Here is a 115,343-nt window from a genome sequence, read left to right on the forward strand (position 1 = left end):
CAGGGCCAGTCCTTCAGCAATAGCCGTTTTACCAACGCCTGGTTCACCAATCAGAATCGGGTTATTTTTCTTACGACGGCTCAGAATCTGAGCAACGCGCTCGATTTCTTTTTCACGACCAACAATTGGGTCAAGTTTGCCGACTTCAGCGAGTTTGGTCAGGTCACGGCCAAAGTTGTCAAGCACCGGCGTCCGCGATTTTTCGGAGCCTTTGTCTTTACCCTGGCCAGTACCGCTGCCACCACCGCCGAACATCCCCCGATCATTGTCATCATCATCGGTTTCGGGGCCCATCACCGGACGGCTTCCCGAAGATTGATATTCCAGCATCTCCTTAATGACTTCGTAATTGACATTAAACTTATTGAGAATCTGCGTAGCGACGTTATCCTCGTCGCGCAGAATCGACAGCAGCAGGTGCTCGGTACCGATGAGTGGGCTCTTGAAGATTTTGGCTTCCAGATACGTGATTTTCAGCGTCTTCTCCGACTGACGGGTCAGCGGAATGTTAGCCAGATTTTTCACATTGTTGGTAGCCGTTCCCTTGGTTGCCTGCTCAATAGTAACCCGGAGTTCATCGAGTGATACGCCGAATTTCTTCAGCAACCCGATCGCCACACCTTCACCTTCACGAATCATACCCAGCAACAGATGCTCCGTGCCGATGTAGTCGTGGCCTAGGCGCAAGGCTTCTTCTCGGCTCAGCGAGATAACTTCCTTGACGCGGTTTGAGAATTTTGCTTCCATTCGATTTAGGGGGTCTCCTTAGGTAAGCGTAATATAGGCTTAACGAAGAGTTTTAAGGATTTGTTCGCCTGCCAACGGTAAAGAGCGGATCGAGTCAGGGTAAGAAAATCAGCGTGGAGAACGACAGAATAAACGACTGTCTATGGTTTCGTTCTTTACCGGTTCAAGTACTCGCTCGCAGCTGGTCCCTGGCAAAACAACAGGTCTATTATGCTAAGGTTTGGTACAAATTCAACGCCAAAATTCTGTATGTAGGGTGCTGGCGAGTAAAATACATACGATTCAGCTCCCCCACGCGGATTTACCCTGGACCGGGCGTCAATTAGGCCGGATTCGGGTATTTGTTCGTAACAATCTGTCAGGCTTATGACGGGCTTAGCCCCCAGTAGTTTCAGACAAATTGTCAGCAACTCAACGTTCAGGTCAAAGAGGAAGGTCCAGTTTCTTTGGTATACCGACACCAGTTCAGGCCAATAGTACTCAAAAAATGGGGCCTTCCCATAAGCAGCCTGCAGGCATCGTTGATGATGAATTGACCAGGCCTGATCAGTATCGATCCGCAGCTCCCGGATCGGCTGGTGACGGGTCCCCTGTCGAACCGGTACCGTCAGCACATCAACCTTATTCGCCGTCAGGACGTAGCAACGATTTCTGTAACTTTGCTTCTGGTAATGCTCATGAGCCTCTAAACGCACCCGACCAACCTGCAGCAAACCCGTCATATAATCCAGACAGGGCAAATAGTGCAACTCAATGAGCAATTCGTCGGTAAGCGGCTTAGACTGGTACTTTTCCAATAGTATCAACTGTAACTGTTCACAAGTAAAGCAAAAAATCAATATCACCTATTGGTTTTAGCATTTTTTAATTTTTCGGATAAAACGCCGGTTCCGCCCGCTGTTTGTCACTCCTTTGCCAAATGTTTTTTTTTCGTTTGCTGTCGCGTTTGCCCCTTCGGTTGCTGTATGGTCTGGCTACTATATTGTATTTTTTATTGCTGCACGTAATACGGTACCGGCGTCGGGTAGTGATCGAAAACCTGCGTCTTTCTTTCCCCGAAAAGTCACCGCAGGCGATTCGGCTCATTGCCAGAGGCTTCTACCGTAATTTAACGGACCTCATCGTGGAGACCATTAAGATGCCCGACCTGACGGCCGACGAGCTGCGTCGGCGCGTTCGGTTCACCAATCCCGAGTTAGTTCGGGATCGGCTCAAGGCCGGGCAAACGGTTATCGGCATGGCTTCACACCAGAGCAACTGGGAGTGGATACCGTCGGCCTCTGTGCTGAATGACATGCCGGTCGATAGTGTCTACAAACCCCTTACCAACCCGTTTTTTGAAGAGCTGATGCGCGAAGTCCGGTCCAGCTTCGGGGCCGTACCCACGCCAATGAACCTGCTGCCCCGCCAGATGGTGGCTCGCAAAAACATACCCCGGATCATTGCGCTGGTAGCCGATCAGGTTCCGGATGTCCCGGAGCAGGCCTACTGGACCAACTTTCTACATCGAGATACCCCCTTTTATCCGGGCACCGAACGACTGGCCCGCAGCCGCAACCTGCCGGTTTTCTACACGGAACTGGTACGAGTGGGGCGCGGTCGGTATGAGGTAACGTTTACGCTGATTGGCGACCCTCCCTACACAGATCTGCCGGCGGGCGCCATTCTGGAACGCTACCGCGATCAGCTCGAAGATACGATTCGCCGGCATCCGGCCGATTGGCTCTGGTCGCACAAACGCTGGAAGCACTGGCGTGGGAAATACGCCAAAGTAGGTGCAAAACTGGAATGAACACATTCCCTCTCTTACCTTTACCCGTATGATTACCTTTTATCCCGGTCCATCTAAAGTTTATCCGCAGGTAGCCGACTATGCAGCCGAAGCGATTCGGACGGGTCTGACAAGCCTGAATCACCGTAGCCCGGGGTTTATGGAGATTGTACGCGAGACGATACACCTCCTCCACCAGAAACTGGATATCCCTGCCGATTACCATATTGCATTCGTGTCATCGGCTACGGAGTGCTGGGAAATTGTCGCCCAGTCGCTGACAGCCGTCGGCAGTACCCATCCATATACCGGTGCGTTCGGCAAAAAATGGATGGAGTACGCCCACCGGATCACCCCCTCCACATCAGCCCCGGCCGATACCCTTTGCCTGGTGCAGAACGAAACATCGACCGGTGCGCAGATTCCGATGGAGGCCCTGGCAGACTACCGGTCAACGTTCGAAGGATTGATAGCAGTCGACGCGGTGTCGTCAATGGCCGGCATTCGGCTCGACTGGCAACGGGCCGATGTCTGGTTTGCCTCCGTTCAGAAATGTTTTGGCCTGCCGGCGGGACTGGCGGTGCTGGTTTATTCGCCCGCTGCCCTGAATCGGGCCCAGGCCATCGGAGAACGCAACCATTATAACAGTCTGCTGTTCATTCATGAGAATTTCTCGGCTTACCAGACGCCCTATACGCCCAACGGACTAGGTATCTATTGCCTGATGCGGGTTCTGCAGCAGGTTGCTCCTATTGCCGAAATCGATACAATGACCAAACGCCGGGCCGTGGACTGGTACAATTTTTTCGACCAGGGTTTACCGGGTGCGCTGGGCGCGTTCCGACCCCTGATCAACGATACCGCCAAACGGTCCGACACGGTGATTGCCATTGAGGGTTCGGAGACGGACATCAAAGCGCTGAAGCTGGCGGCTCAACAGGCTGGCATCACCCTCGGCAATGGCTACGGAAACTGGAAAAACACCACCTTCCGCATCGCCAACTTCCCCGCCATTACCGACGATGAGGTTGATCAGCTCAGGCGGTTTTTACACACCTATCGGACCGGTCAGTAGGTTGTCCCCCTATCATTCATTATGTTTAACATCAAGGAAATTATTTCGGTAACGCTCATCTTGTTCTCGGTCATCGACGTGATTGGCTCGTTGCCGGTCTTGATCGATCTGCGTAAAAAAGTCGGCAAGATCGAGTCCGAACAGGCTACGGTCATTTCGGGCATACTGATGGTGTCGTTTCTGTTCGTCGGCGAGCGGATTCTGAACCTGTTCGGGGTCGACGTTGCTTCGTTCGCAATTGCGGGCGCGCTGATTATTTTCCTGATTGGTCTGGAGATGATACTGGGCCGGACTATTTTCAAGTCTGAAGTCAGTTCCGGCGGGGCGACGCACATTGTACCGATTGCCTTTCCGCTCATTGCCGGGGCTGGTACCCTGACGACGATAATCTCCCTGCGGGCCGAATACCAGACGGTTAATATTATTGTCGGCATCGTTATCAACCTGATTCTGATCTACGCCGTCCTGAAGTCGTCAGAATGGCTCGAAACCCGGCTGGGACCAGGCGGACTTGATGTACTGCGAAAGATCTTCGGCATTATTCTGCTGGCCATCTCGATCAAGCTATTTAAGACCAATCTGATTGCCGGTTTTTAGTTCGTCTCATGCACCTTTTCTATCAGCCCGAACCAATCGCCCAACTCACCGAAGACGACTCCCGCCATGCGGTTAAAACGTTGCGGCTGAGCGCTGGCGACAGCATAGCCGTTACCGACGGACACGGAAACCGTCATCTGGCCGTTATTACCTCGGCCGATGCGCGCCGGTGTGCCTTTCGGGTAACGGATACGCAAATCACACCCCCACGCCCGTTTTCAATCCGTATTTGCGTAGCACCTACCAAAAATCTGGATCGGATCGAATGGTTTGTCGAGAAAGCAGTCGAAATTGGGATCGAACGCATCAGCTTCTTTATCGGCCAGCATTCAGAACGGCGCGTGCTGAAACTGGAACGTATCGAGAAAATTGGCATAGCCGCCATGAAGCAGTCGTTGCAGTCGTACCTACCCCGGTTCGATGAAGCAGTTTCGTTTACCGATTTGCTGAAAACCGTAACCGAAGAACAGCGGTTTATTGCCCACCTGCCGGCCAACGCGTCGCCTGTTAATCTGGCCAGTGCCGTTGGTCCGGGCGGGCAGTATGCGGTACTGATTGGTCCGGAGGGCGACTTTTCTGCTACCGAGATCAGTCAGGCACAGGCGGCCGGGTGGACGCTGGCAACCCTCGGACCTAACCGGCTGCGAACCGAAACCGCAGCCCTGACGGCCTGTCAGTTACTTAATTTCGTTAACTATTAACAGCCGGGGTAACCCCAGATCGACGTCTAAACTGCGATGAAAAAAATCTTGTTCACCGGCCTGCTGCTGGTTGCCTGTTGTCAACTGGCATCGGCGCAGTATGCCTACAAAATCGCCAAGCTGAAATACAACGGCGGAGGAGACTGGTACGCCAACAAGACAGCGTTGCCCAACCTGATCAAATTTGCGAACGCCAACCTGCGCATGAATATCTTCCCCGAAGAAGATATTGTGGAACCAGGCAGCCCCGATATCTTCAGCTATCCCTTCGTTCACATGACCGGGCATGGCAATGTAACCTTCAGCTCGACCGACGTTCAGAACCTGCGCCGGTACCTCATGTCGGGTGGGTTTCTGCACGTTGACGATAACTATGGCATGGATAAATTTATCCGGCGGGAAATGAAGAAAGTCTTTCCTGAACTCAATTTTATTGAGCTACCCTTCAACCACCCTATTTACCAGCAGCGGTTCAAATTTGCGGGGGGCCTGCCCAAAGTACACGAACACGACGGCAAAGCTCCGCAGGGCTTCGGCCTGATCTACCAGGGGCGGCTGGTCTGCTTTTACAGCTACGAATGTGACCTGGGTAACGGCTGGGAAGATCAGAGCATCTATAATGATCCGGAACCGGTCAGGCAGCAGGCCTTACGCATGGGCGCCAATTTGTTGCAGTATGCGACGACTACAAATTAATTCCGGTATTATTTAGGGAACGCAAGCCAAACCGGCTTGTTTTTCGTTAGTTTTGTAGAAGTATTTATAGTTCTGCTCAAGTTGTTCACCCTTTAATCACTCCCTATTGTGATTGTACTGGCCGCATTCATCGGACACTGGTATCTGTCCCTGTTCTGCCAAACTTTTTTCCTGCACCGTTATTCGGCCCACAAAATGTTCTCGATGAGCAAATTCTGGGAGCGGTTCTTTTACGCCCTGACCTACATCTCGCAGGGATCGTCATACCTGAGTCCACGGGCTTATGCCGTGCTGCACCGGATGCACCACGCCTTCAGCGACACCCCCCGCGATCCGCACTCGCCCCACCATACGCAGAACATCTTTACAATGATGTGGCAGACCAAAAATATTTACAATGCCGTTCTGCACCGGACACAGCCCATCGAACGTCAGTTCGACAGAAACTACCCCGAGTGGAGCTTCATTGAGAAAGTTGGCGACTCCTGGTTCTCACGTGCTGGTTGGGGAGTTCTTTACAGCCTGTTCTATATCTTCGCGTTCCTCTATCTGGATATGCACTGGGCGTTTTTCTTTCTGCTGCCCGTCCATTTTGTAATGGGGCCCGTTCACGGCGCCATTATCAACTGGAGCGGTCACAAATACGGATACGCCAACTTTGACAATCAGGATAAGTCGAAAAACTCATTGATTCTGGATGTCGTCATGATGGGTGAGCTGTTTCAGAACAACCACCACAAGCGGCCAAATGCGGCTAACTTCGGTGCCAAGTGGTTCGAATTTGATCCTACCTTCCCGATCATCGGTGTGCTGCACAAGCTCCACATTGTCCGGTTAAGACCGGCCGCCGAAGCGAAGAAAGCCCAACAGGAAGTTGGCCACGATCGTTTGGTTGAGCGGGAGCGTGAAGTAGAAGCCTAGAAGCCATTCCAATAAAAAAAGTCCTGACTTAACGGTCGGGACTTTTTTGTTGAACTTAATACCGGCTCAAAGAAGCAGGTCAGCTATTTCCTGCCAGGACTTCATCCGCCGAAACTGGGTGTCCTCGCGGTTGTGAAGTGCATCGAACAGCAGGCCTTCGCCCTGGAACGTGCGCAGATTGCGGGGCAGATCATCGATCAGGTAGTCGGTATTGAGTACGCTCTTGTCGCCCATGAAGATGTAGTTGCGCCAGGAGATGGCCGGGAAGTGGGTTTGCAGCCAGTCCCATTTTTCGCGAAGCGAGTTAGGGAACTCCTGCGCAGCCGAGGCTATGAACACATCGTACTTCGTCATCAGATCAGCAATGACGTCCTGCGCACCTTCCATGACTGGAATATCGCTGAAGAAGCCCGGCTCGTAGACCCGCTGCGACAGGGCGCGGTATTCATCTTCGTCGAACAGTTCATGAAACGACTTTTCTTTCAACTCTTCAAGCGTATAGCGGGGCATCTCCCCGGCCAGATAAAGCTGAATAAACTTACTATGGGTATCGGCCATGACATCGTCCATGTCGATGGCTATTCGTTGTTTCATATCGATCGGTTTACATCAAACTGTTCCAGATAATCGGCCACGCGCCGGACAAACTGCCCGCCCAGCGACCCGTCTACAACGCGGTGGTCGTAGGAGTGCGAGAGGAACATGAGTTGCCGGATGCCGATAAAGTCGCCCTGGGGTGTTTCGACCACGGCGGGTTTCTTCACAATAGCCCCGAAGGCCATGATGGCCACCTGCGGCTGGAGAATAATCGGGGTTCCCATCAGGTTGCCGAACGTACCGATGTTTGAGATGGTATAGGTTCCACCGGCCAGATCGTCGGCAGTCAGTTTGTTCTCGCGGGCGCGTTTGGTCAGGTCATTGACCCGTTTGGTAAGCCCGACCAGGTTATACTGATCGGCATCGTGAATGACGGGCACAATCAGATTTCCGGAAGGCAACGCCACCGCCATACCGACGTTGATCGATTTCTTGACCAGAATCGAATCGCCATCGACCGACACGTTGATCATCGGAAAATCCTTGATGGCTTTTACAATCGCTTCGACCAGGATGGGCGTATAGGTCAGGTTTTCGCCGGTCTGCTGCTTAAACTGGTCCTTGATACGGGTACGCCAGGCCACCACGTCGGTCAGGTCGGCTTCAACAAACGAGCTAACGTGTGGCGAAATCTGCTTCGACTCCACCATGCGTTGCGCGATCATTTTTCGCATCCGATCCATCTGAACGATGTCGGCCTGCCCATTGATCGAAGCACTAGCTTTCCCGTTGACGGCGGGGACGGCAGACGGGGCGCTGGCAGGCGTGGCCGGAACAGACGCAGCAGCCGGAGCCGGTTTCGACGGCGCTATCTGGCGCTCGGCCCGATCGATCACGTAAGCCAGGATGTCTTTCTTCGTAACCCGATTGTCGGCGCCAGAACCCGGAATCCGGTCCAGTTCATCGCGGCTGATATTTTCCTCTTTGGCAATGTTCAGCACCAGGGGCGAGTAGAAGCGATCGGCAAACACGGTATCGTAGGCGGGCGCTGCCGGCATATCGGCCAGACTTGTAGCCGATGTAGCTACGGCCTTTGCGGGTGCCGGTCGACTGCTCATCGCCAGAATGCTGGTTTCCAATTCGCGGGCAGATTCGGTAACCTCTTCTGGCTGGGCCGCATCGGTCGCTTCAGGCTGGGCCAATCCAGGCTGGGCCAATCCAGGCTGGGCCACATCGCCAATACCAACGGGCAGATTGTCCGGTTCGGCGGCTTCGGCGCTTTTAGGAGACCCTGGCGAGGGCGTGGCGCTACCGCCAACCGCTTCGTCGACTTCCAGACGGGCAATGGGGGCTCCTACTGCCACCACATCGCCATCCTTGACGAGGATCTCTTTCAGAATACCGTTTTGCGGAGCGGGCACTTCGGTATCCACCTTATCGGTGGCTACTTCCAGTACCGATTCGTCTGCTTCTACCCGATCGCCGGGCTGTTTGAGCCAGCCGATGACCGTGCATTCCATTATACTTTCGCCCATTTTGGGCATGACCATGTCGATGAGTGCCATACAAATAATGATAAACCATGAATAAGGAGCGCCGGTAGCTACTCATCATTCACTACTGGTTAAGTAATTCTTCCCGCAGCAAATTTAGCAGATAGGTTGTGGTTAGTTGAATATTCTGATCGCGGTATTGCCCCAGTTTGAGCAGGCGGGTCGTGGTGCGCTTACCGGTAGCGACCGCAATCCAGACCGTACCGACGGGTTTGTCGGGGGTACCTCCGTCGGGGCCGGCAATACCACTGGTGGCTATGCCTACGTCTGCCTGTAGCGCGTGACGAACGCCCTCCGCCATTTGCCGGATAGTTTCTTCACTGACCGCACCGAACTGTTGCAGGGTTTCAGGCTTTACGCCCAGCTGGTTTATTTTCACGTCATTACTGTAGCTTACGATACTGCCCAGAAAATAGGCTGAAGACCCTGGCACACTGGTAATTCGCGAGGCTACGTAACCACCGGTACAGCTCTCGGCCGTGGCCAGCGTGAGCTGCCTCTCGGTCAGTGTTCGGCCAACTACGCTTTCGAGGGTTTCGTCGTCATAGCCGTACACGTGCTGTTGTATCTGGGGCAGCACCAGGGCTACCTGTTCGTCGAGCTCCTGGCCCAGCGTCTCGTTGTCGACGCCGGTTGCCGTCAGCCGGAGCCGGACCCCGCCAAAGCTCGGCAGATAGGCCAGTCGGATATGCGGGGGCAGTGCATCTTCCCAACTGGCAATTCGCTCGGCCAGGAACGACTCACCGATACCGGCCGTCAGAATCATCTTGTGCCTGATTACGGGGGTCTGAAAGTGGCTGAGCAGCCGAGGCAACACCCGGTTCGTCATCAGGTGCTTCATCTCGAACGGAACGCCCGGCAGGGAGACGTACACCCGGCCTTCATGCTCGAACCACATGCCCGGGGCAGTACCCCAGTCGTTCTGCAGATACACCGCATTGGCGGGCAGATCGGCCTGCCCCCGGTTGAGATCGGTCATTTCGCGGCCCCGCTTCTCGAAAAAGCCCGTGACCAGCGCCAGGGCCTCAGGGTTCCGGACCAGGCTTACGCCAAAATAATCGCAGAGGGTTTTCTTGGTAATATCGTCTTTGGTGGGTCCCAGACCGCCGGTAATCAGAATAACATCGGCGCGCTGGTGGGCTTCGTGCAGCACCTCGAGAATGGCTTTGGCCTGATCACCGACCGACGACTTCCGTACGATCCGGATGCCGATGTTTGTCAGCTCGGTGCCTATCCACTGAGTATTGGTATCGGTGATTTGTCCGAACAGAATTTCGTCGCCGATCGTAACCACTTCGGCACGGATGGTGTTGGTCATAGAGTAATGAATAAATACGTAATGAATAATGGGGTTCGTGATGCCTGGTCAGGACGCTGAAGCCGCCAGCCTGAAAAATTTCATCACCGTCCACTTTACATTATTCATTCTTACTGGTCAAAAGTACATAAAAACGATCCATTGCATGAACAAGATGATCTGGCTGGGGGTTTGCCTGGCCCCCTTATTTATCCAGCCTGCGTCGGCCCAGGATACAACTGGTCAGCAGTCGCAGCCACAGAAGCCCCGCAAAACTATATTTGGACAGGTACTTGATCAGGTACTGACGCCCGGCACATCGGGGGGGAGCCTGACCAACAGCGATATTGCCACGGGTCTGCGCGAAGCCCTGCGGGTCGGCATCAGCAAAGGTGCCGATCAGGCCTCGGCCACCGACGGCTATTTCAAGAACCCCCTCCTCCGGATCGCGTTCCCACCCGAAGCCCAAAAAGTGGCAGCCCGGCTGCGGCAGCTGGGTTTCAACAAGCAGGTCGACCAGTTTGAGCTGTCACTCAACCGAGCGGCAGAAGACGGAGCCAAAGTAGCCAAACCCATTTTCCTAAAGGCCATCACTTCCATGAGCATCGGCGATGCCGTTACCATTCTGCGCGGCCAGAACGATGCCGCTACCCAGTATCTGCGCCGAACATCGGGCCAGCAGCTGGTGACCGAGTTTACCCCTATCATCGACAGCACGCTGAAGAAGAATCAGGCAACACGTTATTATAGCGATCTGGTAACGACTTACAACAAGCTTCCGTTTGTGCAGAAAGTAAACCCGAACCTGACCCAGTATGCCACGAATAAAGCCGTTGACGGACTGTTTATCCTGGTAGCCCAGGAAGAGAAGCGAATTCGCGAAAATCCGGCTGCCCGGGTGTCGGAGATTTTAAAACGAGTGTTTGGGAGTCGGTAGGGCTAGTTAATACCAGCTACGCTATTTCGTTTGCAGTTCGAGGATTTTTATATAATTTAATAAATATTGCTCACGTTCAATACTTCTTGCCCGCTCTTGCTCAAATTCGACAATTTTTTGGTCTCTTTCAAGCAACTGCTGTCGTTGCAATCGTATTGTTTCTTCTAAATCCGTAGAAAATGTTTCTTTTCTTTCAGAGAAGAGTGTACTTATGGGTACACGTAGTACATGAGCAATTTGTTGAAGTCTGACGGTCGATAACTTTATTTTTCCATTCTCGATTTTTGAATACGTTGCCGGACTTACACCAATTTGTTCTGCAATGTATTCTTGTTTTAAATGTTTAGATTCCCGTAACACACGTAAATTAATTGCAAGTGATTTTATATCCATAGATTAAAAAGTAAATAGAAACCATCAGCAAGTAGCATTCGAGACGGTAAAGTAGAATGAAAGTGACTTTCATTCTACTTTACCGTCTCGAATGCTACTTGCTATTTTGGAAACACAGAATCAGGCTAATAAAGCGCATATTTGTAAAGCTAAAGCGAAGCAACCCGCTGGTGTGGTTGTGGAAAGCCAAAGCCTAAAACCCAATGAATCGTTTATCCCTGGCCGATTTGAAGGCAAAAGTCAATGTAGTAGCGAATGTTGAAGCCATTAAGGGCGGGACTGCAGAGGCTTGTCATTTAGGATCTTGCGGAGATACGACTATGCCAGCAGATGGCACCCGTGTCGCAAAACCAGGAAAAAGTATTTAATTTATGGAGCCCTGATTTGATCATATTAGGTCAGGGCTCTTACTTTCTTGTTGATTTTAATTATGAGAGGATATTCTGTTTCAACAATCCTAATATTACTATCATTTGCAGCATGCTCCCAACCCATACAAAATACAACTACTCAAACATTGTTTATTAATCCATCTGTTATTAATCAAGATGACTCGGAAGTAAAAGAAGTCATATCGGTTTGGAGGAAGTACTTATTGACTAAAGACTCATTATATCAAACTAATCCTTATTGGTCTAATCTGGAATACAAGAAAAGAAACATACCAGATTATTTTCTTAAACGGATTAATCACTCTGGAATTTTTAATCAAAAAAATCTATATAAACCCACTGTATTATCTGTTGTAAGAGACGATAGTTCTTATATCATTAAAACCTTGTTTGCAACCGCAGAAAAAGACAACGGATTTTCTCGCGTTTCTGGAATAATTAATGTTGAAGCAATAAAAGAAAATGGAAATTGGAAGCTAAAATCTATGTTAGATCAAAACCTAAAAAAGTATCAACAATATCAGGCTGGTAAAATTCTATATTATTTTTCTAAAAATAGAAAATTAGACACATTACTTTGTAACAAATTTAACGAAATAAACACAGACATAGCTAGAAAATTTGACGTTTCTCCTATGGATATTATTTATTATTTATGCACAGATAATAATGAACTGCAACGTTTAATTGGATTTGACTATGAGATTTCAATGGCTTATCCTAACCAGGTAAGTGGCCTTGCCGACATTTTCAATAATACTATTTATGCGGGTAATAATAGTGAATGGTACCCGCACGAGTTAGTACACCTTTATGTAAAGGATAAGTTTGGATTTGCAGTAAATTATTGTTTTAATGAGGGCATAGCAACATATCTCGGTGGTAGTGTTGGGAATTCTCTACAATATCATTTGCATAAGATAGCGGTATATGTTAGAAATCACTCTGTAGATTTTACTAAATTATCATCCTTAGAACGTATTGATGACGAGACGAATTTTCAGTACAGTATTGGTGGCTTAATTTGTAAGATAGCTGATGAACGCTTGGGATTTGAAGGTATTAACAAACTTCTTCAAACTGGAGACTCAGATGAAGAAATGTTTCAGGCCATCGAAAATACATTGGGTGTAAAACGAGGAAATTTTAATGAGTTTATTCACACTGAATTAAAAAAATATGTCAATTAAGTTATTTAGTTTAGAGGTTGACGATTTCTTGGTTCAATCTAATCAGATCGAGTTATCAGACACTGTTCGTTTGCTTTTATATCAGCAGTATCCTAGCTGGTTTGAATACTTAGCGTACGACAATGATGCCATATTTCTTGAGCCTACTCTCTTCTATTCTTTTTCTGACAAATCCTTATGCGAATTACCTATAGAACAAATATTATTTGGCTATCTACCTGAAGATAAGCGCCCTGGTCAATTTAAAGCTCTTATTGACCCATATGGCTTAATTAGTTTGCCCAGCTATGGATATATCCATACTAGTTATTCAAAAGAAATCATAGAGATTAACAAGTCAGATATTAATAACTTTAGCAATAAACACACTTTATTAGAAGAGTCTATTCAGCTTAACCAACACGTTCCTTTTATATTTTATACAGATAAAGTTATGAAATTAAAAGTTAATGAACCAATATCAAAAACCATATCTACACATAAGTTACATTTACTAAAAGCATTTGAATTTTTGCAAAAATATTCACGTAAATTTTGGGAGATTATAAAATTAGTAACACGAGAAATTACTTTATTCAATAGCCCGAATCAGCGTTCTATGGCGGCAATTTCCTATCATGGAACAGCATTTATTAATACAGAAGGGCAGGCACATGACGAGGTTTTCTTTATAGAAGATTTAGCACATCAATGTGGTCATATAATTTTTTATGCTTTAACGTTGAAGGCGAACGACTTTCTCAAAATTCGGAAAGAAACGCCAGTATGTGATATAACCGGTGTTCAACATGACAGCCGAACAGTCTATGGTGTGTTTCATGGTCTTTTTACTTACACTACTATCCTTTATTGCTTAACCGAATGTTTAAAATCAGGCGTTTTTAGCTATTCGCAACAGTTAGAGTCAATAGCTCGTATTGGCTTTTTTATGCAAAAATTTCAGGTGGATTTAATTTATATGAACCATCCTGAAATTTTCACTCCGAAAGGCTGGCTAATATACTCAAGTGCTAAAGATAGCTTTGAACAGATTCAGCAGATGTTTAAAGCTGACTATGCGCTTTATCGCTATGATAATCAACCTTACATTTTTAACTATGAATTATTTAGAGAAGCCAATGGTATTCTTACGTAAATTTAGTCTGTTATTTTTGTTTGTAAGTACGCCAATCTGGCTGCTGGCTCAAATAAGTCGGCAGCCAGATTATAGTAATGCCCTAAAAGCTAAGGCGATTCTTGATCAGGCTATTGATTATAGCGGACTAGGATCGGATAGCCTGAATATGGTTATTTCTGCTAAGGGCGTAATGCATGAGTCCGGGCATTTTTCGGCCCCCGAAGAGCGGATCGACGTACCCGAGACCTATACGCTAAGTATCTTCAGTAGCATAGAGAATTATTATATTGATGGCCAGATAAATTTTCGGGGTCGGAATCTTACCCGGCAGGTATATGTGAAACAGGATAGTATCTTTTATAGGGACCATTTTGGCAGGGGCGTTAGCCGGGAGGCCCTGATCCGATCTATCCCTGTCTATAATGAAATTCTGGCATTGCATCCGGCTTTGATTTTGAACGAGGCTCGTCGGTCTTTGCTTTCATTGCGGTACCTAGGAAAAGTGGGAGCTGTCGCCTTGCTCTCATTCTCTACCAACCAAACTTCCTTTACGCTTCATATTTTGCCGAATGGACAAGTTAAACAAGTTTCGTATTTGGCAAGTCACAATTATTATGGCGATAATGTTCACAGATATGATTACCTGGACTATAAGCCTATAGCAGGCTACAATCTGCCAACTCGCTTTAACGAATATGAGTTTGGTGGCTTACGGAAGGACCTGACGTTTACTTACGACTTTGCACCTACCTTAACCTTGCCTGTCAATCAGGTTTGTCCAGGATGCTCTCTTGTGCCGAAGAGAAAAAATGCCAATATAACCGTGAAAAATTTGGGTGGTGATTTGTATAGCGTTGATTTAAATGCTTACAACAATCGCTCGTTGTTTCTGGTCGCAAAAAATGGAGTTACGGTCTTCGAGGCTCCTGTAAGTTATAAGGCGGGTCGGGATGTTATTGAAGCCGTAAACCAAACAACAGGAGGTAAACCTATTACTCAACTGATGGTAACGCACCACCACCCCGACCATGCAGGTGGCCTGCGCGCCTTTGCCGAACAAGGGGCTACGATTATCACGACAAAAGGAAATGTCAAATTTTTCAGCCAACTGGTCAATTATCCACACCAATTAGAAGGTCGAACCTCGGATAAACAGTTAAAACCGTCGTTCATTACAGTCGATTCGGCACAAACCTTTACGACAAATACTGAGGAACCTTTTACGTTGTACTTTATTGGTGATACACAGCATACAAATGAGTATCTAGTGGCCTATTTCCCAAAACAAAAAATCCTGTTTCAGGGCGATTTATGCTTTTTTCAGTTGAATGGTGAATCGGCGGCATCGGCTCGTGAGCAAGCCATAGGGCGGCTAATCGAGCGTAAAAAGCTGGCAGTCGAAAGAATTTATAGCTCTTGGCCCTTAAGAGGGTTCAAAGAATTTGGAACCGCCGAAGATTTGAAGCGCAAACTGGAACTAGCCACAAAATAATATTCATTAGTGTGATCTTATGCCCCTCAAGTTTCCTTTCTACAAACAGTTAGACCAACGTGATTGTGGGCCTACCTGTTTACGAATGGTAGCCCAGCATCATGGACGTATGCTCTCACAGGAGTATTTGCGTGAAAAATCATCGTTGAATCAGGAGGGTGTATCACTTGGTGGATTAGCCGAAGCAGCCGAAGCGATCGGTCTGCAATCACTGGCTGTTAGTGTACCGCTCGAAACACTACAACAAGACGTTCCTTTACCTTGTATTGCCTATTGGCGGCAACGGCACTTTGTTGTTGTGTATGCCGTTAAACAAGGACGCATTTATGTCGCCGATCCAGGCTATGGCTTACTCGATTACTCGCCTGGAGAGTTTTGTAAGGGCTGGCTCAACAGTAAACATCCACAACCTGGCGATGAGGGCATTGTGCTGGTGCTGGAACCATCGCCGGCGTTTTATGAAGAGGGAGATAGCGGCAGCGAAGCCAAACAAATCAATCTCTCGTTCTGGTTCCGGTATTTTCGACCATACCGGGCTTTATTGATACAACTAATGCTCGGCCTTGGTCTGGGAAGTCTTTTGCAGGTCGTCTTTCCGTTTCTGACACAAGCGCTCATTGATTACGGCATTAATTTCAATAATCGCAGCTTCATTTATATTATTCTGCTGGCCCAGTTAGTCTTGTTTGCTGCCCAGACGCTGGTGCAAATTTTTCGGGACTGGCTGCTGATTCACATGACCAGTCGGATTAATATTCGGATGCAGGCCGATTATTTGATTAAATTGATGCGGCTGTCAGTAGGATTTTTTGACTCTAAAAATATTGGAGATTTACTCCAACGCATTCAGCGTGACCATGCCCGTATTCAAAATTTTATGTCGGCGGTCACGCTTCGGGCCCTATTTTCGATACTCGAAATTCTAGTCTTCGGCACCATCCTTGCACTTTATAATCTGACTGTATTTGGGATATTCCTGACGGGTGCAGTTTTATATATTGGCTGGACTTTTTTGTTCCTGAAACGTCGTAGACTTATCGATTACCGATATTTTGATGAGGGCTCTGGGCAGCAGAGCAGTTTAGTGCAACTCATTAATGGGATGCAGGAAATTAAACTAAATGGCTCTGTACGACGCCGACGGTGGGAGTGGGAAGCTATTCAGATTCGTTTGTTTCGTATTAATCTAAAAGCACTGGCCCTGAACCAAAGCCAAACGTTGGGTGGGTCTGTTCTAAATCAGTTAACGAATATACTGGTAACATTCATTGCTGCTAAATCAGTTCTTGACGGACAAATAACGTTGGGCATGATGTTGTCGATTCAGTTTATGCTGGGTCAGTTGAATGTTCCGCTCAACGATCTTATTTCATTTATTCAGAACGGTCAGGATGCACTATTAAGTCTTGAGCGTATTTCGGAAGTGTATAACAAGCCTGATGAAGATAGCCCTGAGCAATTGAGAGAACTGCCCAGCGATAAATCGATTCGGATCGATGGAGTATCGTTTCGCTATGGTAGCGGCACATCTCCGCTTGTGCTGGATAACGTTTCGGTAGCCATTCCAGCCGGGAAAGTTACGGCTATTGTAGGAAGTAGTGGTAGTGGCAAAACAACTCTCTTAAAGCTTTTACTGAAGTTTTATGAACCTACAACGGGAACTGTTCAGATTGGGAATCGAAATCTGAAAGATATAAATAGTGCCTATTGGCGGTCCTGTTGTGGTTGCGTTATGCAGGATGGTTATTTATTTGCCGATAGCATTGCCCGTAATGTAACGGAATCAGCCACTGATGGATTGATTGATAAAGGTAAGTTACTGGATGCTGTTAGTTTAGCTAAACTGGACACATTTGTCGATGAATTGCCGACAGGATTTAATACACGGGTAGGTAGCAGCGGCATGAGAGTAAGTGGTGGGCAAAAGCAACGGTTGTTGATTGCCAGAGCTATTTATAAAGACCCTGACTATCTATTTTTTGACGAAGCAACCAGTGCCCTTGATGCAAACAACGAGCGAGCTATCCAGGAAAACCTGAATCGGTTTTTTAAGGGGCGTACAGTGCTTATTGTTGCTCACCGGCTGAGTACAGTGCGATATGCTGATAATATTATTGTGCTGGAAAAAGGATGTGTAGTTGAACAGGGGACCCACGAGGAGCTTGTACGCAGGCAGGGCGCGTATTTTACGCTGGTAAAAAATCAGTTAGAATTGAGCGAATAATGGCATTGCAGGAACGGGCTGAGGAATTGACCGACTACAGCGAGCAGGTACGGGAAGTACTGACCAGACCACCTTCAGGCTTAATCAGGTGGGGTATTGGTATAGTGGTTCTGGGTGTTGGTTTATTGGGCGGGATAGCTTCATCGATTCGTTATCCGGATACGCTTACCGGGCCAGTAGTGCTCACTACCGAACCTCAACCTTTACCAGTGGTTACCAGAGTCAATGGTAGGCTAGGGCGTCTCTTAGTAAGAAATGGTCAATTTGTTCAGAAAGGTCAGCCTTTAATTGAAATTGAGAATACCACTCGTTTAGTAAACATACCACGGCTTCATCGGTTGACGATGGATGTACGTCAATTTCTTAAGAATCCGGCAACTCCACTGGTATTGCCCGAAGAAATTACGTTTGGCGATATTCAGGGAGAAGTAAATACACTTTATACAGCCTGTAAGAGTTACCATCGGTTGCAATCTGATGGGTATCTGGCAACCCAATTAAGTTTGTTGAGTCGAGAGATTAAACAGTATCGTCAGTTAGTAATTGTTAACGAACTACAATCGGCTATCAATACCAGTGAAGTGAACAATGCCGAGAAAAAATATCGAATCGATAAACGGTTGTTTTTGGAGAAAGTGTATTCACAGGCCGAGTTTTTGGCCCTAGAAAATGAATACCTGCGTCGAAAACGAGAAAAGGAAGAGTATCAGAAAACAGTACTACAAAATAACCTTCTCTTAGTCAGTAAGGAAAAAGAGAGACTCAATTTACAGCAACAACAGACACAACAGATAAGGACAACCTCAGATAATATTCAACAGGCACTAAACAATATTGAAAATCTGTTGCAAGTTTGGCAGCAAAATTACTTACTTACTTCCCCTCTTTCAGGACGGCTATATTTTTTGGAAACACTGGCAGAATTGCAATCGCTTCGATCTGGAGATAGCTTATTTGCAATTGTTCCGCTAAATACGCCTTTGATCGGATTAGCAAGTTTATCCGCCCAAAAACGTGGAAAGCTACGTATTGGACAGTCTGTTATTATTCGCCTGGCTGATTATCCGTTCGAGGAGTATGGTGTTATACGTGGCAAGGTAAAGGCGATTTTTCAATCATCGGACAATGCGCGTGGCCGGGTTAGTATTGTATTGCCCGATCAACTTACCACATCTTATCAACGAAAGTTAGTTTATAGGTATGAAATGCCCGGCACTGTTGAGGTTATAACGGACGATCTTTCGCTTCTACAACGTGCTTTATTTGGATTGAGAAAACTACTGATACAAAGGCAATGACCTCTAGTTCTATATTTGGTAGTGGCTTAACAGCGTTGATGAATAAAGAAATAGTGGTTAATAAACAAACCAATTAACGTATCATGAATGACGACCGATTTGGAAAAACATATCGTGCGACGAGTGAGCTGTTTCAAGCGGGTGCGTAGGGTCAAGTGCTTGCGCTCCAAACTTTGTAACAAGGCTTTAGACTCTACTCGCCGTGCTTGGTCCAGACAATCGAAATAGGCCCGCGACGGCGGCCCGGCACCAGGCATCGGTGATCCAGCCGCTGACCTGAATCTGGGCCGCTTGCAACAAAGCTAACAGCCGGCTGAAAGTAGCATGTGTCCGGCGACCAAAGACAAAGGCCACCACTTCACCAGTGCTCGCATCTTCCACCCACCACAGCCAACGAGGCCGCTGTTTGCTGCCCAAGAACGACCACATCTCATCCACTTTTAATATGATTCCTTATAAGCATAGTTAGGATTGACCTGGATGATCTGACCGTTTTTTTTAAGCTGGCTACTGACTGTGTTTCGGCTGATCTTGAGCACACGAGCCGTGTCGCGTACCCCCGCTCCGTTGATGGCCATTTGAGTGAGCTGAACTTGGACGGCCGGATCACAGGCTTTGTGGGTGTAAAAGGCCACAAACGTGCGATTGCAATCCCCACAGCGATAGCGCTGTGTACCGCTACGGGTTTTTCCGAACCGCTGCACTTGTTGAGTCAGCCCACAATGTTTGCAAACAACCGCTTCTAAAACCATCCACAAAGATACCTAATTCAACATCATTGGGCCACTACCGGGAGTCTTTTTCATTATCCTAAACAGCCTCTTAGTATAATAACCTATTCTAAAATAAGCAAGGGTAGTTTTTTGTCGGCTTCTTTATGAATCGGGCATGATTTTATCAACAATTTTTCATTGTCAGGTAACAGCTAAGAAGTGTCGGTTGGCTTTCTACATTCGATAGCCTCACTCCTCATAATCAACAGGTCAACAAGTTTTCCAGCTATCCGTATCATTCATCGTGTTTGGGTCAATCCCCAGTTTTCTGGTCCTAAAACTGGGTAGTCAACACTGCGCTCAGCCACCACCCATTTTATCAACGGTGTTATCGTTTGTAATAAGGTATTTTGCCTGATTTGAACTACGCTTTGTTGATAGGCAGAGCATGGCTTTCCAGCCGGGCTGCGTAACTTTGCGCCCATGAAAAAGTCTGATATTCATTTCTCAGTTGAGTTAGATGGGCAGAACGTTCCCGAAAAGATTTTCTGGGACGCTACCGACAACCCAAATGAAGGCCTGAGCGACACCCGGGCCATTGCCATTGCGCTTTGGGATCATTACCATAACAGCACCCTCAAAATCGACCTCTGGACCAAGGACATGGAGGTAGTCGACATGAAGCGGTTCCTGATCGAAATCATGAGCGGTATTGCCGACACAGCCATAAGTGCCACGGGCGACAAGAAAATGGCCACCGACATAGAGAATACCTGCCGGGTTCTGAGCAAACGGCTCGAAGAAGAAATCAAAGAGCAACAGAAGCAACAGTAGAAGGTACCGATCCAGATAATCTGGTCGTTAATTTGCTAGAGACTGTCTGTAACAGACGTGATTTCATTCTTCATGAAAAAGATTTTAGTCGTTCTTCTGGCGGCTCAGGCCCTGCTGGTTTCTGTCGCTACGGCTCAAAAGGCAGGAATTCAGTTCCGAACTTCGCCGATTGCCGCTGTCTTTCAGGAAGCCCGTCGTACGGGAAAGCCGGTGTTCGTCGAGATTTTTTCGCCGACCTGCCATGTCTGCGAAAGTTTCATACCCACGCTGGCCGACGCCCGGGTAGGTAAGTTCTACAACGGCAAGTTTATCAGTACCAAGCTGGACATCGGTTTGCCCTCAACGCGGGCCTTCCTGGATAGCCGCCGACTCTTTGTACCGTCGCTGCCGTTGTTCCTGTATTTCGATCCGCAGCAGAACCTGATGCATTTCGCGCTCAGCAATAACTCGACCGACGAGGTAATCCGTCATGGTACCAACGCACTGAATCCGCAGGTACGCAGCCAGACCATGAAGTCGAGGTATCAGCAGGGCGAGCAATCGCCCAATTTCCTGATCGACTACGCCATGCTTAGCCGGATAACCAAAGATACGGTGGCCAACATGGCTGCTATGAACGACTACGCCCGCCAGCAATCGCCGTCCACCTTTGCGAACCAGACGAACTGGCTGGCGCTACAGAAGCTGGTTCTCGACTATGAGAATCCTATGTTTCAGTATATGCTGAGTCACCTCGACCAGTATCGGAAGGCTTACGGCGCTGAGCCAACCCGACAGGTAGCCGAAAATATTCTGATGTCGTCGCTTTACAGCGGACGCGGAACCCAGTTCTCAATTGCTAAAATTCTGGATGTTCGCCAGGGGCTGGTTAAGATAGGCATCGACCCGAAGGTAGCCGCTAACCGTACTTTGCTGCCGGAAGTTAACGCCTATTTCCGGGCTAAGCAGACCGCAAAAGCCGTAGATCGCATGGACGACCAGGTAAACGCCAACCAGTTGTCGGTACCCGAGTATCTGTACATCTCGCGTCTTTTCAACCGGTCGAGCCCCGACGCAGCCGATGCGCCAACGGTTGTTAAGTGGATCAACAAAGCGCTGGCGCTGAAGCCCAGCGCCAAAGAGCAGGCCGATCTGTATACCGAACTGGCCACTGCTTACCGCCGAAGCGGCAAAACCGACGACGCCCAGAAAGCGGCCCAGAAAGCCAAAGGACTCGGCGTATCCCGCTAAGTAGACAGTCTGACATAATAAGGCCCAACGCCCAACGCCACCCGATCGTGTGGGGCGTTGGGCTTTATTATGCTTTCCTGAAACCGGTTGGCCCTCCATATTGGCAACAAAGGCAAAAGAAGTGACCGGCCTGGGTATATATGATTTATGGGCTACTTATAATAAGGCATCTCGCAATAGCCGCAGTACGAAACGTTATCATTTGAGAGGCAAGGTATGACTAGTAAGCCTGCAGGCTGGTTCTTACGGGTGTTGGGGGTATGGCCTGGCACAAAAGAACCTATTTATGCAGAATAATTTTAAATCAGGCGTCGATTACAGGAGCGGCATCTCCTATTCCGCAGACGGAGCGGGATGTAAATCCCGCGCTGGATCAGAATCCGGGTTATTGATTAATCAGTATAGATTCGTTCGTATGACTACCCTAAACACCTTTTTCACTGCCTTTCTCGGGCTGGTTTTACTAACCAGCAACACCTCGCCTGCCCATCGGCCAAACGCCGTCCGGCGCGCTGACGTTATTATTTATGGCGGTACGTCGGCAGCGGTTATAGCCGCCGTACAGGTCAAAAAAATGGGAAAATCCGTTCTGGTCGTTTCACCCGATAAACACCTGGGCGGGCTTTCGTCGGGCGGGCTTGGCTTTACCGATACCGGCGATAAGTCAGTCATTGGTGGTCTGGCCCGCAACTTCTACCAGCGGCTGTATGACCACTACCAGGACGACAAATCCTGGAACTGGCAGAAGCGGAGCGAATACGGCAACAAAGGACAGGGAACACCCGCTATCGATGGAGCCGCCCGAACGATGTGGATTTTTGAACCGCACGCAGCCGAACAGGTCTTCGAGGATTATGTCCGCGAAAATAAACTCACCATCTACCGCAACGAATGGCTTGACCGCACGGCCAGCGGCATCCAGAAAAAAGGCAGCTCCATTCAGTCGTTCAGAACGCTGAGCGGTACGATTTACGAAGGCAGGATGTTTATCGACGCCACCTACGAAGGCGATCTGATGGCGCTGGCCGGGGTCAAATACCATGTAGGACGTGAGGCCAACAGCGTTTATGGCGAAACCTGGAATGGCGTACAGCCTGAAGTTTTCCAGCATGGCCATCACTTCAAAACCAACGTAAGCCCCTACGTGGTACCCGGCGATCCTAAAAGCGGCCTCCTGCCCGAAGTCTCGGCAGAACCCATAGCGGCCAAAGGCTCGGGCGATACCAAGATTCAGGCCTACTGCTTCCGGATGTGTCTGAGTAACCATCCCGACAACCGGGTGCCTTTTCCCAAACCCGCTGGCTACGATCCCAAACGCTACGAACTGCTGGCGCGGGTGTACGCGAACGGCTGGACAGAAACCTTTAATAAATACGACCCCATTCCCAACCGGAAAACCGACACCAACAACCACGGTCCGTTCAGCACCGATTATATTGGCAAAAACTACGATTACCCGGAAGCCAGCTACGAACGCAGGCAGGCCATTATCAAGGATCACGAACTGTACCAGAAAGGACTCATGTACTTCCTGCAAAACGATCCCCGGGTGCCGGCCGATGTACATGAGAAGATGCAGCAGTGGGGCCTGCCCAAAGATGAGTTTACCGACAACGGTGGCTGGCCGCATCAGCTGTATATCCGCGAGGCCCGCCGGATGATTGGCGAGTTTGTGATGAAAGAGGCCGATGCCCTTGGCAAAACCAATGTCCCCAACTCGGTAGGCATGGGTTCGTATTCGCTCGATGCCCACAATGCCCAGCGTTACGTGAAGGCAGACGGTTTTGTGCAGGACGAGGGCGATATTGGTGTTCATCCAGACAAGCCCTATTCCATTGCGTACGGATCCATTATGCCCAAAGAAGCGGAGTGCAACAATCTGCTGGTGCCGGTATGCATGTCGGCCTCACACATTGCCTATGGGTCTATTCGGATGGAGCCTGTATTTATGATTCTGGGACAGTCGGCCGCCACAGCCGCGGTGCTGGCAATCAACAACAAAGTATCTCCACAGCGGCTCCCATACGCTACGCTTCGCCCGGTGCTGGAGAAAGACGGACAGAAACTCACTCTGTAATCTAGTACAGCTTATTTATCCTGGTAGACCGGCCGCGTAAAGGGTGGCTGGCGCAGGAGATGGAACGAATTTTCATCGCCCATAGAGACAGCCCGGCGCAAGTCGCTTTCCGCCTGGGGTAACTGACGAACCTGTATTCGGGCCAGAGCCCGCCAGCGATAGGCATCGGCTTTCTCGTCGCGAAAATGCCAGACAGCTTTATCAAACTCCCGGAAAGCGTCGGTATACTGCTCAATCTGATAGAAGGCAATACCCCGGTCGAGGTAACAGTCGGCCAGGGTATTGTCGCGATTTACGGCCTGAGTCAAATCGTAAATCGCCGAATAGTAGTTCTGCTGGGCCAGCTGGCATTTGCCCCGGCAGGCGTAGGCCAGCGCCGATTTGGGATACTGTCGAACGGCGTCGTCGAAATACCGGTGTGCTTCTTCAATCTCTCGCTTCAGGATCAGATCAATGCCTTTTTGAAACCGCTTGCGATCTTTATCGGTAGGCGTGTCGTGGTCTACCAGATAATACCGGATGGTCAGATACAGCACGAACAAAACACTAACCAGTGCAACTTCCATAACACAGTCCGATTTTTACACCCTGCGAATTTAAAAAGTTAGGCCCGTACGGGCAAGCGGCCTGCTCACATTAACTGCTCCCGAACGGACTTCGGCAGGCTTTTTCTGACCAGCTCGTACGAATGATCGATCCACTCCTGAATGTCACTGCTCCGAACCCGTCCGTCTACCGTTATCGTACTCCAGTGCACTTTATTCATATGATAGCCGGGCTGTACTGACTCATAGGTTTCGCGGAGCTGAACGGCTCGCTCCGGGTCGCATTTGAGGTTCAGCGTGGTGGGGCGGCTTTCGGTATCGAGCAGGGCAAATATTTTGTTGCCTACCTTAAAAACGAGCGTTGCCTCATCAAATGGAAATGACTCCGTAGTACCGGGTTTGGCCAGACAGTAGTCGCGCAGTGTTTCAGTATTCATAACCCAGTGAGAAGCAGGTTACCGGGTGCAGGCCCTAAAAATCATAACGCCTACGCAGAACAGAAACATGATGATGGAAATCCGGTTGATGCCATGCATCATGCGCAGATTGACGTTGGTTGGATGACTGGGATCTGGTTTCCGGAATACCCGAAGGAAATAGGCGAAAACAGGACCAATTTTGAGGTAATCTAAGATACGGTTCATAGGTTGTCGCAGTCGGGTCCCGGCACGCATCGGTCACGAACCCGCCCTATAGAAGAACAAACTTTACGGTCTGTTCGATCAAAATGTTTCAACTTTTTCGGGCTCTATCCACCGATTATCTTCCCGGATCAGCTCGATCAGTTCATCTACGGCGCGGTCGGCCGGAACCGATTTCTTGATAACCTGCTGCCCCCTGTAGAGTGCAATCTTATCGCGCCCGATACCAACGTAGCCGTAGTCGGCGTCGGCCATCTCGCCGGGGCCGTTTACGATACAACCCATAATCCCGATCTTCACCCCCTTGAGGTGATCGGTTCGCTGCCGGATCATAGCCGTTGTCTCCTGCAGATCGAACAGCGTTCGGCCACAGGATGGGCATGAGATGTATTCTGTTTTGGTAATGCGCGTCCGGGCGGCCTGTAAAATACCAAAGGCCAGTCCATTCAGTCGTTTCAGGGTGTCGGCATCGGGCTGAGCAGCTACCGACAGCATTACCCCATCGCCCAGTCCGTCAATCAGCAGCCCGCCTACGTCTGTAGCCGCATACAGGGGTATATTCTCCTCGGTTACATCTGCATAACCGCGCTCAATGACAACCGGTACCGTTATGCCCTGGTTCATCAGCTCGACGAACAGCCGGCGCAGCTCAGGCATAGCCTGGGTATTGTCTGTATGAATGAGCAGAACCACCGTTTTATCGTCGCGCAGCTGGGCCAGCAGCGACGGCGACAGCTCGGCCAGGGTCAGCCGCACGAAGTTGAGCCGGTTGTGTAAAGGGCCTGACCCCTGCCGGGCGGCCTGGTACTGCGCAACGGTCAGCAGTGGTACTATGTTAAGCGGGTCGCCTGCCGACTGCCAGACGGTATAATCCTGAATTTCTTTCAGGCCATTGGGCAGCATAAATCCGGCGGGTTGCGAACCGGTGTAGACGTAATCGGCACCCAGATCGTTCATGCGCCACTTATCCGGAACGGGCAGGTAAAAATGACCGATGGGATGCAGCACGTCATGTTCCTGAACCGGCGTATGGCTGAAGTCCGCAATAACCCGAGGCACGTGCTGACCACCGAAGTTGGCTACATCGTGGGTAATTCGGCGGGCGTATTGAAACGGGTTGATCGGATAGGTCGTTACCGGCGGAATAGGCCGGACACCCGTCGACAGGTCCTGCGATACCCGGCTGGTATACCGGTCAATTAGAGCTTTGGCCACGGGGGCTTCGCGCTCGGGCTCTTCGGTCAGTGACACCCGTACTGTATCGCCGATGCCATCTTCGAGCAGGGTTCCGATGCCGAGGGCCGACTTGATCCGTCCGTCTTCGGCTTCGCCGGCTTCGGTTACGCCCAGGTGGAGCGGGTACGGGTTCAGCCCTTCTTCGTCCAGCCGCTGCACCAGCAGCCGATACGCCTGTACCATCACCTGCGGGTTGCTGGACTTCATCGACAGTACGATGTTATAATAGTTCTCGTCTTCGCAGATCCGCAGGAATTCGAGCGCCGACTCAACCATCCCAACGGGCGTATCGCCGTAGCGGCTCAGAATCCGGTCCGATAGCGAACCGTGGTTTGTTCCGATGCGCATGGCTGTGCCGTACTCCTTGCAGATACGCACCAGCGGTAGAAACTTCTCCCGAATACGATCCAGCTCGGCCGCGTACGCAGCATCCGTATACTCAATGAATTCGAAGCGCTTTCGGTCGGCATAATTGCCAGGGTTGATACGCACTTTCTCCACGATCCGGGCGGCCAGCTCGGCTGCGTTCGGCGTGAAGTGAATATCGGCAATCAGCGGGGTAGTATAGCCGCGAGCCCGCAGCTCTTTGCGAATATTCTCCAGGTTCTGCGCTTCTTTGACCGATGGGGCCGTAATACGTACGTACTCGCAGCCAGCCTCGATCATGCGAATCGTCTGCTCAACTGATCCGGCAGTATCCATCGTATCAATGGTAGTCATCGACTGCACCCGTATGGGATAGTCGGACCCCATAGGCACGTTGCCAATGGTAACCGGAATGGTTTTACGACGGGTGTACTGAGTCAGCGAAGGGGTGTAAAGCACCGGCGCATCGGGCGTGGCCGTGGCAATGGAGGGAGTAAGCAGCGAATCGAGCATACGAGTGTCGGCAGGGCCGTTTGTCAGGGCAAAGGTACGGAAAAGGGTGGTTCCCGTACCTTTGCCCATCTGCCAGAACAACAGTAAGCTTTTCTGAAATGTTCGGTTCCAGCAATACGGACAAACCCGGGTATACGCCTGTCGATTAAGCCGTTGCAGGAGTTTGGACAAACAATTGCCAAACGCCGTCGGTTAAAACGTAAACAGGATGTCCTGACTATGATTCGTATTTCTAGCTGGGAACGCTACCAAAGTCAATCAACTCAACACATTATGAAAACCAACGTATTTTCAGCACTGGTTCTGGTGCTTCTGATGTCGGCAGGCGCCTACGCCCAGGACAGCACTGGTATGACCCGTCGTGAACTCCGCAAACAGGAACGTATGGAGCGTAAAGCCCGGGTAAAAAGCTCCATGAAAGAAACCGGCCGTAATTTGGGCGATGCCGCTACCGAGGTGGGCCGTGGTGCCAAGGAAACCGCTAAAGATGCTGGCGACGCTATCAACCGGGGTGTCGATAAAGCCGGTAACGCCATCGAAAACGAGGCCGACAAAGTAAAAGCCCGTCGCGAAGCCAAACGGGCCGCCAAACGAGATACTTTATAAGTCCACTGTGCCTGCTGACGCTGTGCCTACAGCGTCAGCAGATACCGGATGGCCAGTTCGTAGCCAGTGAGGCCTAATCCGGCAATTACCCCTTTACATTTGGCCGACAGGTAGCTGTGATGCCGAAACGACTCCCGGGCGTGTACATTGGATATATGCACCTCTACCGCCGGCGCAGTCACCGCCGATAGTGCGTCGGCCAGCGCAATCGACGTGTGCGTATACGCCCCCGCATTGATCACAATGCCATCGATATCGAAGCCCAGCTCGTGAATTTTGTCGAGCAGCTCCCCCTCGTGGTTCGATTGAAAGTAGCGCAGCTGCGCATCAGGAAACAGTGGCTCAATACTTTTCAGGTAATCGACAAACGAACGATTGCCGTAGATATCCGGCTCCCGTTTGCCTAAGAGGTTCAGGTTGGGGCCATTAATGATCAAGATCGATTTCATGCTGATTTTACGGGTCTGGACGTTTGGTTGGCGGTTTCGCCGAATACTGCGTACTTCGTGACGGAGTCGCCGGTGCGGCTGTTAACCGACATTTCCTGTGTGGCAAAGTTATATAAACGCTTTTAAGAACTACCTCAAGCTTGAACGGTCTCTGGCCGAAAACTCAATAGAAGCGTATCTGCACGACGCCGAAAAACTACATGAGTACATTTTGCTAACCGACCCCGCATTGTCGCCCATGCAGGTGTCGGAGAAACAGCTGATGAATTTCCTGAAGTACCTGGGCGAGCTGGGTCTGTCGGCACACAGCCAGGCACGGATGCTGTCGGGGCTCAAATCGTTTTTCAAATACCTGCTGCTCGAAAACCTCATCCAGCACGATCCGACGCAGCTACTGCAGGCGCCCAAGCTTGGCCGCAAACTGCCCGACACGCTTAGCTTCCCCGAAATCGAGTCCATTCTGGAGGCAATCGATTTGTCGACACCCGGCGGCACCCGCGACCGGGCCATGCTCGAAGTGCTTTACAGTTCGGGATTGCGCGTCTCGGAGCTTCTGAATCTGCGGCTCACGAACTGCTACTTTACCGAAGGATTCATCCGGGTGCTGGGCAAGGGCGACAAGGTCAGGCTCGTTCCCATCGGTCAGGATGCGATGCACTACACCCGTATCTACGTTGATCACGTTCGTTCGCAGCTACCCATTCAGAAAGGTGATGAAGACACAATTTTTCTGAACCTACGGGGCCGGCAGCTTTCGCGCATTACGGTGTTTACAACGATCAAGAAACTCACCGCCGACGTGGGCATTCAGAAAACGATTGGCCCCCATACCTTCCGGCATTCGTTTGCCACTCACCTCATCGAAGGTGGTGCCGATCTGCGAGCCGTACAGCAGATGCTTGGCCACGAATCCATCACGACCACCGAAATCTACACCCACCTCGACCGCGATTATCTCCAGCAGACGCTGCGCGAATACCACCCCCGGAGCCGCCGACATTGACAAGCCCGGCAGGCAATCCAGCTCTACCAGCTACCATTTGTAAACCTTTCCCCAGTATTTTAGCTACACATGGAGTACTTCAGCCAGCTTTTCGACCAGCCCGACCAGTTGCCCGACCATTGGTACGATCAGGAATTTGAGCAGTGTACGTTTAGGAAACTGGATCTGTCGCAGCAGGTGCTGGCCCGGTCAAATTTCACCAATTGCCAGTTCGACACCTGCAATCTGGCGGGTTGCAATGTAAAGAACACCAAATTTGACGATGTTCATTTTGCCCACTGCCGGTTGAGCCAGGTCGATTTCAGCTTCTGTAACACCTTTGCTTTTCACGTCGATTTTGAGGAGTGTCAGCTCGACTACACGGTTTTTCTGGGCCGTAACCTGAAGAAGACGCGCTTCGTAGACTGCTCGCTGAAAGAAGCTCATTTTCTCAAGTGTGACCTGACGGGCGCGGTTTTTAAACACTGCAATCTGGAACTGGCTAAGTTTGGCGAAAACAACCTAACCCAGGCCGATTTTTCAACCTCCTATCACCTGCGCATGAACCTTGATGACAATAAAGTAAAGAAGGCCAAATTTTCGCTACACAACCTACCGGGCCTCCTCACGCGATACGACCTCACCATCATCGAATAAAAAATCATTCATCATTCATCATTCATCATTCATCATTCATCATTCAAAAAAAAGTCCCTGCCATCGAACCGACAGCAGGGATCTCCCAACCTAACTAACCCAAAACTACATGAAATACTAGGCCTCAGCCGTGGCTTTATCGCCTACGAATTGCTGATGCTGATGTTTGAAAAGCAGATTGAACGAGGTCAGACTGCCGTATATTTTGGTGATATATTGTTGAATGTTAATCTTCTGTTCGTCGTCCAGTTCGCTGGTATTAACACGCTGTTCAAGCACCCGCAACCGATCCCGGATCAGCACGATCTTATGAAAAAAACCGTCTATTGGCATCTCTTTTGATGCCAGGTCTGCTCGTCCCGGCTTCAGAATGAGTTTGCCGCCTTTCCATTTGTCTCCTAACGGTACGGTTTCCATCGACTCGGCTCCGGTTTGCGCCGACCAGCGCATCAGCACCCGCATCATAGCCTGCTCAACATCCAACAAACTCACCAAATCACTGTCGGGCTCGATAGCCTCCACAACGGTCAGTGGCGTATCGAATTTGAGTACCTTCACGCCGTCTTTTTGAAACGTGATAACGTAGGCCGTCGGTTTAACATTAATTACGACACCATCGCCAAACTCATCATGGCAAACACGTGACCCAATACCCAATATTGTTAACATACAAGTTACAGTATTTTTCAACTGCAAAACTTAAAACAAACCTCGTGCCAGAATTACTCTAATCAGTGACTCCCCCTCAAAATATTCCTGACTATTTTTTTTCTTTATGCCTGATACACTTGCGCTTACCTGTCAGAAACACCTATTCCGACTACCTGACACCATTCATTATCTCAACTGCGCCACTCGTTCGCCGTTCAGCCTGCGGGTCGAACAGGCTGGCCACGATGCCCTGGTCCAACAGGCAAATCCGTTCGGCCTGCATCCCGACGATTTTTTCAGCGGGGCTGTTCGGGTTCGGGCGTTGTTTTCGACCCTGATCAACAATCCGGATCCGGATCGAATTGCGGTTATCCCGTCGGTGTCGTACGGGATGGGAGTAGTTGCCAGGAATCTATCCCGTAAACCAGGCCTGCAGGCCGGCCAGCGGATCGTTCTCATTGGCGACGAGTTTCCGAGCGATGTGTACGCCTGGGACCGGGTGTCGGCAGAGCTGAACCTCTCCATTGACGTTATCGGGATGCCCAGCCAATCGGAAGGTAGTTCCCGGCCAGTGGGCGAACGCTGGAACGAACGGCTGCTGAACGCCATCGGTCCCGATACGGCGCTGGTTGTGGCGCCCCCTGTTCACTGGATGTACGGCATTCGGTTCGATCTGGAAGCCATTGGGCAGCGAGCCCGTTCGGTGGGGGCCTGGCTGGCCGTTGACGGAACCCAGTCGGTGGGTGCGCTGCCATTCGATCTGCAGGCTGTACAGCCCGATGCGCTGATCTGCGTGGGATACAAATGGCTGATGGGCCCCTACTCGCTGGGACTGGCCTATTACGGTCCCGCCTTCGATGACGGCATCCCGCTCGAAGAAGGCTGGGCAAACCGACTCGACAGCAACCAGTTTCATCGGCTCACCGAGTATCAACCCGCCTACCGCCCCAAGGCGTACCGGTACAACGTGGGCGAATCGACCCATTTTATACAGATGCCCATGCTCGAAGCCGCCTTAACGCAACTCATCGACTGGAAGCCCGAGCGAATTCAGGCCTATACAGCTATGCTACTGGCCGACGCCTGGCCTATTCTGGAAACGCTGGGCTGCCGGGTCGAGCCCGTCAATGGCGCCCGCGGCCGGAGTCACCACCTGGTAGGTGTATGGCTGCCCGAACAGGCCGATCCGATGGCGGTATCCCAGGCGCTCCAGGCCAGAAATGTGTCGGTATCGGCCCGCGCCCGCGTGTTGCGCATTGCCCCCCACCTGTACAATACGCCGGCCGACGTAACTGTGCTGACGGATGTTTTGCAGGATGTGCTTCGGTAAATCTACCCATTGTCTGGTCCAGCGTCCTGCCCCGGTTAATCGGCAGCACTGGGCGAACTAACCAGTCAGAGGCTCATGGCTTTACAAAATTCCCGGCATTAAGTCGCACATTTTACCCGCTACAGTGTTTCTTCTTCAGGGAGAGGGCCAACTTTGCCCTCATTTTTCAATGACAACTTCAATTAAAGACCTTACCCCCCGGCAGATCGTTGCCGAGCTGGATCAATATATTATCGGGCAGCACGACGCCAAACGAAACGTAGCGATTGCCCTCCGCAATCGGTGGCGCCGGATGAACAGCGCAGCGGACATGCAACGTGAAATCACGCCTAATAACATCCTGATGATTGGCGCTACAGGTGTCGGGAAAACCGAGATTGCCCGGCGGCTGGCCAAAATTGCCGACGCGCCGTTCATTAAAGTCGAAGCGTCTAAATTTACCGAAGTAGGCTACGTAGGCCGTGACGTAGAGAGTATGGTGCGCGACCTGGTCGAACAGTCGGTCAATATGGTGCGGGCGGCCAAGAAAGAGGCCGTACAGGTCCGGGCTCAGCAGGCCGTTGAAGACGCCATTCTCGACATTCTGATTCCGCCCGTCAAGCCCGTCAATGGCCAGCCTCACCTTGGCTTCGAGAACGAGAAGTCGGACCCGGACGCCGAACTGAACGAACGGACCCGCGAGCGCTTCCGCGACAAGATCCGCTCCGGCGAGATGGATGACCGGAAAATCGACATCGACGTACAGCAGGCCCAGATGCCCAACATCGGGGTTATGGGCGGAGCCGTTGACGACCTGTCGATGATGAATATTCAGGAAATGCTGAGCGGCATGATGCCCAAACGAGGCAAAAAGCGTAAGGTGACCATTGCCGAAGCCCGCACCATTCTGCTGGAAGAAGAAGCGGCCAAGCTCATCGACATGGATGAGGTCAAGGAAGAAGCCATCCGCAAAGCCGAAGATGCCGGTATTATTTTCATCGATGAGATCGATAAGGTAGCCTCGGCCCGGTCAGGCAATGGCGGTGGAGGCCCTGACGTGAGTCGCGAAGGCGTACAGCGCGACCTGTTACCCATTGTGGAAGGCAGTGCGGTAAATACCAAGTACGGCGTTATTCATACCGATCACATTCTGTTCATTGCTGCGGGCGCTTTTCACGTCGCCAAGCCGAGTGATCTGATTCCGGAGTTGCAGGGGCGTTTTCCGATCCGGGTCGAACTACAAAGCCTGTCGGAGGACGATTTTTACCAGATTCTGAAAGAGCCCAAGAACGCGCTGACCAAACAGTACGAAGCCATGCTACAGGCCGAAAACGTGAGCCTGAACTTTCAGGATGACGCTCTGCGCGAACTGGCTCGTATTGCGTTTGAGGTTAATCAGGAGGTTGAGAATATTGGCGCCCGCCGGTTGCAGACCGTACTCAGCCATCTGATGAACGACTTTATGTTCGACATTCCTGACGTGATTGGTGCCAACGCGCAGGTAGTAGTTACCAAAGAACTGGTCGGCGAGAAGCTGAACGGATTGGTCAAGAACCGGGATCTGAGCCAGTTTATTCTGTAAGTGACCGTCAGCCGGGTGGTGGCTGACGCCATCCGGCTGACGGCTCGACAGCTGACAGAGGCAGCTAGCATCTGGAGGGAAAACGGACTTAGATCAATAACTCAATCTGGAGTGTACTCATCAGGGCAGTCACCATCGAGTGGGTTAATGGCTTGGTATGATAGGCCAGCACATTCGAAAATTCATCGCAGCGCATCCGGTCCCGATCGCTGGTTGAGGAGGAAAGAATGATGACCCGGTTAGTCAGTCCTGCTTCCTTCATCTTCTCCAGAAATCCCCAGCCGTCCAGTTCCGGCATATTCAGATCAAGAAAGATGAGGCCTGGATTGAGCTGGGGCAGTTGCGCGAAAGCCACAACAGGATCTGTGAAATCCTGAATCTCGATTGCAATGGGTAAACGGCTCAGTACCTTCTTCATGAGAAGATTGCAGATACTGCTATCATCGACCAGCATAATTGTAACCATAATCTGTTGCGGGTATTCAGCCGGGATAGCCAAGCTCTGAGTCAATGCTTTTTATAACCTGCTGCAAGGCCGTATCCAGGTCGGTTGATGTTGTGACGAGCAACGGAAGTATTTCCGTAACCACCTCGTCAGCGGGTAATATTTCGACCATGTAGGTCAGGCTCAGGATACGCGTGAGGGGCTCACGAATGATATGAGCATGCTGCCGGGATAACTGGAGCAGCTTCGTATTTTTCTCCTCGAGTTCCTGCGTACGACTACGGATAATCTCATCCTGTGTAGCTACCAACCGGGCAATGACCGCGTTTTTTTCCTGTACTCCCAGCAGCGCCTGTTCAATCTCTTTTTTACTCTTACCCAGTTCATCGATTAGTTGAATCGATAGGAGCTTGGCGTATAAGTTCTCCAGGGTAATTTTAAGAACCGGCACGTCGGTAGCCTGAAACTGGCGGTCAAGCCCCGAATAGACGGACACGATAATGCCGGAGTCGGCCGAGAAAACGTTGTTCCAGCCCCACAGCTCCGATGGCGTACAAGGCAGTTGCAGAGACAGCTGACGTATGTTTTCCGATATCAGGGCCTGATCTTCGGTGATGACCGGCACATAATCCATGAGAAGCTGCTGTTCGTACGCCCACATTAAATCAAGTCCGCCAGACTGTATCTGACTACCGACCGGGGTAAGCGAGCAGACGATAACATACTCCTGCTGGTAAAAGCAGAACCGGATCAACTGGTAGTCGAACAGATACTTCACCTGACGCTGCAAACAAGATCGCACCTCCTCCAGCGTCATTGAGCGGCTTAGCGTGCTCGAAAATCGCGATAAGGATTCGTAGATAATCCGGTATTTAAACTCCAGGCTGGTAGACAAAGCGCAGTGTTAAGCGTCTATTTCCAATAGTTCGTTGTCGATTCGGATGCCGGAGATATTGGCAATTGTATTGAGCATATTGACCAGATCCGCCTGGGCCATCAGCTCCTGAATCTCCTGCTCATCAAATCCAGCGTCGAAAAGCTGCTGAAAATCGTTGGCCGTTACCGAGGCCGAATTAAGGGCAGCGTTCGTTACGACTTTAACCGCTATGCGATAACTGAGCGGAATCAGATCGCTGTCCAGGTTCTCCGTGATAACAAAATCGCTACCGAATGATTTGCCCATGGAGTTGGCAAAAATTGAGTGCGCTTTTGCGCAGTACTGACACCCCCGCTGGGCCGATACATTGTAGATAATCAGCTGCTTGAGTACATTGGGTACCGAACCCTGAACGAGCGTAGCGCGTAGTTTGGCCCAGTTCCCCCGGAGCAGTACCGGGTTACTTCCCTGACACTTAAACCAGTTCAACACAAAAGGCAAGCCCAGCTCCCGCTTCGTTTCGTCGTATATCTGCTGTACTTCGGGGGAGGCTTCGTCGTAGTGTATAGTTTTGAAAAGAGAAAGTTGGTTCATGAATTGTGAGCGAACAGGAATGAGTTGGCGTAAAGAGTAATAAAGAGATCTACTGTTTGAATAGATCGATGTTTTCGCTTCAGGCAGTAAAGACCTTGCCTGCAGCTCATTGGCCACCGATAACTTACAAATATATATTTATGGTTAACAAAATAGCATACTTCGAGGTATATTTTACAAATTGTGGTGAAATAAGCCCATTTTGGCAGCTAGCCAATTAATAACTTATCGACATTTACTAATAAATCAATCATTTTTCGGCTGCTTAGCTTTTCAGGTGATCGAGAATAGCCACGATCTGTTTTATTGCCCGATCGGTGTCGGCCCGTTTATGGTCTGGCGGATCGAATCGGTTGAACGGCCGTAGCTGAAGAACAAACGTCTCCTCTACCTCCACCTCATCGAGGGGGGTGTATAGCTTGAAGCCGGTCACTGTCGTAGGAATCAGGCCATGGCGCTGTTTGAAGTAGATGAGTACGGAAGCCAGCAGGCTCTCGACCTGCGGCTGCTGAATACCGGATGCCGGTATAAACCGAACCTCGGCCTGGTTCCGGTCTACCAGGGTTTGCTCCTCCGGTGAAAAATGCCCTTCGCAGCTGCTGAACGTCTGCACCAGCCCGGTAGCATTCAGGGCGTCGACCAGTGGCCGGATTCGGGCTTCAATTTCCATCAGGCAGTTCGCTGACGTTGGTACCAGGCCAGATAAGCGACAGCACCCAGCGCCAGCACCCCCGAAAAACCGAATGATGCGTCGATACCCGCCACTCCGGGAACGTGGTTCAGCATCCAGCCCGCGGCAACCGCCCCGAGGCCGATACCTGCCTCCAGCGCGATGTACATGGTCGCCATAGCCCGCCCGCGCGTGTGCTCATCGGCGAGGTCGGCCGTCCAGGCCTGCACGGTCGGCGAGTTCATTCCCGAGGCCAGACCAAACCCAACGGCAGCCGTCCAGAAATACACCCTGGCGTTTGCGTTGGCAGGATCAACCAGCATCAGCAGCCCCATTGACAGAGCCAGCGCCGTTGTTGACACCAGGAGTACCGGTACCCGCCCATACCGGTCGGAAGTGCGACTGAATACCATCCGCACCACCAGCGAAGCCACCGTATAGACCGTAAAAAATAAGCCTTTATTGGCTATACCCAGCAGCCCGCTCAGGGTCGATACCACCGTTAGCACCGTGCCGTAAGAGACGGACTGCAGGAGCAAGACCACAAACGGAGGCCAGGCCTGCCAATCGAAGAGTTCATCTTTACGGAGCTTCAGCAAGCCAAACCGGAACGGTTCGGGATTAACCAGCGTCTCGGGCATTCGGAGCAGAATACCGATCGATAACAGCGCAAACGCCGACGAGGTCCAGAACATGACGTTCATCGAAAAATCATCGGCCAGCCAGCTCCCGATAGCCGGGCCCAGTGACATGCCCATGGCCGTGAACAGCCCCAGCATTCCCATGGCTTCACCCCGACGCGTGGCCGGCACCACATCGGCCACGTAGGCTGCCGTAGCGGTCGGTTTTGTGCCGGTCGAGAAGCCGTGAATCAGCCGCAGCGTCAGAAAGCCCCATACCGTCAGCAGATACGGATACAGGAATCCGCACACGAAGCAAACCAGCGACCCAAAGGCCATGACCGGCACCCGCCCAACCGTATCCGTAATTTTACCGCTAAAAGGTCTCGACACCCCGGCCGTGAGGGTAAACAGGGCGATGATCAGACCGACATATTCCCGGCCGCCCAGCCTGGTCAGGTAGTCGGGCAGCTCCGGAATCATCATGGAGAAACTCGCCGAGAATAGAAAGTTGCTGATACAGAGCAACCAGAACGAGAACGTGTAGAGGGCTGTACCGTCGGCCTGACGAGGAAATGAAAATGGGCGAACGACCAAAACGAGTTGATTTAGTTCGCCCAAATTTAGGCTTTTTTCAGGACAAGGCTCAATCGGTTCGGCGGGATTTATTGTAGGCTCCCATCGGGCTGGCCACCAGAAGGGGCGGTTTATTCGGCTGACGTGGTGGTGTTACCGCCATCGAGCACAAACCGCCACTGACCGTTGCGCTGTCGTTTCCAGACGGTCATATATACCCCTTCTGCCCGTTTGCTGATTCCCGATTCGCCCTTGCTGGTCAGGAGCCACTGCCCAAAGGTATAGCCCAGTTCGCCCGACTGAGCCGCATCGGCTTTAAGCACCTGCCAGGTCAGGGTGGTCCCGGTTCGGGGCAGCCGGGCCATCTGGGCCCGCAGCGAATCGAACCCAATCGTAGGCGGAGCGCCCTCGTTGAGTTTGATCGCGTCGTCAGCAGCGTAGGTAGTAAACGCTTTAGCCATACCCTGCTTTTCGGACAGCATACTAAAGTTCAGATCGGCTTCCCGAATTTCATCGATAGCGCGCTGACGGGTAGCAGCTGCCGGGTTCATAGCACGTGGACTCTCCACCCGCGAACGGCATGAATCGGTAAGCAGACCAGTCAGTACAAGAAGAAGTAAGGTGTTCTTCACAAGTGGTAGGTGTTTGGTACAGTTTTGGCGTAAATTTGCGGAATAATACCGTCCCCTCGTTATGTCGCGTAACCTTAAAATTGGCATATTCCTCACCGTCTCTATCCTGCTAACGACGTTCACGTTTTATTTCTGGCAGATATTTAAAAGCCCTAATCTTCAGGTCCGTGAGAACGATCAGACCTTTGCCCTGCTAATTCCGAAAGGCGCTACGTTCGAGTCGGTGATGGATACCCTCCAGAAGCATAAGGTCATCAATGATGAGATGTCGTTTCGGTTTTTGGCCAAGCTTATGAAGTACCCCGAGCGGGTAAAAGAAGGGCGGTACGAGATCGAGCCCCGCACGAGCAACCGGGCTGCGCTGGTCAAACTGCGGAGCGGTAGCCAGGACCCCATGACGGTGACCTTTAACAGCATGCGTCAGAAAAGCGATCTGATCCAGCGGCTGGGCAGCAAGTTTGCCTTTGGCCCGGAAGCGCTGGCCGAACGGCTTAACGATCCGGCCATCTGCCAGAAGTATGGTTTCGACACCACGACCATCGTTTGTCTGTTTCTGCCCAATACCTACGAATTTTTCTGGACGATCAAACCCGATGCCTTCCTGGAGCGCATGGGTTCCGAATATAAAAAGTTCTGGACCCCCGAGCGGAAGGCCAAGGCGCAGGCACTGGGCCTGACCCAAACCCAGACGCAGGTACTGGCGTCGATCGTTGCGGCCGAAACCAACAAGCGTGACGAGCAGCCGCGTGTGGCGGGCGTTTATTTGAACCGGCTCAAACGGGGCATCCGGCTGGAGGCCGACCCCACGGTAATTTTTGCCCTGCGCGACTTCAGCATCCGGCGGCTACTGAACCGGCAGCTCTCGGTCGATTCGCCGTATAACACCTATCGATACGCTGGCCTGCCGCCGGGGCCCATAAACCTTCCCGCCCCGGCCACGATCGACGCTGTGCTGAATGCAGAACAGCACGACTACCTTTATTTCGTCGTCGACGCGCGATTCAACGGCTACCACACCTTCTCCAAAACCCTCTCAGAACACCTGGCCAACGCCCGGCTCTATCAGCAGGCGCTGACCCGGATGAAAATCATGAAGTAAGAGAGAATCCGTATGAGGCAACGGTACTCCAGCAGAGAAACAGGCCGTTGTATGTCCATAAGTCTCCATGTTTGTTTACGACGTTACTGACATTCGCGTACGCTATTACGACACCGATCAGATGGGGGTCGTCTATTACGGCAATTACGCCCGGTTTTACGAGATAGGCCGGGTAGAAGCCCTGCGTCAGCTGGGGCTGAACTACAAAGAGCTCGAAGAACGGGGTATTTCGATGCCGGTGTACGACTTCAGCTCCCGTTTCATTCGGCCGGCCCGATACGATGATATGCTGACGGTTCGGGTAACGGTGCCCCAGCTTCCCAAAACCCGCTTTCTCTTCACGTACGAGATCTTCAACCAGCATGGTGTACTGCTTAACACCGGCCAGACAACCCTCGTCTTTATCCGGTCCGATACCGGGCGTCCCTGTCTGGCCCCTGACGATTTGATCGAGCTTGCCAAACCTTTTTTTCAGGAGTAGGTTAAAAATGTGGCTGGGTGTCAAGTAAAGAGGTTGTTACCTGGGTCGGTTGACAACATCTAAAGAACCTGACCAGCCATTACCAACTTCTGACGTTATGTTCGACAAATTAATGAGCTTTGACGCGCTGTCAGGTGCCCGCATCTGGCTGCACGATCATCGTCCGTTCGATTCAAAAACCTCCTGGTACGAGTTTTTGAATAAGATGACGAACAAAGTAATTGAAAACGACACCAGCGAGCGGGCGGCTTCCGTTGCGTACAGCCTGATACTGGCCGTATTTCCTACAATTATCTTCCTGTTTACGCTCATCCCCTACATTCCAATTCCTAATCTGGAGGAGCAGATTATGGCGTTCTTCCAGCGGGTACTACCAGGAGACACGTTCAGTTCGGTGGCTACCACCATCCGCGACATCATCAGTCGGCCAAGAAGCGGTGTGCTGTCGTTCGGTTTCCTGCTGGCGCTCTATTCGGCCACAAGTGGTTTGGTAGCGCTTATGAATGCGTTTAACTCGTCGCACGAGTCAGAAGACAGCCGTGGCTTCTTCAAAGTTCGGGGCGTAGCCGTGGGGCTGACCTTCACGCTGGCTATAGCCCTGATTCTGGCCATTGTTGTGCTGATTATTGGTGGGGTTGTCAGTGAGTATCTGCTCCGCTTCGGTATTTTGAATAATGTGGTGTTCGTCAACTTGCTGGCCGTAGCCCGTTACCTGCTGGTCTTTGCTGTCTTTGTGGGAGCGGTTTCGGTGATTTACCGGTTCGGACCTGACGTTGATATGAAATGGGCCTTTGTCACCCCGGGGTCTATCATCGCATCGGTCCTGATCGTTCTGACAACCCTCGGCTTCTCCTACTACGTATCTAACTTCGGGTCATACAACAAGGTATACGGATCGATAGGCACGCTCATTGCACTCATGATCTGGATCAACCTGATTTCACTCTTACTTATTCTGGGTTTTGAGATGAACGTGGCGCTGTACAATCTCGAGGGGGACAAAAACCCTAGTGTAGCCGAGAAAACAACAAACGCCACCTCCAATAGCTGAGGTGGCGTTTGTGAACCCTAACCCATAAATGTAAAAGCACCCTTCTGCGTGTGCCACTTCTGGCACGACAACAAAACAGGTTCATACAGACATTGGTAAAAACCGTGCCAACTTTCCCGGATGCGAAGGGTATTAAAAAACCTTTTTCCGTTTACTAAAATTATGGGCAACCGGGTTACAACAGGTGTGTAATTTTAGGTTAACAACTCAACTCCGCCGGTTATACCGAACGGTGTTTGTAAACTTTTTTTGTAGATGACTTCTGTTACTGGTCAGTTTACTCCCTTACCAATGGGTCCGTATCTGAATCGGATCAAACCCTGGGTGACGGTTATCTGTACGGCTTATAATCACCAGCGTTACGTAGAAGAGGCCCTTCAATCTGTTGTAGAACAGGATTATCCGAACGTCGAGCTGATCGTTATCGACAATGCCAGTACAGACGCGACGTCCGGGTGTATCAGTCGGTTTGCCCGGCAACACCCCAATCTGCAGTTTCTTCAAAACACAACAAACATAGGCCTGAACCGCGCTTTCAACCAGGGTCTGTCATTGGCGCGGGGCCGGTACGTTATTGACCTGTCCGCCGACGATGTGCTTCTGCCCGGCCGCATCTCCAAGCAGGTTGAGCTGTTCGAACGGCTATCGGGGCCCTACGCCGTCGTCTTTTCCAATGCGGACTATATCGACGAACAGGGCCGACGGCTTTCGTCTCACTACCCGACAGACCCACACGGGCGGTCCAGTACGGTAGTACCCTCCGGTAACGTCTTCCGTAATGTGCTGGAATCTTACTTCATCTGCACCCCGACGATGATGATTCGGCGCGACGTGCTGAACGAACTGGGCGGCTATGACGAATCACTCGCCTACGAAGATTTTGATTTCTGGGTTCGGTCAGCACGGCTGTATCATTATGCTTACCTGGATGAGGTGCTGACGCTGAAACGGCAGCTACCGGACTCACTCGCAGCTCAGGTTGTCAAACCCGATAATGCCTTACTCCATTCGTCGCTGATCGTTTGTCAGAAAGCCCTGGAGCGGTGCCACACGGCGGATGAGTACCAGGCCCTGGCCGGCCGAATCCGGAAATTTATCCGCAAAGCCTATTACGCTGAACAGTACGGACTCGTTCGGCAGTTTGGCCGGCTTCTGAACCGGATCGAACAGCCGGGACTGCTTACCAAATTTGTTCTGGCGCTCAGCCGATTACAGGTGCCGGTTAACAGCTTGTACCGGCACTATGCCCGGCAGGCCTTTGCGTTGCCCAGCCGATCGTAAATACGTTCCTGACGGGTCAGGATCTAGTCTTGCTCCCACGTGGTTGGTATGGGCAGAAACACAAGGGTGTTATCTGTCGTTACCACAACACCACCTGCTGCTCGCTATCCCGAACGAATATGGCTGCTGAATTTTTAAAGTTATATCCTAAAAACCCTGACCTGCGCCGGATCGAGCAGGTTGTCAAAGCCCTGCGCAACGGAGCCGTCGTCATATACCCGACCGATACCGTTTACGGCATGGGATGCGATATTCACAACGCGCGTGCCGTTGAGCGGGTAGCCCGCATCAAAGGAATTAAGCCAGCCAAAAACGACTTCTCATTCATCTGTTACGACCTGAGCCACATCGCCGATTACGCCCGGGTAAGCAATCAGGCCTTCAAAGTGATGAAACGGCTGTTGCCCGGTCCGTTCACGTTTCTGCTGGAGGCCACCAACAATGTACCGAAGCTGCTCAACACCAACAAGAAAACCGTAGGCATACGGGTACCCGATCACGATATACCCAGACAGATTGTTCACCAGCTCGAAAACCCCATCATTACCACTTCCATCCGCGATGAAGATGAAGTCATCGAATACTCGACCGACCCGGAACTGATCTACGAAAAATTCAGGAATCAGGTCGATATCGTGATTGATGGCGGCTACGGTGGTAATGTGGCCTCGACCATAATTGATGCCACCGACGACGAATTTTCTATCATCCGTCAGGGCCTTGGTGAATTTATTCTTTGAAAAGTTACCGCAAGATTCTATACTTGCATGATAGGGTTAACGCACTCTTAACTGGCGATTAACCCTTTTTTTGTGTCTACAGGCAATCAACTTTCTTTCTATAGCATGCGTTTTTTACTGGCCGCTAGTACTATACTGGCCCTCAGTCACCTGACTGGCTGTTCTTCCGAATCAAAACAGGCAACGTCCGGGCAGTTGACCGCCGAAGCCTCGGCCAAACCAACTGCCTCTTCCGACTCATCGGGCACGCCAGCCCCTAAGCCAGCAACGGCATCACGGCCCGCCAATGCCGTTTCGACCGGCGACTCTACCCTAGATTCGTTGACCTACGCGCCGACCGGTGCTCTTTTGCCCAACAAACGCATCTTTGCCTATTATGGTAACCCTCATTCCAAAAAAATGGGGATTCTGGGTAAGTACCCCAAAGAGGAAATGTTGCGCCGGCTGGACGAAGAGATCAAGAACTGGCAGAAAGCCGACCCAGCTACGCCCATCCAGCCAGCCTTGCACCTGGTAGCCACCTCGGCCCAGGGCGCCCCGGGCAAAGACGGCGGCTACCGCATGCGCATGTCGGACAAAACCATCAAGAAAGTGCTGAAGTGGGGGAACGAGCACAAAGCCATTGTCTTTCTGGATATTCAGCGGGGCCATGCGCCACTGGGTCCCGAGATGGCCTATATGGAAAAATACCTGAAACTCCCCTTCGTTCATCTGGGCATCGACCCTGAGTTTTCGATGGTAACCGGTGCAAAGCCCGGCACTAAAATCGGAAGCTACGATGCTGCAGATATCAACCAGGCGGTCCAGTTTCTGAGCCGTATCGTGAAAGAAAACAACCTTCCACCCAAGGTACTGGTCGTTCACCGCTTTACGCAGGGCATGGTCAAGAACTACAAAAACATCAAGCTAGACCCAAACGTGCAGATCGTTATGGATATGGATGGCTGGGGCCCGCCGGTGCTGAAGAAAGATTCGTATCATGACTACATTCAGAAAGAACCGGTTCAGTACACCGGCTTCAAACTGTTCTACGAAAACGACTTCCGCAAGCCCGGTTCGCGCATCATGACCCCCGCCGAAGTGCTGGCGCTAACGCCCAAGCCAATGTATATCCAGTATCAATAGACCCGGCAGTAGCTGAACAGAAAAGGCCCGTCAGCAATTGACGGGCCTTTTCTGTTCTATGTATGGCAATCAGTAGTTAGCTGTAGACCTACCGATTTTCGACCAGTGCTTTGAACTCATCGACCGTTACTTCCTGCGACACAATGGTCAGCTGGGTTTTGGCGTACTCGATTACCTTATCGTCATAAACACGGTTAAATGTGCTGGTGTAGTTCTGGCCGTTGTTCTTCTCATCCATGAGGTAGTTACGGGCAATCCGATCAATGGTTTTATCCATTTCTTCGTTTTCGCTGCCCATAAAGCCGAACTGCTCCCGTACCATCTGACGGGTTGCGTCCAGTACCTCGTCAAACTCAACTTTTATATCTGCGTTTTCAGCGATCTTGTTTTTGATCAACTGCAGCTTTACCGATTTGGTGAAGTCGTCGTACTGCTCGTCGATCTGCTCGGGGGTAAACTTCCCTTCGTTCACTTCGAGCAACCAGTTTTTCAGGAACTCGTCGGGAAGCAAAATCGGCGTATTATCGATCAGGTTTTTTTCGATGTCGAGCCGCAGGAGCTGATCGGCTTCGCGGGCGTAATTGCCCCGAATGACTTCGGCTACTTTCGTACGGAACTGCGCTTCGTCCTCAACCGCACCGGCACCCAGCACCTTGTCGAAGAACTCCTGGTTCAGTTCGGCTGGCTCATGCCGGGTAATGTCATCAATCGTGAAGCTGAACTCACCCGTCAGGGCAGCGGCTTCTTCTTTTTTCACGCCGGTAGCGTTGGCCCGAGCCTTCTCGTCGGGGAACGCCTGCTCCAGTACGAAGCTGATAACGTCACCTTTTTTCTTGCCCACGAACTGACCCTTGGCCTCTTCAGCCATTTTGTCCATTGGGAAAGCGGTTTTGGCCGAGAACAACTCCCCTGATTCGGGCGCGCTGGTCTGAACCAGTTCGCCATAAATCGTATCGGTTTCACCTACTTCTTCGCCGTGAGCGTGACCATGGAAACGCTGCTGCAGGTCAGCAATGGTGTTGTTTACTTCCGTTTCGCCAGCCTGAATCTCGTAGCGGGTTACGCTGGGCAGCTCGGCAAAATCGATATTGAACTCCGATGCCAGCCCCAGTGTGTAACTAAAGGCAAAATCGGTCTGGTTATCCCAGTCGATGGCATCTGCCTGTTCGCGGTTTGGAACGGGGTCGCCAACAACCTGAAGTTTATTTTCGCGGATGTACTGGCTCACGGTCCGGCTCAGCATCGAGTTGATCTCGTCGACCAGAATGCTTTTACCGTACATTTTCTGAACCAGCGACGCAGGCACGTGACCAGGACGGAATCCTTTCAACTGTACCTTACGGCCATAATCTTTCAGTTTCTTATCGACTTCGGGCTTATAATCGGCCGGGGTAAGCGTAATCTTCAGCGAAGCGTTGGTGTCGCTGGCTTTTTCGAGCGTAATGTCCATGATGATTGCTATTTAGTGATTGAGCGATTGAGCGATTGGGTGAGAGTGGCTTCCGGTAGAAATCGCTCAATCACTCAATTACTCAATCGCTCAATGTACTTTGTACGGGCGGAGGGACTCGAACCCCCATGCCTTGCGGCACCAGATCCTAAGTCTGGCACGTCTACCAATTTCGCCACGCCCGCAGGTGGAGAACAGTTGACCAGTCTGGTTATTCGCTTTTTTAAGCCAAATCAACCGCGCTGTTTAACTGTTTCGGCCCGCAAAAGTACGAAGAATCTGCAAATCGCCAAGCTCCTGCCTCCATGTTTTATTTTTATAAGACAGCCCGTCGATTTTAGATTATTAATTTGTTATCTTGGTAGTACGAGTACAACCAAAGGCCATTCCTGAATAGACGCCAACTATGATCAATGCAATTGAGTCCCGGCCCAGTGTCGAACCCGTTATCGACCTGGAGCAGGAACGACAGGAAATTTTAAAACGGTACCGACGACTGCTGCGCTCAGCCAAACCGATGTTGAAAGACAACGACGCCAAGCTGATCAAAAAAGCGTTTAACACCTCTGCCGAAGCCCATAAAAACATGCGTCGGCGGTCGGGCGAACCTTACATCTACCACCCGCTGGCCGTTGCTCAGATTGCCGTTGATGAGATTGGCCTGGGTACTACCAGTATTGTAGCCGCTCTGCTTCACGATGTCGTTGAAGACACGGATACAACCATCGACGATATAGACCGGGCATTTGGGCCCAAAGTAGCCCGCATTATCGACGGTCTGACCAAGATTTCGGGTATCTTCGAGTATGGCACGTCGCAGCAGGCCGAGAATTTCCGGAAAATGCTGCTTACCCTTTCGGACGATGTTCGGGTCATTCTGATCAAGCTCGCCGACCGGCTGCATAATATGCGGACACTCGACTCGATGCCCCGCGACAAGCAGTTGAAAATTGCGGCTGAGACGATCTATATCTATGCCCCCCTCGCCCACCGACTGGGCTTGTACGCCATTAAATCGGAACTCGAAGATCTATACCTCAAACACGTAGAGCCGGAAGCCTATAAAGACATTGCCCGCAAGCTGCGCGAGACCAAGATTGCCCGCGACCGGTTTATTGGCCGATTCATCGAACCAATCGAAACTGACCTGACCGATACCAACATCAAATTCGTAATCAAGGGTCGGCCGAAATCCATCTACTCGATCTGGACAAAACTTAACAAGTCGAAGAAGCCGTTCGAAGAGATTTACGACCTGTTTGCCGTTCGGATCATCCTGAACGTACCCCCCGAAGAGGAGAAAGCGGCCTGCTGGCGGGCGTATTCGATTGTTACCGACCATTATAAACCTAACCCAGACCGGTTGAAAGACTGGATCAGCACCCCCCGCACCAACGGCTATGAGTCATTACATACCACAGTCATGAGCAAGTCGGGGCAGTGGGTAGAAGTGCAGATCCGTACCGAACGGATGAACGAGATTGCCGAGAAAGGCTACGCAGCTCACTGGAAATATAAAGGAAATGATACCCAGACCGGGGCTGGGATCGAAGCCTGGATCAGCCAGGTGCGCGACATGATCGAGTCGGCCAGCAACGGGGACAAAAAAGCTGCCATTGAGTTTGTCGATGACTTCAGAAGCAATCTCTACAGCGAAGAGGTTTTTGTTTTTACCCCTAAGGGAGACCTGAAGGTCCTGCAGCGCGGTTCGACGGCCCTGGATTTCGCGTTCGACATCCACACGCAGATTGGAGCCCGCTGTATGGCTGCAAAGGTGAACAACACACTGGTACCGCTGAGCCATGTACTTCAGAACGGTGATCAGGTTGAAGTCATTACTTCTAACCGGCAGAAGCCTTCGGAAGACTGGCTGCGGTTCGTAGTGACGTCCAAAGCCAAGACGAAGATCAAAGACCTCATTAAAGAGGAGAACAAACGCTACGTGACCGATGGGCGCGAGCTGGTCAATAAAAAGCTGCGGGTGCTGCGGGTAGAGATGTCTAACGAGGTCATCAACCAGCTGCGGGCTTACTTCGGCTCTAAAACCACCGACGATTTCTTTTACCGGGTTGGCAAGGGGCATATCGATGTCAGCGAGCTGAAGAAGTTTAAGGCCGACAAGGAAGCCCGGGAAAACCGCGCCAACAAGCTCAACACCGATGCGCTGCCCGATGCCAAAGCCTTCGTAAAAGAACTAAAGAAAATTCATGGCGAACGGGCCGACGCCGACATGCTGCTGATCGGTGAGGATATGGACCGCATCGATTATACGCTCTCTAAATGCTGTAACCCCATTTCGGGCGACGACGTGTTTGGGTTCGTAACCATCAACGATGGCATCAAAATTCACCGCGTTACCTGTCCGAACGCAGTCGAGTTAATGTCGAATCATGGCAATCGGATTATCAAGGCTAAATGGACCAGCCAGAAAGAGCTGGCCTTCTTATCTGGTCTGCGTATTACCGGTACCGACCGGGTAGGCCTGGTCAACGATGTGACCCGAATCATCAGTAATGAGCTGCACATTAATATGCGCTCTGTCACCATCGATTCTAAAGACGGAATCTTCGAAGGAAATATCCGGCTCTACGTTCACGATACCGCTCACCTCGAAACGCTCATGCGTAAGCTGGAGCGGGTACAGGGCGTTTTTGAAGTTGTCCGTTTTGACTCCTGATCAGCTTTACTTACGGGATTTGGGGTACGGCAGTCAAGCAGATCATATCCTGCAACAACTTCCGTAAACCGAATCCCGTAAACCTTACTTACCTTTGCACTTTCAACCAACCGGAACAGACATGACTGCGCCGACTCAATCTAACTTAGAATCCGCCCGGATGATTTTTACGGCCTACCTCGAACGGAAAGGCCTCCGTAAAACCCCGGAACGGTTTGCTATACTCGAAGAGATCTATAACCGTCAGGACCACTTCGATGTCGACGAGCTATATATCTCGATGAAGAACAAAAAATACCAGGTCAGCCGGGCAACCGTGTACAACACCCTGGATGTTCTGGTCGACTGCGACCTGGTTACCAAACACCAGTTTGGTCGAAACCTGGCTCAGTACGAAAAGTCGTATGGCTACCGCCAGCACGACCACCTTATCTGCACCGACTGCCACAAAGTGATGGAGTTCTGCGACCCCCGTGTGCAGAATATTCAGAATATGGTCGGCGACATGCTGAAGTTCAATGTCATGCACCACTCGCTGATTTTTTACGGTTCATGCCAGCGCGATCCCTGCGAAAACCGGCGTGAGTCCAATAAAGATGCGGCCGGTATCGAAGCGGCCGGTATGGAACGTGCTGATGAAGAGGTATCGATCAGTAGCGGGCAGTAAGATACAAGCCGCAATCGTTTAATTAAGGAAGCCATATTCGTGTAAGCCAAATGCATCTCGCTCAGTTGAATATATCCCGTATGCTGGCGCCAACGATCGACCATCCGATTATGGCCGATTTTGTGGCGCAACTGGCAACCGTTAACGCCCTGGCTGAGCAGAGTGAGGGATTTATCTGGCGACTGACTGGGGACGGGAACGATGCCACCAGCCTGCGCCCGTTTGACGACGATCGTATTATTGTCAATATGTCGGTATGGCAATCACTGGAGCACCTGCAGGCTTTTGTTTTCCGGACTATGCATGCAGCTGTCATGAAAAACCGCGGCAAATGGTTCGAGAAGCCTAAAGAGTCGATGACGGTGCTCTGGTGGGTACCGACTGGCCACCAGCCTACGGTCGACGAAGCAAGAGCCCGACTGGAACACCTTAATGCTTTTGGCCCCAGCCCCCGGGCGTTCACATTCCGGAATACATGGCCAGCAACCGATCTGGTCCCGTTAGATGAGTCATCAGGTCGTACTTTCCCTTAACCGTCGCTCCACTACGCAGCGCGGTTTTACAGCGATAACGAACGACATAAACGCGTTAATTTTATTTCAGGTGTAATGGTAGATGTTTTATTAGGCCTCCAGTGGGGCGACGAAGGAAAAGGTAAAATTGTGGACGTACTGGCTCCACAGTATCAGGTTGTAGCCCGGTTTCAGGGTGGTCCCAATGCCGGACATACGTTAGAGTTCGACGGTTTCAAGCACGTATTGCACCAGATTCCTTCCGGAATTTTCCGTAACGACATTCTGAACATCATCGGCAATGGCGTTGTACTGGACCCAATCGTTTTCAAACGCGAAATTGATGGGCTGGCCAAATTCAACCTGCCCCTCACCCAAAACCTGCAGATATCGAAGAAGGCATCGATCATTCTACCTACCCACCGCCTGCTCGATGCAGCTTATGAACAGGCAAAGGGAGAATCGAAAATAGGGTCGACCCTGCGCGGCATCGGACCTACCTATCAGGATAAAGTGGCCCGTCAGGGGCTGCGGGTTGGCGACATCCTGTCTCCTAATTTCGCCGATAAGTACAGCCGTCTGGTTGCTATTCATAAAGTAATTCTGGAGCAGAACAACTTTGACTTTGCTTCCGTATTACCCCAGTCCGAAGAAGAATTCTTTGCCGCTGTTGACTTTATGAAGCAGTTTCAGCTCACCGACAGCGAATACGCCGTAAACGAAGCCCTGCAATCTGGACGCAAGGTGCTGGCCGAAGGCGCTCAGGGCTCCCTGCTCGACATCGATTTTGGTTCCTACCCGTTCGTTACCTCCTCCAACACCATGACGGCAGGCGCCTGTACGGGTCTGGGGGTGGCACCCGGGCGCATTGGGGAGGTCTATGGCATTTTTAAAGCCTACTGCACCCGGGTCGGAAGCGGCCCCTTTCCTACCGAACTGTCGGACGCCACCGGCGAGCAGATTCGTCAGGAAGGTCGTGAGTTCGGCGCCACAACCGGTCGGCCACGTCGGTGTGGCTGGCTCGACCTGCCGGCGCTCAAGTATGCTATCATGATCAACGGTGTAACGCAACTGGTGATGATGAAAGTTGACGTGTTGAATATCTTCAGCGAAATTTTGGTGTGTACGCACTACCAGATGCCGGACGGTACCGTCACCGATCACCTGCCTTACGATATGACCGATGTTGAGCTGAAGCCCATCTATAAATCGTTCAAAGGCTGGCAGACCGACCTGACAAACATCCACGCCTTTGATGACATGCCAGAAGCCCTGGCCAACTATGTCCACTATCTGGAAGAGTCGCTGGGCCTGCCGATCAGCTTTATTTCCACCAGCCCCGACCGCGAAGCCATCATTCATCGGCAAACGGCGGGTGTCCTGTAAGTCGATGCATCAACAGGGGCCTGATCGGTTCCGCGATACTACGTTTCTCTAAAGGTGCCCGGTTGCAGTCGGCAAAGCCAGCTGTAACCGGGCACCTTGGTTTTCTGATCTGCCAGTCCGGTGCAGTCTATCGTTTTCTGAATTTCTATTCCATTTATCTACCCCGTGTCAGGCGTCTGATTGACACCCAGAATGCCCGCCCTGCCTTGAAAAGGCAATAGCTGTTGACGTCGGCGCCCGGGGCTCGCTCGGCTTTTTTGCGTACTTTTGGTAGTAAGCAGGTCCCGTTTTGTTTCCTTATGTCAGCGAAAGCCCTTTACCAGACCCTCTATCAATCCGATCAGCTCTTCCGAATACCGAACGAACGCTGGAGTCCCGGGCCGCTAGCCAGTGTTCTGGCAGACATTCCGGTTCATGAACCCGCCCCTGCCCTTACCCCAACGATTGATCTGATCAGCGCCCTGGATGAGCTGGCGGCCCAGGCACCCGCCCCGGAGCCCGAAGCCATCCTGGTCGATTCGGCCGACCTGATCGTGTCGCCCCTGCCGGTCGATGCTCCGTCGGTGCCGTTGCTGATAACCCCCGAGCCGCTACCTCCTCAGGCACCCCGCCCTACCGTTCCGTCTGTTCAGCCCCCCGCTCAGAACCAGGCTCGCCTGTCGCCGATCAATCATAAAGTTCTTCTGCTGGCCGACGAAGAGCTGGACCCCAGCAACCTCCTGTTTCTGGAAAAAATCCTGAAGGCGGTTAACCTAAACATCGATGGGGTTGACCTGCTCAACCTACACGGGGTACGAGATGTCGACTTCGCGGAGCTGGTTCACGGCAAAAAGATCCATCACTTTATAACGTTTGGCGTACCCTTCAACCGGATTCACCTCGATATTGCCATGGACCGCTACCAGCCTGTTCGTTTCTTCGGCATCACGTTTTTGATGGCTGATTCGTTACCAACCATCGAAGCCGATCAACAACTAAAAAAGCGGCTGTGGGCGGCTCTACAACACATTTTCATACAACGGTAACGCTATGCCTGAACCCGCTGCGCCACCTGCCTCCCTTCGCCGAGTCCTATCGACCACCCAGCTCTGGGCGATTGCCGTTGGCATGGTGATCTCGGGCGAGTATTTTGGCTGGAACTACGGTTGGGCCGTGGCAGGCACGGTAGGATTCCTGATTGCTACGCTGATCGTAACCGTGCTGTATCTGACATTTATATTCAGCTATACCGAACTGACAGCGGCTATTCCGGATGCAGGCGGTCCCTTCGCTTACGCTTTCCGGGCGTTTGGCCCGACGGGAGGCTTTGTAGCGGGCTTTGCCACCCTCGTCGATTTTCTGATGGCGCCCCCCGCCATTGCGGCTGCCCTGGGCGCCTATGCCCATTTTCTCAATCCGGCCTTACCCGTTCTGGGGGTGGCCGTGGCTTCCTATATCGTCTTTATTGGTGTGAATATCCTGGGCGTGCGGGAGTCAGCCAACTTTTCCGTTATCGTGACAGTGCTGTCAGTGGTCGAGTTGCTGGTCTTTATGGCACTGGTAGCCCCCGCTTACAAAACAGAGAACCTGCTGGCTCACAACGACGGCTTTGGCATTGGCGGGGTATTTGCGGCCCTACCTTTTGCTATCTGGTTCTATCTCGCCATCGAGGGAGTGGCTATGGTTGCCGAAGAAGTAAAGGACCCTGTCCGTACCATTCCGCGCGGTTATCTGCTCAGTATCGGCACCCTGGTCCTGCTCGCGCTCGGGACCATGATTCTGTGCGCTGGCGTTGGCGACTGGCGGCTGCTCAGCCAGATCGATTATCCCTTACCCGAAACCCTGGCCATGGTGCTGGGCCGACAGAATTCCTGGGCCAAGGTCTTTGCCGGACTGGGTCTGTTTGGGTTAATCGCTTCGTTCCACGCCAATACGCTGGGTTACTCGCGGCAACTATTTGCCCTGGCGCGGGCTGGCTACCTGCCCCGATTTCTGGCAACGGTCAATGGACGTTTCCGAACCCCGCACTGGTCGTTGATTGGTGGTGGCCTGGTTGGACTGGCCGCTTTATTTTCAGGCACAACCGGCGAAATCATCACCCTGTCGGTAATCGGTGCGCTGGTTATGTACCTGGTCAGCCTGCTCAGTTTGTTCAGGTTGAGACGTTCGGAGCCGGGTCTGGCACGTCCGTTTCGTACACCTTTTTACCCCGCAGTTCCCTTAACAGCGCTCATGCTGTCGGTGGTTTGCCTGCTGGCTATCTTATGGTATAATCCCGGATTGAGCCTGCTGTTTGTAGGGCTGCTGCTGATAGGGTACGGCTTGTTCCGCTGGCTCTACGTCCGGAAAAATCCCCCGGTTTCGACACCTATTTCCGACTAACATTTGCTTGAATGGGGCACTATTCACGTATTTGAGGGCGTTTTCTATAAACGCACCCTTAACCGGCAATGAATAACCGGACAGAAAATGTGAACCCAGAACGCATGGAACCAACCAATCATCCTGACTTTCAGCATGGCTATGCCAGCGGTCTAGAGGGGGTCGAACGAACGAATTACGAAGGCTACCTATCTAGTCAGGTAAATACCAATTGGCTGACGGACCGAATAAACGAGAAACGAAACGAACTTGTCAACCTGGATCGACATATCGCCCAGACTACCGAAGATAACCGCGCTGCCTATGCCGAGTTGCAGAACCATACCGTACAGGTCGAGCGCCTATCCAGACAGGTCAGACAACATGAATCTAATCGGGAGGCTATAGAAGCTGAGCGCGATGCCTTACGCGAACGACGGGTCAAAAATACGCCCGATTACTCACTGCTGGCCGGGCTGCTGTTTCTGGTAGCCGGCATTTCATTCCTGGCGGGCGACCTGATCATCTCGCACGAAATTGTTGCCTACGCGCTCAACATCAGAAACCCCAACGAAGCCTGGGCGTTTGCTATTGGTCTGGCCATGGTGTCGATTCTGCTCAAACCTGCTTACGATCGACTGATTGAGAAGCCTTATCAGGAGAACCCGGAACAGAATCAGGGGAAATATGAACGGTTCAAGATTGCGCTGGCTTTGTTTGCCGTGCTGACTCTGGCCGTATTGGGCTGGTTCAGGTACGAAGCCTACCGGACTGATCAGCTCAAGTCGGCCATTAATAAATCGATTCGCCAGCTTCAGCTAAGCAGCGATCCAACGGCCGCTACACAGACCCTCGATGCGGCCACACTGGCTAAAATAGAAAAACAACTGTCTGAATCGAGTGAGTTAAACCTGGCTCTTGTCAATAGTCCCTGGGCCTTACTATCGTTCGTACTCAGCGGAATTTTGTTTGCGCTGGCTGGCGCGGTTTGTCTGGGTATCGCTCTCCCGGTATTGTCGGCCTTCTGGTTCCGCTGGTTGCAGGCTGATATCAAACTGGGCAAACTTCGGCGTCGACTGAAACGGGTCGAGAAAGAACTCAGCCCGCTGGAAGCCCAACTGGCCGAGCAGAACAGTCGGCAAAACGTACTGCAGCACAATCTTGACCTGCTCGCCGATCTGAACGAGCTGCGCGATCAACGACGCACGCTTACCACCGAACTTAGTGAACTGCTCGCTGAGCTCAAATTAGCCCAGACGGATAGCCGCATCAGTAACTTCAACGACGGTTACGGCCAGGGCGAAGCTGTTAGAACCGTACTTAACGACGATGAACAACGTCAGCTCCGTAAAGACCGGCTGGTTGTGCACAATCGGGTAAACGGAAACCATCAGGCCGAACACGCGAACGGCACGAACGGAAAAGCATCGCTTCCTAAATCGTACCAGCCAGCCGAAACACTTCCCTCTGAAGGTCTGTAGCCCAGCTATTCGGACGGTTAGCCAGCCATACCGCCTTAGTCAGTCCAGGTACATAGCGTGCCAGGCCGACTAAGGCTTTTTTATGTAGTAGCGTCGAAGTCAGCCCGACAGTTTGACCAAAACGCACATGGAGAATTCTAAAATAGAATCCCAAAAAAACGCGCATTAGATTCATTATTATAACATAATGTTTAACTACAAACCAACAATTATATCAGAGAATATATTACCTACCAGAAAGTCTTTTCTGAAATATTAATTTATAAAACACAATAATTTATAACTAATAAAGTCACTATAAATTTCTTTGAAATAGAATAGTAAAATTTACAATAACACACATTCATTACACAAGTAATGCAACCCATTTTGAGATATTTATGTATGCGTTCTTTAGAATAGTACAGTCAAAATAAAGAACAAATATTTAGTCAAATTTAATCACTCTTTCTCGAGATTAGAATAGCATATACATAGACATTAATACATCTGTATTTCAAATATAGTTTTTTATTTTATCAACTGGCAATACGGTTTATTACGCTACAATTTATATCTATAAATCAGCTTATTATCAACCCAATACTATTCATTATCCATCTACTAGTGTGACTTTTTCCGGCATGAAACGTATAGGAATCACTACCGTCATTTCTTCAGGTTTTTTGTATAATAATAAGCTATCATACGGAACCTGTAGGCTACTCCTGACGCATGTCCATATCCTTTTTTTATGCGTACTATTCATACCGCTTCTTATACCCGCCTGACCACGATAGCTATATACTTATTGGTCCTTTTTTCCTGTACTGGCTATACATTACTTGCCCAATTACCTGCCGGATTTTCTAAAAGCGTTATTCAGGACAACTATACGGGGTCGGTTGGTATTTTGTTTTCTAACGACGGTAACCGCTTTTACGTTTGGGAGAAAAGCGGCCGGGTTTGGGTCTCAACCTGGAATGGATCGTCTTATGTACGGCAGAACACGCCTGTTTTAGACATCAGCGAAGAGGTTGGCGAATGGAACGACTTTGGTCTGCATAGCCTTTGTTTTGATCCTGACTTTGAGACCAACGGCCTGGTCTACCTGTTCTACACCGTTGATCTTCATCACGTACTATATTACGGTACTCCACAGTACAATAGCTCCAGCAATCAATACCACAACGCCACAATCAGCCGGGTAACCCGCTATCAACTACAGAACACAGCGGGCCTCTTAACTACCAACTATGCCAGCCGGACCGTACTTCTCGGCGAATCGAAAAACACCGGCATTCCGGTTACGTACGAGTCGCACGCGGGCGGTACGATTCTGTTTGGGAAAGACGGCACTTTGTTGGTATCAACCGGTGATGGTGCTCATCATGAAGGGGTTGACGTTGGTAGTCGATCAGAGACATACTTTCAGGCTTCGCTTAATTATGGGATGATGAGAGCCAACGAAAATGTCGGTGCGCTCCGATCTCAACTGGTCAATTCGCTATGTGGTAAAGTACTTCGGCTAGATCCTGCCACGGGCAATGGGGTACCGAGTAATCCATTTTATGATGCCGCGAATCCACGTTCCCCCCAATCACGCGTCTGGACTCTGGGGCTACGAAACCCGTACCGAATGAGCCTCAAACCAAATACTGGGAGCATTGACCCCGCCGATGGGAACCCCGGCACCCTGCTGATTGGCGATGTCTGCTGGTACAAAATCGAAGATTTCCACGTTGTCGACAAAGCTGGCCTGAACTGCGGCTGGCCCCTCTACGAAGGCCTTGACCGCACTATATCCTATTATGGAACCAATGTTGCCAATCTGGACGAACCGGGGCAACCAACCTTCGAAAGCCTTTGCGTGCCGCCTACCTCCTTTATCGACAACCCCAATCCAACGCTGCGCCGTTTTACCCATTCAAGACCGGCGCTCGACTATAGCCACAGCACGGCTCAGACGCGGGTACCCGCCTTTAGCGGAAGCACTCCGATAACCCGTGTTATTGGTACTACGGGTGCTCCGGCAGGAACATCGTTTTACGGCAATTGTATCATCGGCGGCCTTTATTATACCGGAACCCAGTTTCCCGAAATTTACCGCAATACGTACTTCTTTGCCGATCATGGGCAGAACTGGATCAAAAGCCTCGACCTCCACGATGAGGGCGACCATGTCGTACATGAAGTAAGAAACTTTGCCGCCAGCAATTTTGACATTGGCATAGTCGATTTGAAGATGAACCCCCGCGACGGGTCTCTTTTTTACGTTCGGGTGCAAGGAGTAATTTCAAGGATTAGCTATGGCGGTAACCAGCCACCAGTTGCCAATGCTTCCTCTACCACGCCTTATGGCACCTCGCCGTTGAGCGTTTCGTTTACCGGATCGAACTCGATTGACCCCGAGGGCTTACCACTTACTTATTCATGGGATTTTGGCGATGGTACGACCTCAACGGCTGCCAACCCGGTACATGTATTCGCCGACCCCAACGTGCGGGCCTATACCGTTACGCTGACCGTAAAAGATAATCTGAATCAGGTATCTATTCCTAAGCAGATTACGGTCTCGGTCAATAATACACCCCCAACGGTCGAGATCACCAATCCGGTAGCCGGCACTCTATATCCAATGAGTCAGGAAACCCCCTACCAGCTGCAGGCCAGTGTGACCGACACAGACCTAAGTAACGTGTCGTACGAATGGCGCGTATCGCTTGAACACAACAATCACACCCACCCAGAACCCGTACTAACCAGTGCTAACCCGACGATCTATATCTCGCCGGTTGGCTGCAGTCCTAACGAAACCTACTATTACTTAATCTCGGTGACGGTTACCGATAATGGTGGCCTCAAAGCGACTCACTCGGTTACACTCTACCCAGATTGTAATTCGGCCAGTTCGCTGGTCACCAATGTCTCCGCTGTGCCCGAGCTGAATGCGGTGCGGGTTAACTGGGTTAACCCAACCGCCACATTCGATGAAGTGCTTGTAGCAGCCCGGGCCGAGATTGGATTCACGGATAGACCCACCGGCACTGCCTATGCTGCCAACACTAGTTTTACAGGAAACGGCACCCCGATCGAAGGCGGTAAGGTTGTTTACAGAGGTATCGGTACGAACGTAACCATCACGAATTTAAACCCGTTGATTCAATACTATTTCAGAGTCTACACGCGGGTAGGAAATACCTGGAACGGGGGCGTAGAGGTCAGTTCAATACCTAACCTGCCGCCAGTTGCCTCTACCATTCAACCGCCTGCAGCAGCTACCGGTCAGGTGTATTCGTATGCCATACCAGCATTTACTGACCCTGAAAGCCAAACCCTGGCCTATACAGCCAGTGGTTTACCTGCCTGGCTGAGTTTCAACAGCACAAGCCGTATTTTGACGGGAACACCTACCCAGTCTGCCAGTTACACGATTACAGTCAGTGCGACTGATCCGGGAAGTTTGACCACTTCGGTACCGGTAGTTATCGTTGCCGGTCCGAATCAGGCGCCCGTAGCCCCTGCTTCTACTACCCAACTTGCGGAGACAACCCAGTTCTTCAGCTATACCGTACCCGCCTTCACCGATCCCGAGGGAAAGTTATTGACCTATAGCGCTTCCGGATTACCTGGATGGCTCAATTTTAACACCTCGACTCGCCAGCTCTACGGTACGCCTACCCAGGCAGGCTTCCACAGCGTCTCCATCCGGGCTACCGATCCATTGAGTTTGTTCTCTACGGTTATAGTGGGCGTTAGAGCCTTTGTTAATCAGCCACCGGTACCACCGACAATAAATGCTCAGACAGCAGAACTAGGCTACCTGTTTAGCTTTACCGTACCCGCCTTTACAGACCCGGATGGGCAACTTCTTTCCTACAGCGCCAGTGACGTACCAAACTGGCTGACGTTTACAAACACAAGCCGGGTATTAACCGGAACGCCCACCCAGGCGGGCAGCTACTCCGTTACTGTAAAAGCTACGGATCCCCGCAGTCTGTCAGCCTCGGTTCGGGTGGTGATTAACGCAGGCGTTTGTAGTATGGTTACCGTAAAAAACGGTAGCTGGAATGACCCCTCGGTATGGTCCTGCAATCGGGTTCCTAACAGTGCCGATGCCGTACGGATTGAGCACCCGGTCAACGTACCCGATAACTACGCAGCTTCAGCGCTGAAAATAACGTTCGCAAGCGGTATAACCCTTCAAATGGGGCAAAACGCCCTAGTTTATTTTAGCCAGTAACGGGAGTTTATCTCGTCAGAGTATCAGCCCCGCCACCAGCCCAATCCCAATGAGCGCGAAGGGAGGCAGCCGGGTGTAAAGCAGCACGATCAGCGTTCCTATCACAATGACGACCGAAGGCCAGTGAGGAGCCATCGGCTCAAACAGAGCAATGGCAGCAGCCGCCGTTAACCCCGTACTGGCCGCGTTGATCCCATCCAGCGAAGCCCTCACTACCCGGTAGCGCTTCAGCTGGTCCCAGAACCGATAGACGAAAAAGATCAGAAACATACCCGGGAGGAATATCCCGGCTGTTGCGACAAAACTACCCCAGAACTGGGCGTTCGGCCCATCGGCTCGCATCGATAACGCCCCTATATACGAAGCGAACGCAAAGACGGGTCCGGGTATAGCCTGCGCCAGCCCTAATCCCGACAAAAACTCTTCTCTGGACAGGTAGTGCTTGAATGCAACAAACTCGTTATACAACATCGGAGTCAGCACCTGTCCACCTCCAAACACCAGGCTGCCGTTCCGGTAAAAATTCTCGAACAACCGAACAGGTAGTGATTGTGTGATAGCGCCTAGCCCCGCAGCAGCCAGAAATACACCTAGCCACAAGAAGAAATTAGCCCACTCTATGCGAAGCGGCTGCTTTTCCATGCGTTCCTGTTTTTCGTATGTTAACGCCGTTGTCAGGCCCCCTATGGCTATTACAATGGGCGTCATAATGGGTGAACGAAATACATAAGCCACCAGAGCCGCCGTGAGCGCCAGCGCCAGACTAACCTGGTTTTTTATGACCTTCTGCCCAATTCGATAGCCGGCTACGATCAGGAATCCCACCGCCATGGGTTGAACGAACCGCGCAAAATGCATCGACAGATTATGTTGTTCGAGGTAGTAAACGCCCATACCGGCCGCTGTCATGATACAAACGCCGGGCAAAACCCAAATCAGAAGGGTCAGATAAGCCAGATTGGGCCCACCGATTTTAAAGCCCAGCGCCGTTATGGTCTGGGTAGAAGTAGGTCCTGGAAGTATTTGACAGAGGGCATTCAACTCCATCAACTCATCTTCTGTCAGATACCGGCGCAGCTTCACGAAACGATCGTAGAACATAGCCAGGTGCACCTGTGGACCGCCAAAGGTTGTTAAAGCCAGAAAAGCCACATCTTTCAGAAAAATGATGTAGCGAATCTTACGAACAGGCTTTAGTTGGGGAAGGTAGCCAGTCATGAGGGGTAGACAGTGGCGATCAGCAGGCAGTGCTTGTTACGTTCGATCAGCCCGGGCTCAGCACCCGTCAGACGCCCGGGCTGATCGACATTTCTTATTTCTTCAACCCCAGTTCACGAAGCCGCTCATCCAGAAACTCGCCGGCGGTCATGTCAACATACAGCTTGGGATGCTCAGCATCAATACAGCTTTCGAGGCTGGTCAGATCCATCTCGGCACGCGGATGCATGAAGAACGGTATCGAGTAGCGGGATTGATTCATTTTTTCCCGCGGGGGGTTAACCACCTGGTGAATGGTCGACTTAAGCTTGTGATTGGTCAGTCGATCCAGCATATCACCCACGTTGACAATAACCTGGTCGGGAAGGGCTGTAATCCCAATCCATTTACCATCGCGCCGAAGCACTTCCAGACCATCGGCCGAAGCCCCCATCAACAGCGTAATCAGGTTGATGTCACCATGCGCAGCCGCCCGAACGGCGCCGTCGGGGGTCGTATCCGGATCGAGCGGAAAATAATGGAGGGCCCGCAGGATGCTATCCCCGTTTCTGACTTTGTCGTCAAAATAGGTTTCGGGCAATTTCAGATACAGCGCAATAGCCCGCAATAACTGTTTACCAGCGTTCTCCAGGGTTCGATACGCCATTAGGGTAGCCTCGCCAAAGGCCGGAAATTCAGCAGGCAGCACATTGGCAGGCATGCCGTCTTCGGGTTCGGGCTGACCAATATGGTAAAACTCCTTAAGGTCAGCTACCTTGAAGCCTTTCGCGGTTTCTTTTCCCTTACCGATGTACCCGCGCTGCCCATGCAGTTCGGGATGTTCGTATTTCTGTTTGAGTTCGTCAGGCGCCGAGAAAAAAGCCTGAGCCGAGTCGTATAACGCACGAGTCAGGTCGTCGGTAAGGCCGTGATTCTTAATGGCAACGAATCCTATCTGATTGAAAGCCCGGCCCAGATCCTGCACAAACTGCTCTTTCTGTACGGGGTCTCCCGTCGTGAAATCAGCTAAATCCAGCGAGGGGATTTCGTCATAAAGTTCTTGAGATGACATAAATGTACTGTTTCCACAAAATTAAGAAACTTTGGCATACCGCAGGGCTTACAGTCACCCCTGTATGAATCTATGGAATTAGCCAATTACACTCAAACCTTTTAAACAAGTCAAGTCATGGCCTTGTTGACTATAGATTGAGGGGAATCTGTTGTTCGCCTGTGTAAGTTTTCAGCGTTATGAGCATACAAGATACCGGCTCGACCGATGTGCCGGTTTCGCTCTGGCAGGCTGCCTTAAATCAGTCAGCCAGTGGAATTACCGTCTACACGGCCGTTCGGGACACAAATGGTCGTATTCAGACATTTCGGGTAAAACTCGCTAACCGGCGGGCCGAACAGTTTTTCGGGGTTAGCAGTCAGGCCGTGCTTGAAAAAACGCTTGATCAGTTATTTCCCTTTCCTAACCAGCTCAAAACGTTCACGACTGATATTGCCACCGTGGTAGAGCAGGGACAGGCCCTGCACCGTGAGCTGTTTTTCAGCCCCAACCCTACTCACTCCGGTGCCTGGTTCGATCTGGGTATTGAGCCTCTCGGTGATGGACAGTCTGCCGTTGTATCCTCTACCGACATCACCGCGCTCAAAAATGCCCAGCAGGCCCTACTGGGCGAATCGATTCTGTTCAAAACGATATCGTCCAAGGTGCCCGACATGAGCGTTGTAGTCGTTAATTATTTTCAGAAAATTCTGTTTGCCAACGGCGAACTGCCAGGCCTGTACGTTAGCCGAAGCGCCGACGAGGTACTGGGAAAACGTATCTACGATACGATATTACCTGAGTATCAACTAGACTGGAAACAATACATCGGTTCGGCTCTCGACGGAGAGCAGCATACATTCAACGACCACTGGGGCGGTTGGCGGTGCGAATGTTACGTGGGTCCGGTTCGGAATGAACAGGGCGATGTGGTCATGGTCATTTGTGTGTACCGGGATATAAGCGAGGCTTTTCGGCAGCAACAGACCTTGCAACGCATGAATAACGATCTCCAGCAATCGAACCGTAGTCTGGAGCAATTTGCCTACGTGGCCAGTCATGACCTGCAGGAGCCTCTCCGAAAGATCAAGTCGTTTGGCGATTTGTTGAGTCATCAGTACGCGGGTCACCTCGACGAGGCTGGCCAGGATATTGTTCATCGTATGCAGTCGGCGGCTGACCGGATGAACGCGCTCATACGAAATCTGCTTACGTACGCCCGAATCACAACCCCGGCCGGTCTTGCCCATCAGCAAAAACAGGATCTGGTCAGTACCCAGGATATTCTCAATGATATTCTGGCCGATCTGGATGTGATCATTCACGAACGGAATGCCCGGATAAGAAGTAATATGACGCTTCCGATGGTTCCGGGCGATGCGACGCAACTACGGCAGCTGTTCCAGAATCTGCTGACCAATGCTATCAAATTTACCCGGCCTGATCAACGCCCCAACGTTGAGATAAACGGGCAGCTGGTGCGGGGTAAAGAGGTACCTGAGTTTATCGGCATCGACCGGGCTAATGAATATGCCCAGATCAGTGTTCAGGATAACGGCATCGGCATAGCGCCCGAGAACTTTGATAAGATCTTTGGTTTGTTCAACCGTCTGCACGGGCGGCAGCAGTATGCGGGGTCCGGAATCGGGCTGGCCACCTGCAAGCGCGTTGTCGAAAATCACGGCGGAACAATTGTGGTCGATAGCCAGCCTGATCAGGGAACCACGTTTCAGGTCTATCTGCCCATGCACGTACCCGAACAGATTATTCCCTGAAAATGAAATCCCTGGTAACGCGATTCTCAGCTTACCAGGGATTGATCTCTTTTTTTCGGCCTGTTAGCCAAAGTTCTTTCCGATCTTGTTCCAGTCGAACACGTTCCAGGCGGCCGTGACGTATTCGGGTCGGCGGTTTTGATACTTGAGGTAGTAGGCATGTTCCCAGACGTCAAGTCCCATAAGCGGGGTGCCTTTTTTCTCAGCCAGGGCCATTAACGGATTGTCCTGATTCGGTGTTGTGGTGATGTCAATCCCGTCGCCGGTTTTGATAAGCCATACCCATCCCGAACCGAAACGGGCAGTAGCCGCTTTACCCCACTCCGTTTTGAAATTATCGAACGAGCCGAACTTCTTGTTGATGGCAGCTGCGAGCGCTCCTTTTGGCGCACCTCCTGCGTTAGGGCCGATGGTGTTCCAGAAAAATGTATGATTCCAATGGCCACCCGCATTGTTCCGAACCGCAGCTGGCGTCTTGCTATCGATGCTTTTCACCAGGTCGTCGATGCTCATTTTGGCCATGCTGGCGTTTTCGGGCATCGCAACAGCTTTGTTAAGATTATCGACATAAGCTTTATGGTGTTTGCCGTGGTGAATCTCCATTGTTGTTTTGTCAATATGGGGTTCGAGCGCACCGGCGTCAAAAGGTAAAGGAGCCAGTTTAAACGGACCTTCGGCCTGCGAGGGTAAAAAACCAAAGGAACGGGTAGCCACGAGGCCTGCCGACGCCCCCAAAGCCAGCTTCAGAAACTCAGAACGGTTCATGCGAGTGTTGGTTTGTAGAAAAATAATGCGCTTACTGAACGAACGGGCCAGCGGGCCAGATGTTTCAATAAGCGCAAAGAAAGGCAGTTTTACCAATAAAGCGAGTAACCGCCCACCACGGCAGGCCCCAGGGTACCGTTAGTCGTAGGCGATTCGGCTGAGGATACTGCGACCCAGTGTAACTTCATCCGCATATTCCAGATCGCCCCCGATGGGAATACCGCGGGCAATGGTCGAAATTTTCAGGTTGAAGGGCTTCAGTTTCTTCTGCAGATAGAAGGCGGTGGTATCGCCCTCCATGGTTGGGCTGATGGCCAGGATAATTTCCCGCACTTGCTCCCCTTCGTCGCCCCGCAGCCGGTTCACGAGCGAGTCGATCTGCAGATCGCTGGGACCGATACCTTCTACCGGCGAGATAATGCCACCAAGTACATGATAAAGTCCTTTGTACTGCGCGGTATTCTCGATAGCCAGCACATCGCGCGTATCTTCAACCACGCAGATCAGAGTCTGGTCACGCTTAGTACTGGCGCAGATGCCACAGAGGTCGTGATCGGAGAGGTTATGGCACTTCTGGCAGTATTTTACCTGGGTGCGCATGGCCGTCAGGCTTTGGGCCAGCGATTCAGTTTGTTCTTCGTCACGTTTGAGCAGATGCAGTACTAACCGGAGTGCGGTTTTCTTCCCGATACCCGGCAGTTTCGACACCTCGTTCACCGCGTCTTCTATCAGTTTAGACGGATACTCCAAGGGTATTTTGAATTATGAATGTGAACTATGACCGGGTGGCCGGTACAACGATGAACTCATGAACGTCGGCATTCACAATTCATCCCATCTCACTACTTCAGTACCTCTGCTGAAATTCCGCGTCGGCAAATTTCATTGCGCATGGGCACCAACTCCTCCCAGGAGCCATTTTTGACGCTGCACTTCCCTTTGTAATGAATCAGCAGCGTACACTGCTCGGCCTGCTCGGGCGTATGCTTGCAAACGTCGATCAGGGTTTCGATCACGTGATCAAAGGTATTTACGTCATCATTGAAGACAACAAGGTTGTGCACGTCGGTATCGACCACCTCGTCGAGCACGTCGGTGTATGTTTCTTCAAAAGGTTGCATGGGCAATGAAATGCTGATTATTTAGCAAATTTACGGCAGATTTGGCACTTTTGAAAGCCGAAGGCCACCGTATAAACAACCTCGTTTCAGGCTAAAAAGTTGCTCTTTCTGCTGTTTATCAATAGCCTGAACGCTCGTTTTCTTCACTGCGTCCTGCGTAATAACCGCCTATGAATACCACCATTGCTCTTGTCATTCTGGTTGCTTATTTCGGCATGCTGATTGCCGTTTCGTTCTATACCGCCCGGGGTGCTGACACCACTACTTTTTTTACCGCAAACCGGCAGTCGCCCTGGTGGCTGGTGGCGTTCGGCATGATCGGCACGTCCCTGTCCGGCGTAACCTTTATCTCGGTTCCCGGCGCTGTAGGCAAAATTGGTTTCTCCTACTTCCAGGTCGTTCTCGGCTATATCATCGGCTATCTGGTTATCGGAACGGTTCTGATGCCGCTCTATTACCGGCTCAATCTGATTTCTATCTATGGCTATCTCGAAAAACGATTCGGATTCTGGTCCTACAAGACCGGAGCCGGTTTCTTTCTGCTGGCCCGTACGGTGGGGTCTGCCGTTCGGCTGTACGTTGCGGCCGGGGTGCTGCAGATCGCGCTGTTCGACGGACTGGGCATCCCGTTCGGGGTTTCGGTGCTGATCACAATCGGTCTGATCTGGGTTTATACCTTTAAAGGGGGCGTAAAAACCATTATCCTGACCGATTCATTGCAGACCATCTTCCTAGTCACCGCCGTTATTCTGACCATTTATCTGATCTCGCAGGAACTGGGACTATCGTTTGGCGGACTGGTACAAACCGTTCAGGATAGCAGCATGTCGCAGGTTTTTTACTGGGATGCCAATGATCCGAAGAACTTCTTCAAGCAGTTTATTTCGGGTATTTTCATTGCCATCGTCATGACGGGTCTGGATCAGGACCTGATGCAGAAAAACCTGACCTGCAAAAACATTGGTGAAGCGCAGAAAAACATGTTCTGGTTCACCTTTACGATGGTAATCGTCAACTTCCTGTTCCTGTCGCTGGGAGTGCTTCTGTACCAGTATGCCCAACGCGAAGGAATTGCCATACCGACCCGTACCGATGACCTCTACCCGCAACTGGCTCTAAACCACCTCGGGCTGGTAGTAGGTATTACGTTTCTGCTCGGCATTACAGCAGCTACCTACGCCAGCGCCGATTCGGCCCTGACCGCACTGACTACCTCGTTCTGCGTCGACTTCATGAACGTAGAAGCGCGACCCGAAGCCGAGCGGTCTCGCATCAAGCACATTGTACACATTGGTTTTTCGTTGTTGTTCTACGTGGTGATCATTGTTTTCCGGCAGCTCAACAGTAAAGAAGTGATTACGGCCGTTTTTGATATTGCGGGATACACGTATGGACCGCTGCTGGGGCTGTACGCATTCGGTATCTTCAGCAAACGGCCCGTACTGGATTGGGTGGTGCCGTTTATCTGTCTGGCCTCGCCCGTACTGACCTACATTGTTAACGAAAACTCGGCGGCCTGGTTTAACGGCTACCAGTTTGGTTTCGAGCGGCTGCTGTTAAACGGCCTGTTCACGTTTGTCGGTCTCTGGGCCGTGTCGCGTCCCGTTAAAGAAGCAGAGCCGGTAACCGCCTAAGTAGACGGCGCTGGCTTTTCAATTCATTCGTTTCTACTCTCACATCGTTATGAACGCTTTACGCAGCCTTGTCATACTGGTATTGCTCTCGTTTGCGGCAACGGCTCAGGTTCGGTTCCTGCCGACTAATCCGCAAGTCGACCAGGTTGTTTCCCTCACCTATTCGCCAGAGGGAACGGGCCTGGCGGCCGACAGTCTGATCGAGGGCCGCTACGTTCGGTACGGAGCCCCGGCCGTTATGCAGCTGAGCCGTCCTACGCCCCTAGTGCTTACGCGACGGGGCAACGTCTTCGTAGGCGAATTCCGGTTACCTAAAAAAGAGGTGGCGGGGGTAATGCTTTTGTTCCGAAACAGTCGGCAGCCTCAGCGGGCCGATCTGAACAACGGTCAGCTGTACGTCATACCCGTCTGCGACAGCACCGGGCAACCGCTTCCGCACGCCATCGGGGGTCAGGCCTCTGTGTTCACACGAACCCACTTTGTATACGAGACAGCGCCGGCCAGCAAACCCGATCTCAACCGCATCATCGCGCTTTATGAACAGGAGCTGGCCCGGCATCCGGATGTTTACCCACAATACTGGTCCGATTACCTGGCCGCCCTGGTCAAGCAGAAAAAACCGGGCTACGGCCCCAAAGTCAAGACGGCGATCGGAGCTTATCTGAAGTCTGTATCAGCGCCGTCTACGGCTGATCTGACGGCTGCGGCTTTACTCTATGAAAGTCTGGGCGACTTTAAAAGCGCCAACCTGCAACGGGAGCGCATGAAAACAGTCGACCCAGCGGGGTCGCTGGCGCAGAAAGACCGGGCAGCTGCCATCCGGAATGAGCCGAACTGGACTCGCCGACGGGCGCTGTATCAGGCCTACATACGGGAGTTCCCCAACTCGCCCTACGCCCCCGGTCTGACGGTTTTGATTACCGATGGCTACTTCAAAAACAACGATCTTCCCGGCTTGCTGGCCTTCGTGGAGACGCAGCCGCCCGCTCATACCGATGTACTGATGCTGAATACCATGGCTTTCCAGCTCGCCGACGAGCGCCGGTCGCTCCCCGAAGCAGAAAAGCTAGTCAGGAAAGCAATTGCCCTGCTGGACACCCAGGGCAAACCCGCCACCTTCCGGGGCGACTGGAACCAGGAGCGGCAGAATCGGCAACGGGCTCTCCATAACACCCTGGCCCGCGGGCTCGAGCAACAGGGTAAAGATGCCGAGGCTTATGCAGCCTATCAGCAGGTTATCGATCCGGAAGCGGCCGAAACCAGCGATCCGCGTACCAACGAGCGTTACTATCTGTGCGCCCTGCGGACGAACCACGCTACCGAAGCCCGTCCCCTGGCCGAAGCGGCTGTCAGCGTAGGAAAAGCAACGCCCCGGCTCAAAGCAGCCCTGCACGACTGGTACGCTAAACAACCCGGTCAGAACGCAGCCAAAGCCGATGCCTACCTAACTGAACTGGAAGCCGACCTGCGCGCCGACCAGCGGGACGAACTGCGCGAACGGCTGATCAACGAACCGGCTCCGGCTTTTTCACTGACCGACCTGCAGGGCCGAACGATTTCATCGGCAGCCCTGCGAGGCAAAGTGGTCGTGCTCGATTTCTGGGCTACCTGGTGCGCGCCCTGTATTGCGTCGTTCCCGGCCATGCAGCAGGCGCAGGCCCGTTTCCAGAACGACCCGGCCGTTCGGTTCCTGTTCGTAAATACCCGCGAAGGTGGCCGGGTGCAGCGGGTTCGGGAGTATATGAGCAAGAACCCCTACCCGTTCGTTGTACCGCTCGATCTTCAGCAGAAAGTTTCGACGGCCTACGGCGTCCTGGGCATACCGACCAAAGTGGTGATCGGACCCGATGGCCGAATCCGCTACCGGGCAATAGGCTATACCGGTACGCCCGAAGCTACCGTGAATGAAGTGACTCTCGTTGTCGAGCTGCTTAAAGAAGGCAAATAATTGGCCACCGATTAGTTTTTCTACGTGTCCTGCTCACTGGCGATTGATTCTAGCAGTAAACCAGTGGCAGGACACGTAGCCCATGGGCTTGTTGAGACTCAGGGGCAATTTAGGACTGGCCTTTGCTGGCTTTGTTGGCCTGCTTGATGGTCTGTTCGATCATATCCCACTGATCACTGGTCACTTTTTCGAGATGGCTAAACTCACCGGCGGCTAACACTTCGCCCCCGTCGATGGTGATGCTCTCGCCCGTGATATACCCCGAATAGTCCGATAGCAGGAAAGCGGCCAGATTGGCCAGCTCGCCGTGTTCCCCAACGCGTTTTAACGGAATACGGCTGGTTGGGTCCATCATGCTGGCCAGCGGTTCGGGAAACAGCCGATCCCAGGCGCCCTTGGTCGGAAACGGTCCTGGAGCAATGGCGTTGAGACGAATGCCGTACTTTCCCCACTCAGCGGCCAGCGACCTGGTCATGATGAGGGCACCGCCTTTGGCAACTGCGCTCGGCACCACATAACCAGAACCAGTCGTGGCATAGGTCGTTGATATGTTCAGTACAGTGCCTTTGATATTGTTATCGATCCAGTATTTGCCGACGGCCAGCGTGAAGTAATACGTACCGCGCAAAACGATGTCGACAATAGTATCAAACGCTTTGTAGGAAAGTCGCTCGGTTGGGCTGATAAAGTTACCGGCCGAGTTATTGAGCAACCCATCGATCTGACCGAATCGGGCAATGGTTTCGGCCATTACGTGCTCGATCTGTTCGGGGTTTCTGACGTCGCAGGCCACCGCCAGCACCTGCCCCGCCCCGGTCAACTGGCTCGCTTCGTCGGTAAGCTCCCGGGCTGTTTCATCGATCACAGCCTGCCGCCGGCTACAGATGGTGACGTTGGCACCCAACTGAATCAGGTACCGGCTAATCGATTTACCGAGGCCGGTTCCCCCGCCTGTTACAATGATGGTTTTTCCGTTCAGCGCTCCATCGCGCAGCATTCCTGTGGTCATGGTTTAACAGTCTAGGCGTAAAGAAAAAGTGAGTGGTTGTCGTGGAGCCCCCCCGGGCAAACGCACCCGTTAATACCCTCGGTTTACTTTTTTGTTGAACTCGGCCTTGCGCCGGTCCAGGGTGGCCTGCATGGCTTCGCCAAAATCAGCCGACTGCATCTGGCTCGAGTTCCAGACGGCTACGTACTGCATACCGTCTTCCAGATCTTTTCCGATGCCGTAGTTCAGCACCTCTTTGGCACCCTGTACGGCCGGAGCGGGATTGTCCGCAATTTGACGGGCAAGCACCTGGGCTGCGTCGAACAGGGCCTCGGGCGTATCGTACACGTGATTGACCAAACCGGTTCGCTCGGCAAAAGCGGCATCGTAGTCGCCCCCGGTGAAGGCCATTTCGCGGGTGAAGCCCTGCCCGATCAGATGCGGCAGAAACTGAAGACCACCAATATCCGGGGTAATGGCTAATTTGGCTTCACGCAGGCTGAAGCGCGCATCCCGTGAGCAAAGCCGAATGTCGGCCGCGGCAATCATATTCAGCCCACCTCCGATACACCAGCCATGCACAGCGGCAATGACCGGCTTCGGAGATTCGTGCATCTTTATGAACCCCGACTGCATGAATCGAATCTGCGCCATCAGCTTCCGGCGTTCGTCGGCCATGGGGTTACCGGTGGCCATGCTGGCAATCCGGGGCAGCATTCGGGCTACGTCGAGCCCATAACTAAAATGATCTCCGCTACCCCTGAACAGGACGCAGCGCACGCTGGGCAGCTGGTTTATCTCATCCATAGCCCGGGGTAATTCTTCCCAGAATTCGGGTCCCATGGCGTTGCCTTTGCCAGGGCCAAGCAGCACAACGGTCATGACGCCGTCGGCTTCGGTTAGTTGGAGCGATTGATAGGTCTGTTCCATGTCGCGAATAGTATGCGTGCATACGGTTAGGCGTAAAGGTAGCAGATTTAGGCATTAGCCGGTCATGCGTATCGAATACGGACCCGTAAACTTCAGCTGGCCAGCCACCTGCATACGTCGAACGGTAATGTTACGATCCACGATCAGGGTATGGCCAGCGTTGATTTTTACGTATTCACTGGCAAACGGTACCCGTCCTACCGTCCAGCGGCCCGGTTCCTGCCAGCTTCCCGACGACAGGGTTTCTACCACGTTTGAAAAAAGAGATACGGTCGGGAAGCTGCGGGCGAGTATCGTGTTGGTGGTAGCCGGAGCCGTACCAAACCAGTCGTTCAGAATATCCGAATAAACCCGGCGGAAATCGATCTGCATGGTCACTTCTTTGTTGCCAAACTGTCCGCTCAGGTTGGCCAGGTCAGGATTTTGGCCAATGGTCTGGTGTTTAACCCCCGAGCCGAAAACGAACATGGGCGCGGCCACGCCATGATCTGTCCCCTTCGAATTGTTGGAATTAGCCCGCCGGCCAAATTCAGAGAAGGTCATCCCGATAACCCGGTCTTCGGTACCCTGGAGGGCCAGGTCGCGCTGAAAGGTAGCGATGGCTTTGGCAACTTTTCCCAGCAACATGGCGTGTTCTCCCTGGGTCACGTCGGTACTGTCGACCTGCCCCGAATGGGTATCGAACCCGTTCAGCGACACAAAGTAAATTTTTGACTTCATGCCCCCGTGAATAAGCCGGGCCACGATTTTGAGCTGATCGGCCAGGTAGTTTTTTTCGTACGACTCCGGATAAACAGCCAGGTTCCGGCCAGCCTCAGCCGCCCGCCTAATCTTGTCGGCGTAGCCAACGGCCAGGGTCTGCTGTTTGCGGATAAACGTAATCAGCTCGCCCGCATCGCCGGGTTGCTGTTCGCCCGGCGCCGGCGGATCTGTGCCAACGAGAGCGTAAAAATTGTCGGGATCGTTCAGTGCGATGGCCATCGATTGCTGGCTGCCCAGCAGGGCCGTTGAGGTTACGTAGCCGATCTGAATAGCCAGCGGGTCGTCCATCTGGGGATTCGGGTAGCTGGCCGGATAATCTGGGAACCGATTATCCAGATAGCGGCCCGCCCAGCCCGACGTTACCAGTTGTTCCGAATCGGCGGCTGTCATCCAGATATCGGTCGATCGCGCGTGCGACTGGTCCGGGTTGGGGTAAGCCACCGAGTGAATTACCGTCAGTTTTCCGTCGTTATACAAATCCCGCATACCGGTCATGGCCGGATGAAATCCCGTTGTCGGATTACCGTCGAGGGTAAGCACCCGATTCTGCGGAATGGCAATATTGCTCCGGAGGGAATTATAGAGCGATAGCTGATCGAGCGGAATGACCGTGTTCAGGCCATCGTTGCCACCGTTCAGGTAGATAATGACCAGCACCCGATCCGTATTGACGGCCGATGTCTGGAGCAGCGACTGCACCAGGGCCGACTGCCGGTTCATGGCTTTTAGCCCAAACCCGTCGAGCATGACCGGTGCCATACTGGCCGATACGGCAGAAAGAAAGTTCCTACGGTTCATAGCAGATAGTCATAGCTCAGCAGACATGGTACTCCGCCATACGGAGTAGAAACTTCATCAGGTTCTGTAGCCGCCATAAAACGCCGTAACGACTTCCGGGATCGGCGGGATTACGTCGGTAATTGTTCCACTCGAATGTCCAGGACAGGCGCGGTATGCCCTGCATCATAATCGTATCGATAACAAAATCCTGCTGAGCCGTCGATAAGCCGGTCGCATAGAGATGCCGGGTAAATTCAGCCAGAATATCAACGCAGGTAATGGATGGCGTACCGCTCACGTCGGTGAAGTTGGGCTGTAGCCGCGTTACCCAGCCGAGCAGGTCGATACCTATTGTATTGCCAGGTTTCAGCTCCAGCCACCGCCAGATAAAGGCATCGGTCAGGTTACCCCGCAGCCCGATCGTAGTTGTATTGATCCAGAGTTTAGAAAAGCCCGTCTGGTAATAAGGATCGTAGCCAAACACGGTGGGCTGTTCGAGCACGCCCATCTGCATACTATCCATCTGGTAATAGATGAAGTCGAAATATTTTCGGTAGGCGACGTAGTCGGTGGGCAGTGTCGGTACGGCCTGTTCGAAAAAACGCATGGCACCAATAACCAGGTCGGCGGGCGACTTGACCATAGCTCCCACGTTAGCGGTATCATAAAAGGCCTGGCTGGTCAGCAGCTTTTCAATCACCGGCCGTATGGCGAAGTTATTGGCCGGACTAGCAAAGAAGTCTGCCAGTGGACCGATGATAGTCGTCTCAACGGTTGGGGTAACGTTCGGATTCACATACCAGCGGTACAGCTTGCGGCAGATGAACCGGGGGCACTGGGGATGCCGCAACAGCATATCGACCAGGTCGGTCAGTTCAGCATCGCCCGCCGATTGGGTACCCGGCTGCGATACGGCACGCCCCCTGATAACCGTATTGGCGTAATGAGCCGAAAATACTTTGTCCGTAGCATCGTGTAAACTGTCTGTAAATGTTGTCGAGATGGTGGTGGAACCCGGTTCGTTGTAGTTGGTATGGCTCCAGCCCGTCAGCACCTTTGCCGCTGCCTTGACATCGTCTTCGGTATAATTCCGGTTCCCGGCAAAATCGGTTACACCAACCGTGAAGATCTCCTGTAGTTCGCGGGCGTAGTTTTCGTTCGGATGGCCGACCTGATTCTCGTCTCCGTTCAGAAATCGCAGCATGGCCGGTTCTTTGGTCATGTTGATGACGAACGTGCGGAAATTACCGAGGGCGCTGTTCCGGATTAACTTAATGTACTGGAACATGAACCGGTAATCGCCCACCACGTTGCGCGTCGCTACGAAATGGTTCTGCCAGAACAGCGCCAACTTATCCAGCAGACTGGGCGGAGCCGCCTGCGTAGTCATCACCTCGATCCATCGGTACCGGGCATAATGACCCAGGATAAAGTTACGATCGGCGTTAAAGGGCAGGCTCAGGTAGGGCTGAGCCGTTGTGGGCAGGTTTTCGTCCAGGTCGAGGGGTTCGGGCAGGTCATAATTCGCGTTGTTGATCAGTTGAAATACCGCCTGCTGCGCTGTTAATCCCGTAAAAGCTGTTATTTCGGCCTTTGTAGGACCAAAGGTGGCCCGTCGCAGCAGATGCGCGGCTGTCTGGGCGGTGAGCGGCTGAGTGTACGGGTCCAGAGGAGAGGGCATTTCAGAAGCCGGATTCGAGGGCGCGAAGCCACCAAATTTAGAAAATTAACTACGTTGAGTTTTATAAACTGACCATTTTCTCATCAAGTAGGTACTGCTATTTGATCATCCATTAACCCGATCCTGGATTCAGGATTGACTTCCCAGCTACGTTTATGCAATTCGATACAATGGCCATACTGGCTACTCACCAGCCTGACCCGATTACCGGGGCCGTGGTCCAGCCTATTCATCTGGCAACGACTTTTGCCCGCAATGCAGCCAACGAGCTTCCGGGCTCGTACGGTTACGCGCGGGTCAACAACCCCACGCGTGAAGCGCTCGAAAAAGCTCTTACCACGCTGGAGGGTGGAGCGACCAGCCTGGCGTTTGGCTCGGGGCAGGCGGCTACCATGGCGCTCTTCCAGGCGCTGCGCCCCGGCGATCATGTGCTGGTTGGTACGGATGCCTATTACGGTACCCCGGCGCTGCTCGAAGAGGTATTTCACCCCTGGGGCCTGACCTACACCCGCGTGGATATGAGCAACTTCGATGCCGTACAGGCCTCCCTCCACGAAAATACGCGGGTGGTCTGGTGCGAAACGCCGTCGAATCCCATGCTTAGTATCACCGATCTGCTAACGATCAGCCGCCTGGCCCACGAAGCCGGGGCGCTGGTTGTATGCGACAATACCTGGGCTACCCCCGTCCTGCAGCGGCCCCTCGATCTAAACTGCGACATTGTCATGCACTCGACCACCAAGTACCTCAGTGGCCATTCCGATGTGCTGGGGGGTGCCTTGATTTTTAAACGAGACGATGAGTTCACCAAACGCGTTCGTCAGATTCAGGGGTTGTCGGGCGCGGTACCGTCGCCCTTCGATTGCTGGCTGGTGAGCCGGGGGTTAAAGACCCTGGGGGTGCGCGTGCGTGCGCAGATGGCTACCGCACAGGCCGTAGCTAATTTTCTGGATGGACACCCGGCAATTCAACGTGTCCATTACCCCGGCCTAACCAATCATCCCGATCGCGCCCTCATCCACCAGCAGATGAACGGCCCCGGCGCCATGTTGTCCGTACAGGTGCACGGGGGCGCCGACGACGCTATTCGGTTTATCGGGCAGCTGAAACTCATTACCCGTGCCACCAGCCTGGGTGGTGTAGAAAGTCTGATTGAGCACCGGGCCAGCGTTGAAGGGCCGGCCACGAAGACCCCGCAGAACCTGGTTCGCCTGTCGGTTGGGCTTGAACATGCCGAAGACCTCATTGCCGACCTCGCCCAGGCGCTGGATCGACTGCACTGATTCAGGGCTTAGGGAGCAGTTGTAATCTGGGCTTGTTGCCCGCCCCCTTTTTCTGTATCAAATAGGTTACCGACGTATCGGGTTGCCTGGCGGGCATGTTATCCAGCGTGGCTCTCATAACCCGTTTCGGGTCATGCGGGTCCCGGATGCTGTTCATGATAGCTGCTGATTGTAGTTTTCCAACTCTGGATGATGTAAAGAGAGATATTAATCCATAAGCGTTGCCTCGCAGCCTCCTTTTTTCGGGAAACTAAAGCCTTATACCCACCGTTACACCCCTGTATTTGCACAACCGACTCTATGAATATCGCCCTGATTTCTACTTCATCGCGTAAGAATGGCAATTCACTACGCTTCATAAATTTTGTACGTAATGTACTGAACGAAACGGGCCAGCACGATGTCTCAGTGGTTACGTTTGAACACTATGACATTCCTTACGTAGGCCAGGGCTCCGTAAAGCAGGAGACCCTAACACCGTTTCAGCAGGAGCTTATCAGCAGCTGGGCAGCCGCTGACCTGGTCATCTTTGCCATGCCTGAATACAACTGGACCGCGCCCCCCCAGGCCACCAATACCATTCACCAGTTAGGAGGCCCCGCCTTCAAGCACCTGTTCGAAAATAAGGTCTTTGCCATGGTCGGCATTTCGAATGGTCGCGGTGGCCGGCAGCCCGCGCTGGACATGACTACGGTCATGAACAAGATCATCAGCTTCACCAACAGCTATTCGATCATTTCTCCCAAACTCTACGAATCGCACGAGACGGACAAGAACCTCGACGAAGCGGGGCACTTCATCGGCCACGAAGTATACGACCGTACCGCCCGCGCCTTTATCGACTACACCCTTAATGTAGCGCATCGGTGGATTGGCAGCGAGCAACTGGCCGAAACCAAATAAGCCAGCCCCCCAAGATCTCATAAACAGCAGAGCCCGGAGTTTGCGCTCCGGGCTCTGCTGTTTATATTCTTTACCCTCACGTCTAAACGAGCCGGGCTTCTTTCTGATACAGCCCGACCAGGGTATCGACCGTATAGTCGATCTCGGCTGCGGTATTGTACTTGCCGAATGAGAACCTGACATAGCCCCGTTCCGAGTCAAGACCTGGCAGTGCCGCCAGCACGTGCGACCCGATAGCTGATCCACTCGAACAGGCCGAGCCACCCGACGCCGATATTTTGGCAATATCCAGGTTGAATAGCAGCATATCACTCATGTCCGAAGCGGGCAGACTCACATTCAACACCGTATACAGACTCCCGTCTACATTAGCCGAGTCGCCATTAAAGCGTACGTCAGGCATTTTTTCGATCAGTTGCTCGATCATCCGTTGTTTCAGAGCCGTAATATGCTGCCGGTGCGCATCCATATCGCGGTACGCTATTTCCAGAGCTTTGGCCAGCCCCACGATTCCGTATACGTTTTCTGTACCGCCCCTCATGTTTCGCTCCTGGGCTCCGCCATAGATGAACGGGTGAATTTTTGCGCGCTCGGCGTTTACATACAGAAATCCAACCCCTTTGGGCCCGTGAAATTTATGCCCTGCGCCTACAATGAAATCGACGGGCAGGGTTTGCAGATCATGTCGAAAATGCCCCATGGTCTGCACCGTGTCCGAGTGAAAAATGGCATCGTACTGTCGACATAACCGGCCCACCTGATCCAGATCGAGTAGGTTTCCGATTTCATTATTACCGTGCATGAGCGACACAAACGAGCGGGGAAAACTGCGGAGCAGCTTTTCGAGATGTTCCAGATCAATATGTCCCCGATCGTCGACGTTGACCAGACTCAGCCGAACCTGTCCCTGCTTCTGCAGATGCTCGAGGGTGTGCAGTACGGCATGATGCTCAACCGGCGAGGTGATGGCATGGGTGATGCCAAACGTTTCCAGACTGCTGCGGATGGCGGTATTGTCGGCCTCCGTACCACCCGAGGTAAAGAAAATCTCGGCTGGAGAGGTATTCAGCAGTGATGCCACCGATTTTCGGGCTTTCTCGATTGCCGTGCGAACCTGGCGGCCGTGGTTATGAATAGATGATGGATTGCCAAACTGCTCCGTCATCAGCGGCAGCATGGCGTCCAGTACTTCAGGATCGAGCCGGGTGGTAGCGGCATTATCGAGATAAACGGGGGCAACAGTTGTCATTGTCAGTCAGATCGGATGGTAGTACTTACCGTGGCAAAGGTACGGCGTACAGGCCTATCAATGAAACACTATACAAGTGACGGACGTTCTGCTAAGACCACCAATCCCGTTTCTATGGATTTTTCGCAGACCTATGACCTCCTCTATACCGATCTGGCCAACTGGACCCGGGCGGCTATCCGATTCATTCCCAAAGTAGGCGTTGCTATTCTGCTGCTACTGGCATTTACCTTTCTGTCGCGCTGGATCAGCCGGTGGGTATCCAGAGGAGTTGACCGATTCAGCAACAACCAGTCGTTAATTAACCTGACAGGAGCGGTAGCGCGCGTAGCCGTCATGGCCATTGGGTTATTCGTTGCCCTGGGGGTGCTGGGCCTCGACAAAGCGCTGACGTCTCTGCTGGCCGGGGCCGGCGTTATTGCACTGGCCGTGGGGTTTGCCTTCCAGGACCTGACGACCAACTTTATTTCGGGCACTATGATTGCGCTGGCCCGGCCCATTCAGGTAGGCGATGTTGTGGAAACCAATGGGTTCACCGGCGAAGTGCTGGATGTAAAACTCCGCTCCATTGTGCTCAACAATGGCCAGGGACAAACCGTAGAGATTCCGAGTAAAGACGTGTTTCAGAAGCCAATTACCAACTTTTCGCGGATTGGTCTTCGCCGGATCGAGCTGACCGCCGGCATATCGTATCTCGATGATCTGGCCAAAGCGCAGCAAGTGGCGCAACAGGCCGTCCGGCAACTTCCTTTCGTGCTAGCCGAGCGGCCGGTAGACCTGCATTATCGGAACTTTGGCGATAATACTATTCAGTTTATGCTTTGGTTCTGGATCAACCCAGCTACCACCAGTGCTCCAGCGGCCCTGAGTGAAGCGATCAAAGCCGTAAAGCGGGCCTTCGATCAACAGGATATACTGATTGTTTTTGCGGGCCATACGTTCGACCTTAAGCAGAAGCTCGCCAGCCAGCACGAGGCCGAAGCAGACCGGATCATCTCGGTGCTCCAGCCGGAGAAAGGGAAATAGCCGTTGCTTTAAGCCACTCCATATCAACTCATTAACAAACAGAACCGTCGCTTAATGAGCCGCACCTGACGCACTTTGCTTAAGTTTGCGGCCTGATAAGGAATAACCGTGCATGCGAACTGTTTTTTTTAGCGTACTCATAAGTTTGTCCGGGACGGCTGGTATAGCACAGAATTACCACAATGTGGTGCGCCACCGACCGGTTTTCTGGTCTGAACTGAATCTGGTTTACAAGACCGCCGGCAAGTGGAGTTTTCAGATGGACCATCAGTACCGGCGGCAATCGAGAGACGAAAATGGGCGCGACCTGAATGTGTTTCGGTATCCCCTTCAGCAGGTGTTTCGCCCCTGGATCAACTACCAGTTAACCGGCCCTGTCCGTCTTTCGATCTCGCCTATCGGTCTGTGGTGGACTTGGAGCCGCCCGAACGACTTTCAGCCTTATACTTTTTTTCAGGAAGTCCGAATCATTCCGCAACTAACCATCACCAAACCACTCCCGAAGAGTGAGCTGGTTTACCGGTTTCGCTCCGAGCTGCGCTGGCCCTCCAGCACCGACACGCTCACCAGCGAATACGTTTTTTTATCGGACGGCGAGTCTGACGATATACTGGCCGATCGATTCAACGTTCGGCTGCGGGCTATGATTCGGTGGATCAAGCCCGTATTTCAGAAAAACGCGGATAAAACCTGGTATGTACAAACCAGTGCGGAACCCATGGCGGTCATTTCCCGGACAGCTCGGCGCTTCGACCAGAGCCGGGTGTATGTGGCTTTGGGAAAGCGGCTGCGCGATAATCTGCGGGTCGAGCTCGGGTACCTGAATCAGTTCAACCTGCAAACCGATCCGATTCAGCAACGGCGAACGTTCCGCTTCAATCACGCCCTGCACGCGTACCTGTATCTGGAAAACCGACGCCGAACGAAAACCAAATCACCCGTTGGGCCTGAATAAAACAAGCAAGCCGCTGATCAGTCAGCGGCTTGCTTGTTTTAGAGGAAACCCGGTTTAACTGGGCTTGTACTGTTGAATGATCTTGTAGAGCGCTTTCTGCTTCTCCAGCTCCGGAAAAAACTCAAACAGCTGAACATGAGAATCGTAGTCGAGCGACAAGGCGGCTTCGAGTTGGATCAGCGCTTCGCGGTAATGACCGGCATGAATCAGGTAAACGGCTGACCGGTAGTACAGGTCGGCTTCGCGCGGCATATCTTCGATCCCATTCTGTATGATCTCGTTAGCTCGCAGGAAATCGCCCTGATCGAACGGTACCAGCGACCAGGTCAGGTACACATCCGGGTTTTCGGCATCGACTTCGGCGGCTTTCTCGAAGGCTTCAAGGCTCGACAGCACGTTACCTATTTTGTATTCCGTTTCGGCTACAGCCAGCAGATACTCCCCATTATTATCGTTGAGTTTAACGGCCTTCTGCAAAAACGGCAACGCTTCGTACCATTTGCCGGTTTCGCTCAGGCATACGCCGATTCCGTACCAGGCTTCGTCCCACATTGGGTCCAGTTTGAGAGCCTCGCGGTATTCTTTGATGGCTTCCGGCAAACGGTCCTGCTTTTCGAGGCTGGCTCCCAGATGACAATAGGTGTCGGCAGTAGGCTCTTCGTACTTGAGCGTTTCACGGTAACAGCTTTCCGCCTTCTCGAACAGGCTCAGGTTCATGTACGTATTACCCAGGTTAAAATGAGCCGACGCAAAATCGCTCTTGATAATAACCGCGTAATCGTAGGCTTCGGCCGCTTCCGGATAGCGGGCCAGTTTGCTATACGCTATTCCGATGTTGTACCAGGCATTGTACGAGTACGGATCCGCATCGATTAGTTGCTGGTAATAGGCCAGGCTGTTCTCCAGCTCGCCCGTAACGTCGAGACAAAAAGCCAGCTCGTATAGCGCGTTTTCGTTATTAATATTTAGCGCTATCGACTTCTTGTACTGGGTAATGGCTTCGTCGTACTTACCCCAGTTCTGATAACTCTGACCGAGTTGAAATAAGATATCTTCCTTTTCGTCAGCGCGGTCGAGCAGATCTTCCAGCACTGAAATTGATTCTTCATACCGACCGGCCATGTTCAGAACGGACCCCTGCATAAAGGGCACGTCGAGATCACCCGGATTAAACAACGAAGCCCGTTCCAGTAACTCCAGCGATTCATCGAACCGTTGGTAGTTGGCCAGAATCTGGGCTTTATCGAGCATTAGTTCCAGCGCGTACGGAAAGTTTTCCAGACCGGCCTCGGCGGCTTTAAACGCCTTGTCTAGATCACCCTGGTTGAGGTAATGTTCAACCATTTGCTCATAGACGTCCAGATCGAAAAACTGACTCTGCTGCTGATCCAGCATTTGCTCAAAACGCCGGATTGATTCTTTTATGTCACCTTCTCGTTCCTCGAACTCTTGCTCCATGCTATTGCCTTAAAATTGTGGGGCGGATAGGGGCCGCAGCCATTGGCGCGGTTTATCCTTTGGCAGTGAAATTTAAACCAAAAAAACGAAACTGCAACACCGTGATTCAAAAAATTACGAACCGTTCTCTTTGCCCAATTAAGCCGCTTTTTGGCTTTTTCAGCTCCTTGAAATGGAGTGAGCAATGCGTTGCAGCGTCTGGTTTAACGGACGGTATTGAAACCCAGCCACCTGCTCTATTTTCTGACCTTCATACCGGTATGACAAACTGGCCGACCGGGCTGTTTCGCGGGTGATTAACGGGGGTTTGCCCGTAACCCAGGCGCGAACTGCCTCCAGCGGCCATAGCCATTGCGTCAGTACAGGAGCTATTCGTAGCGTAGGCGGCCGTTTGCCCAATACATCTGCCAATTGTTCTAACAAAGATCGGTACGGAATGGTGCCTGCATTCAGGATATAGCGCTGGGCCGTTACTTCAGCCTGCATGAGCCAGAACAGCGATTCGACCACATCCAGCACATCGACATAGTTGACAAGCCCTGCCGGGTAAAAGGGCCGTTCGTTATTTACGTAGTTGACCAGTTGCAGGCTGCTCCGGCTCCAGTCGCCGACCCCCAGCACGATACTGGGGCAAACCATGACGGCGTTTAATCCTTCCGCTACCCCGCGCCAGACTTCGAGTTCGGCCCGGTATTTCGACTTGGCGTATGCCGAATTATTCGGTGATTCTTCCCACTTCTGCGTCTCGTTAACGACTACGGCTTCGCCCGGTTTTGTGCCTTTGGCCGTTGGTCGACCCAGGGCGGCTACGGAACTAACATAGCCCAGCTTACGTACGCCAGCCTTCAGACATACATTGACCACATTAGCCGTACCCTCCACATTGATCTGGTCCATCAGGTATCTGTCTTTCGGAACGAATGACACAATAGCAGCCGCGTGAATGACGTCTACACCGGGAGCAATAGCGGTTTCCAAGGCCGGAATGTCAAGTACATCCCCTTCGACCCAGACAATCTGATCGGCAACGTCGGTCAGCATACCGTATCCTTTTCCGGGTCTGACCAGGGCCGAGACCGTATAACCCGCCTGCAGGTACTGGCGGGCTATGTGAGAGCCGATAAATCCGGTTGCTCCCGTAATAAAAACCGAATTAGTGCGTAGCGGTGAGGTCAATGGATAGTAAGATTTCGAACCAGTTCACGAAATTATTCTTCCAGTAGATGGTGTTCTCCATCGCGGCCTGGCATTGCTGTGTGCGTAAACATAACAACGTTCGGCCCTGAATTGCTAATTTTGCGGGCCAAAACGGTTTTCGACGCTCCGGTTACGGTCGGGCGCCGAACTGCTATATCGTACTTAACGGCCGTATACCCTCTACACATGTCTCTCGAAAATCCCCAACGATACACCGTCACAGCGGCTCTGATCTACGCCAACGGGCCAATTCATATTGGTCACCTGGCCGGCTGTTACCTGCCAGCCGACATTTACGTACGCTACCTGCGGGCCACGGGTAAAGACGTGGCTTTCATTAGCGGCACCGACGAACATGGCGTTCCCATCACGATTCGGGCCAAAAAAGAAGGGCTGACGCCCCAGCAGGTGGTCGACAAATACTACGGACAGATCAAACAGGCATTCGCTGACTTTGGAATATCCTTCGATATTTATTCACGAACGTCGAGCCCGATTCACCACCAGACGTCGCAGGCGTTTTTCACGACCTTATACGACAAAGGCGATTTCGACGAAGAAGTGACGGAGCAGTACTACGATGAGGTGGCCAATCAGTTTCTGGCCGATCGGTACATTGTAGGCACTTGCCCCGTTTGTGGCAACCCCGGCGCCTACGGCGACCAGTGCGAACGCTGCGGCACCGCCCTGAGCCCACTCGAGCTGATAGACCCCCACTCGACTCTCTCGGGATCGAAACCGGTGCTGCGCCAGACCCGGAACTGGAACCTGCCGCTGGACCGAATGCAGCCGGCTATCGAGAACTTCGTCAACGGCCACCCCGAGTGGAAGACAAATGTGCTGGGCCAATGCCAGTCGTGGCTGAAAGAAGGACTGCGTCCCCGCGCCATGACCCGTGACCTCGACTGGGGCGTCAGCGTTCCCCTGCCCGATGCCGAAGGTAAAGTGCTCTACGTCTGGTTCGACGCCCCAATCGGCTATATCTCGATGACCAAGGAATGGGCCGCCCAGCAGGGACGCGACTGGGAACTCTACTGGCGCGATGACCATTCCAAACTGGTTCATTTCATCGGCAAGGATAACATCGTTTTCCACTGCATTATTTTCCCGGCCATGCTGATGGCGGAAGGTTCGTTTATCCTGCCCGACAATGTGCCTGCCAACGAATTCATGAATCTGGAGGGCGACAAAATCAGCACCTCCCGGAACTGGGCCGTCTGGCTGCATGAGTACCTCGATGAGTTGCCCGGCAAGCAGGATGTGTTACGCTACGTGCTGGCTGCCAATGCTCCCGAGACTAAAGATTCTGAGTTCACCTGGAAAGACTTTCAGACGCGAAATAACGCCGAACTAGTGGGTATTTTCGGCAACTTCGTCAATCGCGCCGTGGTGTTGACCCAAAAGTTCTGCGACAACCGGGTACCGGTTCGGGGCGACCTGACCGACTACGACCGGAGCGTGCTGGACGAGCTGGCTCAGTTTCCTGACCGCATTGGGCAATCGATTGAGCAGTACCGATTCCGCGAGGCACTCGGCCATCTGATCGATCTGGCCCGGCTCGGAAATAAATACCTGGCCGAAACCGAGCCCTGGAAGGTGATCAAGACCGATCCGGCCCGGGTACATACCATCCTGAACCTGGCGCTGCAGATTGCGGCCAACCTGGCTATCGTCTCCGAGCCTTTCCTGCCGTTTACGGCCCGGAAGCTTTGTGATCAGCTCCGGATTCAAGACCGGCTCGACTGGCAGAACGCGGGCCGGGCCGACCTGCTGGTAGCCGGTCATGAACTGGGCCAAAGCGAGCTGCTGTTCGCCAAGATCGAAGATGAGGAGATCAACAAACAGATTCAGAAATTACAGAATGCCAAACGCATGAACGAATTAGAAACCAAAACCGTACCGCCCCTGCGCGACGAAATCACCTACGACGATTTTGCCAAAATGGATATCCGCATTGGTACCATCACCGAGGCCGAACGGGTGCCTAAAAGTGATAAGCTGCTGAAGCTGAAAGTAGACGACGGTATGGGCGGACGGCAGATTCTGAGCGGCATTGCCAAGCATTTTTCGCCCGAAGAGATCATCGGTAAACAGGTAACCTTTCTGGCCAACCTGGCTCCTCGCAAAATGATGGGCTTCGAGTCGCAGGGAATGATCCTGATGGCTGAAGACCGAGACGGCAAGCTAGCCCTCATCGCCCCTGGCGATGTCGTCTGGAACGGCGGTACGGTCTCCTGAGTAACTTGAGAGGAGCCAGCTTGTAAGCTGGCTCCTCTTCTTTTAATCTGATAGGGGTTCGCCATCGGTCTTAAGCGCTCGCTTCCGGCTGCCAACAATCTGGCTGTCCAGCGTCTTGCTATACAGCCAAACAGGTTCGTATACAGTGACGCCCTGCCCAACGATCCGACTCCGCGTGACTACGTATTCGACCACCTCACTTACGCGTACGACCTGGTAGAACGATTTACGGAAATGGCGCCATACGTTTCCTTTCCCATCAGAGTAACCCCAAATCTCGTGCTGGGGTATTTTCTTTTGCGTCCCATCACGCAGGGTAACTTTTACGGTTCTCCCCAACAGTAAACCGCCTGGCTTTATCCGGCGTATCGAGTCGACAAGGCTAACCCGATTGATATCCGCGCTGGCGTATAACAGCCGGTTGGGCTGTAGGGTAAGTGTTGACCCGGCTTTAGGCGAGCACCCGGCCAGTAAAATGAAAGCGAAAGCGACGTACCTTTTCATGAGCCAATTGGTTATAGAGGTTGGGCAACAGCAAGTAAGTCAAATCGATATGGGCGGTTTACCCTTTGATAGCGTGATCGGCTTTAACGTCCTGACCAGACCAGATTTTTCGGGCCGTCCAGTCGGTTGCCGGACCCGACCAGAACGGATCGGTTGCGGGTAACCCTAACGGCAGGAAAGCGACAGAACACAGGTACAAACTTCCTGTAGAAATATAGGTTTCGCCGATGGACGGCTGGTGACCACACAACCCAATTCGGAGCCATCCTTTGGCGTCAAATGTGCCGGGGGCATCCAGAGTCCGGTGCATAACCGCCGTCAGGGCTGAGCGGACCTGAGCGGGTGGTAATTCAGGCGGCAGGCTCTGTTGAAGCGCCACTTGGGCCAGCAGCTGAAACGCCCCGCACCGATAGGCCAGCGACCGGCCAAAGGCGGCAAACGACCCATCGGCATGGATAAGCCGCTCCTGTACGATGGCGTACCGCTGGGCGCGGCCCAGCAACGTCTCCAGCAGGTTTTTATCCGCTTTGCCAGCATCGACCACCGTCCGAACCACATCCAGTAACATGGGCTGAATGACGTAGCTGTTGTAATAATCCCAGTGGAAATCGGGACCGTCGCCGTACACGCCATCGCCCTTGTACCAGGCCTGGTGTTGACGAATGGCATAATCCATACGCATCTCATCGCCCGAGCCGGTATACTTCAGCAGAGCCGCTTCTACCATCGCACTGAACAGCAGCCAGTTGTTGTAGCCCGGCTTGATAACCCGACTGGCTTGCAGGGCCCGTACCAGATTGACCTGTTCAGTCGCGCTCAGGGCCTGCCACAGCCGGGGCGATCGAATCAGGCCGTGGGCCAGAAAAGCTGCGTCGACCAGCGGCTGGCCGTTTTTGGTGAAGTTCAGGTAATCAGGCGAATTGGGATCTACCCCATTGGCAATAGCCTGACGGGCGAGTGCCAGGTACCGCTGGCGCAACTGACTCTCGGCCCCGTCTGGGGTGTTTAACTCCAGCCAGGGAGCCAGCCCCGCCATCGTGCGACCGAGCGCTTCGAGATGCGACACGGCCCGGCGCCCCATCTCCTGCCCGGCTGCCGACTCGACGGGCATCGTTGCCTTCAGCCGGTTTTGGGCCAGCGCCGACAGGACCGGGTCGGCCACCGCCAGTATCGTTTTTACCCAGTACGCCCGATCGTCCTGGCCGGTTGTCAGTACATGGCCAGGCTGACGTGCAGGGTCGCCCGGGCGTTCATTACCAATCTGCCAGCTTACCGGTAGCGCCGTAACGAGCCGGGTAAATAACCGCCGTTTCATAAATCAGATTTCAGTCAGATGTTTCAGAAGTAAAGCACACCGGCTGATTTCTTACTGTTTCCCGCCGTGGCTAATGGCCAAATCCGGCACGGGCTGAAACGTTCGACCCACCAACGCTGTTACCCGATTATACGCCCCCTATTGACACGCCCCAGTGAACGCAGACACAAAAAGCACCGGATCTCCTTCGGGCCGAATTTTCGACCTGGTTATTCTCCGACGGCTCTATGGTTTTGTTAAACCGTACCAGACACGTTTTTACCTCCTGATTGGCATCATCATGCTGGCCGCCTGCCTGGCCCCGCTGACGCCCCTGCTCATTCGCTATACCATCGATAACGTAATCGCCACCGGCGACGGAAGTCGACTGACGGTTATGCTCATGCTCATGATCGGAGTGCTCGTGGTCCAGGCTATCGTTCAGTTTTCCAACACCTACCTGTCTGGCTGGCTGGGCCAGCACGTTATCCGCGACATCCGGGTGCAGCTGTATCGTAAAATTCTCCAGCTTCGGCTCAAGTTCTTCGACAACACGCCCATTGGCCGACTGGTTACCCGATCCATCTCAGATGTTGAAACCCTGGCCGATGTCTTCAGCGAAGGCATGGCGGCCATTGCGGGCGACATACTGCAGCTGATACTGATCATTGGGGTGATGTTTTATACCGACTGGCGGCTGGCGGCCATCAGCCTGTCGACCATTCCGCTGATGCTGTTCAGTACGTACGTATTCAAGGAAAAAATCAAATCGTCGTTCAACGAGGTTCGTACGGCCGTAGCCAACCTGAATTCGTTCGTACAGGAGCACATTACCGGCATGAACATCGTCCAGATTTTCGGCAGCGAAAAAATAGAAGCCGAAAAATTCCGGGTCATCAATGATGAACACCGTCAGGCTAACATCCGGTCAATCTGGTATTATTCGGTATACTACCCGGTAGCTGACATTATTTCGGCGGTGGCGGTGGGGCTGGTCGTATGGTACGGTGCCCGCCAGATCATTCATGCCGACGTCTCGTTCGGGACTGTTACAGCCTTTGTAATGTTTATCAACCTCTTTTTCCGGCCGATCCGGATGCTGGCCGATCGGTTCAATACTTTACAGATGGGCATTGTCAGCACCGACCGGATCATTAAACTTCTCGACAGCGACGAGTTCACGGTCAACGACGGCACCTATGCACCCGCTACGTTAAAAGGCGAAGTGGAGTTTAAGAATGTCTGGTTTGCCTACAATAATGAAGACTGGGTACTGCGCGACATCAGCTTTCGGGTACGGGCTGGCGAAACGGTTGCGTTCGTCGGAGCAACGGGAGCGGGAAAATCGTCGATCATTAACTTGCTAAGCCGCTTCTACGACATCAATAAAGGCCATATCAATATCGACGGCGTTGACGTTCACGAGTACGAACTCGGTCAGTTACGCCGGAACATTGGGGTAGTTTTGCAGGATGTGTTTCTCTTCTCCGACACGATTCAGAACAACATCACGCTGGGCGACACCCGGATCAGCCGCGAAAAAATGATGGAAGCGGCCCAGCTCGTTGGCGTGCATGAGTTCATCGACCGCCTGCCCGACGGCTATGACTACAACGTTATGGAGCGCGGCTCTACCTTGTCGGTTGGCCAGCGCCAGTTAATCTCCTTTGTTCGGGCCATGGTACAGGACCCTAGGATAATTGTACTTGATGAAGCCACGTCTTCGGTCGATACCGAAACGGAGGAAATGATTCAGAACGCTATCGACAAACTCATGAAGGGACGTACGGCCATTGTCATTGCGCACCGGCTCTCGACCATTCAGAAAGCCGATAAGATCATCGTAGTAGACAAAGGGCGTATTGTTGAACAGGGCAAACACGAGGAGCTTCTGCAGCGGGAAGGCTTCTACGCGAACCTGTATCGAATGCAGTACAAGGAAGTGGTCTAGTCGGGAAAAACAAGGGCAGCCTGCTGAGTTCAGCCAGATAGTGTCAGTCCCGCAGGGCGTCTTCCTCCTCGTCCGGTCCCGCGCCGGTTATTCCTTCCGACACGGTTTTGTGTCCCGATACAGTTGGCTTGTCGTTGGTCGGGCCGGGGCCGCTGCCGTCAATGGCATAGGCAATGGAATCGGCCAGTTCGTCTGGCGCAATCCGCGCTGATGTATCGATCGGGGTTTGAACGTCTTTCGGATATTGCTCACCCGCCTGCTGGTCAATAACCTGCTCGTCGGCACCGGGATCATTGTCCATCACAGAAGGTACCCGGCTGGAGTCGGTAGTACCACTAGATGGATCACTGGGGTCTGGGCTGTAGTAACGCATAGGTTTCATCGCGTTTGGTATACAACCTTAACCAAAACAATGGCGATGCTGTTTGAACCGGCGTTTACTCATCGTCCAGCTTCTGAACCAGTATCTTGTCGATGCGGCTTTTGTCCATATCGACAATCTCGAATCGGTAGGCCTGCCAGACAAAGGTTTCGCCGGTCTTAGGGATGTCTTTCAGGATATGGAGCGCAAAGCCACCCAGCGTATCGAAGCCCGTCAGGTCGCGCCGGTTCTGGGCGGTAATGTTGATTTCGAAATAAGACAGAAAATCTTCGAAGGGCAGCTGGGCATCGATGAGATAGCTGCCGTCTTCCCGCGCCTGAATCTCATAATCGGAGTCAGCCTCGTCGTTGATATCGCCCACCAGCACGTCCAGAATATCGTTGAGGGTTACGACACCAAGCACTCCGCCATATTCGTCGACGATGATGCCTACGTATTGTTTGCGCTCGCGAAACCGCTCCAGCACCTGATAGGCGCGGTTGTTTTCGGGTACGAACAGCACATCCCGCTTGATATCCATCAGGCGGGTCAACTCCGTATCCAGGTCCTTCCCTAAAAAGTCTTTGGTGTAGATAAGCCCTACGACTTCATCGACCCCGCCGTTGCAGAGTGGAAATACCGAATGTCGGTATTCGAGAATTTTGGCCCGGTTTTCTTCAAGTTCATCGTCGAGATCGAGGTAAACAATTTCCTGCCGGTTTGTCATCAGCGACGTGATCCGGCGGTCACCCAGCTGAAAAACGTTCTGTACGATTACCTGCTCGATTTCTTCAATGGCTCCGCCCGTTGTTCCTTCCTGAATCAGGCTTTTGATTTCCTCTTCCGTTACGGCGCTCTCATTTGGGGTAATGCGCAGGAGTTTGATGAGTAAATCGCTGGAAAAGGTCAGCAAAGCGATAAAAGGCGAGGTTACCCGTGAGAGCAGAATCATGGGCGCGGCCATGGTCTTGGCTATGCCTTCGGGGTTGGACAGTCCGATGCGTTTGGGTACCAGCTCGCCCAGCACTAGCGACAAGTAGGTGAGCAAGAGCAGTACAAGCACAACCGCAATCGAATGAGCATACGGCTGGAGCACCTCAATCTGGGCCACCGCCTGCTGCACGTCAGTAGTTAGCTTATCGCCCGAAAATATACCGAGTAAAATACCGATCAGCGTAATGCCGATTTGTACCGTCGACAGGAACCGGTTGGGCGAACTGGCCAGGTCAAGAGCGACCTGTGCCCGACGATCGCCATTTTTAGCAGCCGTTTCTAACTTGGATTTACGCGAGGAGACTAGGGCAATTTCTGACATGGAGAACACCCCATTCAGAATGGTCAGTAATAAAATGATTAAAATTTCCACAAAGGAGCGGGTTGGCTGGTTGCAAAAATAACGAAAGCTGATTTGTTTCCACTCGATTCATCTGGGCGATCAGGCAGGCTTTTAGTACTTTTGAGGCCTTTATCGCCCCGCTCTGATGATTGTTTTTATCAACGACCGCCCCATCCGGCTGGTTGGCCCCAAAACTACCACCCAACTAACGGGTGCCAGGCCCGCTCGCCCGTCCGAATCTAACTCACTGTCTGACAACTCGTTCACCGATTTTGACCAAATCATCGACGCCCGGCTCGAGGTGCTGAAAGCGGATGCGCTGCATGGCCATCTGCTCGTACTCAATGCCACACCCGCTACCATTGATCGGTTGCTATCGTTGCTTCAAAAAGCCAATCCCAGCCGACTTTTGTCGATCACGCTAGGCTGTCTGAACAAAAGTGACTGCGAAGAAGCGATCAAAAAACCATTCAAAATCATCAAAGCAGCTGGTGGGGTTGTACTTAAAGACGGTAAACAGCTGCTGATGTTTCGCCGGGGCGTCTGGGATTTGCCCAAAGGCAAACTGGACGACGGTGAATCGTCGAGGCAGGGTGCGGCCCGTGAAGTAGAGGAAGAAACGGGGGTAGCGGTTCACGTTGGCGACCGGATCTGCACAACCTGGCATACCTATACATTGAATGGAAGCCGTATTCTCAAACGCACCAAATGGTACCGAATGAGCGTCGTTGACGATTCACACATGGCGCCACAGGAAGATGAGGGTATAGAGAAGCTCGCCTGGCTCGACTGGCGCGAAACCCAGCTGGCCCTGACCAACTCGTTTAGTTCGATCCGGTACGTAATTGAACAATTACAGGGCCTTACCGTTCGGAAGTAACACCTGCTTACGACGGCTGAACCAGCTTATAGGGCAGGAATTCGTCTACGTTCTGGCCGTAGCGGTGCAAATCCCGGATGATGCTCGAACTGATGGGTGCCAGATGCGGAGAGGTGATCAGAAACACGGTCTCTACTTCTTCGTAGACAAATCGGTTTACCTGAGAAATGCCGTTTTCGTATTCGAAATCGGTGGTATTGCGCAGGCCCCGAAGCAGGAAGCGGGCCCCCTCAGACCGGGCGACGCTGGCCGTCAGGTCTTCATAGCTGATGATACGCACAGCGGGTTCGTCAGAAAACGCTTCTTCAATCAGCTGAATCATTTGCTCCAGCGGGAAGTAGCGCTCCTTGCGTGCATTCCGGCCAATACCGATAATTATTTCATCAAATAACTTTAGCCCCCTCCGCACAATGTCTTCGTGGCCTTTGGTGAATGGATCGAATGAGCCGGGAAACAGAGCAGTACGCTTCATAACGAGCGAGTAAGAAGGATTAGCGGGCACTAACCAGAACGTGCTTATGTCCGCTAGTCCTTCTTACTCATTAAGTAAAGAAAGTCCGTATAAACTTAAATACCGATGTTCGGGAAGTTCGTCAAATTCAGCCGTCAGGGTCATCGGCTGCGGAGCCTGGCCAAACGTCAGATTGGGCAGGAACCGGCTGAGCGCGCTGTATGTGTCGGCAAAGGGGGTTATCTCCCCGTACAGGTTTATCTGTACCTCATCGGCCTTGATTTGCTGCTCATCCAGCACATATAGCACGTAATAGGTCAGATCACTGGCATTCTTATAGCCAAAACGGTTACAGTACCGAAGCTGCCTGTTTTGACGGTACATAATAGTTACAAATTCATCCTCGAAATACACCCATACCTGCTGGGATAGCAGCGAGTGGCGGGCCAGCGCGGCCGTGGCCTGTATCAGCGAACCCGTCTGATGAATAAAGGTCAGCGGCTGAAGCGGATACGTTTCTGCAAAGTAATCGGCTACCGGGTGCTCCAGATTGAAGACCGACAAAAACCCTTCCGCTTCGTGGAGGTGGGCCTGGGCAAATTCGTGGGCGGGTAAGGTACTCCCCCGCATCAGGGTAAGGTAGCTGCTGGCGTATTCCTTCCGGAACAGCGGCTGCGGCACAAACGTAAATGATGACGAATTTACACCCACCCGAATCTCCTGCCAGTTGCCGGCCGATAATACCGGGTGCCCACGGATAACATCAGGCAGCAGCTCTACCAGCGGCCGATCGGTCAGGAGCGACGGAAACGTGTAATCTTCGAGATAACAGACTTGCTGCAAAGCGTTCTGCACCAGAAACCGAAACCGATCGCGCCCCACTTCCAGACATAGCACGGATTGGGCTGTCTGGCTGGGGTCAAACGAATCAGAACGGATCGTTACGGTAGGTGCGGATGTCACAGCAATTTGCACGATTCAGAGAAAGGATAACGGTTTAGCAGAACGCTAAGTTTACAAAAAAATAGCACATTGGCGCGTCATTCCCCAAACTTAACGGATTGAACCTACCATTCGGTCCCGATTGGGCAGGTAGCCACGCAGGAGGAAAACATCGTCCATCGACTGGCAATACCGGAACAGATCGTGGACCTCTTCGGGCGGGTACCGCTTGATCTCGTCGAAGCTCATCATCCGAACGTCAGAAATAATCTGTTCATCGAGCCCCATTTCAGGGTCAATACCCTGCCGGATCGAACCGCCCGTTGCGCACACATCGAAAAAAAGCTCCATCGCATGCAGGGGCGGCAGCATAAACTCATTAACGAACAGTAGCTCCCCGACGCTAATCGACAACCCGGTTTCTTCGATAAACTCACGAGTCAGCGCATCGGGTGCGGTTTCGCCAAACTGAGCGCCCCCACCCGGTGGGCACCAGAACGTATCAGTGGGGCCGATACCCCGATGTCGTACCATCAGGAGCCGGTCGTCTTCCCGATAAAGACCGCAAACGCGCAGTCGCAGCCGGTTTCCGTATAACCTCAACACTTCCTGACGGGATGTATCCACCCCGGGTCGATCCATTACATGCGTCACAAGTCACAGCTAATTTTGGGACGCAAAGGTAGAAGAATTTAGGTTACCGTTTCTGGTTTATGGTAAGATACGTGGGGAGTTACGTCCAGATACGGGTAGTTCGGAGCCAAACCTGTAGTTAGCTGCCGGGTTTAGTAGGGACTGCCCGAAATATAACTTTCCAGTGAGTCGATCCGGGTTTTCTGGTCCCGAATGATGGCCGCTACCACGTCATTGATTGAGATAATACCCGTCAGCTCCCCCCCGCTCATGACGGGTAAGTGGCGAATATGCCGCTCAGACATGATCAGCATACACTCATCCAGTCGCTGGTCCGGCTCGATGGTGATGACATTAGGCGTCATGACATCAGCAACCGGCGTATCGTCGGAGTGACGCCCTTTCAGGATAACCTTACGGGCGTAATCCCGCTCGGAGAAAATACCCGTCAGCACACCTTCATCGATCACCAGCACCGCGCCGATATTTTTTTCGGCCATCAGTTTCAGGGCATCCAGCACGGATTGATGGGACGATACCGAGTAGAGAGCATTGACGGCCTTTCCTTGCAAAATCTGGCGTATTTTCATGACATAGAAGGGTTTAGTATGGGGGTGAAGTTAGCGAAATATTTCGTAAATTAGAACCATGAACGAAACCCATACGGCCGCCCAATTGCTGGCCAAACGTTTCCCTTACAAGCCCACATCCGGTCAGGAACAATTCTTCGAACAGATCGGCGCGTTCATCACCCACGAAGAGTTTGAACACTATCGCGACTGCTTCTTACTCAGGGGATACGCCGGTACCGGAAAGACAACCCTCGTTGGTACGCTCATCAAAGTGCTTCCCCGTTTTGGCTACAAATCAGTGCTGCTGGCCCCTACCGGCCGGGCCGCCAAGGTTATGTCGAGCTATGCCAAAAAGCCGGCCCAGACCATCCACCGCAAAATTTATCGGCAGGTGGCCGACCCGGCGTCGGGTACGCTGAGTTTTCAACGGCAAAAAAATTATCACGAAGACACTCTCTTTATCGTTGACGAGGCCTCCATGATCTCCGATGAAGCTGATTTTGGGGGTAAAGGCCTGCTAACCGACCTGATCGATTTTGTTTTCGAGAACCAGGGCAACAAACTGCTGCTCGTTGGCGACACGGCCCAGCTGCCACCCGTGGGTCGCGAGCTGAGCCCGGCGCTGGACCGGGGATTCCTGGCCGCTCAGTTCGACATGACCGTCTATGAACAGGAGCTGACAGAAGTTATGCGGCAGGACGAAGAGTCGGGTATTCTTTATAACGCCACCAACCTGCGCACCCTGCTCTCGGGGAATCTCAGCCCGGCGCCCAAAGCCGTTTCGTTCGAAACCCTGCTCGGCACGGATTCGGCCGAATCAGCCACCGATGCCCCTCCTATTCAGCTCAACGTGCGTTCATTCAGCGACATTTATAAAATGCCAGCCAACAAACTGGAAGATGGGATTCAGTATGCCTACAACAAATACGGCCGCGAAAACACGGTGATCCTATGCCGGTCTAACAAGACAGCGGTGCAGTATAATCAGTTTGTCAGGCGGATGATCGACCAGTGTGAAGAAGAACTCGACGCGGGCGATATGCTGATGATTGCCCGCAATAACTACACAACCCTGGAAGAGGACTCTCCGGCGGGCTTTCTGGCTAACGGCGAGTTTGCCGAAGTACTTAAAATCCGCAACCACGAAGAGATTCACGGCTTCCGGTTCGCCACCGTCACGATGCGGCTGGTCGACTATGAGGAGCAGCCCGATTTCGAAGCCAAAATCATACTGGATACGCTGCATTCGCCTACACCTTCGCTCTCGGCTGAGCAGCATAAAGCGCTGTATGAGAGTGTTCAGCGTGACTATTTCTACATCACCAGCAAGAAAGAGCGAACCGAAGCCATCCGGCGCGACCCGTACCTGAATGCCTTACAGGTTAAGTTTGCCTACGCCCTCACCTGCCATAAAGCCCAGGGCGGCCAGTGGAGCGCCGTATTCGTTGATCAGGGATACCTGCCAGACGGCCAGGTGAACCAGGAGTTTGTCCGCTGGCTATATACGGCACTCACCCGCGCCACGGATGAAGCGTTTCTGATCAACTTCAACCCGCAGTTCTTCGGCTAAACAACACCGGCGGTAGTTCGTTTTGATATACGGCCTATGCCTCCACTGAGGGCGGAAGCCCGAAACAAACAACCGTAAACCATTAAATTATCTGCCCTATGACCTACGACTGGATTGTAAGTGCCTGCGTCGGCCTTGGCCTGGCTGCCTGCTGCGGTTTCAGGGTCTTTGTACCAATGCTGATTGCCAGCGTGGCCACTAGGCTGGGCATTGTTGGTACGTTTGAGGGTTTTGAGTGGCTCAGCACCTGGCCCGCGCTGGCAGGCCTGACGGTAGCCACCATTGTTGAGGTGGGCGCTTACTACATTCCGTGGCTTGATAACCTGCTCGATGGCATCGCCACCCCGGCCTCCATCATTGCCGGTACGCTGCTCAGCACCTCATTTCTTCAGATTGACAATCCGATCCTGCACTGGGGACTGGGGTTGATGCTGGGCGGAGGGTCGGCCGGTATTATTCAGGCGGGCACAAGTTTGCTCCGGCTCGGTTCTACCACCACGACCGGCGGGGCCGCCAACCCGGTCGTTGCCACCGGCGAGAACATCGCTTCGTTTGTTCTGTCACTCCTGACTGTTCTGTTGCCACTGGTCGCCATTATTTTTGTTGTGCTGGTGCTTATTTATGTCATCAAGCGGATGACTACCCGGCGGAAAGTATGGTTCACCCGACGGGAGTAACTCCAACGAGAGTAGCCTCATACAAAAACGAGAGCCGGGACATCAGTTCCAGCTCTCGTTTGTCGTTCAGACCCTATGACAAATTATAGTGTCTCGACGGTACGTTTTACAAAGGCCGTCAGGTCAGCCCCGGTCAGCATATTCTGCGACAGCAGAGCCAGGTCATACACCTGCTTGGCCAGCGACTTCTGCGCGTCGGCATCGGTTTGGGCCAGCAGCTTGCCGATGAGCGGGTGGTTGGCATTCACGACCACATTATAACCCAACGGCATGTTTCCGTAGAACGACTGTTCGCCCGAGAGCGCCGACATATCTTTCATCCGACGCAGGAACTCCGGCAGGGTGATCGTTACGGGTAGCTCATCCGTTGGCTGCGCTTCTACACTAACCGTCAGCGTTTTGTTGTCGAGAACCTGCTCGAATACTTCTTTCACTTTTGTACGATCGTCTTCAGACAGCACGCTCTCATTACTAAGTCCTTTGTCGATGAGCTTATCGAGCGTGTCGGCGTCAACGCGTACGAAATGCACTTTCTCTAGCTTGTATTCGAGCGCGTTGATGAAGTGAGGATCGATCACATTATCCATCAGCAGCACATCGTATCCCCGCCGAACGGCCGAAGCCACATAAGCGTCCTGCTGCTTGCGGTCGCTGGTATAGAGCAACACCAGCGTATCGTTCTTATCGGTCTGGTTCGCCTGAATTTTCTCGCGATACTCGTCAGGCGTAGCGTACTGACCGTCGGTATTTTTGAGCAGAACGAAATTTTTCGCCTTCTCCCAGAACTTGTCGTCAGACAGAATACCGTACTTGATGAACAGTCCGATATCATCGAATTTTTCTTCGAAAGCCGTCCGATCAGCATTGAACAGGTCGTTCAGTTTGTCGGCCACTTTCCGGGTGATGTAGCCGTTGATTTTCTTCACGTTCGAGTCGGCCTGCAGGAAGGAGCGCGACACGTTCAGCGGAATATCGGGCGAGTCGATTACGCCGTGTAGCATCATCAGAAAATCGGGCACTACGTCTTTTACCTCGTCGGTAATAAATACCTGCCGGCTGTAGAGCTGGATTTTCTCCCGCTGGAACCGGAGTTCGTTTTTCACCCGCGGGAAGTACAGAATACCGGTCAGGTTGAACGGGTAGTCGACGTTGAGGTGAATCCAGAAGAGTGGCTCTTCGCTCATCGGGTACAGCTCCCGGTAGAACGACTTATAGTCTTCGTCGGTCAGGTCGGCAGGCGCTTTTGTCCAGATGGGTGCCGTATTGTTGATCGTCTGCCCATCGAATTCGATCGCTACCGGCAGGAATCGGGCGTATTTGTCGAGTATACCCCGCAGCCGGGTTTTGTCCAGAAACTCTTCGGAATCGGGCGCGATATGCAGCACCACATCAGTACCGCGTTCGGCCCGTTCGGCGGGGGTCAGTTCGAACTCGGTCGAGCCATCACATACCCAGCGGGCCGGTTCGGCGTTGTCGCGATACGATCGGGTAATGATCTCTACCTTTTCGGCTACCATGAAGGCCGAGTAGAAGCCCAGCCCGAAATGGCCGATAATCTGTCCTTTTTCGTCCGTCTTATCCTTGTATTTTTCCAGAAAGTCCGACGCGCCGGAGAATGCAATCTGGTTGATGTATTTCTTGATTTCATCGGCCGTCATGCCAATGCCATTGTCACTGATCGTAATCGTTTTGGCTTCTTCGTTGAGCGTAACGGTTACTTTCAATTCGCCCAGTTCGGCCCCAAATTCACCAAAGGAGGACAACTGACGAAGCTTTTGCGTGGCATCGACCGCGTTGGATACGAGTTCGCGCAGAAAGATTTCATGATCGGAATACAGGAATTTTTTGATGATGGGGAAGATATTCTCGGTATGGATCGAGATCTGCCCTTTTTCATTCTGTACGGCTTCCATAGACAGCTAATGGGTTGTTAATAGAATTGACTTGCTGATTGGGCGGGTGTCAAATCCTGTTCCAGAGCCTCGCTGCCTGCCACATTGACAGTTTTAATTTACCGCAAGGTGCGTTGCTGACGGCGCACGTTCAAAAAAAGCGAACTTCGATCAGACTCGTATCACACAGGCGAACAGCCAGTCCAATTCTGGTGTTATGTCGGCATGACAACCCCGGCTTATACCGACATCACCTTACCTGAACTTGACACCTTACGCCAGCAGGCTCGCACGGCGGTGATCGATGTTCGGGATGAGTGGGAGTTTGAGGAGTTCAACCTGGGCGGCATAAACGTGCCCCTGCCCGACATACGGGCGCGTCGGGATGAGCTGCTGGCCTACGATACGTTGATTCTGGTCTGTACCAACGGCATACGAAGTCGAATAGCGGCCAAAGATCTACAGCGACAACCTCTTTTCCAGTCAAAAATCATTTATCACCTGCACGGAGGCCTGATTGACGACGTAGACTGAACGGTTACAGGTCGATTTCTCCCGTAAATACCCGTTTGGCGGGACCAATCAGATAGATATTCTCGAAGCGCCCGCCGGACTGGGCCTCGAACGACACCCGCAGATTGCCGCCGATTGTCTGAATAGCCACCGGGCCCGGCATCTGCAGCTGCTGGTGGGCTACCAGCGCTACCGCCGTCACGCCCGTTCCACAGGAGTAGGTTTCGTCTTCGACGCCCCGCTCGTAGGTACGTACAAACAGGGTGTTATCAGTAAGGCGCTGGGCGAAGTTGGCGTTTGTTCCGCCCGGCTGGAATGCGTCGGCATACCGAACAGCACGCCCTTCGGCCAGCACATCGAATGACTCCAGCTCGTCGACAAACCGCACAACATGGGGTGAACCGGTATTGAGGAATGTCATCTGGGGCTGCTGGTCCAGCCCGTTCACATCGATCATCTTCAGAAACACCTCGTCATCGCGCACCTCGGCCACGTGTTCGCCGTCGACCGCCACGAAGCGCGTTTCAGATTCGAACAGACCCAGGTCATGCGCAAACCGGACAATACACCGACCGCCGTTACCGCACATGCTGCCTTCGGCCCCGTCGGCATTGAAGTACACCATCCGAAAATCGTACTCGGGGTCGTTTTGCAACAAAATAAGTCCATCGGCCCCGATACCGAACCGCCGGTGACATAACTGCTCGATCAGGGCCTGATCAGCGGCCGGGAACGTGCCGGCCCGGTCATCGATCAGGATGAAATCATTACCGGTGCCCTGGTATTTGTAAAACTGCATAGCGTTGGGAAGATACGAAAAAAGCCACCCTATTCAGGTAGCTTTTATGTAGGTAAGAAGCGCGTTGAATTAAGCGGCTACTTTCGCTTTAGGCTTGCGCTCTTTGACACGAGCTGCTTTACCCTGGCGACCACGCAGATAGAACAAGCGTGCACGACGCACTTTGCCCAGGCGGACCACCTCGATTTTGTCAATGTTAGGCGACAGGATCGGGAAGATCCGCTCTACACCTACGCCGTTTGATACTTTACGAACGGTGAACGTTTCGCCACCGCTGCTTGGGTTCCGGCGCTGAATGACCGTTCCCGTAAATACCTGAATACGCTCCTTATTTCCTTCGCGGATTTTGACGTGTACGTTCACCGTATCGCCTGCCCGGAACGTGGGCAACTCGGCGCGACGCTGCGCGTTGTCTGCCTCCACTAATTTGATTAACTCGCTCATGACCGTATATAAATCGCCAGATAACTATTTGCGAAATGAGCCGCAAAGATAGTAATCTTTTAGCGCTTAGAAAATACTTTTGCGAAATTACCCAACGTCTTCTGACACCAAGCTTCATGAAAATACTGAATGTCGACCAGATTCGCGCGCTCGATCAGGCAACCATCCAACATGAACCCATTGCACCCATCAATCTCATGGAACGGGCTGCCCTGGCTTTCGTCGACTGGTTTGTCGATCGCTTTCCGGCTACCACCCCGCTAAAGATCTTTTGTGGCCTGGGTAATAACGGAGGTGATGGTCTGGCCATTGCCCGCCTGCTGCTGGAACGCGACTATCCGCTCGAGGTATTTGTCGTGCGCTACGCCCCCCGCGAGTCAGATGATTTCATGCATAATCACAGACGGCTCAAACTGGTAACAGATAACATTCGGTACGTAGAGCTTTCGCACGATATACCGCCCATGCCCCACAACGAGGTCATTATCGATGCGATCCTGGGGTCAGGCCTCTCACGACCTGCCGAAGGCATCGTGAAAAGTGCCATCGAAGCGATTAACCGCAGCCCGGCCACGGTGGTATCGGTCGACATAGCCAGTGGGTTGTATACGGATCAGCCCAATGCGCCCGAAGACGTGATCGTTGAGCCCGACTATACCGTCGCGTTTCAGCTGCCCAAACTGGCCTTCCTCCTACCCGGCAACGCCCGGTATACCGGCGACTGGCAGACGGTCGACATTCAGCTGCACAAACGCTTCATCGATAAAGCGCCTACTCCCTATTACTACACCCGCCCCGAAGAAGCCCGTCTATTATTACACAAGCGCGACCGCTATGCCCACAAAGGTAATTTTGGGCATGCGCTGCTGCTGGCCGGCAGCTACGGAAAAATAGGGGCAGCTGTATTGGCCGCCCGGGCCTGCCTGCGATCGGGCGTAGGTCTTTTAACGGTCCAGGTGCCTGGTTGCGGGTATCCGGTATTGCAGATGGCCGTACCGGAGGCTATGTGTCGCCCGGATACGCACGAGCACGTGTTGAGCGGCACCACAGACGTCGAGACGACCAGCCCGGCCGACTTCACAACCGTAGGGATAGGTCCTGGCATTGGCAAGGCTCCCGAAACCCTTGCGATGCTGAAAGCGCTGCTGCCGACCCTTACCAAACCGATGGTCATTGACGCCGATGCACTCAACCTACTGGGCGAAAATCGGGAACTCCTCGACCAACTCCCTGCCGGTAGTATTCTGACTCCGCACCCAAAAGAGTTTGAGCGACTGACCGCGTTCTGGCAGAACGATTACGAAAAGCTGGATCGACTCCGTGAGTTTGCCCGCAAGTATCGGATTGTTGTTGTGCTGAAGGGCGCCCATACCGCCGTGGCTACACCCGAAGGAGATATTCATTTCAACGCCACGGGCAACCCCGGCCTGAGTACGGGCGGCACCGGCGACGTACTGACGGGGGTGTTAACCGCCCTGCTGGCTCAACGATACGATCCGGTAGAAGCCGCTGTGCTGGGCGTATATGCCCATGGCCTGGCGGGCGATCAGGTTGCCGGACAGCGTGGTCAAATCGGGATGACCGCTACCGATGTGGTAGATGCCCTCCGGTGGGCCTGACGTGTAGAAATATGACAACTTAAGTGTAGAAATCACACCACACTATTTACAAAATAGATTATAAAGACAACACTTATTTATCGACATACTCCTTCAAAAGGTATATACTGACTTAGAACTATGTGGTGTTAATCAAGTATTATACGTATTCTATAAATTAAGGGTTTTCGCGCTGTTTTGCTGACGTGAGCGGTCTCAAATTTGTACCGGTATTTTAGCCTCATACCGCACACATACCATGAAACATGCAGCGCAGCGAGATTGGCGAATGAGTCGCCCCTCGCGAAAATCCCGGGTATCGGTCGATCAGACAACGGCTTTAGGCGGGCTCACCATTGCCTTACTAACGTACATTGTGTATCATTTTATTTATCCGCTCATCTCCAAGGGCCTGCTTTGGTAGGCGCTGGCGGACTCAGTATAGCTTGATGGTATAGCCCGGTACGTTTTCGTTACCGGGCTTTTTTGTGGCTTCAGGCCTTAGGCCATACACTGATAGGTGACGAACGCGGCCAGGTAGGCCAGAACCATCATATAAGCCAGTTGTACGGCTGGCCAGGTCCAGGATTTTGTTTCGCGCTGAGTGGCCGCCAGTGTACTCATACACATCATGGCGAATACGTAGAATACCAGTAGCGACCAGGCCAGCGCCGGTGTATACATAGGCCCACCCGTCAGCAGATTGCGCTCCTGTCGAAGCCGTTCCCGAACGGTGACACCTGCCTCATCGCCCCCATCACCAATGCTGTAGATGGTAGCCATAGTGCCCACAAATACCTCCCGGGCCGCAAACGAACTCAGTAGGGCAATACCTATTTTCCAGTCGTAGCCCAACGGGCGGATGGCAGGTTCGATCAGGTGTCCAAAATGACCGGCATACGACGCTTCGAGCCGCTCCGACGCCAGCTTGTTCTGCAGCTCATCGGCTGGTGCGTTGGCCAGTTCCCGCTTAACCCGGGTTTCAGCCTCCTGCATGGCGTTGCCAGGTCCATAGCTGGCCAGCACCCACAGCACAATCGATATGGCCAGAATAACCCGACCCGCTTCCCAGACAAAGGCACGCACACTCTCCCAGACCGACAGCCCCACGTGGTTCCAGCGCGGTAGTTTAAACGTGGGCAGTTCCATAATGAAAAAGCCCCGCTCTTTGGTACGCAGCATCAGCTTCAGCACGTAGGCAGCCAGTAACGCACTGACGAGCCCCATCAGGTACAAAAACATAAGCGCGAGCCCCTGTAGGTTGAACACGCCCAGCACGCGCTGGTTAGGCACAACCAGGGCGATCAGAATGGTATAAATGGGCAGCCGGGCCGAACAACTCATCAGGGGAGTTACCAGGATGGTGATGAGCCGGTCGCGACGGGTACCAATGCTCCGGGTCGCCATAATGGCCGGTACCGCGCAGGCTACGCCGGAAATAAGGGGAACGACGCTGCGGCCGTTGAGGCCGAATTTGCGCATGATCCGGTCCATGATGACCATCACCCTCGACATATATCCCGACTCTTCGAGCAGCGCAATCAGCAGAAAGAGAAAGGCAATCTGCGGAATGAACACCAGGATGCCGCCGATACCCGCCAGGATTCCATCAGTGAGCAGATCGGTCAGTGGACCGGCCGGCAGACTTTCTTTGAGCTGGCCGTTAAGCCAGGCAACCCCCGAGTCAATGGCATCCATGAACGGTTGTGCCCAGGCAAAGATGGCCTGAAAGATGAGCAGTAGTATAAACGCAAAGATGGCGTAGCCCCAAACCGGGTGCAGCAATACCCGGTCCAGCTTCTGACTCCAGGTAGGTTCGCCAATTGGCCGATGATCGGTTACGGATTCGGCAACGACGGTTGCGATGCGCTTGTAGCGGGTAATGGTCTCGTTTGCCTGGAATGCCGTTTCGTTGAATTCGTACCGGTCAATGATGGCATCCAGCGCCAGCTGTTGTACCCGATTCAGAAATGAAAACCCATCATGCTGAATGATGTACTGCAGCGCGAGGTAATTGTTCTGAAGCGCGTATTGAGTTCGGGTGTCGGCAATGAGGTCAGCCACTTCATCGCCCGGATCGAAAAACAGTTTACCCGGCAGGGTCGTATTCTCCAGCTGCCCCAGCACCGCCTTTTTGATCTGATCGATCCCTTCGCCGGTACGGGCGTTGATGCGCACGACGGGTACGCCCAGGCGCATGGCCAGCCGTACGCTGTTTACATCTTTACCCTGGCTCTTGGCTACGTCGAGCATGTTCAGCGCCAGCACCGTCGGCACGCCCAGATCGGCGACCTGGGTAAACAGCAGCAGGTTCCGGTGCAGGTTTGATGCGTCGACCACCACAACCGCTACATCCGGATAATCAGGATGAGCCGGATTGGCCAGAATGTCCGTAACAAGCTGCTCGTCCAGCGATTTGGGGTATATAGAATAGACACCCGGCAGGTCAACTACAGCAGCCGTAGTCTGGGTATCGATGGGCCAGGTGCCGGACTTCTTATCGACCGTCACACCGGGAAAATTCCCGGTCTTCTGACGAAGGCCGGTCAGTTGGTTGAAGAGCGATGATTTACCCGCATTCGGGTTGCCTATAAGGGCAATTGTAAGGGAGGCATCCAATGTACAGTACGGTTTACGGTTTATCGTTTACGGCCCTACCCGCTTAACAGCAGGCAACCGTACCAACCGTAAACCGTTAATTTTCGATCAAGATAGTGGCGGCCTCTGACCGACGCATCGACAGGCAATAGCCCGATACGTTCAGACAGATCGGGTCGCCCAGAGGTGCCTTGCAGTGCAGACATACCTCAGCGCCCGGCAGGCAGCCCATTTCGAGCAGTTTCAGCGACATCACTGCATCATTGAACGACTGGATGGTGGCCCGTTCGCCTATTTTCAGATCGGCTACGCTTCGCTTGCTCATGGTGTCAGTGCCGTTAATCTTTATTTAGATTCAGTTTAATTAACGCAAGATTACAACCTAAAGTTTGTTGTTGCAAATTCATGAGCGCAAATCCCAGCCAAATCGAATAATCATGACGGCAATAACCAGTAAAAAAAAGAGCCGAATAAACTGATTTCCTTTCAATATAGCCAGCCGGGCTCCCAGAAAAGCGCCGGATAAATTAGCTACCGCCATGGGCAACGCCAGGGTATACAGGATGCTGCCTTTCTGAACAAAAAGACTCACGCTGGCCAGGTTGGTAGCCGCATTGACCAGCTTGGCGTGGGCACTGGCCCGCAAAAAATCAAATCCGATCAGGCCTATAAAGCCCAGTACCAGAAAACTACCCGTGCCAGGTCCGAAGAAACCATCGTAGAATCCGATAACGGCGCCCATTGCCCACATCCGGATACGCTGTTGCTGGGCCGATATGGTTTGCTGGGGCATCTGCCCAAACTCTTTTTTCAGCAGCGTGTACAGGAAAACGGCGATCAGGATAACCAGTGCTACCGGCTTCATGAACTGGTTAGGCATGCGGGTCAGTGTCCAGGAGCCAAGCCAGGACGCCCCGAACGCAATGGCCATCATAGGTCCAATGAACCGCCCGGCCACGACAACCCGGCGGCTGTATTGAAAGGCGCCCATCAAACTACCCGCCAGCGACGGCAACTTGGTTGTTCCGATCAGGACCGGAACGGGGTATTGCGGCAGGGTAACTAACAGGGCGGGCGTCTGGATAAGTCCCCCTCCTCCGATGATGGCATCGACAAAACCTGCCAGAAACGAAAACGCACAGAGCGTTGCAATCGTGTACAGTTGTTCGGGATTCACGCAATCAGCAAAAGCATAAGACAGGCAAGTTGGGGCCGAAAGTCGTCTTCTCAAAACCAATCGGCTAAAACGGAAACAATTCAGGTTTGCGCCGTAAATTTGCCGAATTGATTGAGCAAGTATGACAGAGTCGGTACGGCAGTTGGGCGCTTTGATGCGTAAAGAGTTCCTCCTCGAATGGCGGCAACGATATGCACTCAATGGCATGTTGCTCTACATAGTCGGGGCCGTTTTTGTCTGCTACCTGAGTTTTAACGCCCGGCGCGGTCAGCTCACGCCGATTGTCTGGAACACGTTGTTCTGGATTATTCAGTTGTTTACAGCCATTAATGCCATTGCCAAAAGCTTTGTTCAGGAACGGGCCGGTCGGCAGCTCTACTACTACACCCTGGCCAGCCCACAGCAGATAATTCTGGCAAAAATCGGGTACAATACGGCACTGATGGGTGTGCTGGCGGTGTTAGGCTTTTGTACGTATGCGTTCGTGCTGGGTAGCCCCATTGCCGACATCCCCCTTTACCTGCTCACGCTGGCACTGGGAGCCATTGGGTTTTCGGCTTCGCTGACGTTGGTATCGGGCATTGCCAGCAAAGCCGAGAATCCGGCAACCCTGATGGCGGTGCTCAGTTTCCCAATTATTTTGCCCTTACTCCTATTGCTGCTGAAAGTCTCGAAAAATGCCATGGACGGACTCGACCGCAGTGTGAGCTGGAGCGAAGTCGGTACTGTTCTGGCCATTGATGCCATCGTGCTGACGCTCTCCTGGCTGCTGTTTCCGTTTCTATGGCGAAGCTAGTGCTGTTTACGGTTTTCAGATCCGGCTTTGGGGCTGAACAGACCAAACCCGAACGAAGAAAGCCCTAGACTGAAAACCAAAAAACTATGAAAAAAAATTGGTGGAAAGGCCTTTCCGTCCTGATTCTGACCTACGTTATTCTGCGGGGACTACTCGGTGTAGTTCCCCGACAGCCGATCCTGAACGAAAGTATCCGGAATGTTTACTTCCATGTACCGCTCTGGTTCGGCATGATCATCATGCTGCTGACATCGGCCGTTTATTCGATCCGCTACCTGCGCAATGGTCGTTTCGACGATGATGGCGTAGCGGTCGAGTTTGCCAACACGGCTATTCTGTTCGGTTTTCTGGGTTGCCTGACCGGTGCGCTCTGGGCCAATTTTACCTGGGGCGAACCCTGGCCCAATGATCCGAAGCTGAACAGTGTGGCGGTTGGCATGCTGATGTACCTGGCCTACCTGATTCTACGGGGTTCGTTCGACGACGAACAGCGTCGGGCCCGTATTTCGGCCGTCTACAACATCTTTGCCTTTGCCGTGTTTGTGCCGCTGATCTTCATCGTACCGCGCCTGACCGACTCGCTGCACCCCGGCAACGGCGGTAACCCGGCTTTCGGCAAATATGACATGGATAGCCAGATGCGAATGGTGTTTTACCCGGCGGTGATCGGGTTCACCCTGCTGGGCGTCTGGATTACGGAACTGCGCGTTCGCCTGCGTCGGGTTAAAGCTGCTCTGGAGGAATAAATCCTGACGCTCACACCCGAATGATTTGGTGTATTTTTGCGTTAATTTTACATCTGTCGACAAATTCTATGCGATTACTGACTCTGTCCAAACTTCCGCTGGCAGCCCTGCTCTTACTCAGTCAACTCAGTATGGCCCAACAACCTGGCACCGACGGGGTTGAGATGGCCGACCAACTCCGGGCCGACGGCAAAATATGGGTTGTAGTAGCCGTTATTGCGGCTGTATTTGCCGGCATCATCGTGTACCTGATTCGGCTCGACCGGCAGGTGAGCCAGCTTGAAAGAGATGTTAGGGGAGCCGCCATAAAAAAATCAGACGTTCCCCTGTCCTGAACAGGTACCCCAGATTATCCGTAGCCGTACAACACGAATTCACACAGTAGACCATGAAACTCTCCCACATTTTTGGTATTGTAGTCATTGCGCTGGCCATCGGCATTATCGTTGCCACCGCCGGCGATGCCAGTTCATATGTCACCTTCAAGCAGGCCACTGAACTCGCTCAGGACGGCGATGACAAGCTGATTCACGTAGTCGGTAAAGTAAAGAAGAATGAGCAGGGAAAGATTGTCGATATGCTGTACGATCCGGCTATTGATCCTAATCACTTCGAGTTCACGCTGGTCGACAACGATAATCAGGCTCAGAAAGTAGTCTATAACAGTCCTAAGCCACAGGACTTCGATCGTTCAGAGCAGATCGTGGTGATTGGCGCCATGCAGGGCGATCATTTTCAGTGCAACAAGATTTTACTCAAGTGCCCCTCCAAATATCAGGATGGTAAACTGGAGACCACCGAACACGAAGCCACAGCCAAATTATAATGTAAGCGCAGGCCTGGCTGAGAAAAGCTTTTCTCAGCCAGGCCTGCGCCACTCGCCCATTACCCATGATACATACCACAGTCGGACAACTTGGCCACTTCTTTGTTATCCTGTCGTTTGTAACGGCATTGGTAGCAACAGTAGCTTATTTCATATCGGCGCTGGGCCGTCGTGCGGTGGCACAGCCCGTCGTTGTTGAAGAACCTCAGCTAGCCTATGCGGGCAGTGCCTCGTTTGGTGGCAAAACCAGCCGACGAGCCGTATCGAACAAGGCCACCGCAAGCCCGGAAGCCGCCCCACGCGACGACTGGCGGAGACTGGCCCGGTGGGCGTTCTACATCCACGGCCTCGCGGTAACGGGGGTGGGGGTTTGTCTGTACTGGATTATCAACAATCACTATTTCGAGTACCATTACGCCTGGAGTCACTCGTCGCGGGCGCTGCCGCTCCAGTACGTGATCTCTTGTTTCTGGGAAGGCCAGGAAGGATCATTCCTGCTCTGGCTGTTCTGGAACGCCCTGCTGGGGGCTATGCTGATCAGAACCAGCGGCAAAACCTGGGAAGCGCCGGTGATGACCATCTTTGCACTGGTACAGGCGTTTCTGGCTTCGATGATCCTCGGCGTCGTGTTTGGCGATACATTTAAAATCGGCTCATCGCCCTTTCTGCTGCTGACCGAAGCCATGCCCGACGCGCCGATTTTTACGGCGGACCCCACTTTTGTGCCCAAAGACGGTAACGGACTGAATCCCCTGCTTCAGAACTACTGGATGGTGATTCACCCGCCAACCCTCTTCCTTGGCTTTGCCTTTACGCTGATTCCTTTCGCCTATTGCATTGCGGGTTTGTGGCGCAACGAGCCCTATAACTGGATTCGTCCCGCTCAGCCCTGGACGCTGCTGGGCGCGGGTATCCTGGGTATTGGGATTATGATGGGTGGTTACTGGGCCTACGAAACCCTGAACTTTGGTGGCTATTGGAACTGGGACCCCGTCGAAAACGCCGTTTATGTACCCTGGCTGGTGATGGTAGCGGCCCTGCACGCCATGCTGATTGCCAAGCGCTCCTCGACCGGACTCAAGACAGCTATCATTCTCTCGATTACGACCTTCCTGCTCATCCTGTATTCTACGTTCCTGACCCGGAGCGGTATACTGGGCAATGCGTCGGTGCACTCGTTCACGGATCTGGGCCTGTCAGGGCAACTCCTGCTATACCTGATGGCGTTCGTAGTGCTGGCTATAGTACTGGCGGTGGTAAAGTGGAAACACATTCCGAGCGACGAGAAAGAAGCCTCGGTGTATACCAAAGAATTCTGGTTGTTCATCGGTGCCACGGTGCTCTGCCTGTCAGCATTTCAGGTGATCGCGACCACGTCGATTCCGGTCTATAACAAGATTATGGAGTCGTTCGGCAAGGTATCGAACCTGGCCCTGCCTGCCGATCAGATTGCTCACTACAACAAATTCCAGGTCTGGTTCTTCGTCGTGATCGCGCTGCTGACGGGGGTTGGCCAGTATCTCTGGTGGCGAAAAGTAGAAAATAAGAAATGGGATGCGCTGATCACCCCTGCTATCCTGACGCTGCTCATCAGCGCTGGTCTGATCGCGTTCGGCTCAATCAAAAATCCGGTGTATATGGCGCTGCTGGTAGCCTCGGTCTTCGCACTGATGACCAACGGCACCGTATTGCTGGGCGTAGTCCGGGGTAATTACCGGCTGTCGGGTGGTGCCATAGCCCACATCGGTATGGCGCTCATGCTGATCGGGATTCTGTACTCGGCCGGCTTCTCCAAGGTAATTTCGCTGAACACCTCGGGGCTGCTGATCTCGAAACAGGATGTGTTCACGAAGAACGATAACAAAGAAAACAAGGAAAACACGCTGCTCTGGCTCAATCAGCCCGAGCGCATGGGTCCCTACCAGCTGACCTACCGCGGCCAGTATATTGAGGCCCGCGACGTGCCCGGTTATATCCCACGGCGGGATGTGACGGTTATTGAGGGTGACTTCCGGGGTATTGCCCAGCGCGACATCGAGCAGAACGGGAAAGTGTATTACAAGCGGGGTGACACGCTGGCCCTTTACCCGGAAAACACCTACTACCAGGTTGAATACCGGGAGCCAAACGGTAAAGTATTCAGCCTGTACCCACGCGCGCAGGTAAACGAACGGATGGGGCTGCTGGCCTCGCCGGACACCCGCCATGAAGCCGACCGCGATATCTATACCTACGTAAACTCGGTACCGGACCCAACGGCCGATAATAAGTGGGAAAAAACAGAAACCTACAGCGTAGCCATCAAAGACACATTCTTTCTGAATGACTACGTGGCTATACTGGACGACGTTGTCCGGACGACCGAGGTAGAAGGAATGGATATCGGCCCCAACGACGCGGCTGTACGGGCGCGGGTGCGGGTGCTGAGCAAGAACGGGGAGCAGATCCTGAGCCCCGCGTTCATCATCAAAGACCGTATGGTTGGCCGTCGGGCCGAAACCAGCGACGAGCTGGGCGTACGGATTCAGCTGAACGAGATCGATCCGCGGACGGGTAAGTTTACCTTCGCCGTCAATCGCACCCAGCGCGATTATATTGTGATGAAAGCCTTCGAAAAACCGCTGATCAACGTACTTTGGATCGGTACGCTGGTTGTGGTACTGGGTTTCCTGATCTCTACGATTCGGCGTTATCGGGAGGCCGGAAAAATGCAGCGTAAGGTGGCCTGATATGAAGCTTAAACTCTCTGAGATTCTTATTTTAGCAGCCGGAGCTGGCTTCCTCATTATCTGGATTGCCGAGTATATGCGCACGTCGTTTGCCGAAAGCTACTGGTTGCTGATGCTTTTTCTGGGCTGTCTGCTCGCCTTTCAGTTTACCAAGAACCGCCGGCTCGAACGGGAGAAAGCGGTCTCCCCTACCATCAAACAGATGGTAGAAACCCGAAAAAAGAAGAAGAAATAGGCTTCTGTTTGTTGTGTTTGGGCAACTCTGCCCGATCTATTACGACGCACAGAGAACAGATCACCATGGAATCGTACGCACTGCTTTTTGGCGCCTTGCTGGCGCTTGTGCTGGCTGGCTTTTTTTCGGCCGTCGAAATGGCCTATGTATCCGTAAATCGGCTCTATTTTGAGCTGCACAGCAAGCAGGGACCACTCGGCGAGAAACTGGTATCAGGCTTCCTTAAAAATCCTATACTTTTTGTCGGCACCACCCTGACGGGTAACACGCTGTTTCTGGTGCTCTACGCGGTCCTGGGGGTTACATTTCTGAATCCCCTGCTGATGGCGTTGCTTCCCGACGCCTACGACAATGCGTTTCTGCTCATTGCACTCGAAACGCTGCTGCTGACGATTGTCTTTTTACCCCTTGCCGATTACCTGCCCAAGAGCCTGGCCCTCATTCATCCCGACCGTTTTCTGGAGTGGCTGGCGGTGCCGCTCTGGATCATCTATCAGGCAATCGCGCCGATTGTCCGCGTGCTGGTCGGCCTGGCGCGGTTCTTTATCCGGTACGTCTTCCGCAAACGGAATCCAGAAATCCGCCCGGTCTTCGGACTGACGGACCTGAACCATTATCTACAACAGCTGAATCAGAAAGCGGATACCCCCGAAGATGTGGAAGTCGACACCCGGATCTTCAACAACGCCATTGAATTTCGGGACGTGCGCGTTCGCGATTGCCTCGTGCCCCGAACCGAGATCACGGCTGTGGCAGTCGATGACTCGGTCGATGATCTCCGCCAGGCATTTCAGGAAAGTGGCCACTCCAAAATCGTTGTCTATCGCGATACCATCGATGATGTGATTGGCTACTGCCATGCACTGGCGCTGTTCCGTAAGCCAGCTACTGTCGAAGAAATTATTACCCCGATCATTACCGTTCCCGAAACCATGCCGGCGCAGGATCTGCTGCTTCGGTTTTTGTCGGAGCGGAAAAGCCTGGCGCTGGTCGTTGATGAATTCGGTGGCACAGCCGGTATCGTCAGTGTAGAAGACATGGTGGAGCAGATCTTCGGCGAGATCCAGGATGAGTACGACACCAACGAAGACTGGACAGAACGGCAGCTCGACGAAACCACCTGGCTGCTGAGTGCCCGCCATGAGATTGACGACCTGAACGAGAAGTACGGCTGGTCCATTCCGGAAGGCGATTACGACACCCTCGGCGGCCTGATTCTGGCAACTAATGAGGATTTGCCCCACGTTGGGGATGTCATCCGGTACGCGCCCTTCTCCTTCACCATCATCTCGATGGATGGCACCCGGATCGATACGGTAAAGGTGCAGCTGAACGACGAGTAAGGTCGTTACCCCTGGAGAGGTGGCGGCTGTTGCTGCTGAGGCAGATAAATCCGGAAGGTAGCTCCTTCGCCCGGCTTGCCAAGCGCCGTGATGCCCCCCCGGTGGTTTTCGACCACCCGCTTGCAGATGGCTAAGCCTACGCCCGTGCCCTCATACGTATGTCGGGCATGCAGTCGCTGGAACACCTGAAAAATACGGTCAGCATAGCGCTCCTCGAAACCGATGCCGTTGTCGCTAAAGCTGATCTCATAGTAAGTCAGCTCCGGATCGAGGCCCTCCGGTAGCTGCGGCCCCGAAACGGTTTGATGGTCCATATGCACTACCAGTTGCCGATCGGCCGACCTGAATTTCAGCGCGTTGGTCAACAGGTTGTCGAACAGCTGCCGAAGCTGCGAACGATCGCCCCAGACCGTGGGGAGGCTGTCTACCTGCAAACGGGCGTTGTGCTGGTCCAGCTGCTGCTGTAACTCCTGCCCAAGATCAGCCATAACCTCAGTCAGTGACACTGGCTGAAATACGTCCCGATGGGTGCTGATGCGGGAGTAGGCCAGCACATCCTTGATCAGGATCGACATCCGACGAGCCGCCGACTGCATTCGGCCAATCATTTCATGACCTTCTTCGGACAGGGCCCCGCCAAACTTCAGCTGGAGCATATCGCTGAAAGCCAGAATTTTGCGCAGAGGCTCCTGCAGGTCGTGACTGGCCACGTGGGCAAACTGCCGGAGGTTGTCGTTGGCATGACGCAGGTCGCGATTTGTCTGCTCCATTTTTTGTAGATTTCCTTTGCTACCGGTAATATCGACCAGGGTCAGCACGATACCATCGCCCCATTTGCGGGCCGAAAGTTCATACCAGCCCTGCCAGCCACCCTCCCGAAACTCCTGCTCGAACTGCACGCCTTCACCGGACATGACTACCTCAACAAATCGGTCGAAGAGACCCATCTGCCGCATATCCGGGAAGAACTCCAGCATCGTATGCCCAAGAATGTCTTCGTCTGACCGGTTCATGTTCCGGCGGTTGGCTTCGTTATGTGCCACGTACCGAAAATCGACAACCGCTCCGCTCATGACGTCGCGAACCGCGCTGAAGGCAATGATCGCGTTCGATGAACTGTCGAGCACCGAACGCAGCAGATCGGTCTGCTGCTGCGTAGCCAGTTCGGCTTTCTTCAGGGCTGTAACGTCGACAAAGGTGGCAATGACTCCGTCGTTGAAAGGACGGATGCGGATGTTGTACCAGCCGGTGTAGGTGCCGACCGTTATGGGAATTCCGTCGATTTTAGCAGGTTCACCCGTTTGAGCGACCTGGATATGCCAGCCCAGTACGCCATTGGTACGCGCTTCGGGCCAGGCTACTGAATACCGCTGCCCGATCAGATCTCTACGCCGACGCTGGGTGATTCGTTCAGCGTCGGGATTAAGGTGAGTAAACCGGAAATCAATAACCTGACCACACTCATTCCGCACCGACTGCATGACAGCAATCCCAGTTTGAGTATGGTCCAGAATCGCCTGCAACAGTTCGGTTTCCTGTTGCCGGGCCTGCTCGGCCTCTTTAAGCGCCGTAATGTCAGACCAGGAGCCCAGCACGCCATCATCGAAGCGGGCCAGCGATTGCGCCATCCAGATATCGGGGCCCGCAAAATGATGAATAACATAGGTCGGTAATCCGGTGTCAACGACCTGCCTGTAGGTGTCGAAAATACCACTCCGAAAGCAATCGGGGTCGAGGGTAACCATGGACACCGAAAGCATCGTAGCCCGCGGAATGCCGGTCATTGCCGACGCCCGGTCGTTGCATCTGATAACCTGAAAGTCGGTGATCAAGCCGGCCTCGTTCCGAATGGCCTGACACAGCACGATAGCGTCGAGCGACGTCTCCATCACGCGTTCCAGTAGTGGATCGGGTGGTAGGTTGTGGGCCACGTTCGTCATAGCTGATTGAAGAGAGGAAGGCAAAAGAGCCGCTTAAGGTAACAAGATAGTCTGATGGATACCCTGTTTTTTGATGTACTAATTCATCAGTTACAAATAATTTTATTTATGGGCCAGGCTGTCGAAAAAATGAAAGAAGAACACGGGTCATTTCTTACTTTTGACCGAGTTATTTTTCTGTAATCCTGTGACAACAACAACCATTTCTCAAACCGTTGCCCGTCAGTTACTCACCGTACAGGCCGTTCGGTTGCAGCCCGACGCCCCGTTTAGATGGAGTTCAGGCTGGTTATCACCCATTTACTGCGACAACCGGGTAACGCTGGCATATCCCGAGGTTCGGACCTACCTCAAGCAGGCCCTGGCCGATGCCATCCGTCAGCAGTTCCCCACCGCTGAAGCCATTGCAGGTGTGGCTACGGCGGGCATCCCGCAGGGCGCCCTGGTAGCCGATGCGCTCGACCTCCCCTATTGCTACGTTCGGCCCGAACCCAAAGCCCATGGAATGGGAAAACAGATAGAAGGACGGCTGGAGGCCGGTCAGCGGGTCGTTGTCATTGAAGATCTGATCTCTACCGGCGGCAGCTCACTCAAGGTAGTTGATGCCCTCCGGGCAAACGGGGCCGACGTGCTGGGTATGGCAGCCATCTTTACCTACGGATTTCCGGTAGCCGATCAGAACTTCCGGGATCGGAACGTATCGCTGGTGTGCCTGAGTACCTACGACGCGCTCCTTGCCGAAGCCCAGGCAATGAACTACATCACAGCCGATGCCATGACCTCGCTGGCAGCCTGGCGCCAAAATCCGGCCGAGTGGGGTCTGTAAGCTATGGCAACGATCACCGCCCGCATTGAGCGAACGCCTTACGAGACGCACCTATCGACCGGGTCGCAGGTTATTATTGTTGACGAGCCTGCCGATGTGGGCGGGCAAGACCGGGGTATGCGGCCGGGCGAACTGCTGGCCGGTTCGCTGGCCTCCTGCACCGTCATTACGCTACGAATGTATGCGGATCGGAAAGGCTGGCCCCTCGATACCATTGTAGCTCACGTGACTTATACCTTCGACCCCGAAACAAGCCGTTCATTGTTTGCTACCAAACTGGTCTTAACCGGTAACCTGGATGACAGCCAGCGGGCCCGGCTTCTGGAAATGGCAGACCGCTGCCCCATTCACCGGACACTCGACAACCCGGTCGATTTTGACACCACGCTGGTCGAGCCCTAGCTTACGATAGGAATGGCGTATGGGACCGTAGTGTTTCCGGCAAACTGTTTATATTTGACAACCCCTTCTGGTACCATGAACGACGCGCCCGACATCACCAAGACCTACACCAACGGCGACATTACCATCGTCTGGAAGCCGAGTGTCTGTATTCACTCGAAGCTATGCTGGACCCAGTTGATCGAGGTTTTCAACCCACGCGCCCGGCCCTGGGTAACCATGGACGGAGCCCCTACAGCCCGTATTGCCGAACAGGTAGACCGGTGCCCGTCAAAAGCGCTTAGCTATTTCAAAAACGAGGAAGCCATCCAGCCTGACCAGATCGAGGCTGAAAGCGTTGTGGAACCACTCCCGAATGGACCCTTACTGGTGTACGGTAACCTGCGCGTCAAAGATGCCAGCGGACACGAAACCCAGAAAAATAAGGTGACCGCCTTCTGCCGCTGTGGTGCCAGCAGCAACAAACCGTACTGCGACGGTTCGCACGTTAAGGCTGGTTTCGTCGGGTAATCAGACAGGTAAGACCGACAAAGTGAATACCGGGCTCTGCCAGCCGTTTAGCCAGGCAGAGCCCGTTCCTTAAGGACCCAAAACAACGATTACGTGCAGCTTATTGATCAACTTACAGGCCAGACATCGCAGATTGCTTACTTCTCGGGAGCCAGCAATTATACCTGGCTTCAACTACGTAACGGCGACCGGCAGTTGCTGGCCAAGCCGTTGACCTACTTTGAGCAACGGCTACCGGGCTTCGTGCGTATCCACAAAACGGCCCTTATCAACCCGATGTACGTGAGTCAGGTATTTCCGCCCCTGCGCGCCAAGATGGCGGGTGCGGTGCTGATGGAAGACGGCATCAAACTGCCCGTAAGCCGCCGACGGTGGGAGCAGGTTTTACTGGAACTTCATCCCATCCGGTCTTCATCAGTAGCGGCCGATGAATCCAATGGACAGACCGAGTCAAACACGACAACACCGGCTGTTTCTGCCGCCTGCCTGGTGCTGGCTATCACGTCTGTCGATGGCCTGTCGATTATTCGTCAATGTATGGACGGTCTGGGGCTGACCTGTCCGCTCCACCATCTCGAACGTGGCGTAGAACTGGCGTCGGCCCTACAACTAGCCCCGCCCGAAGAGCAACCCACACTGATAATTCTTGATGCCCGAGCGAACAAGGCAGACCGGGTGCTTACCCTGAGCAGCTTGAAGCGACATAAACGCCTGCGTGCCATACCCGTCATCTGGCTGGCCGCCCGCGATGCCGATACAACACAGGCCTACGAGCTGGACGCCAACTCGGTGATTGTTGTCTCCGATGACGCTTCGTTTACCCGAGCCATCGAGCAGGTGTGCCAGTACTGGCTCATGATCGTACAGCTCCCGCCGTCGGTTGCCGTCCTGAGCCAGTAGCGCCTGAGTGGCATAATGTATCAGGATTTTAATTAGAGAAGGGATATCTCAGTTCTGGGCAGCGTAGCCGTCTCCCACCAGAACAGGCGTAACTGATTAAAGTAGCGGGACCACTCTTCGGCCGTTGCCGGCTTGATCAGATACGACGCACAACCCCGTTGGTAGGCTTCCGCCACGTCGGTCGGACTGTTTGAGTGACTCAGCAGCACAACGGGAACTTTTGCCATACCAGCGGGCATAGATTTGATCTTGTCCAGAAGCCGCCAGCCGGTTTGTCGCTCTGGCATGTATAAATCGAGCAGGATTAACTTGGGCAGTTCCCACTCTGCTTCGCAGCACTGTTCGAGATAGTGCATGGCTTCGGATTCGTTGGCTGCTAACGTGGCTTTCACTTGGGGTAGACATTGTCCGACAACCCGGTTGATAATCATCCCATGATCCGGATTATCTTCTATAAGCAATAGCTTCGCGTTCTTATAATTCTTTTGTATAATAGTATCTCCAGGCTGACGGGTACTCATGCGGTTTTGTAAGATGGTTCGTTTACAAATATATAGTCTATAGTTTATATATATATATATTATAAGCCAGCGTTTAGCTATTGAACAGATCCCTTATAAACAAAGTCCCGGCGACCTTGTGAGTGAAGCCGCCGGGACGCGTTTAAGGTTAAAAAAGAAAATTCTTACTACCAGGACAGGA

Annotated in this window: 111 protein-coding genes and 1 tRNA gene (1 of these 112 cut by a window edge); 61 read left to right on the forward strand and 51 right to left on the reverse strand. The window is 52.6% G+C overall.

Going from position 1 to position 115,343, the window contains the following annotated elements; all coding sequences use genetic code 11:
• Together FBR45_RS17120 and FBR45_RS17125 are read right to left on the reverse strand one after the other, a co-directional pair.
• Window positions 1-747, reverse strand: partial view of an ATP-dependent Clp protease ATP-binding subunit gene (locus FBR45_RS17120; protein WP_077923409.1) — the 5' portion only. It extends 1,785 nt beyond the left edge of the window; 747 of the gene's 2,532 nt are visible here — the first part of the coding sequence; it begins with the start codon at window positions 745-747; the stop codon falls past the left edge of the window.
• 155 nt (window positions 748-902) lie between these two features.
• On the reverse strand, window positions 903-1,592 hold the full coding sequence (locus FBR45_RS17125) for a WbqC family protein (RefSeq protein ID WP_317128621.1): 690 nt from the start codon (window positions 1,590-1,592) through the stop codon (window positions 903-905).
• Window positions 1,593-1,666: 74 nt separating this feature from the next.
• On the opposite strand from FBR45_RS17125, the gene FBR45_RS17130 reads away from it, so the two are divergent.
• The 6 genes from FBR45_RS17130 (at window position 1,667) to FBR45_RS17155 (ending at window position 6,508) form a co-directional block, all read left to right on the forward strand.
• Complete coding sequence (locus FBR45_RS17130; RefSeq protein WP_138504500.1) at window positions 1,667-2,539, forward strand: lysophospholipid acyltransferase family protein; 873 nt, start codon at window positions 1,667-1,669, stop codon at window positions 2,537-2,539.
• A gap of 28 nt (window positions 2,540-2,567) precedes the next feature.
• Complete coding sequence (locus FBR45_RS17135) at window positions 2,568-3,593, forward strand: aminotransferase class V-fold PLP-dependent enzyme (RefSeq protein WP_138504502.1); 1,026 nt, start codon at window positions 2,568-2,570, stop codon at window positions 3,591-3,593.
• Between the two features lie 21 nt (window positions 3,594-3,614).
• Window positions 3,615-4,190 carry a MarC family protein gene (locus FBR45_RS17140; RefSeq protein WP_138504504.1) on the forward strand — a complete coding sequence of 192 codons (576 nt, stop codon included), beginning with the start codon at window positions 3,615-3,617 and terminating at the stop codon, window positions 4,188-4,190.
• Window positions 4,191-4,198: 8 nt separating this feature from the next.
• A complete protein-coding gene (locus FBR45_RS17145) occupies window positions 4,199-4,891 on the forward strand; it encodes an RsmE family RNA methyltransferase (RefSeq protein ID WP_138504506.1) in 693 nt (230 codons plus the stop codon).
• Between the two features lie 36 nt (window positions 4,892-4,927).
• A complete protein-coding gene (locus FBR45_RS17150; RefSeq protein ID WP_138504508.1) occupies window positions 4,928-5,587 on the forward strand; it encodes a DUF4159 domain-containing protein in 660 nt (219 codons plus the stop codon).
• 108 nt (window positions 5,588-5,695) lie between these two features.
• Window positions 5,696-6,508, forward strand: a complete 813-nt coding sequence (locus tag FBR45_RS17155) for an acyl-CoA desaturase (RefSeq protein WP_212748633.1) — start codon at window positions 5,696-5,698, stop codon at window positions 6,506-6,508.
• Between the two features lie 66 nt (window positions 6,509-6,574).
• Here FBR45_RS17155 and FBR45_RS17160 read toward each other — a convergent pair whose 3' ends face one another.
• Genes FBR45_RS17160 through FBR45_RS17170 form a run of 3 tightly spaced genes read right to left on the reverse strand, consistent with a single transcriptional unit; the run spans window position 6,575 to window position 9,916 of the window.
• Window positions 6,575-7,102, reverse strand: a complete 528-nt coding sequence (locus FBR45_RS17160; protein ID WP_138504512.1) for a 5' nucleotidase, NT5C type — start codon at window positions 7,100-7,102, stop codon at window positions 6,575-6,577.
• Window positions 7,099-8,610 (reverse strand): dihydrolipoamide acetyltransferase family protein, encoded by a 1,512-nt coding sequence (locus FBR45_RS17165; protein WP_138504514.1) that lies wholly within the window; start codon window positions 8,608-8,610, stop codon window positions 7,099-7,101. The genes FBR45_RS17160 and FBR45_RS17165 overlap by 4 nt, the downstream gene beginning before the upstream one ends.
• Window positions 8,611-8,662: 52 nt before the next feature.
• A complete protein-coding gene (locus tag FBR45_RS17170) occupies window positions 8,663-9,916 on the reverse strand; it encodes a competence/damage-inducible protein A (RefSeq protein WP_138504516.1) in 1,254 nt (417 codons plus the stop codon).
• A 145-nt stretch (window positions 9,917-10,061) separates the two neighbouring features.
• Between FBR45_RS17170 and FBR45_RS17175 the strand changes: the two genes are divergently transcribed.
• A complete protein-coding gene (locus FBR45_RS17175; RefSeq protein ID WP_138504518.1) occupies window positions 10,062-10,832 on the forward strand; it encodes a DUF4197 domain-containing protein in 771 nt (256 codons plus the stop codon).
• 21 nt (window positions 10,833-10,853) lie between these two features.
• Here the strand turns inward: FBR45_RS17175 and FBR45_RS17180 are convergent, their stop codons facing one another.
• Window positions 10,854-11,225 (reverse strand): helix-turn-helix domain-containing protein, encoded by a 372-nt coding sequence (locus tag FBR45_RS17180; RefSeq protein WP_138504520.1) that lies wholly within the window; start codon window positions 11,223-11,225, stop codon window positions 10,854-10,856.
• A 203-nt stretch (window positions 11,226-11,428) separates the two neighbouring features.
• Between FBR45_RS17180 and FBR45_RS26410 the strand changes: the two genes are divergently transcribed.
• The 6 genes from FBR45_RS26410 to FBR45_RS17205 all read left to right on the forward strand — a co-directional run bounded on the left by FBR45_RS26410 (window position 11,429) and on the right by FBR45_RS17205 (window position 18,938).
• Window positions 11,429-11,593 (forward strand): hypothetical protein, encoded by a 165-nt coding sequence (locus FBR45_RS26410; RefSeq protein ID WP_171044913.1) that lies wholly within the window; start codon window positions 11,429-11,431, stop codon window positions 11,591-11,593.
• Between the two features lie 62 nt (window positions 11,594-11,655).
• Window positions 11,656-12,807: a hypothetical protein gene (locus FBR45_RS17185; RefSeq protein ID WP_138504522.1), complete on the forward strand. Its 1,152-nt coding sequence runs from the start codon at window positions 11,656-11,658 to the stop codon at window positions 12,805-12,807.
• The gene (locus FBR45_RS17190; RefSeq protein WP_138504523.1) at window positions 12,797-13,942 is read left to right on the forward strand and encodes a hypothetical protein; all 1,146 of its coding nucleotides are present in this window, start codon (window positions 12,797-12,799) and stop codon (window positions 13,940-13,942) included. Before FBR45_RS17185 ends, FBR45_RS17190 begins: the two co-directional genes overlap by 11 nt.
• Entirely contained in the window at window positions 13,905-15,416 is a 1,512-nt protein-coding gene (locus FBR45_RS17195; protein ID WP_171044914.1) for an MBL fold metallo-hydrolase, read from the forward strand. Before FBR45_RS17190 ends, FBR45_RS17195 begins: the two co-directional genes overlap by 38 nt.
• Window positions 15,417-15,435: 19 nt before the next feature.
• Window positions 15,436-17,640 (forward strand): peptidase domain-containing ABC transporter, encoded by a 2,205-nt coding sequence (locus FBR45_RS17200; RefSeq protein WP_138504527.1) that lies wholly within the window; start codon window positions 15,436-15,438, stop codon window positions 17,638-17,640.
• Window positions 17,640-18,938 (forward strand): HlyD family secretion protein, encoded by a 1,299-nt coding sequence (locus FBR45_RS17205; RefSeq protein ID WP_138504529.1) that lies wholly within the window; start codon window positions 17,640-17,642, stop codon window positions 18,936-18,938. The genes FBR45_RS17200 and FBR45_RS17205 overlap by 1 nt, the downstream gene beginning before the upstream one ends.
• Before the next feature lie 26 nt (window positions 18,939-18,964).
• On the opposite strand, the gene FBR45_RS26880 is transcribed toward FBR45_RS17205, so the two are convergent.
• Genes FBR45_RS26880 through FBR45_RS26890 form a run of 3 tightly spaced genes read right to left on the reverse strand, consistent with a single transcriptional unit; the run spans window position 18,965 to window position 19,690 of the window.
• On the reverse strand, window positions 18,965-19,195 hold the full coding sequence (locus FBR45_RS26880) for an IS1 family transposase (protein ID WP_138504531.1): 231 nt from the start codon (window positions 19,193-19,195) through the stop codon (window positions 18,965-18,967).
• On the reverse strand, window positions 19,125-19,376 hold the full coding sequence (locus tag FBR45_RS26885; protein WP_394344390.1) for an IS1 family transposase: 252 nt from the start codon (window positions 19,374-19,376) through the stop codon (window positions 19,125-19,127). Before FBR45_RS26885 ends, FBR45_RS26880 begins: the two co-directional genes overlap by 71 nt.
• A gap of 2 nt (window positions 19,377-19,378) precedes the next feature.
• Complete coding sequence (locus tag FBR45_RS26890; RefSeq protein ID WP_138504535.1) at window positions 19,379-19,690, reverse strand: IS1-like element transposase; 312 nt, start codon at window positions 19,688-19,690, stop codon at window positions 19,379-19,381.
• Window positions 19,691-20,134: 444 nt separating this feature from the next.
• Between FBR45_RS26890 and gldC the strand changes: the two genes are divergently transcribed.
• The 3 genes from gldC (at window position 20,135) to FBR45_RS17240 (ending at window position 23,792) form a co-directional block, all read left to right on the forward strand.
• Window positions 20,135-20,485 carry a gliding motility protein GldC gene (gene gldC, locus FBR45_RS17225; RefSeq protein ID WP_077923419.1) on the forward strand — a complete coding sequence of 117 codons (351 nt, stop codon included), beginning with the start codon at window positions 20,135-20,137 and terminating at the stop codon, window positions 20,483-20,485.
• A 72-nt stretch (window positions 20,486-20,557) separates the two neighbouring features.
• Window positions 20,558-21,715, forward strand: a complete 1,158-nt coding sequence (locus FBR45_RS17230) for a thioredoxin family protein (RefSeq protein WP_138504537.1) — start codon at window positions 20,558-20,560, stop codon at window positions 21,713-21,715.
• Window positions 21,716-22,130: 415 nt separating this feature from the next.
• Entirely contained in the window at window positions 22,131-23,792 is a 1,662-nt protein-coding gene (locus tag FBR45_RS17240) for an FAD-dependent oxidoreductase (RefSeq protein WP_138504541.1), read from the forward strand.
• Window positions 23,793-23,803: 11 nt separating this feature from the next.
• Here FBR45_RS17240 and FBR45_RS17245 read toward each other — a convergent pair whose 3' ends face one another.
• From FBR45_RS17245 to ispG, 4 genes are all read right to left on the reverse strand, one after another.
• The gene (locus FBR45_RS17245) at window positions 23,804-24,358 is read right to left on the reverse strand and encodes a tetratricopeptide repeat protein (RefSeq protein WP_077923425.1); all 555 of its coding nucleotides are present in this window, start codon (window positions 24,356-24,358) and stop codon (window positions 23,804-23,806) included.
• A 65-nt stretch (window positions 24,359-24,423) separates the two neighbouring features.
• Window positions 24,424-24,774: an MmcQ/YjbR family DNA-binding protein gene (locus FBR45_RS17250; protein ID WP_138504543.1), complete on the reverse strand. Its 351-nt coding sequence runs from the start codon at window positions 24,772-24,774 to the stop codon at window positions 24,424-24,426.
• An 18-nt stretch (window positions 24,775-24,792) separates the two neighbouring features.
• Window positions 24,793-24,981, reverse strand: coding sequence for a DUF6728 family protein (locus tag FBR45_RS17255; RefSeq protein ID WP_077923462.1), 189 nt, complete (start codon window positions 24,979-24,981; stop codon window positions 24,793-24,795).
• Window positions 24,982-25,059: 78 nt separating this feature from the next.
• Window positions 25,060-27,093: a (E)-4-hydroxy-3-methylbut-2-enyl-diphosphate synthase gene (gene ispG, locus FBR45_RS17260; protein WP_138504783.1), complete on the reverse strand. Its 2,034-nt coding sequence runs from the start codon at window positions 27,091-27,093 to the stop codon at window positions 25,060-25,062.
• Window positions 27,094-27,366: 273 nt separating this feature from the next.
• Between ispG and FBR45_RS17265 the strand changes: the two genes are divergently transcribed.
• Window positions 27,367-27,699, forward strand: a complete 333-nt coding sequence (locus FBR45_RS17265; RefSeq protein WP_138504545.1) for a hypothetical protein — start codon at window positions 27,367-27,369, stop codon at window positions 27,697-27,699.
• A 26-nt stretch (window positions 27,700-27,725) separates the two neighbouring features.
• Here the strand turns inward: FBR45_RS17265 and aroQ are convergent, their stop codons facing one another.
• Entirely contained in the window at window positions 27,726-28,148 is a 423-nt protein-coding gene (gene aroQ, locus FBR45_RS17270) for a type II 3-dehydroquinate dehydratase (protein ID WP_138504547.1), read from the reverse strand.
• A gap of 97 nt (window positions 28,149-28,245) precedes the next feature.
• On the opposite strand from aroQ, the gene xerD reads away from it, so the two are divergent.
• Window positions 28,246-29,151 carry a site-specific tyrosine recombinase XerD gene (gene xerD / locus FBR45_RS17275; RefSeq protein WP_138504549.1) on the forward strand — a complete coding sequence of 302 codons (906 nt, stop codon included), beginning with the start codon at window positions 28,246-28,248 and terminating at the stop codon, window positions 29,149-29,151.
• A gap of 69 nt (window positions 29,152-29,220) precedes the next feature.
• Window positions 29,221-29,787 (forward strand): pentapeptide repeat-containing protein, encoded by a 567-nt coding sequence (locus FBR45_RS17280; protein WP_138504551.1) that lies wholly within the window; start codon window positions 29,221-29,223, stop codon window positions 29,785-29,787.
• 117 nt (window positions 29,788-29,904) lie between these two features.
• Here the strand turns inward: FBR45_RS17280 and FBR45_RS17285 are convergent, their stop codons facing one another.
• Window positions 29,905-30,456: a hypothetical protein gene (locus FBR45_RS17285; protein ID WP_138504553.1), complete on the reverse strand. Its 552-nt coding sequence runs from the start codon at window positions 30,454-30,456 to the stop codon at window positions 29,905-29,907.
• 106 nt (window positions 30,457-30,562) lie between these two features.
• Between FBR45_RS17285 and FBR45_RS17290 the strand changes: the two genes are divergently transcribed.
• Complete coding sequence (locus FBR45_RS17290) at window positions 30,563-31,768, forward strand: aminotransferase class V-fold PLP-dependent enzyme (protein ID WP_138504555.1); 1,206 nt, start codon at window positions 30,563-30,565, stop codon at window positions 31,766-31,768.
• 169 nt (window positions 31,769-31,937) lie between these two features.
• Window positions 31,938-33,329, forward strand: a complete 1,392-nt coding sequence (gene hslU, locus FBR45_RS17295; RefSeq protein ID WP_138504557.1) for an ATP-dependent protease ATPase subunit HslU — start codon at window positions 31,938-31,940, stop codon at window positions 33,327-33,329.
• A gap of 88 nt (window positions 33,330-33,417) precedes the next feature.
• Here hslU and FBR45_RS17300 read toward each other — a convergent pair whose 3' ends face one another.
• The 6 genes from FBR45_RS17300 to FBR45_RS17325 form a co-directional block, all read right to left on the reverse strand.
• Window positions 33,418-33,795: a response regulator gene (locus FBR45_RS17300; RefSeq protein ID WP_138504559.1), complete on the reverse strand. Its 378-nt coding sequence runs from the start codon at window positions 33,793-33,795 to the stop codon at window positions 33,418-33,420.
• Window positions 33,796-33,811: 16 nt separating this feature from the next.
• Window positions 33,812-34,669, reverse strand: a complete 858-nt coding sequence (locus FBR45_RS17305; RefSeq protein WP_138504561.1) for a hypothetical protein — start codon at window positions 34,667-34,669, stop codon at window positions 33,812-33,814.
• A gap of 9 nt (window positions 34,670-34,678) precedes the next feature.
• The gene (locus FBR45_RS17310; protein WP_138504563.1) at window positions 34,679-35,245 is read right to left on the reverse strand and encodes a carboxymuconolactone decarboxylase family protein; all 567 of its coding nucleotides are present in this window, start codon (window positions 35,243-35,245) and stop codon (window positions 34,679-34,681) included.
• 265 nt (window positions 35,246-35,510) lie between these two features.
• On the reverse strand, window positions 35,511-35,915 hold the full coding sequence (locus FBR45_RS17315) for a hypothetical protein (protein ID WP_317128623.1): 405 nt from the start codon (window positions 35,913-35,915) through the stop codon (window positions 35,511-35,513).
• Entirely contained in the window at window positions 35,915-37,132 is a 1,218-nt protein-coding gene (locus FBR45_RS17320) for an MFS transporter (RefSeq protein ID WP_138504567.1), read from the reverse strand. Before FBR45_RS17320 ends, FBR45_RS17315 begins: the two co-directional genes overlap by 1 nt.
• A gap of 110 nt (window positions 37,133-37,242) precedes the next feature.
• On the reverse strand, window positions 37,243-37,743 hold the full coding sequence (locus FBR45_RS17325) for a YybH family protein (RefSeq protein ID WP_246082282.1): 501 nt from the start codon (window positions 37,741-37,743) through the stop codon (window positions 37,243-37,245).
• Between the two features lie 61 nt (window positions 37,744-37,804).
• Here FBR45_RS17325 and mltG point away from each other — a divergent pair, with 61 nt between their 5' ends.
• The 6 genes from mltG (at window position 37,805) to FBR45_RS17355 (ending at window position 43,520) form a co-directional block, all read left to right on the forward strand.
• A complete protein-coding gene (mltG, locus tag FBR45_RS17330; protein WP_138504569.1) occupies window positions 37,805-38,842 on the forward strand; it encodes an endolytic transglycosylase MltG in 1,038 nt (345 codons plus the stop codon).
• Window positions 38,843-38,909: 67 nt separating this feature from the next.
• Window positions 38,910-39,323: an acyl-CoA thioesterase gene (locus tag FBR45_RS17335; RefSeq protein ID WP_138504571.1), complete on the forward strand. Its 414-nt coding sequence runs from the start codon at window positions 38,910-38,912 to the stop codon at window positions 39,321-39,323.
• A 97-nt stretch (window positions 39,324-39,420) separates the two neighbouring features.
• Complete coding sequence (locus tag FBR45_RS17340) at window positions 39,421-40,374, forward strand: YihY/virulence factor BrkB family protein (protein ID WP_138504573.1); 954 nt, start codon at window positions 39,421-39,423, stop codon at window positions 40,372-40,374.
• Window positions 40,375-40,629: 255 nt separating this feature from the next.
• Entirely contained in the window at window positions 40,630-41,655 is a 1,026-nt protein-coding gene (locus FBR45_RS17345; RefSeq protein WP_246082283.1) for a glycosyltransferase family 2 protein, read from the forward strand.
• 119 nt (window positions 41,656-41,774) lie between these two features.
• The gene (locus tag FBR45_RS17350; protein WP_077923444.1) at window positions 41,775-42,395 is read left to right on the forward strand and encodes an L-threonylcarbamoyladenylate synthase; all 621 of its coding nucleotides are present in this window, start codon (window positions 41,775-41,777) and stop codon (window positions 42,393-42,395) included.
• Between the two features lie 105 nt (window positions 42,396-42,500).
• Complete coding sequence (locus tag FBR45_RS17355; protein WP_170315651.1) at window positions 42,501-43,520, forward strand: hypothetical protein; 1,020 nt, start codon at window positions 42,501-42,503, stop codon at window positions 43,518-43,520.
• Between the two features lie 88 nt (window positions 43,521-43,608).
• Here FBR45_RS17355 and tig read toward each other — a convergent pair whose 3' ends face one another.
• Both tig and FBR45_RS17365 read right to left on the reverse strand, forming a co-directional pair.
• Window positions 43,609-44,970, reverse strand: coding sequence for a trigger factor (tig, locus tag FBR45_RS17360; protein WP_138504575.1), 1,362 nt, complete (start codon window positions 44,968-44,970; stop codon window positions 43,609-43,611).
• Between the two features lie 103 nt (window positions 44,971-45,073).
• Window positions 45,074-45,155, reverse strand: a tRNA-Leu gene (locus FBR45_RS17365).
• Between the two features lie 221 nt (window positions 45,156-45,376).
• Here FBR45_RS17365 and FBR45_RS17370 point away from each other — a divergent pair.
• The 8 genes from FBR45_RS17370 to FBR45_RS17405 all read left to right on the forward strand — a co-directional run bounded on the left by FBR45_RS17370 (window position 45,377) and on the right by FBR45_RS17405 (window position 58,255).
• Window positions 45,377-47,647: a RelA/SpoT family protein gene (locus tag FBR45_RS17370; RefSeq protein ID WP_138504577.1), complete on the forward strand. Its 2,271-nt coding sequence runs from the start codon at window positions 45,377-45,379 to the stop codon at window positions 47,645-47,647.
• Window positions 47,648-47,768: 121 nt separating this feature from the next.
• On the forward strand, window positions 47,769-48,314 hold the full coding sequence (locus FBR45_RS17375) for a Fur family transcriptional regulator (RefSeq protein ID WP_138504579.1): 546 nt from the start codon (window positions 47,769-47,771) through the stop codon (window positions 48,312-48,314).
• A gap of 50 nt (window positions 48,315-48,364) precedes the next feature.
• Window positions 48,365-48,847 carry a DUF3291 domain-containing protein gene (locus FBR45_RS17380; protein WP_138504581.1) on the forward strand — a complete coding sequence of 161 codons (483 nt, stop codon included), beginning with the start codon at window positions 48,365-48,367 and terminating at the stop codon, window positions 48,845-48,847.
• 75 nt (window positions 48,848-48,922) lie between these two features.
• On the forward strand, window positions 48,923-50,212 hold the full coding sequence (locus FBR45_RS17385; RefSeq protein WP_138504583.1) for an adenylosuccinate synthase: 1,290 nt from the start codon (window positions 48,923-48,925) through the stop codon (window positions 50,210-50,212).
• A 299-nt stretch (window positions 50,213-50,511) separates the two neighbouring features.
• Window positions 50,512-51,237 carry a hypothetical protein gene (locus FBR45_RS17390; protein ID WP_138504585.1) on the forward strand — a complete coding sequence of 242 codons (726 nt, stop codon included), beginning with the start codon at window positions 50,512-50,514 and terminating at the stop codon, window positions 51,235-51,237.
• A 4-nt stretch (window positions 51,238-51,241) separates the two neighbouring features.
• The gene (eat, locus tag FBR45_RS17395) at window positions 51,242-52,573 is read left to right on the forward strand and encodes an ethanolamine permease (RefSeq protein ID WP_138504587.1); all 1,332 of its coding nucleotides are present in this window, start codon (window positions 51,242-51,244) and stop codon (window positions 52,571-52,573) included.
• A gap of 104 nt (window positions 52,574-52,677) precedes the next feature.
• A complete protein-coding gene (locus FBR45_RS17400; protein WP_138504589.1) occupies window positions 52,678-54,033 on the forward strand; it encodes an AAA family ATPase in 1,356 nt (451 codons plus the stop codon).
• Window positions 54,034-54,766: 733 nt separating this feature from the next.
• A complete protein-coding gene (locus tag FBR45_RS17405; protein WP_138504591.1) occupies window positions 54,767-58,255 on the forward strand; it encodes a putative Ig domain-containing protein in 3,489 nt (1,162 codons plus the stop codon).
• 15 nt (window positions 58,256-58,270) lie between these two features.
• Here the strand turns inward: FBR45_RS17405 and chrA are convergent, their stop codons facing one another.
• A complete protein-coding gene (gene chrA / locus FBR45_RS17410; protein WP_138504593.1) occupies window positions 58,271-59,473 on the reverse strand; it encodes a chromate efflux transporter in 1,203 nt (400 codons plus the stop codon).
• Window positions 59,474-59,567: 94 nt separating this feature from the next.
• Complete coding sequence (locus FBR45_RS17415; protein WP_138504595.1) at window positions 59,568-60,524, reverse strand: isopenicillin N synthase family dioxygenase; 957 nt, start codon at window positions 60,522-60,524, stop codon at window positions 59,568-59,570.
• Between the two features lie 179 nt (window positions 60,525-60,703).
• On the opposite strand from FBR45_RS17415, the gene FBR45_RS17420 reads away from it, so the two are divergent.
• Window positions 60,704-62,278: a sensor histidine kinase gene (locus FBR45_RS17420; RefSeq protein WP_138504597.1), complete on the forward strand. Its 1,575-nt coding sequence runs from the start codon at window positions 60,704-60,706 to the stop codon at window positions 62,276-62,278.
• Between the two features lie 63 nt (window positions 62,279-62,341).
• On the opposite strand, the gene FBR45_RS17425 is transcribed toward FBR45_RS17420, so the two are convergent.
• The 3 genes from FBR45_RS17425 to FBR45_RS17435 all read right to left on the reverse strand — a co-directional run bounded on the left by FBR45_RS17425 (window position 62,342) and on the right by FBR45_RS17435 (window position 64,164).
• Entirely contained in the window at window positions 62,342-63,043 is a 702-nt protein-coding gene (locus FBR45_RS17425; RefSeq protein WP_138504599.1) for a superoxide dismutase, read from the reverse strand.
• A 138-nt stretch (window positions 63,044-63,181) separates the two neighbouring features.
• Window positions 63,182-63,793 (reverse strand): recombination mediator RecR, encoded by a 612-nt coding sequence (recR, locus tag FBR45_RS17430; protein ID WP_129601495.1) that lies wholly within the window; start codon window positions 63,791-63,793, stop codon window positions 63,182-63,184.
• A gap of 92 nt (window positions 63,794-63,885) precedes the next feature.
• Window positions 63,886-64,164 carry an ATP-dependent Clp protease adaptor ClpS gene (locus FBR45_RS17435; protein ID WP_077922857.1) on the reverse strand — a complete coding sequence of 93 codons (279 nt, stop codon included), beginning with the start codon at window positions 64,162-64,164 and terminating at the stop codon, window positions 63,886-63,888.
• Between the two features lie 170 nt (window positions 64,165-64,334).
• Between FBR45_RS17435 and FBR45_RS17440 the strand changes: the two genes are divergently transcribed.
• A complete protein-coding gene (locus tag FBR45_RS17440) occupies window positions 64,335-65,798 on the forward strand; it encodes a sodium:solute symporter (RefSeq protein WP_138504601.1) in 1,464 nt (487 codons plus the stop codon).
• Window positions 65,799-65,847: 49 nt separating this feature from the next.
• Window positions 65,848-67,746: a TlpA disulfide reductase family protein gene (locus FBR45_RS17445; protein WP_138504603.1), complete on the forward strand. Its 1,899-nt coding sequence runs from the start codon at window positions 65,848-65,850 to the stop codon at window positions 67,744-67,746.
• 109 nt (window positions 67,747-67,855) lie between these two features.
• Here the strand turns inward: FBR45_RS17445 and FBR45_RS17450 are convergent, their stop codons facing one another.
• The 4 genes from FBR45_RS17450 to FBR45_RS17465 form a co-directional block, all read right to left on the reverse strand.
• The gene (locus tag FBR45_RS17450; protein ID WP_246082285.1) at window positions 67,856-68,755 is read right to left on the reverse strand and encodes an SDR family oxidoreductase; all 900 of its coding nucleotides are present in this window, start codon (window positions 68,753-68,755) and stop codon (window positions 67,856-67,858) included.
• A 69-nt stretch (window positions 68,756-68,824) separates the two neighbouring features.
• The gene (locus FBR45_RS17455) at window positions 68,825-69,664 is read right to left on the reverse strand and encodes a crotonase/enoyl-CoA hydratase family protein (protein WP_138504605.1); all 840 of its coding nucleotides are present in this window, start codon (window positions 69,662-69,664) and stop codon (window positions 68,825-68,827) included.
• A gap of 54 nt (window positions 69,665-69,718) precedes the next feature.
• Window positions 69,719-71,224, reverse strand: coding sequence for a DUF1501 domain-containing protein (locus FBR45_RS17460; protein WP_138504607.1), 1,506 nt, complete (start codon window positions 71,222-71,224; stop codon window positions 69,719-69,721).
• A gap of 16 nt (window positions 71,225-71,240) precedes the next feature.
• Window positions 71,241-72,887: a DUF1800 domain-containing protein gene (locus FBR45_RS17465; RefSeq protein ID WP_138504609.1), complete on the reverse strand. Its 1,647-nt coding sequence runs from the start codon at window positions 72,885-72,887 to the stop codon at window positions 71,241-71,243.
• A 155-nt stretch (window positions 72,888-73,042) separates the two neighbouring features.
• On the opposite strand from FBR45_RS17465, the gene FBR45_RS17470 reads away from it, so the two are divergent.
• Both FBR45_RS17470 and FBR45_RS17475 read left to right on the forward strand, forming a co-directional pair.
• Window positions 73,043-74,170, forward strand: a complete 1,128-nt coding sequence (locus FBR45_RS17470; RefSeq protein ID WP_138504611.1) for a trans-sulfuration enzyme family protein — start codon at window positions 73,043-73,045, stop codon at window positions 74,168-74,170.
• A gap of 300 nt (window positions 74,171-74,470) precedes the next feature.
• The gene (locus FBR45_RS17475; protein WP_138504613.1) at window positions 74,471-75,073 is read left to right on the forward strand and encodes an NAD(P)H-dependent oxidoreductase; all 603 of its coding nucleotides are present in this window, start codon (window positions 74,471-74,473) and stop codon (window positions 75,071-75,073) included.
• An 82-nt stretch (window positions 75,074-75,155) separates the two neighbouring features.
• Here the strand turns inward: FBR45_RS17475 and FBR45_RS17480 are convergent, their stop codons facing one another.
• Window positions 75,156-76,322, reverse strand: coding sequence for a cysteine desulfurase family protein (locus FBR45_RS17480; protein WP_138504615.1), 1,167 nt, complete (start codon window positions 76,320-76,322; stop codon window positions 75,156-75,158).
• A 114-nt stretch (window positions 76,323-76,436) separates the two neighbouring features.
• Between FBR45_RS17480 and FBR45_RS17485 the strand changes: the two genes are divergently transcribed.
• On the forward strand, window positions 76,437-77,348 hold the full coding sequence (locus FBR45_RS17485) for a mechanosensitive ion channel family protein (RefSeq protein WP_138504617.1): 912 nt from the start codon (window positions 76,437-76,439) through the stop codon (window positions 77,346-77,348).
• 187 nt (window positions 77,349-77,535) lie between these two features.
• Window positions 77,536-78,303, forward strand: coding sequence for a DUF2490 domain-containing protein (locus FBR45_RS17490; protein WP_246082286.1), 768 nt, complete (start codon window positions 77,536-77,538; stop codon window positions 78,301-78,303).
• Window positions 78,304-78,357: 54 nt separating this feature from the next.
• Here the strand turns inward: FBR45_RS17490 and FBR45_RS17495 are convergent, their stop codons facing one another.
• Together FBR45_RS17495 and FBR45_RS17500 are read right to left on the reverse strand one after the other, a co-directional pair.
• Window positions 78,358-79,761, reverse strand: a complete 1,404-nt coding sequence (locus FBR45_RS17495) for a tetratricopeptide repeat protein (protein ID WP_077922844.1) — start codon at window positions 79,759-79,761, stop codon at window positions 78,358-78,360.
• 159 nt (window positions 79,762-79,920) lie between these two features.
• The gene (locus FBR45_RS17500; protein WP_138504620.1) at window positions 79,921-80,937 is read right to left on the reverse strand and encodes an NAD-dependent epimerase/dehydratase family protein; all 1,017 of its coding nucleotides are present in this window, start codon (window positions 80,935-80,937) and stop codon (window positions 79,921-79,923) included.
• Between the two features lie 207 nt (window positions 80,938-81,144).
• On the opposite strand from FBR45_RS17500, the gene metG reads away from it, so the two are divergent.
• On the forward strand, window positions 81,145-83,196 hold the full coding sequence (gene metG / locus FBR45_RS17505) for a methionine--tRNA ligase (protein ID WP_138504622.1): 2,052 nt from the start codon (window positions 81,145-81,147) through the stop codon (window positions 83,194-83,196).
• A 42-nt stretch (window positions 83,197-83,238) separates the two neighbouring features.
• Here the strand turns inward: metG and FBR45_RS17510 are convergent, their stop codons facing one another.
• Together FBR45_RS17510 and FBR45_RS17515 are read right to left on the reverse strand one after the other, a co-directional pair.
• Window positions 83,239-83,700, reverse strand: coding sequence for a hypothetical protein (locus FBR45_RS17510; RefSeq protein ID WP_138504624.1), 462 nt, complete (start codon window positions 83,698-83,700; stop codon window positions 83,239-83,241).
• A 58-nt stretch (window positions 83,701-83,758) separates the two neighbouring features.
• Window positions 83,759-85,015 carry a DUF2264 domain-containing protein gene (locus FBR45_RS17515; RefSeq protein ID WP_138504626.1) on the reverse strand — a complete coding sequence of 419 codons (1,257 nt, stop codon included), beginning with the start codon at window positions 85,013-85,015 and terminating at the stop codon, window positions 83,759-83,761.
• A 154-nt stretch (window positions 85,016-85,169) separates the two neighbouring features.
• Here FBR45_RS17515 and FBR45_RS17520 point away from each other — a divergent pair, with 154 nt between their 5' ends.
• Window positions 85,170-86,945 (forward strand): ABC transporter ATP-binding protein, encoded by a 1,776-nt coding sequence (locus tag FBR45_RS17520; RefSeq protein WP_138504628.1) that lies wholly within the window; start codon window positions 85,170-85,172, stop codon window positions 86,943-86,945.
• A 43-nt stretch (window positions 86,946-86,988) separates the two neighbouring features.
• On the opposite strand, the gene FBR45_RS17525 is transcribed toward FBR45_RS17520, so the two are convergent.
• Both FBR45_RS17525 and FBR45_RS17530 read right to left on the reverse strand, forming a co-directional pair.
• Window positions 86,989-87,318 carry a hypothetical protein gene (locus tag FBR45_RS17525; protein ID WP_138504630.1) on the reverse strand — a complete coding sequence of 110 codons (330 nt, stop codon included), beginning with the start codon at window positions 87,316-87,318 and terminating at the stop codon, window positions 86,989-86,991.
• Window positions 87,319-87,382: 64 nt separating this feature from the next.
• Complete coding sequence (locus FBR45_RS17530; RefSeq protein WP_138504632.1) at window positions 87,383-88,672, reverse strand: hemolysin family protein; 1,290 nt, start codon at window positions 88,670-88,672, stop codon at window positions 87,383-87,385.
• Window positions 88,673-88,787: 115 nt separating this feature from the next.
• On the opposite strand from FBR45_RS17530, the gene FBR45_RS17535 reads away from it, so the two are divergent.
• Complete coding sequence (locus FBR45_RS17535; protein WP_138504634.1) at window positions 88,788-89,522, forward strand: NUDIX hydrolase; 735 nt, start codon at window positions 88,788-88,790, stop codon at window positions 89,520-89,522.
• 7 nt (window positions 89,523-89,529) lie between these two features.
• Here the strand turns inward: FBR45_RS17535 and coaD are convergent, their stop codons facing one another.
• From coaD to FBR45_RS17555, 4 genes are all read right to left on the reverse strand, one after another.
• Window positions 89,530-89,994, reverse strand: a complete 465-nt coding sequence (gene coaD / locus FBR45_RS17540; RefSeq protein ID WP_077922835.1) for a pantetheine-phosphate adenylyltransferase — start codon at window positions 89,992-89,994, stop codon at window positions 89,530-89,532.
• Window positions 89,995-90,057: 63 nt separating this feature from the next.
• Window positions 90,058-90,948: a DUF3822 family protein gene (locus FBR45_RS17545; RefSeq protein ID WP_246082287.1), complete on the reverse strand. Its 891-nt coding sequence runs from the start codon at window positions 90,946-90,948 to the stop codon at window positions 90,058-90,060.
• 78 nt (window positions 90,949-91,026) lie between these two features.
• Window positions 91,027-91,557 (reverse strand): NUDIX domain-containing protein, encoded by a 531-nt coding sequence (locus FBR45_RS17550; protein WP_138504636.1) that lies wholly within the window; start codon window positions 91,555-91,557, stop codon window positions 91,027-91,029.
• A 143-nt stretch (window positions 91,558-91,700) separates the two neighbouring features.
• Window positions 91,701-92,138, reverse strand: coding sequence for a CBS domain-containing protein (locus FBR45_RS17555; protein ID WP_077922832.1), 438 nt, complete (start codon window positions 92,136-92,138; stop codon window positions 91,701-91,703).
• 58 nt (window positions 92,139-92,196) lie between these two features.
• Between FBR45_RS17555 and FBR45_RS17560 the strand changes: the two genes are divergently transcribed.
• Entirely contained in the window at window positions 92,197-93,690 is a 1,494-nt protein-coding gene (locus tag FBR45_RS17560; RefSeq protein ID WP_138504638.1) for an ATP-dependent DNA helicase, read from the forward strand.
• Between the two features lie 98 nt (window positions 93,691-93,788).
• Window positions 93,789-94,367, forward strand: coding sequence for a DUF4126 domain-containing protein (locus tag FBR45_RS17565; protein WP_138504640.1), 579 nt, complete (start codon window positions 93,789-93,791; stop codon window positions 94,365-94,367).
• 83 nt (window positions 94,368-94,450) lie between these two features.
• Here the strand turns inward: FBR45_RS17565 and htpG are convergent, their stop codons facing one another.
• Window positions 94,451-96,280, reverse strand: a complete 1,830-nt coding sequence (gene htpG, locus FBR45_RS17570) for a molecular chaperone HtpG (RefSeq protein ID WP_138504642.1) — start codon at window positions 96,278-96,280, stop codon at window positions 94,451-94,453.
• A 204-nt stretch (window positions 96,281-96,484) separates the two neighbouring features.
• Here htpG and FBR45_RS17575 point away from each other — a divergent pair, with 204 nt between their 5' ends.
• The gene (locus FBR45_RS17575; RefSeq protein WP_138504643.1) at window positions 96,485-96,793 is read left to right on the forward strand and encodes a rhodanese-like domain-containing protein; all 309 of its coding nucleotides are present in this window, start codon (window positions 96,485-96,487) and stop codon (window positions 96,791-96,793) included.
• Between the two features lie 4 nt (window positions 96,794-96,797).
• On the opposite strand, the gene dapF is transcribed toward FBR45_RS17575, so the two are convergent.
• Both dapF and rplS read right to left on the reverse strand, forming a co-directional pair.
• Window positions 96,798-97,571 (reverse strand): diaminopimelate epimerase, encoded by a 774-nt coding sequence (gene dapF, locus FBR45_RS17580; RefSeq protein WP_138504645.1) that lies wholly within the window; start codon window positions 97,569-97,571, stop codon window positions 96,798-96,800.
• 69 nt (window positions 97,572-97,640) lie between these two features.
• Complete coding sequence (gene rplS, locus FBR45_RS17585; RefSeq protein ID WP_138504647.1) at window positions 97,641-98,015, reverse strand: 50S ribosomal protein L19; 375 nt, start codon at window positions 98,013-98,015, stop codon at window positions 97,641-97,643.
• Between the two features lie 116 nt (window positions 98,016-98,131).
• On the opposite strand from rplS, the gene FBR45_RS17590 reads away from it, so the two are divergent.
• Window positions 98,132-99,634, forward strand: coding sequence for an NAD(P)H-hydrate dehydratase (locus tag FBR45_RS17590; RefSeq protein WP_138504649.1), 1,503 nt, complete (start codon window positions 98,132-98,134; stop codon window positions 99,632-99,634).
• Between the two features lie 238 nt (window positions 99,635-99,872).
• On the forward strand, window positions 99,873-100,037 hold the full coding sequence (locus tag FBR45_RS26420) for a hypothetical protein (RefSeq protein ID WP_165358875.1): 165 nt from the start codon (window positions 99,873-99,875) through the stop codon (window positions 100,035-100,037).
• A gap of 77 nt (window positions 100,038-100,114) precedes the next feature.
• Here the strand turns inward: FBR45_RS26420 and feoB are convergent, their stop codons facing one another.
• The 3 genes from feoB to FBR45_RS17605 all read right to left on the reverse strand — a co-directional run bounded on the left by feoB (window position 100,115) and on the right by FBR45_RS17605 (window position 103,388).
• Complete coding sequence (gene feoB / locus FBR45_RS17595) at window positions 100,115-102,232, reverse strand: ferrous iron transport protein B (RefSeq protein ID WP_138504651.1); 2,118 nt, start codon at window positions 102,230-102,232, stop codon at window positions 100,115-100,117.
• A 76-nt stretch (window positions 102,233-102,308) separates the two neighbouring features.
• Complete coding sequence (locus tag FBR45_RS17600; protein WP_077922823.1) at window positions 102,309-102,536, reverse strand: FeoA family protein; 228 nt, start codon at window positions 102,534-102,536, stop codon at window positions 102,309-102,311.
• Between the two features lie 78 nt (window positions 102,537-102,614).
• Entirely contained in the window at window positions 102,615-103,388 is a 774-nt protein-coding gene (locus FBR45_RS17605) for a sulfite exporter TauE/SafE family protein (RefSeq protein ID WP_246082288.1), read from the reverse strand.
• Between the two features lie 121 nt (window positions 103,389-103,509).
• Between FBR45_RS17605 and FBR45_RS17610 the strand changes: the two genes are divergently transcribed.
• The 7 genes from FBR45_RS17610 (at window position 103,510) to FBR45_RS17640 (ending at window position 110,063) form a co-directional block, all read left to right on the forward strand.
• A complete protein-coding gene (locus FBR45_RS17610; protein ID WP_138504653.1) occupies window positions 103,510-104,184 on the forward strand; it encodes a heme exporter protein CcmB in 675 nt (224 codons plus the stop codon).
• 86 nt (window positions 104,185-104,270) lie between these two features.
• Window positions 104,271-104,930, forward strand: a complete 660-nt coding sequence (gene ccsA, locus FBR45_RS17615) for a cytochrome c biogenesis protein CcsA (protein ID WP_138504655.1) — start codon at window positions 104,271-104,273, stop codon at window positions 104,928-104,930.
• A gap of 68 nt (window positions 104,931-104,998) precedes the next feature.
• Window positions 104,999-105,265: a CcmD family protein gene (locus tag FBR45_RS17620; RefSeq protein WP_138504657.1), complete on the forward strand. Its 267-nt coding sequence runs from the start codon at window positions 104,999-105,001 to the stop codon at window positions 105,263-105,265.
• A 53-nt stretch (window positions 105,266-105,318) separates the two neighbouring features.
• The gene (locus FBR45_RS17625) at window positions 105,319-105,756 is read left to right on the forward strand and encodes a cytochrome c maturation protein CcmE domain-containing protein (RefSeq protein ID WP_138504659.1); all 438 of its coding nucleotides are present in this window, start codon (window positions 105,319-105,321) and stop codon (window positions 105,754-105,756) included.
• A 65-nt stretch (window positions 105,757-105,821) separates the two neighbouring features.
• Window positions 105,822-108,485: a cytochrome c biogenesis protein CcsA gene (gene ccsA / locus FBR45_RS17630; RefSeq protein WP_138504661.1), complete on the forward strand. Its 2,664-nt coding sequence runs from the start codon at window positions 105,822-105,824 to the stop codon at window positions 108,483-108,485.
• A gap of 1 nt (window position 108,486) precedes the next feature.
• Window positions 108,487-108,720 (forward strand): hypothetical protein, encoded by a 234-nt coding sequence (locus tag FBR45_RS17635; protein WP_138504663.1) that lies wholly within the window; start codon window positions 108,487-108,489, stop codon window positions 108,718-108,720.
• A gap of 65 nt (window positions 108,721-108,785) precedes the next feature.
• Complete coding sequence (locus FBR45_RS17640) at window positions 108,786-110,063, forward strand: hemolysin family protein (protein WP_138504665.1); 1,278 nt, start codon at window positions 108,786-108,788, stop codon at window positions 110,061-110,063.
• A gap of 5 nt (window positions 110,064-110,068) precedes the next feature.
• On the opposite strand, the gene FBR45_RS17645 is transcribed toward FBR45_RS17640, so the two are convergent.
• A complete protein-coding gene (locus FBR45_RS17645) occupies window positions 110,069-112,003 on the reverse strand; it encodes a PAS domain-containing protein (RefSeq protein WP_138504667.1) in 1,935 nt (644 codons plus the stop codon).
• A gap of 187 nt (window positions 112,004-112,190) precedes the next feature.
• On the opposite strand from FBR45_RS17645, the gene pyrE reads away from it, so the two are divergent.
• The 4 genes from pyrE to FBR45_RS17665 all read left to right on the forward strand — a co-directional run bounded on the left by pyrE (window position 112,191) and on the right by FBR45_RS17665 (window position 114,641).
• Window positions 112,191-112,829, forward strand: coding sequence for an orotate phosphoribosyltransferase (pyrE, locus tag FBR45_RS17650; RefSeq protein WP_138504669.1), 639 nt, complete (start codon window positions 112,191-112,193; stop codon window positions 112,827-112,829).
• A 3-nt stretch (window positions 112,830-112,832) separates the two neighbouring features.
• A complete protein-coding gene (locus FBR45_RS17655; protein WP_077922814.1) occupies window positions 112,833-113,231 on the forward strand; it encodes an OsmC family protein in 399 nt (132 codons plus the stop codon).
• Between the two features lie 75 nt (window positions 113,232-113,306).
• Window positions 113,307-113,741 (forward strand): (4Fe-4S)-binding protein, encoded by a 435-nt coding sequence (locus FBR45_RS17660; RefSeq protein ID WP_138504795.1) that lies wholly within the window; start codon window positions 113,307-113,309, stop codon window positions 113,739-113,741.
• 93 nt (window positions 113,742-113,834) lie between these two features.
• Window positions 113,835-114,641, forward strand: coding sequence for a response regulator transcription factor (locus FBR45_RS17665; RefSeq protein WP_138504671.1), 807 nt, complete (start codon window positions 113,835-113,837; stop codon window positions 114,639-114,641).
• Between the two features lie 32 nt (window positions 114,642-114,673).
• On the opposite strand, the gene FBR45_RS17670 is transcribed toward FBR45_RS17665, so the two are convergent.
• Window positions 114,674-115,162, reverse strand: coding sequence for a response regulator (locus FBR45_RS17670; RefSeq protein ID WP_138504673.1), 489 nt, complete (start codon window positions 115,160-115,162; stop codon window positions 114,674-114,676).
• Window positions 115,163-115,343: the final 181 nt, after the last annotated feature.

This window comes from Spirosoma lacussanchae (assembly GCF_005870035.1).
GTDB classification, from domain to species: domain Bacteria; phylum Bacteroidota; class Bacteroidia; order Cytophagales; family Spirosomataceae; genus Spirosoma; species Spirosoma lacussanchae.

Coding starts and splice junctions, on each gene's coding strand:
- FBR45_RS17130 (WP_138504500.1), top strand. CDS start 1,667: ATGTTTTTTTTTCGTTTGCTGTCGCGTTTGCCCCTTCGGTTGCTGTAT.
- FBR45_RS17135 (WP_138504502.1), top strand. CDS start 2,568: ATGATTACCTTTTATCCCGGTCCATCTAAAGTTTATCCGCAGGTAGCC.
- FBR45_RS17140 (WP_138504504.1), top strand. CDS start 3,615: ATGTTTAACATCAAGGAAATTATTTCGGTAACGCTCATCTTGTTCTCG.
- FBR45_RS17145 (WP_138504506.1), top strand. CDS start 4,199: ATGCACCTTTTCTATCAGCCCGAACCAATCGCCCAACTCACCGAAGAC.
- FBR45_RS17150 (WP_138504508.1), top strand. CDS start 4,928: ATGAAAAAAATCTTGTTCACCGGCCTGCTGCTGGTTGCCTGTTGTCAA.
- FBR45_RS17160 (WP_138504512.1), bottom strand. CDS start 7,102: ATGAAACAACGAATAGCCATCGACATGGACGATGTCATGGCCGATACC.
- FBR45_RS17165 (WP_138504514.1), bottom strand. CDS start 8,610: ATGGCACTCATCGACATGGTCATGCCCAAAATGGGCGAAAGTATAATG.
- FBR45_RS17170 (WP_138504516.1), bottom strand. CDS start 9,916: ATGACCAACACCATCCGTGCCGAAGTGGTTACGATCGGCGACGAAATT.
- FBR45_RS17175 (WP_138504518.1), top strand. CDS start 10,062: ATGAACAAGATGATCTGGCTGGGGGTTTGCCTGGCCCCCTTATTTATC.
- FBR45_RS17180 (WP_138504520.1), bottom strand. CDS start 11,225: ATGGATATAAAATCACTTGCAATTAATTTACGTGTGTTACGGGAATCT.
- FBR45_RS26410 (WP_171044913.1), top strand. CDS start 11,429: ATGAATCGTTTATCCCTGGCCGATTTGAAGGCAAAAGTCAATGTAGTA.
- FBR45_RS17185 (WP_138504522.1), top strand. CDS start 11,656: ATGAGAGGATATTCTGTTTCAACAATCCTAATATTACTATCATTTGCA.
- FBR45_RS17190 (WP_138504523.1), top strand. CDS start 12,797: ATGTCAATTAAGTTATTTAGTTTAGAGGTTGACGATTTCTTGGTTCAA.
- FBR45_RS17195 (WP_171044914.1), top strand. CDS start 13,905: ATGAATTATTTAGAGAAGCCAATGGTATTCTTACGTAAATTTAGTCTG.
- FBR45_RS17200 (WP_138504527.1), top strand. CDS start 15,436: ATGCCCCTCAAGTTTCCTTTCTACAAACAGTTAGACCAACGTGATTGT.
- FBR45_RS17205 (WP_138504529.1), top strand. CDS start 17,640: ATGGCATTGCAGGAACGGGCTGAGGAATTGACCGACTACAGCGAGCAG.
- FBR45_RS26880 (WP_138504531.1), bottom strand. CDS start 19,195: ATGCCTGGTGCCGGGCCGCCGTCGCGGGCCTATTTCGATTGTCTGGAC.
- FBR45_RS26890 (WP_138504535.1), bottom strand. CDS start 19,690: ATGGTTTTAGAAGCGGTTGTTTGCAAACATTGTGGGCTGACTCAACAA.
- gldC (WP_077923419.1), top strand. CDS start 20,135: ATGAAAAAGTCTGATATTCATTTCTCAGTTGAGTTAGATGGGCAGAAC.
- FBR45_RS17230 (WP_138504537.1), top strand. CDS start 20,558: ATGAAAAAGATTTTAGTCGTTCTTCTGGCGGCTCAGGCCCTGCTGGTT.
- FBR45_RS17240 (WP_138504541.1), top strand. CDS start 22,131: ATGACTACCCTAAACACCTTTTTCACTGCCTTTCTCGGGCTGGTTTTA.
- FBR45_RS17245 (WP_077923425.1), bottom strand. CDS start 24,358: ATGGAAGTTGCACTGGTTAGTGTTTTGTTCGTGCTGTATCTGACCATC.
- FBR45_RS17250 (WP_138504543.1), bottom strand. CDS start 24,774: ATGAATACTGAAACACTGCGCGACTACTGTCTGGCCAAACCCGGTACT.
- FBR45_RS17255 (WP_077923462.1), bottom strand. CDS start 24,981: ATGAACCGTATCTTAGATTACCTCAAAATTGGTCCTGTTTTCGCCTAT.
- ispG (WP_138504783.1), bottom strand. CDS start 27,093: ATGCTCGATTCGCTGCTTACTCCCTCCATTGCCACGGCCACGCCCGAT.
- FBR45_RS17265 (WP_138504545.1), top strand. CDS start 27,367: ATGAAAACCAACGTATTTTCAGCACTGGTTCTGGTGCTTCTGATGTCG.
- aroQ (WP_138504547.1), bottom strand. CDS start 28,148: ATGAAATCGATCTTGATCATTAATGGCCCCAACCTGAACCTCTTAGGC.
- FBR45_RS17280 (WP_138504551.1), top strand. CDS start 29,221: ATGGAGTACTTCAGCCAGCTTTTCGACCAGCCCGACCAGTTGCCCGAC.
- FBR45_RS17285 (WP_138504553.1), bottom strand. CDS start 30,456: ATGTTAACAATATTGGGTATTGGGTCACGTGTTTGCCATGATGAGTTT.
- FBR45_RS17290 (WP_138504555.1), top strand. CDS start 30,563: ATGCCTGATACACTTGCGCTTACCTGTCAGAAACACCTATTCCGACTA.
- hslU (WP_138504557.1), top strand. CDS start 31,938: ATGACAACTTCAATTAAAGACCTTACCCCCCGGCAGATCGTTGCCGAG.
- FBR45_RS17300 (WP_138504559.1), bottom strand. CDS start 33,795: ATGGTTACAATTATGCTGGTCGATGATAGCAGTATCTGCAATCTTCTC.
- FBR45_RS17310 (WP_138504563.1), bottom strand. CDS start 35,245: ATGAACCAACTTTCTCTTTTCAAAACTATACACTACGACGAAGCCTCC.
- FBR45_RS17315 (WP_317128623.1), bottom strand. CDS start 35,915: ATGGAAATTGAAGCCCGAATCCGGCCACTGGTCGACGCCCTGAATGCT.
- mltG (WP_138504569.1), top strand. CDS start 37,805: ATGTCGCGTAACCTTAAAATTGGCATATTCCTCACCGTCTCTATCCTG.
- FBR45_RS17335 (WP_138504571.1), top strand. CDS start 38,910: ATGTTTGTTTACGACGTTACTGACATTCGCGTACGCTATTACGACACC.
- FBR45_RS17340 (WP_138504573.1), top strand. CDS start 39,421: ATGTTCGACAAATTAATGAGCTTTGACGCGCTGTCAGGTGCCCGCATC.
- FBR45_RS17345 (WP_246082283.1), top strand. CDS start 40,630: ATGACTTCTGTTACTGGTCAGTTTACTCCCTTACCAATGGGTCCGTAT.
- FBR45_RS17350 (WP_077923444.1), top strand. CDS start 41,775: ATGGCTGCTGAATTTTTAAAGTTATATCCTAAAAACCCTGACCTGCGC.
- FBR45_RS17355 (WP_170315651.1), top strand. CDS start 42,501: ATGCGTTTTTTACTGGCCGCTAGTACTATACTGGCCCTCAGTCACCTG.
- tig (WP_138504575.1), bottom strand. CDS start 44,970: ATGGACATTACGCTCGAAAAAGCCAGCGACACCAACGCTTCGCTGAAG.
- FBR45_RS17370 (WP_138504577.1), top strand. CDS start 45,377: ATGATCAATGCAATTGAGTCCCGGCCCAGTGTCGAACCCGTTATCGAC.
- FBR45_RS17375 (WP_138504579.1), top strand. CDS start 47,769: ATGACTGCGCCGACTCAATCTAACTTAGAATCCGCCCGGATGATTTTT.
- FBR45_RS17380 (WP_138504581.1), top strand. CDS start 48,365: ATGCATCTCGCTCAGTTGAATATATCCCGTATGCTGGCGCCAACGATC.
- FBR45_RS17385 (WP_138504583.1), top strand. CDS start 48,923: ATGGTAGATGTTTTATTAGGCCTCCAGTGGGGCGACGAAGGAAAAGGT.
- FBR45_RS17390 (WP_138504585.1), top strand. CDS start 50,512: ATGTCAGCGAAAGCCCTTTACCAGACCCTCTATCAATCCGATCAGCTC.
- eat (WP_138504587.1), top strand. CDS start 51,242: ATGCCTGAACCCGCTGCGCCACCTGCCTCCCTTCGCCGAGTCCTATCG.
- FBR45_RS17400 (WP_138504589.1), top strand. CDS start 52,678: ATGGAACCAACCAATCATCCTGACTTTCAGCATGGCTATGCCAGCGGT.
- FBR45_RS17405 (WP_138504591.1), top strand. CDS start 54,767: ATGCGTACTATTCATACCGCTTCTTATACCCGCCTGACCACGATAGCT.
- chrA (WP_138504593.1), bottom strand. CDS start 59,473: ATGACTGGCTACCTTCCCCAACTAAAGCCTGTTCGTAAGATTCGCTAC.
- FBR45_RS17415 (WP_138504595.1), bottom strand. CDS start 60,524: ATGTCATCTCAAGAACTTTATGACGAAATCCCCTCGCTGGATTTAGCT.
- FBR45_RS17420 (WP_138504597.1), top strand. CDS start 60,704: ATGAGCATACAAGATACCGGCTCGACCGATGTGCCGGTTTCGCTCTGG.
- FBR45_RS17425 (WP_138504599.1), bottom strand. CDS start 63,043: ATGAACCGTTCTGAGTTTCTGAAGCTGGCTTTGGGGGCGTCGGCAGGC.
- FBR45_RS17435 (WP_077922857.1), bottom strand. CDS start 64,164: ATGCAACCTTTTGAAGAAACATACACCGACGTGCTCGACGAGGTGGTC.
- FBR45_RS17440 (WP_138504601.1), top strand. CDS start 64,335: ATGAATACCACCATTGCTCTTGTCATTCTGGTTGCTTATTTCGGCATG.
- FBR45_RS17445 (WP_138504603.1), top strand. CDS start 65,848: ATGAACGCTTTACGCAGCCTTGTCATACTGGTATTGCTCTCGTTTGCG.
- FBR45_RS17450 (WP_246082285.1), bottom strand. CDS start 68,755: ATGACCACAGGAATGCTGCGCGATGGAGCGCTGAACGGAAAAACCATC.
- FBR45_RS17455 (WP_138504605.1), bottom strand. CDS start 69,664: ATGGAACAGACCTATCAATCGCTCCAACTAACCGAAGCCGACGGCGTC.
- FBR45_RS17460 (WP_138504607.1), bottom strand. CDS start 71,224: ATGAACCGTAGGAACTTTCTTTCTGCCGTATCGGCCAGTATGGCACCG.
- FBR45_RS17465 (WP_138504609.1), bottom strand. CDS start 72,887: ATGCCCTCTCCTCTGGACCCGTACACTCAGCCGCTCACCGCCCAGACA.
- FBR45_RS17470 (WP_138504611.1), top strand. CDS start 73,043: ATGCAATTCGATACAATGGCCATACTGGCTACTCACCAGCCTGACCCG.
- FBR45_RS17475 (WP_138504613.1), top strand. CDS start 74,471: ATGAATATCGCCCTGATTTCTACTTCATCGCGTAAGAATGGCAATTCA.
- FBR45_RS17480 (WP_138504615.1), bottom strand. CDS start 76,322: ATGACAACTGTTGCCCCCGTTTATCTCGATAATGCCGCTACCACCCGG.
- FBR45_RS17485 (WP_138504617.1), top strand. CDS start 76,437: ATGGATTTTTCGCAGACCTATGACCTCCTCTATACCGATCTGGCCAAC.
- FBR45_RS17495 (WP_077922844.1), bottom strand. CDS start 79,761: ATGGAGCAAGAGTTCGAGGAACGAGAAGGTGACATAAAAGAATCAATC.
- metG (WP_138504622.1), top strand. CDS start 81,145: ATGTCTCTCGAAAATCCCCAACGATACACCGTCACAGCGGCTCTGATC.
- FBR45_RS17510 (WP_138504624.1), bottom strand. CDS start 83,700: ATGAAAAGGTACGTCGCTTTCGCTTTCATTTTACTGGCCGGGTGCTCG.
- FBR45_RS17515 (WP_138504626.1), bottom strand. CDS start 85,015: ATGAAACGGCGGTTATTTACCCGGCTCGTTACGGCGCTACCGGTAAGC.
- FBR45_RS17525 (WP_138504630.1), bottom strand. CDS start 87,318: ATGCGTTACTACAGCCCAGACCCCAGTGATCCATCTAGTGGTACTACC.
- FBR45_RS17535 (WP_138504634.1), top strand. CDS start 88,788: ATGATTGTTTTTATCAACGACCGCCCCATCCGGCTGGTTGGCCCCAAA.
- coaD (WP_077922835.1), bottom strand. CDS start 89,994: ATGAAGCGTACTGCTCTGTTTCCCGGCTCATTCGATCCATTCACCAAA.
- FBR45_RS17550 (WP_138504636.1), bottom strand. CDS start 91,557: ATGGATCGACCCGGGGTGGATACATCCCGTCAGGAAGTGTTGAGGTTA.
- FBR45_RS17555 (WP_077922832.1), bottom strand. CDS start 92,138: ATGAAAATACGCCAGATTTTGCAAGGAAAGGCCGTCAATGCTCTCTAC.
- FBR45_RS17560 (WP_138504638.1), top strand. CDS start 92,197: ATGAACGAAACCCATACGGCCGCCCAATTGCTGGCCAAACGTTTCCCT.
- FBR45_RS17565 (WP_138504640.1), top strand. CDS start 93,789: ATGACCTACGACTGGATTGTAAGTGCCTGCGTCGGCCTTGGCCTGGCT.
- htpG (WP_138504642.1), bottom strand. CDS start 96,280: ATGGAAGCCGTACAGAATGAAAAAGGGCAGATCTCGATCCATACCGAG.
- FBR45_RS17575 (WP_138504643.1), top strand. CDS start 96,485: ATGACAACCCCGGCTTATACCGACATCACCTTACCTGAACTTGACACC.
- dapF (WP_138504645.1), bottom strand. CDS start 97,571: ATGCAGTTTTACAAATACCAGGGCACCGGTAATGATTTCATCCTGATC.
- rplS (WP_138504647.1), bottom strand. CDS start 98,015: ATGAGCGAGTTAATCAAATTAGTGGAGGCAGACAACGCGCAGCGTCGC.
- FBR45_RS17590 (WP_138504649.1), top strand. CDS start 98,132: ATGAAAATACTGAATGTCGACCAGATTCGCGCGCTCGATCAGGCAACC.
- FBR45_RS26420 (WP_165358875.1), top strand. CDS start 99,873: ATGAAACATGCAGCGCAGCGAGATTGGCGAATGAGTCGCCCCTCGCGA.
- FBR45_RS17600 (WP_077922823.1), bottom strand. CDS start 102,536: ATGAGCAAGCGAAGCGTAGCCGATCTGAAAATAGGCGAACGGGCCACC.
- FBR45_RS17610 (WP_138504653.1), top strand. CDS start 103,510: ATGACAGAGTCGGTACGGCAGTTGGGCGCTTTGATGCGTAAAGAGTTC.
- ccsA (WP_138504655.1), top strand. CDS start 104,271: ATGAAAAAAAATTGGTGGAAAGGCCTTTCCGTCCTGATTCTGACCTAC.
- FBR45_RS17620 (WP_138504657.1), top strand. CDS start 104,999: ATGCGATTACTGACTCTGTCCAAACTTCCGCTGGCAGCCCTGCTCTTA.
- FBR45_RS17625 (WP_138504659.1), top strand. CDS start 105,319: ATGAAACTCTCCCACATTTTTGGTATTGTAGTCATTGCGCTGGCCATC.
- ccsA (WP_138504661.1), top strand. CDS start 105,822: ATGATACATACCACAGTCGGACAACTTGGCCACTTCTTTGTTATCCTG.
- FBR45_RS17635 (WP_138504663.1), top strand. CDS start 108,487: ATGAAGCTTAAACTCTCTGAGATTCTTATTTTAGCAGCCGGAGCTGGC.
- FBR45_RS17640 (WP_138504665.1), top strand. CDS start 108,786: ATGGAATCGTACGCACTGCTTTTTGGCGCCTTGCTGGCGCTTGTGCTG.
- FBR45_RS17645 (WP_138504667.1), bottom strand. CDS start 112,003: ATGACGAACGTGGCCCACAACCTACCACCCGATCCACTACTGGAACGC.
- FBR45_RS17655 (WP_077922814.1), top strand. CDS start 112,833: ATGGCAACGATCACCGCCCGCATTGAGCGAACGCCTTACGAGACGCAC.
- FBR45_RS17660 (WP_138504795.1), top strand. CDS start 113,307: ATGAACGACGCGCCCGACATCACCAAGACCTACACCAACGGCGACATT.
- FBR45_RS17670 (WP_138504673.1), bottom strand. CDS start 115,162: ATGAGTACCCGTCAGCCTGGAGATACTATTATACAAAAGAATTATAAG.